Raw genomic sequence first — 112,828 nt, forward strand, 5'->3', positions numbered from 1 at the left:
TGAATGCCCGTCTGATGTCTGCCATCTCCCTGCAGGGTGTCTGCGATTCCTACAGCTGGGCCGAGGCCATCAGCCAGCTGCGCGCCGGCAAGGTGGTGATCTTCTCCGCCGGTACCGGCAACCCCTTCTTCACCACCGACTCCGCAGCCTGCCTGCGCGGCATCGAGATCGAAGCCGACGTGGTGCTCAAGGCCACCAAGGTCGATGGTGTGTTCACCGATGATCCGGTCAAGAACCCGGATGCAGTGCTCTATCAAGAACTGAGTTATGATGAAGTCCTTGAAAAAGAACTCAAAGTGATGGATCTTGCTGCTTTTACCCTGGCCCGCGACCACGATCTGCCGATCCGGGTGTTCAACATGAACAAACCGGGCGCCTTGCGTCGGGTTATCATGGGTGAGCCGGAAGGTACCCTGATCCACCACGTCAGCAAGTAAGACAAGCCTGAGCCGCCTGGCGCGCTTGTCCATTACGCCAGTAAACAAGATAGATACGGGCCGCATGCCGGCTCGTTCGCCAAAAGGAAAACCACTGTGATCAACGAGATTAAAAACGACGCCAAGGACCGCATGGCCAAGAGCGTAGAATCGCTCAAGACCCAGATGTCCAAGATCCGTACCGGCCGCGCTCACCCGAGCCTGCTCGACGGTATCCAGGTGGAGTATTACGGTGCCGCCACTCCTCTGAAACAGTTGGCTAACGTAGTGGCAGAAGATGCCCGCACCCTGTCCATCTCCATCTTCGATCGCTCCATGATCCAGGCGGTGGAAAAAGCCATCCTGACCTCCGATCTGGGCCTGAACCCGTCCAGCAATGGCCAGACCCTGCGCGTGCCGCTGCCCCCGCTGACCGAAGAGCGTCGCCGCGATCTGACCAAGATCGTCCGTGCCGAGGCCGAAGGCGCCCGGGTTGCCGTGCGCAATATCCGTCGCGATGCCAACGCAGACCTGAAGGCGCTGCTGAAGGACAAGGAGATCTCCGAGGATGACGACCGTCGTGCCCAGGAAGAGATCCAAAAACTGACCGACGCCTTCGTCAAGCTGGTGGATGAAGCCCTGGCCGCGAAGGAAAAGGAGCTAATGGAAATCTAAGCCTCCGACAGGTATATTACGAGCGCCGTGTAGTGCCCCTGCACGGCGCTTTTGTCTTTGTGGGAGAAATGAATGTCGCTTTTGGCAGCGCTAGGCGATAGCGCCAGCTCGTCCTTGCCTCGTCACGTCGCCATCATCATGGATGGCAATGGTCGCTGGGCTCAGAACCGTGGCAAGATGCGGGTCTCTGGCCACAAGGCGGGCGTGAAATCCGTGCGTGAGGCCGTGGCCTTTGCCGCCCGTGCCAAGATGGAGGCGCTGACCCTGTTCGCGTTCTCCAGTGAGAACTGGCGCCGCCCGGAAGGGGAGGTCAATGCCCTGATGGAGCTGTTCATGACGGTGCTTGGCCGCGAGGTGAACAAGTTGCACAGCAATGGCATCCGGCTCAAGGTGATCGGCGATACCGCCCGTTTCAGTGAACGGCTGCAGGCCAAGATCGCCAAGGCCGAGGCCCTGACCGCCGGCAACCAGGGACTGACCCTCAACATCGCCGCCAACTATGGTGGTCAGTGGGACATAGCCCAGGCGGCCCGCAAGCTGGCTCGCGCCGTGGCAGCGGGCGAGCTGGATGCAGAGGCGGTCGATGAAGAGGCACTGGCACGTCAGGTCTGCATGGCCGACCTGCCTCCGGTGGATCTGCTGATCCGCACCGGCGGGGATCATCGCATCAGCAATTTTGTGTTATGGCAGCTTGCTTATGCCGAGCTCTATTTTACCCCGGTCTTGTGGCCCGACTTTGACGAGGCCGAGTTCAGCGGGGCAGTTGCCTCCTTCGTTGCTCGCGAGCGTCGCTTCGGGTGTACGGGTGAACAGATACGGGAATTGATCGCCGCGCAACAGACCGGCTAAACCCCGCTCCCAAGAGAGAGGTTTCTTTTGCTAAAACAACGAATTATTACCGCATTACTGTTAGTACCCCTGGTGTTGGGGGCACTGTTTTTCCTGCCATTGAAATTCTTTGCCCTGCTCGCTGCCCTGGTCTTTCTGCTGGCCAGCCGTGAGTGGAGCGCCTTCGTCTCTGCCCAGCCGCAACAATGGTTGCCGCTGGTGTTCTGTCTGTTGCTCGGTGCCAGCCTGTTCTGGGTGCCCGTAGAGCAACTCTGGATCCCCCAGCTGCATCCGCTGGTGATGGGGGTGCTCTGGACCGCCATCAGCTGGTGGCTGCTCGGGTTGCTGCTGGTGCTGCGTTACCCCAGAAGCGCCAGGCTGTGGAAAGAGTCCGTCTGGCTCAAGTCCCTGTTCGGTCTGGTGACCCTGGTGCCCTTCTTCTGGTCCCTGGTGGCCATCCGTGGGTACAACTTCTATCACGATCCCATGATGGGGGCCTGGATCCTGCTGTTCGTGATGGGCCTGGTCTGGGCGGCAGATTCTGGCGCGTATTTTTTCGGCAAGGCGTTCGGCAAGCACAAGCTGGCCCCCGCCGTCAGCCCGGGTAAAACCATAGAGGGCATGCTGGGCGGCCTCTTTACCGCCAGCGTGCTGGCCATAGGCGTGACCTGGTTCATGGGCTTCGTGCCGGCCAAGATGGGGGTCGTGCTGCTCTGCTCCCTGCTGGCGGTGCTGGCGTCCGTGCTCGGCGACTTGACCGAAAGCATGTTCAAGCGGGAGGCCGGCATCAAGGATTCCGGTACCCTGCTGCCGGGCCACGGCGGCATCCTCGATCGCATCGACAGCCTGACGGCGGCGCTGCCCGTCTTCCTGCTCAGCTATCTGCTGCTCGGTCAGGAGTTCTGATGCGCAATCTGGTCATTCTGGGAGCCTCTGGCTCCATCGGTCAGAGCACCCTGAAAGTGCTGCGGCAGAATCCGGGGCGCTGGCAGGTGCTGGCGCTGACCGCGGCTCGCAGCGTGGACGCCATGGTGCGGGACAGTCTCGAGTTCTCCCCCCGTTTCGCCGTCATGGTGGATGAGAAGGCCGCCAGCGATCTGGCTGGGCGGCTCAAGACCCACGGCTGCCCCACCCGGGTGCTCTGTGGTCAGGCAGCCCTGTGCGAAGTGGCCGCTCACCCTGATGCCCACAGCGTCATGGCAGCCATCGTCGGTGCGGCGGGTCTGGCACCCACCATGGCCGCCGTGCGTGCCGGCAAGCGGATCCTGCTGGCCAACAAGGAGGCCCTGGTGATGTCCGGCGCCTTCTTCATGGAGGCGGTGCGCCATCACGGCGCCGAGCTGCTGCCCATCGACAGCGAACACAATGCGATTTTCCAGTGCCTGCCCGAGGCCATCCAGCACGAGCCTGGCTTCTGCGATCTGGCAGGGGCGGGCATCAGCAAGATATTGCTGACCGGCTCAGGCGGCCCCTTCCGCTATACCGACATCGACGAGCTGGCCAGGGTCACGCCGGCCCAGGCGGTGGCGCACCCCAACTGGTCCATGGGGGCCAAGATCTCGGTGGACTCCGCCACCATGATCAACAAGGGGCTGGAATACATAGAGGCGCGCTGGCTGTTCAACGCCCTCCCGGAGCAGATCCAGGTGGTGATCCACCCCCAGTCGGTGATCCACTCCATGGTGCAGTACAAGGACGGCTCAGTGCTGGCCCAGCTCGGCAACCCGGACATGTGTACCCCCATCGCCCACGCCCTGGCCTACCCGGCCAGGATTGAGTCCGGCGTGGAACCTTTGGATTTCTTCAGTGTCGGAGAGTTCAGCTTTATCCGCCCCGACTACGCCCGTTATCCCTGCCTGGCACTGGCCATGGCGGCCTGCCAGCAAGGGCAGGCGGCGACCACCTCTCTCAATGCCGCCAACGAGGAGGCCGTCGCGGCTTTTCTTGCAGAGCGCATTGGATTTATGGATATTGCCAGAGTCAACGAATCCATCATGACGACACTGGGCACCAGTGCCGCAGGTTCGCTGGAGGATCTGATTGCGCTGGATGGCAGGGCCCGTACCCATGCCCAGCAACTGATAGAGGAGCTTGCTCGATGAACGGACTGTGGTGGCCAGCGGCCTCTCTCTACGCCTTCGGGAATGATGTCGAGGTGAAGCTCTGATGGGCGGCGTGTTGTGGAACATAGGCGCCTTCATCGTGGCCCTCGGGCTGCTGGTGGCGGTGCATGAATTTGGCCACTTCTGGGTAGCCCGCCGCTGCGGCGTCAAGGTCGAGCGTTTCTCCATCGGCTTTGGCAAGGCGATCTGGCGCCGCATCGGCAAGGATGGCACCGAGTATGTGCTGGCCCTGATCCCGCTCGGCGGCTACGTCAAGATGCTGGACGGCCGGGTCGATGAACTCAAGCCGGGGGAGGAGGCACAGGCCTTCAACCACAAGAGTGTCTGGGCGCGGATGGCCATAGTCGCGGCCGGCCCCATGGCGAACTTCGTGTTCGCCCTGTTCGCCTTCTGGCTGATGTTCATGATAGGGGTGCCGAGCGTCAAGCCGGTGGTCGGCGAGGTGCGCCCTGCGTCCATAGTGGCGACGGCGGGGGTCGAACCTGGCATGGAGATCGTCGGCGTCGGCGACGAGGCCACCGGAGACTGGGAGAGCGTGACCTATGCCCTCATCAGCCACCTGGGTGACAAGTCGGTACAGCTCAAGCTGAAGGCGCCTGGCGCCAGCTACGCCGTCGACAAGACGCTGATGCTGGACAGCTGGAGCTTCGATCCGGACAAGGAGTCCCCCATCGGCAGCCTGGGGATAGTCCCCCTCGGCGGCAAGGTGCTGCCCGTGGTGCAGGCCATAGTGCCCTCGAGCGCGAGCGAGAAGGCGGGTCTGCAGGTGGGCGATCGCATCAAGGGCGTGGATGATCAGGCGATCACCGAATGGACCGAGTTTGTCGAGAGGGTGCAGCAATCACCGGAGCAGCCACTGCAGGTGACGGTGGAGCGCGAGGGCAGCGATCTGACCCTGACCCTGACCCCGGATGTGAAAAAAGTACGGGGCCAGCTGGTCGGTTTCGTCGGCCTGTCGCCGCAACTGGTTCCATTACCGGATGAGTATCGAGTTCTGTTACAGTATGGGCCTTTGCAAGCCCTGTGGCATGGGGTCCAGAAGACCTGGAGCCTGATCACGCTGACCTTCGACATGATCGGCAAGCTGATCGGTGGCATCGTCTCCCTGGACAACCTGAGCGGCCCCATCTCCATCGCCAAGGGGGCTGGCAGCAGCGCAGATTACGGGTTGGTCTATTTCCTCGGTTTCCTGGCGCTCATCAGCGTCAACCTGGGGATCATCAATCTGTTCCCCCTGCCGGTGCTGGATGGGGGCCATTTGGTCTACTTCCTCATCGAGGCAGTCACCGGCAAGCCGGTACCAGAAAAAATTCAGGAAATTGGGTTCAGGATAGGCGCCGCCATTCTGATGTTACTGATGGGCATTGCGCTGTTTAATGATTTCGCTCGCCTCTGAGGCTAGAGCATCAACAAGGACACATAAGAACAAAATGGCTGTTAAAAAAGCATTGGTGTTGAGTTGCCTGCTGGGAGCCAGCTTCCTGGCTCAGGCGGCCCCTGCCTCTTTTGTGGTGCAAGACATTCAGGTCGAGGGTCTGCAGCGGGTGACCCTGGGCGCCGCCCTGTTGAATCTGCCGGTCCGGGTCGGTGACTCCGTGGACTCGGTGGCCCTGGCCAACGCCATCAAGAAGCTCTATGCCTCCGGCAACTTCGAGGACGTCAAGGTCTATCGTGACGGCCAGGTGCTGCAAGTCGTGGTGAAGGAACGCCCGACCATCTCCAGCATCGAGTTTTCCGGCAACAAGGACATCAAGGAGGAGCAGCTGACCCAGAGCCTGGAGTCCTCCGGCATCCGCGTCGGTGATCCCCTGGATCGCACCGTGCTGAGTTCCCTCGAGAAGGGACTGGAAGATTTCTACTACGGCGTGGGCAAGTACTCCGCCAAGGTCAAGGCCATCGTCACCCCGCTGCCCCGCAACCGGGTCGACCTCAAGTTCACCTTCGTGGAAGGGGAAGCGGCCAAGATCCAGCAGATCAACATAGTCGGCAACCAGGTGTTCCCGGAAGAGAAACTGCTGGCCCAGCTCTCCTTGAAGGACGATGTGCCCTGGTGGAACTTCACCGGCGATCAGCGCTATCAGAAGCAGAAGCTGGCCGGTGACATCGAAGTGCTGCGCTCCTACTACATGGACCGCGGCTACATCCGTTTCGCTCAGGAGTCCACCCAGGTCTCCATGACCCCGGACAAGAAGGGCGTCTACGTCACCCTGAACATCAAGGAAGGGGATCAGTACAAGGTCTCCGGCGTGCAGCTCAAGGGCGATCTCATCGACCGTGGCGGCGATATGAAGGGGCTCATCCCCATAGAGGCAGGCAGCGTCTACTCCGCCAGCCAGGTGACCCACACCGAAGAGGTGCTCTCCAAGTTCCTCGGTCGTTATGGCTACGCCTATCCCAAAGTGGTCACCTTCCCCCAGGTCAATGACCAGACCAAGGAAGTGGAGCTGATCGTCAACATAGAGCCGGGTCCCCGGGTCTATGTGCGCAACATCAACTTCAGCGGCAACGTCACCACCAAGGACGAAGTGCTGCGTCGCGAGATGCGTCAGATGGAAGGCACCTGGCTCTCCTCCGACAACGTCGAGCAGTCCAAGACCCGTCTCAACCGCCTCGGCTTCTTCGAAACCGCGGAAGTGGACACCAAGCGGGTGGCAGGCAGCGACGACCAGGTCGATCTGGACTTCAAGGTCAAGGAGCAGCCAGCAGGCTCCATCAACGCCGGCATCGGCTACGGTACCGAGTCTGGTCTGAGCCTGCAGGCGGGCCTGCAGCAAGACAACTTCATGGGGACCGGCAAGAAGATCGGCATCAACGCCAGCACCAACGACTACTCGAAGAACATCGATCTCAGCTACAACGATCCCTACTTCACCGTCGATGGGGTCAGCCTGGGCGGCCGCCTCTACTACAACAAGTTCAGTGCGGCCGATGCCAACATCGTCGACTACGAAAACACCACCATAGGCTTCCGTCTCTCCAGCGGTTTCCCGGTCAACGAGAACAACCGTCTCGACTTCAGCCTCGGCTACGAGAACAACAAGCTGTCTCAGCCCAACCCCTATGTGCAGGTGGATGAGTTCTGGAAGGTCTACCAGGCCAACCTGGACGGCGACAACCGCATGGTGTTCAACACCGTGGACGTCACCGCAGGCTGGACTCGCTCCACCCTCAACAAGGGTCAGTTCCCGACCGCTGGTGACCGTCAGCGGGTGAACGCCAAGGTGACTGTGCCTGGCATGGATCTGCAGTACTTCAAGCTCAACGCCGAAGACTCCCATTACTTCCCGTTTGATGCCGACCACCAGTGGGTCATGCTGGCCAAGGCCCGCGCCTCTTACGGCAATGGCTATGGCAGCAACGGTGACTACGACCACGTGCTGCCCTTCTTCGAGAACTACTACGCCGGTGGCTTCGACACCCTGCGCGGCTTCAAGAGCAACACCGTCGGTCCGAAGGCGCTCTACTACTACAACCTGGGCGGTAACGACGTGATCCAGGGCACCGACAGCTCTGTAGGGGGCAATGCCCTGGCGGTGGCCTCCCTCGAGATGATAGTGCCGACGCCGTTCGCGTCTGAAAGCTACCAGCCCCAGCTGCGGACCAGCTTCTTCATCGATGCCGGTACCGTGTGGGATACCACCTTCGAATATGGTCAGTACCAGAACCGTTGCTTCAGTGGCTGTAACTATCTGATGGACTATTCTGACCCCACCAATATCCGGATGTCGGCGGGTCTGTCACTGCAGTGGCTCTCCCCCATGGGACCCCTGGTGTTCGTGCTGGCGCAGCCGCTCAAGAAATACGAAGGGGACGATACCGAAGTCTTCTCCTTCAACATCGGCCGTACCTTCTAAAGGCGGGCCCGCCCCCACCAGGGGGTATTCAATGATGGGACGCGCAGCTTGCGTGCCTCACCAGGTAACAAGCCGGTCCCAGAGATCGCTTGCACAATCAGGTAAATCAGGTAGCCCTCGACCGAGGGACCAAGGAGTAAGTGTGAATAAAGCGTTGAAAGTAGCTGGTTTGAGTTTTGCACTGATGGCTGCCGGTATGGGCTCCGCCTGGGCTGAGACCAAGATCGCCGTGGTCGACATGGGCGAAGTCTTCCAAAAGCTGCCCCAGCGTGAAGCCGTGGCCAAGAAACTGAAGGGCGAGTTCGAGCCGCGCATGCGCGAGCTGCAGAAGCTGGAATCCGACGGTCAGGCTCTGGTCGAGAAGTTCAAGAAGGACGAAGCCTTCATGAGCAACGAGCAGAAGAAGCAGAACCAGGAGAAGCTGGCCAAGCTGCAGATGGAGTTCAACCAGAAGCGTCAGGCGTTCGAGCAGGACAACGGCCGTCGTCAGGCTGAAGAGCGCAACAAGATCCTGACCAAGGTACAGGCTGCCATCGACGCCATCGCCAAGAGCAATGGTTACGATCTGGTGCTGGAGCGCAATGCTGCTCCCTATGCCGCCAGCAAGCTGGACATCTCCAGCCAGGTTATCTCTCAGGTAAGCAAGAGCAACTAATTGATGGCATTCACTCTCGCACAGCTGGCCCAGCAACTGGGGGCCGAGGTCCATGGGGATGGGACCCGGGAAATCCGCAAGGTAGCGACACTGGAAAAAGCCGGGGAGGGGGAGATTGCCTTCCTGTCCAACAAGAAGTACCGGCATTTCCTGGAGCAGAGCAAGGCGACTGCCGTGCTCATCACTGAGGCTGACCTGCCGTTTTGCCCCACCAATGCCCTGGTGCTCAAAGACCCCTATGTGGGCTTTGCCCGGGTAGCCCAACTGCTGGACACCACACCGCAGCCGGCCACGGATATCCATCCGAGTGCCGTCATCGCGGCGGATGTGCAACTGGGCGAGAGAGTGGCCATCGGCGCCAATGCGGTCATCGAATCCGGCGTCGTGCTGGGGGATGATGTCCGCATCGGCCCGGGCTGTTTCGTTGGCAAGGATACCCGACTGGGAGCGCGCTCCCGGTTGTGGGCCAACGTCACCCTGTATCATAACGTGACCCTGGGCACGGATTGTCTGGTGCAAGCCGGCACCGTGATCGGGGCCGACGGTTTCGGTTATGCCAACGAGCGTGGCGAGTGGATCAAGATCCCCCAGCTCGGCGGCGTGACCATAGGCAACCGGGTGGAAATCGGTGCCTGCACCACCATAGACCGCGGTGCCCTGGAAGACACCCGCATCGCGGACAACGTCATCATCGACAACCAGTGCCAGATCGCCCACAACGTCGAGATTGGTTACGGCACCGCCGTGGCGGGCTCGACCGTGATGGCCGGTAGTCTCAAGGTCGGCAAATACTGTATCATTGGCGGCGCTTCCGTCTTTAACGGGCACATGGAGATCTGCGACCAGGCCACCGTCACCGGTATGGCCATGGTGATGCGACCCATTACCGAGCCCGGAATCTACTCTTCAGGCATCCCCCTGCAAACCAATAAAGAGTGGCGCAAGACCGCCGCCCGGGTGATGCGTATCGAAGAGATGCACAAGCGGTTGAGCCGACTTGAGAAAAAGCTGGATCAAGAATAATCACGATTGGTATAGGGTACTGTTTTGACTACTGAAAAGAAAAGCCTGGGGATCCAGGAAATCATGGATCTGCTGCCCCACCGTTATCCGTTCCTGATGGTGGACAAGGTGGAAAATTACGAGATCAGCGATGAGCGCAAGACCCTGCGTGCCATCAAGAACGTCTCGTTCAACGAGCCGATCTTCCAGGGGCACTTCCCGGCCAAGCCGGTGTTCCCCGGCGTGCTGATCCTGGAAGCCATGGCCCAGGCGACCGGTATCCTGGCCTTTACCATGGTGGGCAAGCCGTCCCCCAACGAGCTCTATTACTTTGCCTCCATCGACAACGCCCGCTTCAAGCGTCCGGTCGGCCCTGGCGATCAGCTGGTGCTCGACGTAGAGTTTCTGAAGGAGCGTCGCGGCATCGCCAAGTTCACCGGCGTTGCCACAGTCGACGGTGAAGTGGTCTGTACTGCCGAACTGATGTGCGCCAAACGCGAGGTGTAACCGTGATTGACCAGACTGCCATCATCCACGATACCGCCATCGTCCATGAGTCTGCCGTGATCGGTAAAGGGGTGGAAATCGGCCCCTTTACCGTCATCGGTGCCGAGGTGGAGATAGGTGACGACACCTGGGTGGGTTCCCACGTGGTGATCAAGGGCCCGACCAGGATCGGCCGTGGCAACAAGATCTTCCAGCACACCTCCATCGGTGAGGATTGCCAGGACAAGAAGTACGCCGGCGAGCGCACCTTCCTCGAGATCGGCGACAACAACGTGTTTCGCGAGAACTGCACCGTGCACCGCGGCACCACCCAGGATCAGAGCCTGACCCGGGTCGGCAGCGGCAACCTCTTCATGGTCAACGTACACGTGGCCCATGACTGCATGATTGGTGACAACTGCATCTTCGCCAACAACGCGACCCTGGCTGGCCACGTTCACATCGGTGACTTCGTGATCTTCGGCGGTCTGTCTGCCATTCACCAGTTCGGCCGCGTCGGCTCCCACGCCTTCGTCGGTGGCTGCGCCGCCCTGAACAAGGACGTGCCGCCCTACGTGATGGCCGCCGGCAACTACGCCAAGCCGTTCGGGGTCAACTCCGAAGGGCTGCGTCGTCGCGGCTTCACGTCCGAAGCCATCTCGGCCGTCAAGCGTGCCTACAAGGAGATCTTCCGCTCCGGCAAGACCATCGAAGAGGTGCTGCCGGTACTGAGCGAGATGGCGGCCACCGAGCCGGCTGTCCAGCTCTATGTGGATTTCCTCAAGGGCAACGAGCGCGGGATCATCCGTGCCTAAGCCCATCCGCATCGGCATAGTCGCCGGAGAGACCTCCGGCGACATCCTGGCTGCCGGTCTGGTGCGCGAGCTGCTGGTTCGTTATCCCGATGCCCAGTTCGAAGGGATCGCCGGGCCGCGCATGCAGGCCCTGGGCGTCAAGGCCCTGTTCGAGATGGAAGAGCTTTCCGTCATGGGCATCAGCGAGGTGCTGGGACGTCTGCCCCGGATCCTCCAGGTGCGCCGCGAGTTGCTGCGCCACTTCATTGCCAATCCCCCGGACATCTTCGTCGGGGTGGATGCACCGGATTTCAATATCGGGGTGGAGCTGAAACTGCGCCGCGCCGGAATCAAGACGGTCCACTACGTCAGCCCCTCGGTCTGGGCCTGGCGTCAGGGCCGCATTCACAAGATCAAGGCCGCCACCGACATGGTGCTCGCCTTCCTGCCGTTCGAAAAAGCCTTCTACGACCGCTTCGATGCCCCCTGCCGCTTCGTCGGGCACACCATGGCGGACGACATTCCCCTGGTGCCGGATCGGCAGGAGATGCGCGAGACCCTCGGCCTCGAGCCGGGTCGTCGCTGGCTGGCGGTGTTGCCGGGCAGCCGCAGCGCCGAGGTCGGCTTCATGTCCCCCGTCTTCCTCGAGGCGTGCAAGCACCTGACGGTGCACTGCCCGGATCTCGGCTTCATCGTGCCGCTGGTGAACGAGAAGCGGCGCGAGCAGTTCCTCGCCATCAAGGCCGAGGTGGCGCCGGATCTCGACATGGTGCTGCTGGACGGTCAGGGTCGTGAGGCCATGATTGCCGCCGACGTGGTGATGCTGGCGTCCGGCACGGCCGCGCTGGAGGCCATGCTGGTGAAGCGGCCCATGGTGGTGGGTTACAAGCTCAAGCCGCTCAGCTACTGGCTGGCCCAGTGGCTGGTGAAGACGGAGTACGTCTCCCTGCCGAATCTGCTGGCAGACAGGATGCTGGTGCCCGAGCTCATCCAGCATGAGTGCACTGCGGCCAATCTGGTGGAAGAGGTCAGCAAGTTGCTGGAGCACGACAACAGCGAGCTCATCGCCACCTTCACCAAGTTGCACCAGAAGATCCGCTGCAACGCCGACGTGCAGGCCGCCGAGGCGGTGGCCGAGCTGCTCGACAGTTAGGGTGGCTGGCGGCGCGCTGTTGGCGTTATGTTGTGCTGATACTGGCCCTGCGGGGCCGGTTTTGATTCAAGGCCTGTGATATGACGATCGATATTCCACAAGACAAGCGGGTTGCCGGGGTTGACGAGGTGGGTCGTGGCCCCCTGGTGGGTGACGTGGTCACCGCCGCGGTGATCCTGGATCCCGCCAATCCCATCCTTGGCCTCGCCGACTCCAAGAAGCTCTCCGAGAAGAAGCGCCTCGCCCTGTACGGCGAAATCAAGGCAAAGGCCCTGGCCTGGTCCATCGGCCGCGCCACCCCGAAGGAGATCGACGAGCTCAACATACTGCACGCCACCATGCTGGCCATGCAGCGCGCCGTGGCGGGCTTGTCCATCACCCCCGAGCTGGTCTTTATCGACGGCAACCGCTGTCCAAGTTTGCCGATGGAGGCCCGTGCCGTGGTCAAGGGGGACAGCCTGGTGGCCACCATCAGCGCCGCCTCCATCCTCGCCAAGGTGACCCGCGACGCCGAGATGACCGAGCTTGACGGCCGTCATCCCGAGTACGGCTTCGCCCGCCACAAGGGCTATCCGACCGCCGAACACCTCGCCATATTGGCCGAGCGCGGCCCCCTGCCCGAATATCGGCAGAGCTTCAAACCGGTGCGCCGGGCGCTGGGGATCGAATAGATGGCCGATCCTCGCTTCGTCCACCTGCGGGTCCACTCCGACTTCTCCATGGTCGATGGCCTGCAGAAAATCGGTCCCATCGTCTCGGCGGCCGCGGCCAACAACATGCCGGCGCTGGCCCTGACCGACCAGATGAACATGTGCGGCCTGGTGCGCTTCTATGGCTCGGCCCACGGCAAGGGGATCAAACCCATCGTCGGGGCGGATTTCTGGGTGCAGAGCGATGAGCTCGGCGACGAGCAGTTCCGCCTCACCCTGCTCGCCATGGACAACGACGGCTACCAGAACATCACCTTGCTCATCTCCCGGGGCTATCAGCGCGGCCACGTGCAGGGGCGGCCTGTCATCGACAAGGGCTGGCTGGTCGAGCACGCCAAGGGGGTGATAGTGCTCTCCGGCGGTCGCGAGGGGGATCTCGGCAAGTTCCTGCTCAAGGGTAACCGCCAGATGGTGGAACAGAGCCTCGCCTTCTACCGGACTCATTTCCCGGATGCCTACTACCTCGAGCTGCTGCGTACCGGCCGCCCAGACGAGGAGGTCTACCTGCACATGGCGGTGGCCATCGCCGCCGAGTTCGAGCTGCCGGTAGTGGCCACCAACGAGGTGGTGTTCCTCGGGGCCGACGACTTCGATGCCCACGAGATCCGGGTCGCCATCCACGACGGCTACACCCTGATGGACAAGCGCCGTCCGCGCCGTTACAGCCCGCAGCAGTACCTGCGCAGTCAGGAAGAAATGTGCGAGTTGTTTGCCGACATCCCGGAGGCGCTGGAAAACACGGTGGAGATCGCCAAGCGCTGCAACGTGACGGTGCGTCTGGGGGAGTACTTCCTGCCGAACTTCCCGACCGGCGACATGACCACCGAAGATTTCCTGGTGATGAAGTCCAAGGAGGGGTTGGAAGACCGTCTGGCCTTCCTGTTCCCGGATCCGCAAGTCCGCGCCGCCAAGCGTGGCGAGTACGACGAGCGCCTCGACATCGAGCTCAAGGTGATCAACCAGATGGGCTTCCCGGGTTACTTCCTCATCGTGATGGAGTTTATCCAGTGGTCCAAGGACAACGGCATCCCGGTCGGCCCGGGCCGGGGCTCGGGGGCGGGGTCGCTCGTGGCCTATGCCCTCAAGATCACCGATCTGGATCCGCTGGAATTTGACCTGCTGTTCGAACGTTTCCTGAACCCCGAGCGGGTCTCCATGCCCGACTTCGACGTCGATTTTTGCATGGACAGACGGGACGAGGTGATCGACCACGTCTCCGAGATGTATGGCCGGGAGGCGGTCTCCCAGATCATCACCTTCGGCAGCATGGCGGCCAAGGCGGTGGTGCGGGACGTAGGCCGGGTGCTGGGCCACCCCTATGGCTTCGTGGATCGCATCTCCAAGCTCATTCCGCCGGATCCGGGCATGACGCTCGCCAAGGCGTTCGAGGCCGAGCCCAAGCTGCCGGAGCTCTACGAGCAGGACGAGGAGGTCAAGGACCTCATCGACATGGCGCGCCGGCTGGAAGGTGTGGTGCGCAACGCCGGCAAACACGCCGGTGGTGTGGTGATAGCCCCCACCAAGATCACCGACTTCGCGCCGCTCTACTGCGACGATTCCGGCCACCACCCGGTGACCCAGTTCGACAAGAACGACGTGGAGTACGCCGGCCTGGTGAAGTTCGACTTCCTGGGGCTGCGGACCCTCACCATCATCGACTGGGCCCTCGGCATGATCAACCCGCGCCTGGCCAAGGAGGGCAAGCCGCCGGTCGACATCGCCGCCATCCCCATCGACGACAAGAAGTCGTTCGCGCTGTTGCAGCGATTCGAGACCACGGCGGTATTCCAGCTCGAATCCCGCGGCATGAAGGATCTCATCAAGCGGCTGCAGCCCGACTGCTTCGAAGACATGATCGCCCTGGTGGCCCTGTTCCGTCCGGGCCCGCTGCAGTCCGGCATGGTGGACAACTTCATCGAGCGCAAGCATGGCAAGGAGGCCATCTCCTACCCGGACGAGAAGTGGCAGCACGAGAGCCTCAAGCCCATACTCGAGCCCACCTACGGCATCATCCTCTACCAGGAGCAGGTGATGCAGATAGCCCAGACCCTGGCGGGTTACACGCTGGGGGGGGCGGACATGCTGCGCCGGGCCATGGGCAAGAAGAAACCCGAAGAGATGGCCAAGCAGCGGGCCGGGTTCGAGGAGGGCGCCATCAAGAATGGCGTCGACGGCGAACTGGCGATGAAGATCTTCGATCTGGTGGAGAAGTTTGCGGGCTACGGCTTCAACAAGTCCCACTCCGCCGCCTATGCGCTGGTCTCCTACCAGACCCTCTGGCTCAAGACCCACTTCCCGGCCGAGTTCATGGCGGCGGTGATGACCGCCGACATGGACAACACCGACAAGATAGTGACCCTGGTGGACGAGTGTCAGCGGATGGGGCTCACCGTCATACCCCCTGACGTGAACACCGGCCGCTATCGCTTCTCGGTCAACGAAGATGGTCATATCGTCTACGGTATCGGCGCGGTGAAGGGGGTCGGCGAGGGCCCCATAGATGCGATTCTCAGTGCGCGGGATCAGGACGGACCCTTCCGGGATCTGTTCGACTTCTGCAACCGGGTCGACATCAAGAAGCTCAACAAGCGGGTGATGGAAAAACTCATCCTCTCCGGCGCCATGGACCGGCTCGGCCCCCACCGCGCCGCCCTGATGGCGACGCTGGAAGAAGCGATGCGCGCCGCCGAGCAGCACGCCAAGGCCCAGGCGGTGGGGCAGGTCGACATGTTCGGGGTGCTTACCGAGGAGATAGACGACGTCAAGAAGGCGTTCGCCAACGTGCCGCACTGGCCCGACAAGGTGTGGCTGGAAGGGGAGCGGGAGACCCTCGGGCTCTACCTCACCGGCCACCCCATCAACCAGTACAGCGGCGAGCTGCGTCGCTACACCTCGGGCCGGCTGTGCGATCTGCATCCCACCTCCCGGGATACGGTGACCACGGCGGCGGGGCTGGTGATCGCGGCACGCAGCATGGTGACCAAGCGCGGCAACAAGATGGGGATTTTCACCCTGGACGACAGATCCGGCCGTCTGGATGTGACCCTCTTCAGTGAAGCGCTGGAAAAATACGAAGAATTGATGCAAAAAGACCGTATTTTAGTGGTTTCTGGACAGGTCAGCTTTGATGACTTCTCCGGTGGCCTTAAAATGTCGGCCCGCGAATTGCTGGATATCAACGATGCGAGGGAGCGTTTCGCCAGGGCGATCCGCATCTCCCTCGATGAACAACGCATTGACGAACGCTTTTTCCCGCGTTTGTGCGAGATTTTGGAGCCCGCCCGTGCCGGAGTCTGTCCGGTTCAGGTAAACTATCGTCGGCCCGGCTCCCGGGCGCGATTGACGCTCGGTACCGAGTGGCGGGTGACGCCCACCGATCAACTGATAGATGACTTGCGAGTCCTGCTTGGACGAGAGCGGGTTGAATTGGTTTTTGATTAGAGGATCTATTGTCCCTATGAGTCTTTTTCTGGATTTTGAACAGCCGATCGCCGAATTGCAGGCTCAGATCGATGAACTTCGCCATGTGAGCGAGCACAACAGTGCCGTGGATCTCAGCGAAGATATCCGTCGGCTGGAGAAGAAAAACGAAGAGCTGACCAAGAAGATCTTCGGCGATCTGGGTGCCTGGCAGGTGTCCCAGATGGCGCGTCATCCCCAGCGCCCCTACACCCTCGACTACATCGAGCAGATCTTCACCGACTTCGACGAGCTGGCCGGCGATCGCGCCTACGCCGATGACAAGGCCATCGTCGGCGGCATCGCCCGCCTGGACGGCGAGCCCGTCATGGTAATTGGTCAGCAGAAGGGTCGCGAGACCAAGGAGAAGATCCGTCGCAACTTCGGCATGCCGCGCCCGGAAGGGTACCGCAAGGCTCTGCGCCTGATGCAGATGGCCGAGCGCTTCAAGATGCCGATCATCACCTTCATCGACACCCCGGGCGCATACCCCGGCGTGGGTGCCGAGGAGCGTGGCCAGTCCGAGGCCATTGCCCGCAACCTGAAAGTCATGGCCGGCCTGACCGTGCCCGTGGTCTGCACCGTGATAGGTGAAGGCGGCTCAGGCGGCGCGCTGGCCATCGGCGTCGGCGATCGCGTCAACATGCTGCAGTATTCCACCTACTCCGTCATCTCGCCGGAAGGTTGTGCCTCCATCCTGTGGAAGAGCGCCGACAAGGCGCCGGTGGCCGCCGATGCCATGGGCATCACCGCCCAGCGGCTGAAGGAGCTGAAGCTCATCGACAGCATCGTCGAAGAGCCCCTCGGCGGCGCCCACCGCAACGTGGAGCTGATGGCCCAGCGCCTGAAGGATCGCATCAAGCAAGACCTGGCGGCCTTGCGCCCGCTGGACAGCGACCAGTTGCTGGAGCAGCGCTACCAGCGCCTGCTGGGTTACGGCTACTGCTGATACCCGGCGATCATCTCTTGTGAAAAGTCCCCGCATTGCGGGGACTTTTTTTATGGACGGCAGAAAACCTGGGATCTCATCTCGTCATCACCTCCTCCCTCACCTGTACCAGGGGGCGGAGCGGGTGGCGGGGGGCCTTGGCCTGCGCGAGGCGACGCCACTCCCGCCACAACAGCCAGCAGAGCGGCGGGGTCAGCAGCAGCACGGTCGCGGGCTGGGCCAGCAGCACGCCGTCGCGGCCCCACCAGAGCGGCAGCAGGAAGATGAGGGGCAGCAGCAGCGCCGTCTTGGCGGCCGAGATGACCAGGGCCTGGCGGGTGCGCGCCATGGATTGCAGCAGCACTATGCCGAACATGATGATCCCCTCCAGCGGTATGGCGGCGAGGTTGAGGGTCAGGCTGCTGATGGCGGCGGCCAGCAGCTCGGTATCCTGATCCCCGGTGTAGAGCATGGCGACCTGGCGGGGCAGCAGCTGGATCAGCAGCCAGACCCCCATGCCATAGATCAGCGTGATCTTGAGCCCCATGGCCATCAGAAATCTGAGATCCCGCTGGCGCCCGGCCCCGGTGGCCTGGCTGATCAGCGGCTGGATGCCGAAGGCCAGCCCCTGCAGGATCACGATGAACACCGCCTCCGTGTAACCCGCCACCGTGAAGCCCGCCAGATCCTTGACCGAGCCGTGCACCATCAGCTGGCTGTTGTGCAGCAGCAACAACAACCCCAGGTTGAACTGGGCGATCAGGCTCGGCAGCCCGGTGAACAGCAGCCTGGGCATGGCCGGGAAGCTGGGTACCAGCTGGCGCCATTCCAGCCGCAATCTGGCGCGGGAGGTAAAGAAATAGCCAAGGCCAAGCAGGCTGACCACTCCTTCCGAGATGAGGGTGGCCTGGGCCGTGCCCACCAGCCCCAGCCCCAGGCGGCCGACCATGATGTAGTTGAGCAGTATGTTGAGCAGGGCACCGCCGCTCACCAGCACCATGGCGAGGCGGGGTCGACCGTCGTTGCGCAGCAGATAGGGCACCGCCAGGTTGCTGGCCAGCAGCAGGGTGCCGCCTCCTATCCAGCCAAGGTAGTCGCTGGCCTGTTGCCAGGTCTCGGTATCCGGTGTGATGCCCAGGGCCAGCAGGATGTCGATGTGCCAGTGGTGCAGCAGCAGCGGCGCCAGGGCCCCCAGCAGCGCCAGCAACCAGAGCGCATTGACCAGGGCCTGGCGGGCCAGGGCGACGTTTCTGGCCCCCTGCTGGAGGGAGATGGCGGTCGCCGCCCCCATGGCGATCATGACGGCGAGGCCGATCAGCACCATGATGACCGGGTAGACCAGATTGATCCCGGCGAGACCGGCGGCCCCCACATAGTGGCCGACGAAGATGCCATCCACCAGGTAATAGGCGCCAGAGACCAGCATGGCCATGATGGAGGGGAGGGCATAGCCCCAGAAACGGCGGGTCATGACCCGCTGGCGGCGAATGAAATAGGCTGACATATCTGTGCTTCTGCCGGGTCGGGGATCGAAGCCACAGTGTAGATTCTTATCTTTCCATTGATAATCCGGTGTTTATTTGATGCATTGATGAGTAATGCTCATCAGTCTCGCGGGCTGTGGTGGGCCTTCAACATGTCTATCAGGGCCCGCAGGCCGTGGCCCAGCTGGTGGCGGCTGGGGTAGAAGAGATGGAAGCCGGCAAAGGTGGGGCTCCAATCGGCCATCACAGTCACCAGCCGACCCGCCGCCAGGGCGTCGCTCACCTCTTCCTCGTAGCAGTAGGCCAGTCCCAGACCCGCCTCGGCCGCCCCCAGATAGAGGGCGGGGGTGCTGGTGGTCAGCGGCCCGCTCACCTCTATCTCCAGCAGAGTGCCGTCGGCGGCAAAGGCCCAGCGATAGTGGTGATGGGGGGTCAGGCGATAACCGATGCAGTCGTGCTGGCTGAGCTCGGAGGGGTGCCGGGGGATGCCGCGCCTTGCCAGATAGTCGGGGGAGCCCACCACCAGATAGCGCTGCAACGGACCCAGGGGCACGGCTATCATCTCCTGGGGCAGCAGATCGCCGTAGAAGAGGGCGGCGTCATAGCCATCCTCGATGAGACGGGGCATCAGCTCCTGCTCCACCACCTCCACCTGCATGCGTGGGTAGCGCACCAGATAGTCGATAAGCACAGGGGCCAGCACCTCCTGAATGGCGGCCCTGGGCGCACAGATCTTCAGCCTGCCGACCGGCTCATCCCCGTGGCGCGTCAACTCCTCCAGCGCCTCCTCCAGCTGACCCAGGGTCGGCAGCAACTGCGTCAGCAGGCGCTCCCCCGCCTCGGTCGGCACCACGGCCCGGGTGCTGCGATTGAGCAGCCTGACTCCCAGACGACTCTCCAACCCCTTGAGGGAGTGGCTCAGGGCCGAGGCCGAGACCCCGAGTTCGAGGGCGGCCCTGCTGAAACTGCGGTGGCGGGCGACGGCGGCAAATACCGCCAGTTCGGCAAGATCGGTGCGGGTGATGGTCATGTTCAGCAAGGGGTAGTGGGGGAAAACCAAGGGTACGCCAAGGGCGGGCGGGAGACAATCGGCACGCTGTTGCGGGAGTTGTAACGGCTTTGTTGCTCTTTCAGGGGGGCCTAAAACCACCATGCATTTTTGATTTGTTAAAAAAATTTCGCAACATGGCGTACGTAATGTGATCTTGCTCGTTTGAAAGGCGACTGGAATCAAACTTTGGTTGATTAATTCAAAAAAACGCTGTGATTAATAGGGGCTTTTAACTAGAGTCAGCTCATCGGATGAGGTGGCCGTTGCCAATTTGTTAAATGGCGCGAGCGACACCCTCAGCATCACGATCTCATGCCTTCGTTTGTTGCAATTTGGTTGTCACATGGAGTGATGGCCGGATAGCCGGGGCATGAGAATAAAAAAGGACGAACAGCAGGTGTTCCAGGGAGAGGGAACCGGGCCCATGCCCACCGACTAGTAAGAATCCACTTTCCTTGATGACAGGAACATCCCTATGTCTGACATGAATATTGCAGTTGAAGGCAGCTTGAGCAAAGCCTCCTCCCGTGGCATCAACAAGGCCGATCTGGTCTGGATGCTGGGCCTGTACGGTACCGCCATCGGTGCCGGTGTCCTCTTCCTGCCGATCAATGCCGGCGTCGGTGGCCTCTGGCCGCTGGTGGCCATGCTGGTGCTGGCCCTGCCGCTGACCTTCTTCGCCCACCGCGGCCTGACCCGCTTCGTGCTGTCCGGCTCCACCCGTGATGGCGACATCACCGAAGTGGTGGAAGAGCACTTCGGCAAGACCGCAGGCAAGTTCATCACCCTGCTCTACTTCTTTGCCATCTACCCCATCCTGCTGATGTACTCGGTGGCCATCACCAACACAGTCGAGAGCCTGATGGTTCACCAGCTGGGCATGACGGCGCCTCCCCGTGCCATCCTGTCCCTGGTGCTGATCCTGGGTCTGATGGCGATCGTTCGCCTCGGCGGCCAGGTGATCGTCAAGGCGATGAGCGTGCTGGTGTTCCCCTTCGTGATCACCCTGATGGGCCTGGCGCTCTACCTGGTCCCGCACTGGAACGGTGCCATTGTGACCGAAGCGCCTGCGCTGTCCGAGGCCTTCAACGGTGACTTCATCAAGACCCTGTGGCTGGCCATCCCTGTCATGGTGTTCTCCTTCAACCACTCCCCGATCATCTCCTCCTTCGCGGTGGACAACAAGGGTCGTTACGGTGAAGGTGCCGAGAAGAAGTGCAGCAACATACTGCTGGGCGCCCACGTCATGATGGTGATGACTGTGATGTTCTTCGTATTCAGCTGCGTACTGAGCCTCTCCCCGGCGGATCTGGCGGCGGCGAAGGAGCAGAACATCTCCATCCTCTCCTACCTGGCCAACCACTTCGACAACCCGGTGATCGCCACAGTGGCACCGCTGATCGCCCTGGTTGCCATCAGCAAATCCTTCCTGGGTCACTACCTGGGTGCGCAGGAAGGCATGAACGGCCTGATGGCCAAGGCGCTGCGCGAGAAGGGCAAGAAGGTCGAGATCAAGCAGCTGAACAAGGTGACCGCGCTCTTCATGATCCTGACCACCTGGGCCATCGCCACCATCAACCCGAGCATCCTCGGCATGATCGAAGACCTGGGCGGCCCCATCATCGCCATGCTGCTGTTCCTGATGCCGATGTACGCCATCGCCAAGATCCCGGCCATGCGCAAATACGCCGGCAACATCAGCAACGGCTTCGTGACCCTGATTGGTCTGATCGCCATGTCCGGCATCATCTACAAGCTGATTGCCTGATCATTCCGGTTACGCCGTTGAATGAAGAAGCCGCCTCCCAAGAGGCGGCTTTTTTATTTGCGGCGCAGAGTGCTTAACAAAGCCGTGGCAGCGGCCTAACATGGCGGGATGTTTTTCTAGACAGGACAAAAGGATATGTCTGGGTTGAAAAAGGATCTCGGGCTCTGGCAGGGGATGGGGCTGCTCGCCACCTCATTGCTCGGCACCGGGATCTTCGTGGTGCCGGCCACCGCGGCCTCGCTGGCGGGAGGGGCCTCGCTCTGGGCCTGGGTGCTGCTCATCGTACTGGTGCTGCCCATCGCCTTCACCTTCGCCCGGCTCGGGCGCCGCTACCCCCATGCGGGCGGGGCGCCGCACCTGATTGGCCTCGCCTTTGGCAACGGCGCCGAGCGCTTCTCCGCCTTCCTGTTTCTGGCGGTGCTGCCGGTGGGGCTGCCCGCCGCCCTCACCATAGCCGCCGGTTTCTGGCACGCCCTGTTCGACATGGGGGAGTGGACCCTGTGGGCCATCCAGCTGCTGACCCTGCTCGGGGTCTTCCTGCTCGGGCTGAGGGGCGCGCGCTCCTCCGGCAACCTGCAACTGCTGATTGCCCTGGCCATATTGGGGCTGACCCTGCTCATCTGGTTCAAGGGGGATCTCAGCTGGCGTGACGCGGCCCAGCCGCTGCCGACGGCCGCCGAGTGGCCCGCCATGGGCACGGCGCTGGCGGTGATGTTCTGGTGTTTCGTCGGGCTGGAAGCCTTCGCCCACATGGGGGAGGAGTTCAAGCGGCCGGAGCGGGACTATCCCCTGGCCCTGCTCGGCGGCGTGCTGCTGGCGGGGCTCATCTACTGGGTGCACTCCCTGGTGGTGCTCAAATACGGTCTCTATGGGGACGAGGCGACCAATGCCACCGCCATCCCGGCCCTACTCTCCCTGCTGTTCGGCCCCACCGCCAAGTGGCTGGTGGCGGTGCTCGGCTACCTCTCCTGCTTTGCCAGCATCAACATCTACCTGCAAGGGTTTGCGCGCCTCATCTGGAGCATGGCGCGGGAGGGCAAGCTGCCCGCCTCCCTCTCCCGGCTCTCGGCCCGTGGGGCGCCCCTCAATGCCCTGTGCTGGGTGCTCGCCATCTGTCTGGTCTCCATCACCCTGATCCTCTGGCTCAAGCTGCCGCTCGATGAGCTTATCCGCTACGCCAACGGCAACTTCGTGCTGGTCTATCTGCTCTGCATGGCGGCGGGCTGGCGCCTGCTCGGCGGCATGGGCAAGGGGCTGGCGGGGGTGAGCGTCTTGCTCTGCGCGGCCGTGCTGGTGGCGCTCGCCTCCCAGGTGCTCTATGCGGTGGTGCTGAGTGCGGGCTACGGCTGCTTCTCCCTGTGGCGACGCAGGCGCCGTCGCTCGGCATCAGGCGAGCGTGTCTGCGCCATCAAGTAGCCGCCCAAAAAAAGCCCCGCAGTGCGGGGCTTTTTGCTGGCTATCAGATGTGGTGGTGCTTAAAGGTCTGGCAGGTCGCTGCGCAACAGGGCGTAGTGGCGCAGGGAGATAAAACCATCCCCCTTGCGCTCGCACTCCCGCGCCGTGCCTTCGTAGCGAAAGCCGGCCCGCTCCAGCAGGCGGGCGGAGGGGAGGTTGGGCTCCTCCACCACCGCCAGCAGCCGGTGCAACTCGGTGGTGCGGTAAGTGAGCGGGAGCCACAGCCGCAGCGCCGCGCTCATCACCCCCTTGCCCCAGTGCTCGGGATAGAGCCAGTAGCCCAGCTCGGCCCGCCGGTGCTGAAGGTCGGCATCGTTGTAGCCGATGGCCCCCAGCGGCTCTTTGGTGTGCTGGTTGCGAATCAGGTGCCAGGCACCGCGGCCCGTGATGTTCAGCTCGGCGTACCAATCCATCTGGGCCTGGCATGCCGCCAGGCTGTCGTAGCTGACGCCGTAGCAGGCGATGACTCGCGGATCCGACAGGCCGCGATAGACGTGGGGCAGGTCGGCCTCGGTGACGGGATCCAGCCTGATCTCTGACGGTGAAGTTGAAGTCATGAGGGCTCCTTGCGGCCAGCCGTGGCTGGCCGCTTGTGTTGAGTCAGACAGGGGGGATGGCCAAGGTGGTTCATGGCTGCGCTCATGATTCGACCAGCCCGAGCAGGCCGGCCAGCCTTGCCAGCTCATGGCGCCACTCTTGCTGCAGCCGCGGAGTCTGGTGCCTGGGCTTGCGGGCGAGATCGGCGGCCAGCAGGGCATCGAGCTCATACCAGCGGGCCAGCAGGGCCTCTTCGTTATCCGGCGGGCCGGCCGAGGCCTGCCCCATGGCGGGGGCGGCCAGGCTTGCCTTGTCTGCAGCCAACGAGGGCGCATCGCCGAGCAGCTCGGCATAGGCCCGCTCGGCACTGTGGGCCTCCTGGATGCGCCCGTCTCTGATCAGCCAGAAGCGGTTGCAGCTGCGCTCGATCAGATCCCGGTCGTGGGAGACCAGCAAGACGCCCCCTGGGAAGGCGTTCAAGGCCTCGGCCAGCTCCTCCTTGCCCGCCAGATCCAGGTGGTTGGTGGGCTCATCGAGCCAGAGCAGATGGTGGCTCGCCAGGGAGAGGGCGAGGAACAGCAGCCTGGCCCGCTCACCCCCGCTCAAGGCGTGCACCCGCTGGCCATGGCGGGAGTAGGGGAAGCCCGCGCGGATCAGCGCCTGGCGCCGTGTCACCTCCGGCAAGGGGGCCAGGGGATAGAGGGCGTCGCTCAGGGTGGCGTCGCCATCCAGCTGCTGCAGGGACTGATCGTAGTAGGCGATGCTGGCGCCTGGGTGGCGATACCAGCCCTCACCCGGCCCTTGTTCGCATACCTCGCGCCAGCACTGGCGCAGCAGGGAGGACTTGCCGGTGCCGTTGGCGCCGAGCAGGGCGACCCTGTCGCCGGCCCGCAACCAGAGATCCTCGGCCCGCAGCAGGGGTGGCAAGCCGGGGGCGGGGCGCACCTCGAGGGCTTCCAGTCGCAGCAGGGCATCGGCGGGCAGTGCCTGCCCGTGCAGCTCGAGGCGCCAAGGGGCTGGCGCCGCGACCTGGCTCTGCTCCTCCTGCAGGCGGGTGATGCGTTTCTCCATGGACTTGGCCTGGCGCACCAGCTTCTCGTTGTCATGCTCCCGTCCCCAGATGGCGAGGCGCTTGCTGCTGGCACTCAGGCGATCTATCTCCTTCTGCTCGTCGGCCCGGCGCAGGCGGGCCTGCTCGTCCTCTTCGGCCAGCGCCACCCTGGCCTGACTGCAGGGCAGGGCGAAGCGATGGAGTCGCCCGTCCCGCAGGATCAGGGTCTCGCGGGTCACCCGATCGAGCAGGCGGGCATCGTGGGAGACCAGCACCAGGGCGCCCCGCCAGCCCAGGAGGAACTGCTCCAGCCAGAGCAGGGCGGGCAGGTCCAGGTGGTTGCTGGGTTCATCGAGCAGCAGCAGGTTCGGCTGGCGCAGCAGGGCGCGGCCTATCTGCAACCGGGTATGCTGGCCGCCGCTCAGGGCGCTGGCGGGGAGCTCGGCCTGCTCTTCGAGCTGCAACTCGGTCAGCATCTTGTCCACCTGCCAGTCGGCGGCAGGGTCACCCCCCAGGGCATCCTGCAGCACGGCCCGGGTGCCGAGCCCTTGCAGCCTGGAGGGCAGGTGCTGGGCCACGAACTCGCAGCGGCAGGGGGCGGCCTGCTGCACCCGTCCGTCATGGGGTTGCAGCTCACCGGCCAGCAGGGCGAGCAGTGTGCTCTTGCCGCAGCCATTGGCGCCAATCAGGCCCAGGCGATCGCCGCTCTGGATGCCGAGATCGAGGTGGTCAAACAAGGGGAGGTGTCCCGCAGTCATCTGCAGGGAGTGGGTACTCATCAGTGTCGTCATGCTCTTGCTCTCTAAAATGGCGGGATCGGAGATCCCTGTCATCAGGAGCGCTGGCGACAACGGTCGAGAAAGGTCTCGGTGTGGAAGGAGTCGGCTTTGCTCGAACCCGCTATCGCAGCGCGATGGTATGCAGGCAAGAGCGGGCGAATGTGCCGAACAGGCGAGCCGAGAACATCGGACACGCTTGGATAACCATTTTTTACCTCCTTGTGTATAGTGATGGCCGGGTGAGGCGATTATAAGCGCATAAAAAACAGCCGTCTATCGGAGGGCCAGCCTCAGGATCGCTGGGGGGATCCGGTGAAAAGAGGGGTGGTAACAGCAAAACGCCCCGCGGGGCGGGGCGTTGTGATGGCGGTGGCGGCTCAGTCGCGGGGTGTCTTGAGCGCCTGGATCACATCTTCATTGGGGGCCAGTCCCTCCACGTGGTTGAAGCTCTCCAGCCCCTCCTGCCCATTGATGGTGAAGGCGTCGGCGCTCTGGTAGCTGCCGCTGCCGGCGCTCTCCACCAGGACGATGAGCTCGGGCTGCTTGTCACCGTTGAGATCCAGCAACTTGAGCGCCTTGATGCTGCCATCGCGGGGCATCACCTTGCCGTCGATGAACTGATCCAGCGGAAACTGGGGGTTGGCGCCTGAATAGAGACGCACGTCGTAGCTGCCGGTGGAGGCGGGTTCGCCGCGCCCCTCGCCGACTGTGAGCACCTGGCCCGTGGGCAGCGTCAGCTGCTGGAAGAATCCCTCCGCCGCCTGGGTGGTCAGGGGCAGGCTGAGCAGGCCGAGAGTAATGAGTAAGGCTTTCATGGATGTGACCCTTGTTGCTGCTTGTCTTGCTGTGTCAGTGGGCAGGGGCCTGGCCCCCGCCCTGTCTGTGGCCGACCCGGGCCGGCGCTCGGCCAGCCCCTGTCGACCTCGTGTTTACCATATCTTGACCCGTTTGGCCGGGTCCAGATAGAGCTTGTCACCCGGCTGGATGTTGAACGCCTCGTAGAAGGCGGGGATGTTCGGCACCACGCCGTTGACCCTGTACTCGGGCGGCGAGTGGGGATCCGAGGCGAGCAGCATCTGCATCAGCTCGGGGCGATACATGCCCTTCCACACCTGGGCCCAGCCGAGGAAGAAGCGCTGCTCCCCGGTGAAGCCGTCCAGCACCGGGGCCTCCTTGCCATCCAGCGACAGCAGGTAGGCCTTGTGGGCTATGGTGAGGCCGCCGAGATCGCCGATGTTCTCCCCCAGGGTGAACTGGCCGTTGACGTACTGCCCCTTGATGGGCTCGAAGCGGTTGTACTGGGCCACCAGCCGGCTGGTGCGGAAGCGGAACTCCTTGAGATCCTGGGGCGTCCACCAGTCGCGCATCACGCCGTCACCGTCGGACCTGGCCCCCTGATCGTCGAAACCGTGGCCCATCTCGTGACCGATGACCCCGCCGATGGCGCCGTAGTTCACGGCGTCGTCCGCGCTCATGTCGAAGAAGGGGGGTTGTAGTATGGCGGCCGGGAAGACGATCTCGTTGTTGCTCGCGTTGTAGTAGGCGTTCACCGTCTGGGGCGACATGTGCCACTCGTCCCTGTCCACCGGCTTGCCGAGGCGAGCCAGGCTGTCGGCATATTCGAAGGCGCGGGCCCGCTGCAGGTTGCCCACCAGATCATCGGCGCGGATCTCGATGGCGCTGTAGTCCTTCCACTTGTCCGGGTAGCCTATCTTGGGCCTGAACTTGGCGAGTTTCTCCAGGGCCTGGGTCTTGGTGGCCGGCGACATCCAGTCCAGCTCCTGGATGCTCTGGCCGTAGGCGGTGCGCAGGTTCTCCACCAGCTGCTCCATGCGGGCCTTGGCTTCTGGCGGGAAGTAGCGCTCCACATAGAGCTTGCCCACCGCCTCCCCCAGGTTGTTGTCCAGTACCCCCAGGGCCCGCTCCCAGGGGGCGCGCTGCTTGGGGGTGCCGCTCAAGGTAGTGCCGAAGAAGGCGAAGTTCTGGGCATCGGTCTGGCTGTCGAGGTAGGGGGCGAAGTCGGTGATGAGCTGCCACTTGAGGTAGGCCTGCCAGTCGCCCATGGGGGTCTGCTTCATCACCTCGTCCAGGGCCGTGAGGTAGCTCGGCTGGCCTATGATGAGGCTCTGCTGGCCGCTCAAGCCGGCCTGATCCAGATAGCTGTTCCAGTCGATGCTGGGGGCTAGGCGCCTGAGCTCGCCGACGGGGGCCTTGTTGTAGTTCTTCTGCCGATCCCGCAGGGCGACGTTGTCCCACTGGATCTGGGCGAGCCGGGTCTCCAGGGCCAGGATGCGCTTGGCCTTGGCCCCCGCATCCGCCTCGCCGAAGCGGCTCAGCATGCCGGCGATGTGCTGCTCGTATTTCTGGCGCAGCGCCTGGCTGGCGGCATCCTGCTTGAGGTAGTAGTCCCGGTCCGGCAGGCCGAGCCCGGATTGATAGAGGTAGACCGCATAGCTGTCCGGCGCCTTGGCGTCCGCGTCTATCCAGAAGCCGAAGGGGGCGCTGCCCCCCAGCTTGCCGGCGCGGGCGAAGGCCTGGGCCAGCCCCTGCTGGTCATGGATCTGATCGATGTCGCCGAGCAGGGGCAGCAGGGGCGTGGTGCCCCTGGCGTTGCGGGTGGCCTGATCCAGATAGCTTTGGTAGAGGTCGTGGATCTGCTGGGCCGGGGTGCCGGTGGCGGCCTTGCCGTCCAGCCCTTCCACCAGCACCCGCACGTCTGCCAGGGACTTGTCCCGCAGCAGGTAGAAGGCGCCGTCGGCGGGCCTGTCGTCCGGGATCTTGGCGGTGGCCAGCCAGTGGCCGTTCACGTAGCGGAAGAAGTCGTCACCGGGCTTGACCCTGGTGTCCATGTTGGCCAGCGCGAGGCCGGAGTGCTTGTCTGCCTGGTCCGGTCCCTGACTGCAACCGGCCAGCAAGGCCAGCCCGATGAGGCCGGCAAGTATGCTTTTCTTATTGTTCATTGTCTGATTCCAATTCGGGTTACTCAGCGTCCCGGCCCAGGTCGGGAGGAGACTCACTCTAGCAGTCGGGTTAGCGCTTGATAAGCCCGAGTCTGCTAAGATCGGCCTGGTCGTATTGGGGAAGCCTATGATTTCTCGTGTTTATTCTCGTTTTTGTCAGACTCTGCCCGCGCCGGAAGGTTCCCGGGGCCTGCTGGTGGCCTTCAGTGGCGGGCTCGACTCCACGGTGCTGCTGGTGCTGGCGGCGCGTTTTGCCCGGGAGCAGGGCCTTGCCCTGCGTGCCCTGCACGTCCACCACGGCCTGAGCCCTCACGCCGATCACTGGGTGGCCCATTGTGAAGGGGTGTGCCGGCAACTGGGAGTGCCTCTCATGGTCGAGCGGGTGCAACTGCAGCGGGGCAGCGGCGACAGCCTGGAGGCCCAGGCGCGGGAGGCCCGCTACCAGCGCCTCGCCGCATGCCTGGGGGAGGGGGAGTGGCTGCTCACCGCCCATCATCAGGACGATCAGCTGGAGACCCTGCTGCTGGCGCTCAAGCGCGGCGCCGGACTGCGGGGGCTGGCGGGCATGGTGCCGGACCAGCCCTTCGCCGGCGGCCGCTTGCTGCGCCCGCTGCTCGAGGTCAGCCGGGCCGAGCTGGCGGCGCTGGCCGAGACCCTGCCCTATGGCTGGGTGGAGGATGAGAGCAACCAGGATGTGAGCTACGATCGCAACTTCCTGCGCCAGCAGCTCATTCCCCAGCTCAAGGCGCGCTGGCCCGCCATGGCCCAGACGGCGGCGCGCAGCATGGCCCTGTGCGCCGAGCAGGAGGCCCTGATCAACGAGCTGGCGGAGGCGGACTGGCAACAGGCCGGGGAGCGCGATGCGCTGCGCATCGAGGCGCTGCGGCCGCTCTCTCCGGTGCGGCGCAACAACCTGCTGCGCCACTGGATCCGCCGCCAGGGGGGGGAGATGCCGTCCCGGGAACTGCTGGGGCTGCTGTGGCAGGAGGTGGCGCTGGCGCGCGAAGACGCCAACCCCAGGCTGAGCCTGCAGGGACTGGAGTGCCGCCGCTTTCAGGGGCGACTCCATCTGGTGCCGCCCGGCCTTGTCCCCCGTGAGGAGGTGCTGCCCATCCGGGTGGGAGAGACGCTCTGCCTGCCGGACGGGCTGGGGACCTTCAGGCTGCTGTCATCGGATGGGGCAGAAGGGCTGCGCCCGCCACGGGCGGACGAGCCCCTGTCGGTGCGCTTCCAGGTGGCGCCAGGCGTCATGCTCAAGCCGGTGGGGCGGGTGGGCAGCCGGCGCCTGAAGAAGCTGCTGCAAGAGTACGGGGTGCCCTCTTGGCAACGGGGGCGCATTCCCATCCTCTATTACGGGGAGCAGGTGGCGCTGGTGGCCGGACTCTTCGTCTGCGACGGATTTCTGGCGTCCGGGAGGGGCATCAAGGGAGACTGGCTACGGGCCGTCACCCCGGAACTTGACTGAACGCCGCCGAGGGAGTGCCAGGCCGCCCTATTCGGACGGCCCTGTCACGCCGGCCTTCTTGCGGGCGTAGAGGTGGGCATCCGCCGTGGCATAGAGGCGCTGCACGTCCATGCCAGAGTGCCAGCTGGCGGCCCCCAGGCTGCAGCCCACCGAGAAGGCGCTGAGCTCCTTGTGGCTGTGCAGCACATGTTGCAGCCGCAGCCAGACCGGGCGCCAGGCCTCGGGATCGGCGGGTTGCAGCAGCAGGGCGAACTCGTCGCCACCGAGGCGAAACGCCTGATCCGTACCACGGATGCAGCCCTGCAGCAGCTGGGCGAAGCGGCTCAGCACCAGATCCCCCACCGGATGGCCCCAGGTGTCGTTGACCTGTTTGAAGCGATCGAGATCCAGCAGCACCAGCACCAGACCGTGGGGCTCCCGGCAGTGTTGCTCCACCGCCCGGCCTATGGCCTCGTCGAAATAGGAGCGGTTGCCAAGCCCGGTCAGGTGATCGAGCCGCACCTGCTGTTCCAGCCGACTCAGCCGCAGATAGAGCGGCAGGGGCAGGCAGAACAGCTGGTGATATTGCCCCAGCTGCCGCCGCTGGCTGTCGCTCAGGGGCTGCTCCAGCTCGTATTGCAGCTGTCCGAGCAACTGCTCGTGCTGGCCGCGCAGCTCGAAGCGATAGCTATGCAGCACCTGCCGGGCCTGGGGGGCGTGGGCGATGAGGCTGTGGGGCTGGCCGCAATCGAGGTGGAGCGTGTGGATCCGGACAATCTTTGCCACCCGCTCGGCAAAGATTGCCAGCAGGGCGTCAAGATCCCGTTGCCTCAGCAGCTCCTGAAGCTGCTGATAAGTATCCTGCCCGGTCAGCGGCGTGAGCCGCTCCATCTGCTGAACCCACTGCTCTATGCCATGTCCGAAGCCGTTCAAAGACGATGTGTTTTCCACGTTGCAGCCTTACACCTCTCCACTCATTGACCGGTTTCGTGCAATCTCCGTGCCCAAAATATGTTCGATGGAAAACAAAGGGGCTGGCTAGGCTTAGCAACATGAAACGAGAGGGGAAATAACCCCTGTGCGCCGCTGGCCGCGTGCCCGTGGCCAGGTCGGGATCCTGCCCCGCAGCGACGAGGGCCGGAGAGTGCCAGGGGCCAGAGGCACCGCTTCTTCGGGCCATGGGGACAGATAAGAGGGAGGGATGTGTGTACGCCGATGTGTTGATCCTGCTGCTCTCTGCCGTTCTGCTGGTGGCCATCTTCCGACGCCTCGGCCAGCCGGTGATCCTCGCCTACCTGTTCGTCGGCATGCTGCTCGGCCCCCACGGCGCGGCCATCGTCACCGGGCAGGCCATGATGCAGACCATAGGGGAGCTCGGCATCGTCTTCCTGATGTTCTCCCTCGGCCTCGAGTTCTCGCTGCCGCGCCTGCTCGCCATGCGCAAGCTGGTGCTGGGGGTCGGCGGCCTGCAGGTGCTGCTCACCTCATTGCTGTTCTTCTGGCTCGGCTGGTGGTGGGGCCTGAGTCTCCCCCAGGCGCTGGTGGTGTCCGGCACCCTGGCCCTCTCCTCCACCGCCGTGGTGATCAAGCAGCTCGGGGAGTTGCAGCAACTCCATACCCGGCGTGCCCAGCTCGGGGTGAGCGTCCTGCTGTTTCAGGATCTGGCGGTGGTGCCGCTGCTGGTGATGATCCCCATCCTGGCCCAACCCGAGGTGCAGGGCAGTGCCCTGCTGGCGGAGGTGGCCTGGGCCTCCCTCAAGGGGCTGTTCGCCCTGTCGGTGCTGCTCGCGGTGGGAAAGTGGCTGCTGCCCATGGTGTTTCACGAGGTGGCGCGGGCGCGCTCCGACGAGCTGTTCGTGCTCAGCACCCTGCTGGTGGCTCTGCTGGCGGCCTCCCTCACCCAGTGGATGGGGCTCTCCATGGCACTCGGGGCCTTCCTGGCCGGCATGATGCTGGGGGAGTCCCACTACCGCCATCAGCTGGAGGTGGACATCAAGCCGTTTCGGGACGTGCTGCTGGGGCTCTTCTTCATCACCATCGGCATGACCATGGAGTGGACACTGGTGGCGAACGCCTGGTGGCAGGTGCTGCTCTGCGTACTCGGGCTCATCCTGTGCAAGTCGCTGCTGGTGCTGCTGGCGGGCCGGCTGATGGGGGAGCGCAAGCGCGATGCCATGGCGGCCGGCATCATGCTGAGCCAGGTCGGCGAGTTCGGCTTCGTGCTGCTGGCGCTGGCGAGCCACCATGGCCTGCTCGGCCACGAGATGGTCTCCCTGCTCATCGGCGTCGGCGTCATCACCATTTCTCTTACCCCCTGGCTGGTGCAGCGGGCCCTGGGGTTGGCCCACTCCCTCACCGACGCGGCCCTGCTTTCCCGCGCCGGGGTCGCCCAGTCAGGGCTCAGCAAGCACCAGCACGTCATCATCGCCGGCTTCGGGCGCACCGGGCAGACCTGCGCCCGCTTCCTCAAGCTCGAGGAGATCCCCTTTCTCGCGCTGGATCTCGATCCCGAGCGGGTGAGCGAGGCCAAGCTGGCGGGGGAGCAGGTGGCATTCGGTGATGCCAGCCGGCGCGACATCCTGCTGGCGGCCGGTCTGATGCGGGCCCGCCTGGTGATCATCACCTTCGACGACCGCAAGCGGGTCGATGCCATGCTGATGCAGATCCGGGCGCTGGCGGGGGATCTCAAGGTGCTGGTGCGCACCCGGGACGACAGCTTCCTCGAGCACTACAAGCAGGCCGGGGCCTTCGAGGTGATTCCTGAGTCCCAGGAGGGGGCCCTGATGCTGGTCTCCCACCTGCTGGTCAACTGCGACGTCCCCCTAGGCCGGGTGATCCGGCGCATGGAGCACGAGCGCAGCAGCCAGTACCGCTTCCTGCACGGCTTCTACTGGGGGGATCAGAGTGCGGGCAACCTGGAGACGGATCAGTTGCTGGAGCGGCTGCACCCTGTGCTGCTGCACGATCAGGCCTGGGCTGTGGGGCGCCGGGTGCGGGAATTGCCCCTGGGGGAGGTGCGTATCAAGGCGGTACATCGCGGGGAGCGCAGCCTGGAGCCGAGGGCCGATCTGAGGCTGGTGGCGGGGGATCGGCTGGTGCTGTTTGGGACGGCCGTGGCCATGGAGCAGGCGGAGCAGCGCCTGCTGGAGGGGCACTAGCTCTACCTTCAACAGGCTTGAGGGCCCGAGCCCAGGTGGCGGCTATCCCTGGTGACGTAGCCTGTTCAGGCCTCCTCGCGGATCCGCTCTTCAATGTCGAGGAAGGACTCGATGTGCTGGCGCTGATCCAGCGCATCCTGATACCCCAGACTTATCAGCTGCTGGCAGTACCCCGGGTGAAACATCAGGAAGCTGGCCAGGCTGCTGCTCTCCTGGCCGTTCACCCCCAGCACCCGCAGCAGGCGACGCAACTGGGTCGGCAGCCTGGGCAGGTAGTCGAGGGCGATGAGATCCAGATCCTGGCTCGGCCTGATGACGCAGGTCTCCACCTGGCGCAGCTTCAGACGGTTGCGCTCCCGCGCCGGGATGAGGGAGAGGGTCTGGTTGATGCGCCCCAGCCGCTCCAGATCCGAATTGAGGGTGTCGGAGAAGACGGTGTTGAGCAGGTGGCTGGCAATGTTGGAGCTGGTCAGGTGGCTCTGACGGGGGGGGGCGCCCTCCTGACGGGGGGAGTCCAGGGTCACCAGCAGGATCCGCTCCGCCCCCAGGTGAATGGCGGGGCTCAGCGGGCTCAGCTGGTGGATGGAGCCGTCACCGTAGAAGCGCTCGCCGATGGGGGTGGCCGGAAAAACGAAGGGCAGGGCCGATGAGGCCAGCAGATGATCCGAGGTGAGCAGGGTGCGCAGGCCGCGCCGCCTGGCCCGCTCCCAGGGCTGATGCTCGGCCCGCCCCTGGAAGAAGGTGGTGGAGAGGCCGTCGTCATAGTCGGAGGCGGTGATGGCGATGGCCTCCAGACTGCCGTAGAGGATGTTGTCATCGATGCGGTGATAGTCGATGAGCTGATCCAGCAGGCGGCGCAGGGGGGCGTTGTCGAACAGGTGGAAGGCGCGGTTGCTCTGGGGGCTGATGAGACCGGCCGAGCCCTGATAGAGGGTGCGCCACAGTAGCTGGCAGGGATGGAAGTCGAAGATGTGATGGGTCTCGAAGCGGCGCCAGACCCACTCCAGCTTGCGCACCCCCAGGTGAAAACAGGAGGCGTAGCAGGCCAGTGCCGTGATGTTGAGGGCCCCCGCCGAGGTGCCGCACAAAATGGGGAAGGGGATGCCGAGGTTGCGGGGGTAGAGCTCGGCCACCGCCTTGAGGACGCCGACCTGATAGGCGGCGCGAGCACCACCACCGGTCAACAGGAGAGCTGTATTGGGTTTGGCCATGCTGCTGCGCCTTATTGTGATTGCAAGGGCGGGTTGCCACCGCGCAATTTAACTATAAGACGTTGTATCCCGGATAAAAATGGGCCGCCTCATCATTTTTTGAGGCGACCGGTGCGCCGGGATCAGGCCGTGCCCCTGGGCTGGGTCAGCTGATCGAAGGCGGCGAAGACGGGCGGGCTCGCCAGGATGCGACCATGGCCTAGCCCACGGGTACTGACCAGCCGGGTACGGCCATCCTCTACCGCCCGCAACGAGTCCTTATGGGGGGCGAACCTGTCCTCCTCGTCGTGAACGATAAGGGCCGCCCCCTGGCGACGGGCGAGGCGACCCAGGGGATCGACAGTGCTCAGGGGATGCTGGTATTCGTGCTCTATCTCCTTGACCACAGCATCGAACAGCCGGATGGAGTAGCCGGAGCGGGCCACCATGCCATAGAGCTGGGGCACGTAGTCGAGCACGGGCGAGATGAGCAGCAGCGGCAGCGCGTCGAGGGCGGGGTGGTGGCTGCTGAGGGTGACGGCGCCCCCCATGCTGTGGGTGATGACTCCCTGGACCGGGCCGACGCGCGCGAGGATCTCGTCGAAGGCGCGCACGAAGCGGGGCAGGTGCCCCGTGCTGCCCTCGCTCTGGCCGTGGGCGGGGTGATCATAGGCCAGCGCCGTGAAGCCCTGGGCCGCGATGTGGTTCATCAGCGGGTAGAACTGGCTGGCACTGCCGGACCAGCCATGCATCAGCAGCCAGACCGGACCCTGGCCGAGCCGATAGCTCATCAGGGTGCCCTCGCCGGTGTGGATGGCCTGCTGCACCAGACCGGCGGGGGCGACGACCTCCCGGGTGGGGCGCTGGGGGGTGAGCAGCAACTTGCTGGCGGTGCGTTTGGCGTGGGCCGGAGCCAGCGCATGGTGCAGACGGGTGCCAAGCCCCAGCAGCAACTTGCTCGGGCTGACGCGGCGGGTGTTGAAATAGATCTTGCTGCTCATGGTCATCCTGTGGTTTTTATGTGCGAACGGTCGTGCTTTTTTGTCTGTTTTTAAAAAGAAGGGCCAGCACCTCAGCGCCAGCTGGTCAGCAGATCTTCCACCTCGGGCCAGAAGTGGCGGGCCGGATCCTGACACAAGTCCAGGGCATTGAACACCTGATCTCCCAGATAGAGGCCATAGAGCCGGTAGACGGCGCGCCAGGGATCCAGATCCCTGCGCCACTCTCCCTTCTCCTGGCCCTGTACCACCTGGCGAGCCAGGTAGTCGAGCCAGAAGCGCACCAGCTGGCGGGCCGCCTGTTGCACCTCCCCCTCCTGGGCCGAGGTCCAGGCGTCGAGGAACATGCAGCGTCCGGCAAAGCTCTGGTTCCAGGCCAGCCAGGCCCGCAGCAGGGCCAGCAGTTTCTCCTGCTGGGTGCCGTGTTGCTGCTGGCGCACCGGCTGGATCACCCGCTCCCTGAACACCTCGGCGGAATGGGTGAGCACGGCGATCTGCAGGTTGTCGCGAGACTGGAAATGGGCAAACAGGCCGCTCTTGGACATCTCGCACGCACTGGCCAGGGAGCCTATGGTCAGGCTCTCCAGCCCTTGCTGGCTCGCCTGCTCGAAGGCTGTCTGCAAAATGGTGTCGCGGGTCAGGCGGCCCTTGCTCATCGCACTCTCCTCTCTGGGTTCTGCAGCATAAAGTACGATCGTGCTAATTGTCGAGCCATAAACCGCCATAGTGGTGAAGACAAGGGGCTCAGCTGTCCTTGATGCCCATCTGCTGCAGGGCGATGACCGCCTGGGTGCGGTTCTTGACCCCGAGCTTGCGGAAGATGGCGGTGATGTGTGCCTTGATGGTGGCTTCGGAGACGTTGAGCTCCCAGGCGATCTGCTTGTTGAGGCTGCCGTCCCGCAGCATGATCAGCACCTTGTATTGCTGGGGGGTGAGGTTGGCCAGCTTGCTGGCGAAATCGGGGCCATCCTCGGACTCGGGGTGGAGGGAGATCCCTTCCGGCACCCAGTTATCCCCTCCGATCACCGTATTGAGGGCGCTGACCAGCTCCTTCATGGGCACCGACTTGGGAATGAAGCCGAGCGCGCCGAGTCGCAGCACCTGCTGGATGATGGCAGCATCTTCCGAGGCGGAGACCACGACGATGGGGAGATCCGGGTACTGGCCACGCAGATAGGCCAGCCCCTCGAAGCCGTTGGCGCCGGGCATCTTGAGATCGAGCAGCAGCAGATCGACTTCCGGGTGCTCCGCGAGCAGGTGGGTCAGGCTGTCGATAGAGTCGGCCTCCAGCAGCCTGGCCTCATCGATGGCCATGTGCACCGCTTGATAGAGGGCGCCCCGAAACAGGGGGTGGTCATCTGCGATGACGATGGTAAATTGGCTGTCCATTGCTCACATTTTTTCTAACTGATTGTTTTGAAAAATCAAATTAGCACTGCTCCCCAAGGGGGTCAAACCCGCGGGTGCGCAAATGTGAGGCGACCGTCGGATGTCGTGCCAGCGGGGCCGACGGGATGGTCATGAACAACCCAACGCAGGAGGCAATCCATGGGATCCCTGGTATTGACGGTAGGCACTGGTTCCACCTGGGCGATGCGGGCGTCGCTGGTGCTCGCCATGAGCGGTCTGGAGTGGCAGGAGCAGGTGTTCGATCTGGAGGATGCCAAGGCGTTGGCGCGGCTCAAGCGCACGGCGCCGGCCGGGCTGGTGCCCTGGCTGGATGACGGCGAGCTGCGGATCCACGACTCCCTCGCCATCGCCGAGTATCTCCACGAGCTGTGCCCGTCGCGCCACCTCTACCCCCTGGACCGGGCCGAGCGGGCATTGGCCCGCAGCCTCTGCGCCGAGTTGCACTCGGGCTTTGGCCAGATCCGCAGCCGTCTGCCCTTCTTCCTCGGCGCACCGGCCCAGAGCGAGCCCCCGGTGGAGACCCTGGGGGAGCTGGCCCGGCTGCAGACGCTCTGGTCACAGGCTCGGGGGCCCTTCTACTTTGAGGAGGCGGGGATCCTCGATGCCTTCTATGCCGTGATGGCCTATCGGCTGGCGAGCTATGGCATTTCGCTGCCCGGTCAGGCGGGGGCCTATCAGCAAGCCTTGCTGGCCTGGCCCCTGTGGCAGGAGACCCTGGTCAAGGCGCGGCTGCAGTGGCCGGCCATCGCCCGCCAGCCGGCATGAGGTGAACGTGCCTGCGCAATGAGAGAGGGGAGCCACTGGCTCCCCTCATCGTTTGTCCGACACTGGCCCGGTTATGGCTGCCGGCCGGCGAACACCACCACCACCTTGTCCTCCCCCTTCTCCCGCACGAAGGCGTAGGGGGCATCAGACAGCTTCTTGTGGCTGCCTGCCGCCACCGCCGGGTGGGCGGCGCGGAACTGGCCGAGTTGCTGCCAGTGCTTGACCAGCTCGGCCTTGTCGCCACTGGCCAGCTCCTGCCAGTTCATGTCGGATCGCACGCTCTGATCGAACACGCCGCCATCCTTGGCGAGCCCGCGGCCGGACTCGTCCCCGTAGTAGAGCTGGATGCCCCCCGGCAGCAGCATAAAGCTGTTGGCTACCCGTCGTTGCAGCGGCACGTCCTGGTAGTCGCCAAAGAACAGCTTGGTGTCGTGGGAGCTGATGTAGCTCAGCACGTTGAACTCGGGATCCTGGTTGATGCGGCTGGCGTAGCTGGCATAGGTGGGCTCGGCGCCCGCCATGCACTGGGCCTGGGGCAGGGCAAATTCCCGCTGATAGTCGAAGTTGATCAGGGAATCGAAGCCGTTCTGATACCAGAAATCCTTGGCGACCCCGTGATCCCACACCTCGCCCACCATGTAGAAGGGCAGATCATCGAGGGCCTTGTCCGGGTTGGCGGCCTTCCACTCCTTGAGCGCCGCCGTGCCCGCCTGCTTGAGTTTGGCCCAGACCGCGGGCTCCAGATGCTTGACGGTGTCGGCCCGGAAGCCGTCGATGCCGAAGCGGCGCACCCAGTCGGTGTGCCAGGCGATGAGGTAGTCGCTCACGGTGGCGTCGGGCAGGGCCTTGGCCCGGGTGTCTTTTTTCGCCGCCAGCAGCGGCGGCAGGCCCACCGGCTTGCTGGATTCGGTCAGGAAGTCCGGCAGCCCCGCCACCGAGCCGGTGACGTCGTCGGTGCCGGGTTGCGGGTAGCCGGGCAGACCGGCGCGCACCCAGTCAGGGCCCCACCATTGGCTGCTCCAATCGCTCGATTGATAGTCGAAGAACTGGTTGTAGCCATGCCAGTTGAGGCCGCCGCTCGGGCGCCATTCGTTCCAGCGGCTCGGCAGTTTGCCGCTGTTCTGGGTCAGATCGGTGAGCCCCAGATCCTGCAGGTCGGCCAGGGTGGCGTAGCCTGCGTGGTTCATCACCACGTCCAGGATGATCCGCATGCCGCGCTTGTGGGCCTCGTCCACCAGGGTCTTCAGGCTCTCCTCGTCGCCGTAGTTGGGGTCAATCCTGGTGAAGTCCAGCGCCCAGTAGCCGTGGTAGGCGTAGAAGGGGAAGCTGCCTTGCTCGCCGCCGCCGATGAAGCCGTGCACCTGCTCCACCATGGGGGTGATCCAGATGGCGTTCATGCCGAGGGACTTGATGTAGTCGAGCTTCTCGGTCAGCCCCTTGAAGTCACCGCCATGCCAGGTAGCGACCTCGTCCTGGCCATCCTTCTGGCGGCCGAAGCTGTGATCATTGCTCGGGTCGCCGTTGTGGAAGCGGTCGGTCAGGAGGAAATAGACCCTCGCCTGATCCCAGCTGAAGGGGGCGGCCTTGGCCGCCTCGACCGGCTCGAGCAGCAGCAGGCCGCCGCTCTCCTTGCTTGGCGTCAGGGTCAGCTTGCCCTGTTTGACCACGGCCTCTTGTTTCGAGTAGGCATCCCGCAGCCGGGTGCCGTCGGGCCAGACCCCCTGCAGCGACACCGTCACCGGGCCGCCATCCCAGCTGATGCAGGGCTTTGTGGGGGGTTGGCGCTTGAACTCGCTCTTCTTGGTCGCCCGCAGCACCTTGAGGCTGGGGGTATCCGGGTTGAAGGTGAACTCGTAGTCACCGGCCAGCATCACCCTCAGGGTGAAACTCGCCTCCTTGCTGCACTTGTCCATGGGCTGGGCTGTGCCGAAGGGGAGGGGCCTGGCCTCGGTCGGCCCGAAGCTGGTGCCGCAGCTGTTGCCCGCATCGCTGATGCGGATCTGGTGGCTCCCCTTGTCCAGCCTGTGGGTCAGGGTGACTGTGCCCTTGTCCAGCGTCAGCGCCTCGGCCACCGGTTTGCCATCCACATGGAGATGCACCTCGGGGGCGGCCAGCGCCTGACCGACGAACAGCGGCGTGGCCAGCAGGGCGAGCCACAGGGAGGATGGGCGGAGATCGAAACGAGGCGAGGGACGCATAGGCCATTCCTTGAGCTGAGTGAGGAGATCGGGTTCCGTTGAGGCACTCATTCTAGGGGCCCAGCGGGTGGGCTTGGACCGGCAAAATGCCGATTTGTGAGGTCAGTTCAAATGGTTACGTTTTCAAGCCCGGCAAAGTGTGATGGCCGCCCAGCTGCCCGGAGCGCGGCGCCATAAAAAATGCCGGTCGATGGACCGGCATGTTCAGGTGGGGCTGTTCGCCTGCGGGCGAGCGCTCGTCAGACGGTAAAGAACTTGAAGTTGACGAAGGCCACCGCGATGAAGGAGGCGACCATGCCGCTGATGCAGAGTACCGCAGGGCGGATGGCGGGCCAGCGATGGGCCAGCAGGATGATGGCCAGCAGGGTCGGGTAGAGGCCGAACATATAGCGCGGCATGGCGTTGAGCCCTGTCATCAGCGGTATGGTGCAGCAGATGAACATCAGGGTCGCCTCGGCCCAGCGCTTCTGGCTGAACAGATAGCCGTTCAGGCACCAGCCGAAGATCACCATGATGGAGAGGTAGGCCTTGCGACCACCCAGCTCGAAGCCGCTCAGCCACCAGTCCAGGGGGCTGTCCATGTAGCGACCCCAGGCGACCTGGATGTGCTTGAAGGCGAGCGCATCCCCGGTCAGGTGATAGAGGTAGACCATGTAGGAGAAGAGGCCGAGGGGGATGAGCCAGAGGGTGAACACCACCTTGAAGGCCCGCTCGGTGAAGCGGAAGAACTCGCGCCAGCCGTAGGCCTGCAGCGCCAGGATCAGCACGGGGAACACCATCATGACCCCCAGGTTGCGGGTCCCGGAGATGAAGATGCCGAGGAAGGCGACCATCAGCCACTGCTCGCGGTAGGCGAACAGGAACATCCCCAGCATCAGCGCCATGAACATGGACTCGGTATAACCGGAGACGAAGTAGGCGGAGAAGGGGGAGAAGGCCAGCAGCCAGACCCCGAAACGGGCGGTCTCATCCCCCAGCTTGAGTTGGCGCAGTACCAGCAGCATCAGCGGCAGACTGATGAAGAAGGCGATGTTGGCCACCAGCATCAGGCCGATCAGGCTCTCCATGTTGAGCAGGCTGGAGAGCCCGCCGGCGAGCATGGGGTAGAGCGGCATGAAGGCCCAGTTCGCCGCGTTGCCCTTGCTCAGCCAGCGCGGGTAGAGGTCGTAGCCGTTCTCTATGATGCGCTGGAACCAGACGCAGTCGAACTGGCAATAGGCTTGCAGCGGGCCTATGTCGGGGGCGCCGTAGAGCTGGACGCCGAAATAGCCCATGCCGTACAGGGCCACCCGGCTCAGCACGAAGGCGGCGATGATCATCAGCCAGTCGCGGTTGCTGATGCGCAGTGACGGGCGATAGGGGAGTGCATCCCCGGCGAGGGGAGGAGTATTGGTCATGTCATTCATCAGGCAAAAACCCAGACGCGAGAGAGTATGTAGGTGAGTACGGTAACGGTCAGGGTGGCAATCACCACCGGCAGCAGTCCGGAGAGGCCCGCAAACAGCAGGCCGCTCAGGATGAGGTTACGCACCGCCAGGGAGAAGAGGGCCACCAGCAGAAACTTGCTGGCGGCACCTTGCTTCTGGAAGGTGATGTAGCGATGGCCGAAAAACGAGAACCAGAACGCGATGGCAAAGGCCAGGGTCGTGACCAGATGCTCCGAGATGGCGGGCCAGGTGTGGAACAGGGCGATGGAGGTGCCCAGATCGACGAGGGTGGCCCCCCCGCCGACGAAACCGAAGCGAACCAGCCGCCAGAATTCCTCGCGGGAGATCATTGGGACGCCGGCTCCTGCTTGTCCGCATCCTGCGCCTTCTCACTCTGGGTTGCCGCCGCATCCGGCTGCTTGCCCGCGTCCTGCCGGGCATACTGGCCGTAGACGCCCTCGATGAGGTAGACGGGGCGCTGCTTCACTTCCACGAACATGCGGCCTATGTACTCGCCTATGATGCCGAGCGACAGCAGCTGAATGCCGCCGAGGAACAGCATCACCGACATCAGGGAGGCGTAACCCGGCACGTCTATGCCGAAGAAGAGCACCTGGGTGATGATCTTGAGGATATAGAGGAAGGCGATGAAGGAGACGCCGACCCCCACGTAGCTCCACACCCGCAGCGGCCAGCTGGAGAAGCTCATCAGGCCGTCGAGGGCAAAGTTCCACAGCTTCCAGTAGTTGAACTTGGTCTCGCCGGCGTGGCGGGCGGGACGCTCATAGGGAACGCCGACGGCACGGAAACCGGCCCAGGCGAAGAGCCCCTTCATGAAGCGGTTGCGCTCGGGCAGTTGCTTGAGCGCCTCGACCACCTTGCGATCGATGAGTCGGAAGTCACCGGCGTTCTCCGGCAGCTTGGTGCTGGTGGAGAGGGCGTTGAAGAAGCGGTAGAAGCCGCCTGCGGTGAGCCGTTTCATCGGGGTGTCGGCGCTGCGATCGACCCGGATGCCGTAGACGGTGTCGTAGTCACCGGTCTGCCACAGCTTGACGAACTCCAGGATGAGGGAGGGGGGATCTTGCAGATCCACGTCCATGGGGACCATGGCATCGCCCTTGGCCTGATGCAGGCCCGCGGTCATGGCCGCTTCCTTGCCGAAGTTGCGGGCCAGGTTGACCAGGGTCACGCGCGGGTCGCGGGCGATGGCCTGCTCGACCACTTCGCGGGTGCGGTCGCGGCTGCCGTCGTTGACGAACACGATTTCAAGCCGGTCTTTGAGGGGGGCCAGTTCGGCATCTATCGCGCTGATGAAGGCGTCTATGCTCTCTTCCTCGTTGTAAACGGGCACGACCAGAGAGAGTCGAAAATCGGCACGGGACATGGAAACTTCCTTATTGAAAGAATTATTTTATAAGACTGCTGGGATCTTCAGCTTCACTGAGCGACGGTCAGACGTACCGACTGGACGTTGAGCGGTGTCGGAGCGGAGAGCGCCAGGAAGTTGGGATGCTTGGGATCGGCCGTCAGGGAGTCGCCCGGCAGGTTGAGCCGGATCTCGTTGATGCCCGCCTTGGCCAGCTTGACCGTGGTGGTGAAATCATGACCCAGGGCCACCTTGAGCAGGGTACCGGCTTCGGGGCTGTTGATCCTGGCCTGGATGGTGAGCTGCTCAGGTTGGGCCTGCTGCTTGGGCAGCACGAAATAGAGGCCTCCCTTGCCACTGAGCTGGGTACCCTCGGCACTGGGCTTCTTGGCCCAGCCTTCGCTGGAGAGGAAGCGGCTCGGTTTGGTCAGGTTGAGCTCGTTGCCCGGCTGGTAAGTCATGCTGGAGTTGTGCTCCCAGAAGCGGGTCTTGCCTTCCAGGTAATAGAGCTTGTAAGCCAGACTCACGTTGGGGTGAGCGGCCAGGTAGAGGGTGTAAAGGTAAAAACCGCTCAATGCCAGTATGGCAGCCAGAAAACCGAACTTTTTGTAGGTCATATTACTCACTCGATGCCCGACGGATAGGTAGGCTGGATTCGCGCATATGCTAATCCAATTGCAAAAAAAGCATAGTGGATCACAAAAATAAATTTGCTCACATATTAACCCCCAATGCCCCTGCAGACCAAGGGACTTTGGGGTCGTGTGCATCCTGCCTCTGCAGTGGGCTAGCAGCATGGCCTGGGGCCCTGTCCTGAACATGGCCGCATCAGGCAAATGGCTGATATTGCACATTGCTGTGGCAGGATCTGTCGCCATTTCCCTTTGGCAGAATTAAGATGAGCCGTCCCGCCGTCAAGGATGACTCATGAGACTGCTAGCCCTGTGCCTGCTCTGCTGCCTGCCCCTTCACTCGCTGTTGGCCCAACCGCTCTGTACTTCTCCCCTGCGCGTCGGTTTCGACGACTGGCCTCCTTATCACTATTACCAGCAGGAGAACGGCCACCGTGAGCTGCGCGGCTTCGCGGTCGAGTATCTCAATGCCGTCTCTGCCAGGCTGGGCTGCCGCCTCGTCTATCTGGAGCGTCCCTGGAAGCGGGGGTTGCACGATCTGGAGCAGGGCCGGCTGGACATCGCCATGGAAGCCTATTTCGTTGAAGAGAGGACGCGCTATGCCTGGTTCTCCACCGCCTACAACCCGGGGCGCACGGCACTCTGGGTGCGCAAGTCCGGTGACAAGGGGGAGCAGGATCTGGCGAGCTGGCTGGCCAGGGGCAACAGGCTGGGGGTGACCAGGGACTACAACTATGGCCCCGAGATAGCCCGTCTGCTGCAGCGCTACCGCGCCCAGGTGAGCGAGGTCAATGACGTGCAAAACTATCGCAAGCTGCAACTGGGACGGATAGACGGATTTCTTGGGGATATTCTGGCCACCCCCTGGGGTCTGAAGAGAGAGGGACTGGCAGAGGAGATAGTCCCCCATATCATGGGGGTCTATGAGACGCCGACCTTCTTCATGCTGAGCAAAAAGACCTTGTCGGAGGCGTTTTTGCAGCGTTTCAACCAGGCGCTCGAGGCCGTTGGCAAGAGCGGGGAGCATGCGCTCATCTGGCGCCGTTACGTGCCCGCCCGCTAGCAAAGTCGCCAGCATTCACGCATCATGGGCACCTGACCGTGGCGCCTGACAGGCCGAAGTGAACCGATATGAGGTAAGCGTGGTAAGAAGCATGGGTAAGAAGTATTGGTTGGCATTGGCAAACCTTATCTGGCTGGGCTGCTGGCCGGCAGGCATGGTCCAGGCCAGCGCAGAACAGATGGTGGTGGCCAGTCCCAGCATCCAGCATGACTGGTATCAGAACAGCACCGCAGAGCAGGCGCGCCATGAGCTGGAACTGCAGCTGCAGGAGGCGGTGCTTGCCCAGTTGCACCCGGATTTCTACCGGCTCTGGCAGCAGTTGCAGAAGACCCCGGCCGACCGGCGTGGCGCCCTCTACGACGAAGCCTTCGGCAAGCTGGCGCGTTTTCAGCAGGCCTGGCGCGCCATGGATCTGGTCGCCCGCGAGCAGATGCAGACCCTCAAGCTCGATCTGACCAAGCCCCTGGCCCACGAGCCCCTGGGTGACAACCTTCTGGATCAGGTCAAGCAGCTCAGGCCCCAGGTCGCCGAATACGAGGCCGTGCGCGACGAAGTGCGCAAGCTGCTGGCCATGCCCATGGCCAAGCACTGGCCGACCCTGGACATGCCGACCCTGCGGGCCGGGGAGAGCGCCACCGAGCTTGGGCAGATCCGCTCCATCCTCAACGAATTGGGGGACGGTGCCCCCACCCATCAGGACAGTCTCTACGACGCGGACACCGAGCAGGCCATCAAGCAGTTCCAGCGCCGCCACGGCCTGACCGCAGACGGCATCATAGGTCGCCAGACCCGCTCCTGGCTCAATACCGGGCCGCAAGTGCGCGCCAGCCTGCTGCTGCGCAACCTGTGGCGCCGGGATCTGGTGGATCATCTCGCCGGTCGCTACGTGCTGGTCAACATCCCGGATTACCGCCTGAGCGTGGTGGAGTCCGGCAGCGAGGTCTTCACCAGCCGGGTCATCGTCGGCAAGGAGCAGCGGGCCACCCCCATCCTCGCGAGCGAGATCCGCTCCATCGTGCTCAACCCCGCCTGGCACGTGCCGCGCTCCATCCTGAGCAAGGACATTCTGCCCAAGCTGGGTCGGGATCCCGCCTATCTGGACCGCGAGCAGTTCGAGGTGATCGACGGCGAGGGCAATCCGGTGCAGTTCAGCGAGGATGGCTGGCACCATGCGCTGGCGTCGGGCTTCCCTTACCGGTTGCGGCAAAAGCCGGGGGATCACAATGCCCTGGGGCGCTACAAGTTCTACCTGCCGAACAACGACGCCATCTACCTGCATTCGACGCCGCGCAAGGCCCTGTTCGAGCAGGGGGCGCGCGCCTTCAGCTCCGGCTGTATCCGGGTCGAGCACGCGGACGATCTGGCCGAGCTGCTGCTCGCCGACTCCCGCTATCAGCCGGACAAGGTGGCCAGCATACTAAAAGAGACCCAGACCAAGTGGCTGCCGTTGACCACCCCTATCCCTGTCTTCACCGTCTACTGGAGCAGCTGGATCGACGAAGAGGGGCGCCAGCAACTGCGCAATGACATTTACGGATTCGATCGAGTGAGCTTCCAGAGCCGCTTGCTGTGATCCCCGCCACAGAGTGAAGCGCCCGGCTCCTGCCGGGCTTTTTCATGGCCCTTTGCGGTTTGACATGACTTTTACGGGCGGGTAGTTTCGGCCTCTGTATCATATTCATTCACCACTGTTACTTCACTCTGGAATGGACGGACAACGGATGCTGGACCAAGAGATAAGCCGACGCCGTCTGCTGCTGGGGGCCGGTTGCCTGATGGGGACCAGCCTGCTGTCGTTCCCGGCCGTGGCGAGCCGCAGCACGACGGGGCGTGAACTCAGCTTCTTCAACCTCAATACCGGCGAGCGGGTCAACGCCAGCTATTGGGAGAATGGCCGTTATCTGAACGATGGCCTGGCGGAGCTCAACCATATCTTCCGCGACTATCGTCGCAACGAGGTGTTCAACATCGACAGGAAGCTGTTCGATCAGCTCTTCCTGCTGCAGCACAAGCTGGGCCGCAAGGGGGAAATTCAGCTCATCTCGGGGTATCGCTCCCCGGCCACCAATCGCCAGAAGCGCCAGCGCAGCCGTGGTGTCGCCAAGCACAGCTACCACACCCTGGGGCAGGCGGTGGATGTGCGCATCCCCGGCGTGCAGCTGGCGCACCTGCGTAAGGCGGCCCTGAACCTCAAGGTCGGCGGCGTGGGTTACTACCCCTCCGACAACTTCGTCCACCTGGATACCGGCCCGGTGCGCAGCTGGTAACGGGTTGGCACAGGGTGGCCTTGAGCTGCTAGGCTCTGGACACTATCCAGAGGAGAGACAGATGAAGCATATTTTGCTTGGCGGGCTGATCGCCCTGCTGCTGGCCGGGTGCAGCAAGCTGAACCGGGAAAACTACGACAAGCTGAAGATGGGGATCACCTATGCCGAGGCGAGCGCCATCCTCGGCAAGGCGGAGCGTTGCGACGATGCGCTCGGCACCACTAGCTGTATCTGGGGCGGTGAGGGCAAGAACATCAAGATCCGTTTCATTGCCGACAAGGCCACCTTCTTCAGTTCGGAAGGGATCAACTGAGTCAGTCTTCTCACTGTCATCAGCAACAAAAAAGCGCCATCCGGCGCTTTTTTGTTGCGTGCAATCCAGCCGATCTGGCCAGAAACTGGCGCGCTCAGTGGGTGGCGTACTGGTAATTGAAGGTGGGGAGTCCCCACTTGAAACGCACCGCCAGCAGTCGCAGCACGAAGCCGATGCCGATGGCCCCGAAGGCGGCCCAGTCATTGGGCAGGCCCTGATCCAGCGCGAAGCAGTAGAGGGCGGCCGTCACCAGGGAGACGGCGGCGTAGAGCTCGCGCTTGAACACCAGCGGGATGCGTTGGCACAGGAGATCCCGCAGCACGCCGCCAAAGACGCCGGTGACCACCGCCATGATGCAGGCGATGCCGGCCCCGTGTCCCATCTCGAGCGCCCGGGCGGCGCCAAAGATGGAGAAGACCACCAGCCCCAGGGCATCGAGGGCCAGGAACAGCTTGCCGAGATAACGCATCAGTGGGGCCGAGATGACGCCTGCCATGGCCGCCCCCGCCACCAGCAGCACATATTCGGGGTGCTCCACCCAGAGCAGGGGGTAGTGGCCCAGCAACACATCCCGGATGGTACCTCCCCCTATGGCCGTCGCCGAGGCGATGATGACGACACCAAACAGATCCATCCGCCGCCGGCCCGCCGCCAGCGCGCCAGTCATCCCTTCGGCCACCAGGCCGAGCAAGAAGAGTGCATGTAACATGAGTTATCCCAGGGTGCGAGAAAGGCCCGCATCCTAACAAGCCTGCTCTGGCACGACAAGCACTCTCATGTTTGCATTAGATAAAGTAATGAAAAGGGGGGCTATGCCCCCGTTTTTGGTTATGACTACTCGGCTCTGCGGCGAAGCTGCTCGCTGCGATACTGATCCACCCACATGGCGGTGGCGCCACAGATGGCGACCGGCATCACGAACAGATTGACCACGGGAATGGCGGAGAAGAGGGTGACCAGGGCACCGAAGCTCAGGCATTTGCCGCGGCGCTGCTTCAAGGCATCGCGCATGGTGATGAAGTCGATCTTGTGGTTGTCGAACGGGTAGTCCACATACTGGATCGCCATCATCCAGGCGCTGAACAGGAACCAGAGCACGGGGGCCAGGGTCTGGCCCACCACCGGAATGAGGAACAGGATCAGGCAGCCGATGGCCTTGGGCAGGTAGTACTTCAGCTTGGTCCACTCGCGGCTGAAGGTGCGCGGCACATCCTTGACCACGTCCAGCATGCCGGTGTCGCTCACCGCCTCGCCGGTGAGGATCTGCTCCACCTTCTCCGCCAGCAGGCCGTTGAAGGGGGCCGCTATCCAGTTGATCACCGAGCTGAAGATGAAGGAGAACACCACCAGTATGGTGATGAGGGCGATGGGCCACAGCAGGTAGTCGAGCCAGGAGAGCCAGCTCGGGATCTGCTGATGGAGCCAGGCGAACAGGCCGTCGAGTTGCAGCAGCAGGGCATAGAAGGCACCGGCGAACAGCACGAAGTTGACCAGCAGGGGGATCAGCACGAAGGTGCGGATGCCCGGCTGGCGAATGAGGGAGAAGCCGCGCAGGAAGTAGTCTGCACCGCTGACCGAATCTTTGACCATGTGAGGGGATTGGCTCATCTGAGATCCATCAATGAATGGGTAGGGTGCCAGCATATTACAAACAAGCCTCCAATTTGGTAAAGTCGCGAACTATTCCCGATATCCCGTCCGGTCAGGCCGGACGTCGGATGATATGGGTGTGCTGGCTGCCTACGTAGTCCCAACAAGGCCGGGTCCGGATCTGGTAAAGTCGAGAACTATTCTCGATATCCCGTCCGGTCAGGCCGGCTGGATGCTGGATGCTGGATGATATTCGTGGGCTGACTGCCTGCGCACGACCAACAAGGCCGGGTCCGGATCTGGTAAAGTCGCGAACTATTCCCGATATCCGGTCCGGTCAGGCCGGACGTCGGATGATATTCGTGGGCTGACAGCCCGCCCACCGCCTCTTCATTTCGCCACTGACACGGGTCGCCATGCGTCTGAAACTGATCAAACTCGCCGGCTTCAAGTCGTTCGTCGAGCCGACCCGCATCGAACTGTCGGCCGACATGACCGCCGTGGTGGGCCCCAACGGCTGCGGCAAATCCAACGTCATCGACGCCGTGCGCTGGGTGCTGGGGGAGAGCTCGGCCCGCCACCTGCGCGGGGAGAACATGACGGACGTCATCTTCAACGGTTCCATCAACCGCAGCCCCCACGGCCGCGCCTCGGTGGAGCTGGTGTTCGACAATCCCCACAACCGGGTGCCCGGTGAATTTGGCCGTTATACCGAGATCTCGGTGCGCCGCGAGGTGCTGCGTGACGGCTCCAACCACTACCAGATCAACGGCCAGAAGTGCCGTCGCAAGGACGTGACCGATCTCTTCCTCGGCACCGGCCTGGGCCCGCGCAGCTACGCCATTATAGAGCAGGGCACCGTCAGCCGGCTGGTGGAGTCGCGCCCGGCGGACCTCAAGCTCTTCATGGAAGAGGCCGCCGGGGTCTCCCGCTACAAGGAGCGGCGCCGGGAGACAGAGCAGCGCATCCGTCACACCCAGGAGAACCTGGAGCGCCTCGGCGACATTCGTGGCGAGCTGGGTTCCCGCCTCGAGCATCTCAAATCCCAGGCCGAAACCGCCGAGCGTTACAAGCAGCTCAAGAGCCGCAGTCGTGCCGCAAGGGCCGAGCTCATCGGCTCCGAGCTGTGGGCGCTGGAGACCCGCCTCGGCGAAGCCAAGAGCGAGCTGGCCCAGGCAGAGCAGGCGCTGGCGGCGCTCGATGCCAAGCGCACCGCGGGCGAAGGGCGCCACGTCACCCTGTCGGTGGCCCGCCAGGAGGCCCAGGCTGAGCAGGCGAGTCGTCAGCAGCAGATCTTCCTCGGCGGCCAGGCCATCGCCCGTCTCGAACAGCAGCAGCTTCACCAGACCGAGCTCGGTCGCGACTGGCAGGTGCGGCGCCAGGCCCTCGGCGAGCGCATCGAGACCATCAGGGGAGAGCTGGGGAGCCAGCAGGAGCAGCTGACCGAGGGCGTCCTCCAGGGGGAGGTGGAGTCGGCGCGTCTCGAGCAGTGTGAGCAGTTACTTGCCGATCAGCAGGCCGTTCGCCTCGCGGCTGGCGAGCGGCTTGAGCTGGCCCGCCAACACCAGCAGCAGTGGCAGCAGCAGCTCGGTCAGGCACAGGGCAGGCTCAACCAGACCCGTGCCCAGCGAAGCGGCCTGCAGGAGCTGCAGGCCAAGACCCGGCTGGCGCGACTCAAGCTGGAGGATGAACAGGCCGGCCCCCTCGGCGGGGAAGGTGAGAGCCTGCAGCCCGCGCTGGATGCCCTGTCGGATGAGCTGGCACTCTCTCGCGCCCACCACGAGGCGTTGGAACAGGCGTGGCAGGCCGGCGTGGCCAGCCACGAGGCCCTCAAGGGACAGCGGGATCGGCAGGGCGGCCTGCTGCGCGAGCTCGGCGCCCGCCTCACAACCCTTGATCAGATTTTGGGGGAGCAGATGCAGGGTGCGACCCTGGCGGATCGGTTGCAGGTCGCCCCCGAGTGGACCCAGGCGCTGGACAAGGTGCTCGGGCGCTGGCTCACCGCCCAGCCGGGGGACCAGTGCAACCTCGAGCAGGGCGGGCTCTGGATAGGCCCGGCTCACCCAGCGGTGCCCGGCACCCTGGCGGCCCGGCTCGAGGGGGATCACATCCCCGCCTTCCTCAACGTCATCTGGCTGGCCGATGACAGGGAGGCGGCCCTGGCCCGCCAGTCATCCCTCCTGGCCGGTGAGTCTGTGCTGACTCCGGCGGGGGACTGGTTTGGCCCAAACTGGGCCGATCTCGGCCAGGGCGGCGCCCTCGGTACCCTGGCGCTGCTCGGTGAACGTGAGCGGTTACACACCGAACTGGCCGCTGGGGAGCTGGCGCTGGTTCAGCTCGATGCCCAGTTGAAGGCCGCAGATGCCGACCGTGCCCATTTGCACAGCGCCCTTGAGGCGAGCCAGCGCACCCTGCGCGAGCAGGAGCAGAAATGGCAGCAACTGCGGGAAGCCTGGAGCCTGCAGCAGGGTCAGCGTCAGGAGCGGCTGCTGCGCCTCGGCCAGCTGGGGGAAGAGTTGATCCGGTTGGACAAGGAGCAGGCCGAGGAGGCCGAGCGGCTGACTGCGGTCCAGCAGCAGCTCGAGCTGGAAGAGGCGCACCTTGCCGAGCTGCAGGAGCAGGGGGAGCCGCTGGCGGAGGCTCTCTTGCTGGCCCAGGAAGGGGTCGCCAGTACCGAGCGGGCGCTGGAGGAGGCGCGTGCGCGCCGGGAGCAGCAGCAGGCAAGCTGCCAGCGCTGGCAGCTGGCGCAGCAAAATCTGGCGCAGCTCATCGCCCTGCGCGAGCAGGAGCTGGCCCGGCTCGGGCTGGAACTGGCCGAGCTCAAGGGGCCGGACGCCCAGGCGGTGCAGGACATCTCGCCCCTGCTGGCGGAGCAACGCAACCTGGAGGCGCAGCAGCTCGCCTGCCATCAGCGGCTCGCCGAGCTGGAGCGTCAGCTGACCGAGCTGGAGCAGGCCAGAAGCGCCGACCACAAGCAGCTGGTGGCCCTGCAGGAGAAGCTCGCCCAGCTCAGGCTGGAGCGGGAGCGCAACCTGACCCGGCGACAGGGGCTGCACGAGCAGTTCGAAGAGCTGGGCGTGCGTCTGGTGGATCTCGATCAGGCGGTGCTGATCGCCGCCGATCGCGGCAAGCTGCGCCAGGAGATCCAGACCCTGGAGACACAGGTGGAGGCACTTGGCGCCATCAACCTGGCGGCGCTGGAGGAGTATGAAGAGGCGAAAACCCGGGCAAGCTACCTGGAAAACCAGTGCCAGGATCTGGAGCAGGCGCTGGAAACCCTGAGCCAAGCCATTAAAAGAATTGATAAAGAAACACAAATACGCTTCCGCGACACTTTCGATAAGGTCAACGAAGATTTAAAATCCCTGTTCCCGAAAGTGTTCGGGGGGGGCAGTGCCTGGCTTGAGCTGACCTCGGACGATCTTTTGGAAGCCGGAGTGAGCATCATGGCAAGACCTCCGGGCAAGAAGAATGCTACCATTGCCCTGCTTTCCGGGGGGGAGAAGGCGTTAACCGCCCTTGCGCTGGTTTTTGCCATCTTCAGACTCAATCCAGCACCCTTCTGTCTGCTGGATGAGGTGGATGCACCGCTCGATGAAGTGAACGTGGGTCGCTTCTGTTCTCTTGTCAAAGAGATGTCGAGCACAGTACAGTTCGTTTACATCAGTCATAATAAGGTCTCCATGGAGATGGCCGAGCAGCTGATAGGCGTCACGATGCAAGAGCCCGGGGTTTCTCGCATCGTGTCGGTTGACATCGGTGAAGCCGTCGCTTTGGCTGAGCAAAACTAGAAAGAGAAGCAGCTAATGCAGGAATTGCGTTACATCTTGGTTGCCCTGGGCGGTATTGCCATCGCGGCATTGCTCATTCACGGGTTGTGGAGCAACAGAAAGAACCGTCAGGCACCGATCAAGGAAAAACCCCTGGGTCGGATGGAATCCAAGTCACGGGATCGTGACAGCGATGCGTTTGACAGCGATGGCATCGGTCAGGTGCGCGTGGTCAGCGGTGGCCGTCGTGCCGAGCCCAAGCTGCGCAACGACGAGGCCCATCAGCCGGAACCCCGCCGTGCCGCCACAGTGCCCGCCTTCGATGAGGACGAGGATGACGATCTGCCGCCGCCCGTGGTGCGCAAGCCAGCCCCTCGTCCGGTGACGCCGCCCCCCGTCTATGAAGAAGAAGACGAGTATGAGGAGCCGAGCGCCGAGCCTGTCGAAGAGGTGCCTGCCGCGCCGGTACGCAAGCCTGCCCAGGTGATCCGCCGCACTCCGGTGCACCGCTCCCGCCCCCAGCGCGAACCCATGATGCAGCCACTGGACGACGAGCCGCTGGTGGAGCCTGCTTACGCCCAGGCGCCGACCTTCGGTGCCCGCGAGCCCGCGCCGCAGCAGCAAGCCCGCTATGCCCAGCCTGCGCCTGCGTATGAAGAGCCCGATTATGATGACGAGCCCGCCTACGAAGAGCCGGTCCAGGTGGTCGAGCCCGTCCAGGAGCTGCCGCCGGTCGAGAAGATCTGGCAGGATGTCTATGTCATCAACCTGATGGCTCGTCCTGGTCACGATCTGCAAGGGGCGACCCTGCTCTCCTCCCTGCTGGCGCTGGGCTTCAAGTTTGGCGAGATGGACATCTTCCACCGTCACGAAGATCTCAACGGCAAGGGTGAAGTGCTCTTCTCCATGATCAACATGGTCAAGCCGGGTACCTTCAACCCCTACCGCATGGAGCAGTTCAGCACCCCGGGTGTGTCCCTCTTCATGCAGCTGCCCCTGCGCAGCAATGCGGCCTTTGCGTTCGAGCACATGCTGCAGGCGGCGGATCAGCTGGCGAGCGATCTCGATGCCATGCTGACCGATGCCTCGCGCAGCCCGCTCAGCGACGACGACATTGCCCGTTATCGCCATGAGCTGGCCGCCTACGAGGCCAGCCGCGACTGATGTGCCGTGGGCCTCAGCCATGAAAAGTGCGGTACCCAGGTGCCGCATTTTCATTTCTGCCCCAGACTGATTGTTCCATCACACTTCGAGACTTCTTCATGAGCGACATCCTCTCCCGCCACCGTCAACTGTGTGAACTGCTCACCGAATATGGCCATCAGTACTATGTGCTGGACAACCCCACGGTGCCGGACGCCGAATACGATCGCCTGATGCGCGAGCTGATCGCGCTGGAAGCCGAGCACCCCGAGCTGAAAACCCCGGCCTCCCCCAGCGTGCGGGTCGGCGGCCAGCCGCTCTCTGCCTTCAGCCAGGTGCGCCACGAGATCCCCATGCTGAGCCTGGACAACGTCTTCAGCGACGAAGAGCTGCAGGCCTTCGAGCAGCGCATGCGCGATCGCCTCAAGCGCGAGCTGAACTTCACCTTCTGCTGCGAACCCAAGCTGGACGGTCTGGCGGTCAGCCTGCTCTATGTGGACGGCCAGCTGGTGCAGGCGGCCACCCGGGGCGATGGCGCCACGGGGGAGGAGATCACCGAGAACGTGCGCACCATCAAGGCCATTCCGCTCGTCCTGCGGGGCTCGGGCTGGCCTGCGCGACTGGAGGTGCGTGGGGAGGTCTTTATGCCCAAGGCCGGTTTCGAGGCGATGAATGCCAGGGCGCTGGCCGCAGGGGAGAAGGTGTTCGTCAACCCGCGCAACGCCGCCGCCGGCAGCCTGCGCCAGCTCGATTCCCGCATCACCGCCAGCCGTCCCCTGAGCTTCTACGCCTATGGCGTGGGCATAGGCGGCGACGAGCTGGGGAACTCCCACTTCGTTCGCCTCAACCAGCTCAAGGCCTGGGGGCTGCCGCTCAGCCCCGAGGTGAAGCTGAAAGAAGGCGCCGCCGGTTGCCAGGCCTTCCACGACGACATCCTGGCCCGTCGCAGCGAGCTGCCCTACGAGATCGACGGCGTGGTCTACAAGGTGGACGACATAGCGCTGCAACAGGAGCTCGGTTTCGTGGCCCGGGCCCCGCGCTGGGCCACGGCCCACAAGTTCCCGGCAGAAGAGGAGATGACGGAGCTTGAGAACGTCGAGTTCCAGGTGGGTCGTACCGGCGCCGTGACCCCGGTGGCCAAGCTCAAGCCGGTGTTCGTCGGCGGTGTCACCGTCTCCAACGCCACCCTGCATAATGCCGACGAGATAGCGCGCCTTGGCGTCATGATCGGCGACACCGTGATAGTGCGCCGGGCGGGGGACGTGATCCCGCAGATAGTGGCCGTGGTGGAGGCCCAGCGCCCTGCGGATGCCCGCGAGATCCTCTTCCCCACCCAGTGCCCGGTCTGCGGCTCGGCGGTGGAGCGGCTGGAAGGGGAGGCGGTGACCCGCTGCTCCGGCGGCCTGTTCTGCGAGGCGCAGCGCAAGGAGGCGATCAAGCACTTCGCGGCGCGGCGCGCCATGGACGTGGACGGTCTGGGTGACAAGATAGTAGAGCAGCTGGTGGACAAGGGGCTGGTGAAGACCCCGGCGGATCTGTTCAGCCTCAACGCCATCCAGCTGGCCGGTCTCGAGCGGATGGGGCAAAAATCCGCCCTCAATCTGGTGGCCGCCATCGACAAGGCCCGCAGCACCACCCTGCCGCGCTTCCTGTTTGCCTTGGGCATTCGCGAGGTGGGAGAGGCGACGGCACTGAACCTCGCCAACCACTTCCTCACCCTGGATGCCCTGCGCGCCGCCTCGGTGGAGCAGCTGCTTGAGGTGGCCGACGTGGGGGACATAGTGGCCAAGCACGTCTACTACTTCCTGCGTCAGCCCCATAACATAGAGGTGCTGGACGCCCTGCTGGCCGCCGGCATCCACTGGCCGGCCATCGAGAAGAGGGAGGCTGCGCAGCAGCCTTTCGCCGGCAAGACCTTCGTGCTGACCGGTACCCTCACCACCTTGTCCCGCAACGATGCCAAGGCGGCGCTCCAGGCCCTGGGGGCCAAGGTGGCGGGATCTGTGTCGGCCAAGACAGATGTGCTGGTGGCAGGGGAAGCTGCCGGCTCCAAGCTTGCCAAGGCGCAGGAGCTCGGCATCACCGTCTGGACCGAAGAAGAGTTGCAGGCGGCGATCCAGCCCTGAGTTGATAGGAGCACAATAAAACAGACCCGGCCAGATGGCCGGGTCTGTCGTTTTCGGGCTCAGTCGACATAGCTCACCCGCCCCTGCCATCTGGATGGGGCCTCAAGCTGCCAGCGTGCCAGCTCGCTCTTGCTGAACAGGTATTCACCGCGCTGGGCGGCGCGGGGGGAGAGGGCCTGTGGCGCCCTACCCGCCAGTATGGCGTTGGCGAGCTCTGCCGCCTTCTCCCCCTGGGTGCGACCATCGAGCACCAGGCCGCCTATGGTGCGGCCTGGCCCCACCGCAAACTCCCAGAAACCGAACAGGGGCACGGGGCTGTGGGCGCTGGTCCAGGCCAGCACCTGCTGCTCGCTCACATGCAGCCCCTGCTCGTCGGTGAGAGTGTGATAGAGGCCGAGGAAGAGAGCCTCATAGCCGTTCTGCCAGCTGGCGAGCACCGCCTCCTGCCAGCGCCTGTAGTCGTTGAATTGCCGGCTGCTCACCCGGGTCTGGCCGACCCGCAGCTCGCTGCGCCCCTTGAACTCCTCCTCGATGGCGGTGCGCGACACCTCGCTCTCATCAAACAGCACCAGCGCCTTGCCGATGCCGCCCATCAGCTGGCTCATCTCGCTGATGTTGCGCTTGAGCAGGGGGCGTTCCAGCACGCCGGTGATCAGAGGGTGGCCGACCAGCCCCTTGGGGCGCGGGTTTTCGTTCATGCCGAGAAAGACCACAGGGGTGCCCAGGGCGGCGATGGGGCGGGCGAGGGCGTTGATGGCGTTGTCATCGCCGAGCACCACCAGGGCCGGCTTGCGTGCCTGATAGGCCGCCATCCCCTGGCTGACGAGCTGCTCCCGGGTCTGGTGAGGCTGACGCTTGGTATCCAGGTAGAGGTGGCTGATGTGGTGCTCGCCCTTGAGGTGCGTCTTCAGGCCGGCGCTGTAGCTCTGATCCCACAGATTGGCCTGATGGTAGCTGCTGATCACCAGGATCTCGGCGGCCAGCAGCTGGAGCGGGAAAAGGGCTAACAGGAGCCACACCTTGGTCACGTTCATTTTCCATTGGCAGGAGACTGCACCCATTATGTGCGTTCCGGCTGTTGGTTGCCTCGGTCAATTGTTGTCAGATGGTGCCATCCTCCCCCGGGACCCTCCATCGGGCGCCAGCCCGTACCCCGTCTGGGATGCGCACGAGAAGCCTCTTTTGGCGCTGGTTGTGAACTGCGCCACTCCTTCCAAAACCTGTCCTGGATCAAGAAACGGGTCATCGCTTTGGGGCCTAATAGCTACCACATATAGGGGTTAGCATAAAAAAAATACCCATATATAGTGTTATCAAGCTGTGCATAAGTCGTCTCCCTCTCAGCGTCAGCCCGGGCCTCTCAGGCCCCGGCTGAATGCATGTGCGCCGGGGATAGGGTGTGGAGAAGGGGACTCAACAAGGGTGAGCCCAGGGTGGCTGCCAGGCCTTTAATGCGGGGAAAATCGATGAAACCGGTAGTGATCAAACGTGATGGATGTCGCGCACCATTCAATGGCCAGCTGATCGCCGAGGCGGTGAGCCGGGCGGCGGAAGCGGTCAATCAGGCCAATCCGGCGCTGGCACTGCGCATCTCAGGCGCGGTCAGCCAGGAGCTGGAAGGGCGGGGCGAGGTGGATATCCACGAGATCCAGAACCGGGTCGAGAACCATCTGATGGCGTCCGACGACAAGGCCATCGCCCGCGCCTACATCGAGTACCGTCACGACCGGGATCAGGCCCGCGAGGCCCGCGGCCGGCTGGCCCAGGAGATCCGTGGCCTGGTGGAGCAGACCAACGCGGCCCTGCTCAACGAGAACGCCAACAAGGACTCCAAGGTGATCCCGACCCAGCGCGACCTGCTGGCGGGCATAGTCGCCAAGCACTACGCCATCAGCCACATGCTGCCCCGCGAGGTGGTGCAGGCCCACGAGAGCGGCGATCTGCACTTCCACGATCTCGACTACTCCCCCTTCTTCCCCATGTTCAACTGCATGCTGATCGACTTGCAGGGGATGCTGACCCACGGCTTCAAGATGGGCAACGCCGAGATAGACACCCCCAAATCCATCAGCACGGCCACCGCCGTGACCGCCCAGATCATCGCCCAGGTGGCGAGCCACATCTATGGCGGCACCACCATCAACCGCATCGACGAGGTGCTGGCTCCCTATGTGACCATCAGCTGGCAGAAACACCGGGAAGTGGCCGAGGAGTGGGGCATCAGCGATGTGGACGCCTACGCCATGGCCCGCACCGAGAAGGAGTGCTACGACGCCTTCCAGTCCCTAGAGTACGAGGTCAACACCCTGCACACCGCCAACGGCCAGACGCCCTTCGTCACCTTCGGCTTCGGCCTCGGCGACAGCTGGGAGTCGCGCCTCATCCAGCGCGCCATCCTCGGCAACCGCATCGCCGGCCTTGGCAAGAACAAGAAGACCGCCGTCTTCCCGAAACTGGTGTTCGCCATCAAGGATGGCCTCAACCACAAGTTGGGGGATCCCAACTACGACATCAAGCAGCTGGCGCTGGAGTGTGCCTCCAAGCGGATGTATCCGGACATCCTCAACCATGACCAGGTGGTGAAGGTGACCGGCTCCTTCAAGACCCCCATGGGCTGCCGCTCCTTCCTCGGTGCCTACGAGGAGAATGGCGAGCTCATTCATGAAGGGCGCAACAACATAGGGGTGGTGAGCCTCAACCTGCCGCGCATCGCGCTCAAATCCCGCGACGAGGCGGATTTCTGGGACAAGCTGGATGCGGCACTGCGGGTGGCCAAGACGGCGCTCATGTACCGCATCAAGCGACTGGATGGCGTCAAGGCGCGGGTCGCCCCCATCCTCTATATGGAAGGGGCCTGCGGCGTGCGCCTCAAGGCCGACGACAACGTCAGCGAGATCTTCAAACATGGCCGCGCCTCCATCTCGCTCGGCTACATCGGGGTACACGAGACCATCAACGCCCTGTTCGGCACGCAGACTCATCTGTTCGACAGCGACACCCTGCGCCAGAAGGCCATCGCCATCATAGCGCGGCTCAAGGCGGCCACCGACGAGTGGAAAGAGGAAACCGGCTACGGCTTCAGCCTCTACTCCACCCCGAGCGAGAACCTCTGCACCCGCTTCTGCCGCATCGATGCCAAGGAGTTCGGCGTGGTGGCAGGCGTAACCGACAAGGGCTACTACACCAACAGCTTCCACCTCGACGTGGAGAAGCAGGTGAACCCTTACGACAAGCTGGACTTCGAGGCGCCCTATCCGCCCATCGCCAGCGGCGGCTTCATCTGCTACGGCGAGTACCCCAACATCCAGCACAACCTGGAGGCGCTCGAGAACGTCTGGGACTACAGCTATGACAAGGTGCCCTACTACGGCACCAACACCCCCATAGACGAGTGCTACGACTGCGGCTTCACCGGCGAGTTCGAGTGCACCTCCAAGGGCTTCACCTGCCCGCGCTGCGGCAACCACGATCCGGCCAAGGTGTCGGTGACCCGCCGGGTGTGCGGCTACCTCGGCAGCCCGGATGCGCGCCCCTTCAATGCGGGCAAGCAGGAAGAGGTGAAGCGCCGGGTCAAACATATGTAAGTCGGGCGGCTGAGCGGCAAGATGGCTCCCGATGATGAGGGAGCCATTTTTATTGGCGAACCCAGCCCATGACGGGTTGAGGAGAGACGAGATGCACTACCACCAATACTACCCGGTCGATGTGGTGAACGGCCCAGGCACCCGGGCCACCCTGTTCGTCTCGGGCTGCGAGCACCAGTGCCCGGGCTGCTACAACCAGAGCACCTGGCGTCTCGATGGCGGCAAGCCGTTCGATGAGGCGATGAGCGATCGAGTCATCAGGGATCTCAAGGATTCACGCATCAAGCGGCGAGGTCTGTCGCTCTCGGGCGGCGATCCGCTCCACCCCGCCAACCTGTCCCAGGTGCTGACGCTGGTGAAACGGGTGCGGGCAGAGTGCCCCGGCAAGGACATCTGGTGCTGGACCGGTTATCTGCTTGGCGAGCTCACTCCAGCCCAGTGCGAGCTGGTCGCCCTGCTGGATGTGCTGGTGGACGGCAAGTTCGAAAAAGGGCTGGCGGACCCCGGCCTGCTCTGGCGCGGCAGCAGCAACCAGATCATTCACGACCTCAAGGCCTGGCGGGAGCGGGAGCATAAGAGCCGGATCCCCTGCCAGCTACTGGCCTGATCATTGCGCTTCCCGGGGGCTCGGTGCGCGCCAGCCACTGTCAGCTGAACCCTGGCTCAATCCCGGGCGAGAAAGGCGCGAAAGCTGTTCGCTGTGGTTTGCAGTTGTGGGCAAGGCTGTTTATGGTTAGCCCATCCGAATCACATGACATCTTTCATGAGGAACCATGAGATGAACAATTTGCTCAAGATCCTGCTGGCCATCTTCCTGCCGCCGGTCTGTGCCTTTATCCAGGTGGGGCTCAGCCTGCACTTCTTCATCAACATAGTGCTGACCCTGCTCGGCGGCCTGCCCGGCATGGTCCACGCGCTCTGGCTGGTGGTCAGCGACAAGCGCGCCTGAGTCATCCCCTTGCGAACAAGGCCAACCCCAGGGTTGGCCTTTTTATTGCCCGCGAGAGTGCCTGCCAGATGGGGACTTCCCGAATGAGCCTCACTGCCAGACACTGGCTGGCCGTTCAAGGAGCCGAGCGGTCACAGTACAAGGAGAGTTGAATGGGTTTGAAGCTAGTGCTGCTGGGGGGCGCCCTGATGCTGGGGGGCTGCGCCAGCCCCACCGCGAAGCTGAATCAGCCTCCGGTGGATATCGTCTGGGAAGACTTACCCAGATACTGGGTTCAGGTGGGGCAGATAGGCGACTTCAATCCGGTCGGTGGACTGCCCAAAGAGAGGCCGGTGAAGGGCTGCGTGACCCTTCGCTACCTCATCGATTCCAATGGCGATCTGTTCAGTCCCGAGGTGCTGGAATCCGAGCCCCCCGGCGTGCTGGATCTCATCGCCATCTCAGGGCTGGCGCAGGTGCGTTATCGGGTGTCCGAGCAGAATCCGCAAGCCATCCCGGTACGGGTTGTGGTCCGATATGACGTCGAAGTGAGATGACAAAGACCCCGGCCTTGGCCGGGGTCTTTGTCACTGCGGGAGCGCTGTTGCCTGCGGGGCTTATTGCTCCTTGCAGTCGTTGTAGCGGCTCTGCCACTCCCCGGCATCATCGCGCATCTCCACGAAGCCTTCCTTCCCCTTGTTCCACCAGACCACCTCGTGATCGTCGGTGTAGCGGGCGCCGGAGGCGGAGACCGCCTGGGGCAGGGTGTAATCCTTGCCATCGGGCAGGGCGAGCTTGACGAAGTTCAGGCTCTCGTCCGAGAGGGAGAAGTAGCGCACCTGCACCTTCTGGTTCTGCTCGCACAGATAGGTGACGGGATCGCCCCCTGTCACCCCCAGCTTGCTGGCCCCCAGATCGCAGCCGCCGAGCAGGATCATACCCCCCATCCCCAGTAGAAAGAGCTTGGCGTGTTTCATGTCGCATCCTTTGTCGGTGTCATATGGGATTGAGCCTAACAGGCTGGGGGATGAGTGCAACCTCATGGTGGGGGCCGTGCGTCGGGATGCGTCCGTCCCCTGTGCAACCGGCGGGCAAAAAAACGCCCCGCAGGGTTGCGGGGCGAAAGACAGCACATCCTTGGCCATTGGAAAGGGGATCAATAACCGAAACGGGTCGCCTCGAAACGGTTGAGCAGGCGGTGAATGAGGTAGCAGGCCAGCAGGGTGGCGACGATGGCAAAGAGGATGCTGCTCACCCGGTAGAGGGCGCTGAACACCAGATCGTTGCCCGGGGTCAGGTACTGGCCAAACAGGATGCCGAGGGTGGTGAGGGCGCCGAAGCCGACCCCGGAGCCGCTCGCCTCCTTCACATGGGCATGGCTGAACAGCATGGCCCCGAGCCAGAGCAGGGGGGTGACCAGCAGGAGCAGACCGGACCAGTCGTAGAGCACCAGCTGCCCCAGGATGCCGAAACTCACCCCCAGCAGGGTGCCCATGGCGCGCTTGCGGGCGTAGCTCAGGGCCCCGTCCCAGTGCATGGGGAAGAGCACCAGCAGTGTGGTCGCCTGGGCGGACATGGAGTCGCGCAGATCGAACAGCTGGAAGACCAGGAACGACAGGGTGGCGATGCTGGCGCCGAGCAGGGCCTCGTGGCGCATCCGGTGGGGCGCCTTGGGAGAGGGGGCGGGGGCGGGCCGGGGCTCTACGTCCGGGATCAGGGCCGTCATCAGGTAGGCGATGAGCACCGACAGGACGCTGGCCCAGAGGTTGCTGAAGATGAGATCGTTCAGATCTGTCCCGGGATAGCTGGCAAAGTGCAGCATGATGCTGAGGCTGAGCACGCCGTTGGCGCCAAACAGGAAGAGGCTGCCCCGGGACATGGCGGCGAAACGGTAGAGGAACAGCAGGAAGACGAGGGGGGTCATCAGTCCGGGATGACTGCCGAACAGGCCGCCCAGCAGGCCGACCTCCAGCCCGCACATGGCGGCCGAGGCGATGAGCTGGCGGGCGGCGTGGCCGTTCATCACGGGGATCATGCCGAGCAGCAGCACGGGGGTGACGGTGAAGAAGACCCCGTTGCTCCAGCCGAAAATCTTGCACAGTACAAACCCCAGGGTGCAGCCGAAGGCGATGCGCAGACACTGGCGCAGCTCGTTGGCGGTGAGGGGTCTGTGCCACAGGTTCATGGTCGTCATCTCAGTAGATGTAGTGCAGCAGGCTGAGCAGGCGGATCTGGCCGCGGGCAAAGAACGCGCTCAGGGCGTTGTCCGGCAGCAGCTGGACAGTGGCGCGGGCCCCGGCCGGCAGATGGGCGGGCAACTGATCCAGGGTCAGGTGCAGGCGCAGTCGCTGGGCATCCCGCACCCAGCGGTCGGACTCGATGGGGTTGGCCAAGAGGCCGTTGGCGTCGAACTGGCCGGCGCTGACCCCGGCGTCCAGGCTGGCGACCCGGGCCGGATAGAGGCGGCCTGGCTCGCCGTCGAAGGCGACCAGCGCGCGGCTTTCCGGGGTGATGTGGCGCAGGCTCTTCTCGCGAAAATCGGCGATCACGTCCACCTGCTCCGAGACCAGGGCCAGCAGGGGAGCGCCCGCTGTGGCCACGCTGCCCGGCTTGAGCTGCAGGTTGGTGATGATGCCATCCTGGCTCGCATGGACCTGGCTGTAGGTGAGGTTCAGCTCGGCCTGGGCGAGGCGGTTGCGCGCCTGGCGCAGCAGCAGATTGTCGTCACCGGCCAGGCCGCGGTTGACGCGAGCCTGCTCCATGCGGGCCTGGCTGGCCAGCAGGTTGGCACGGGCGGTGCGGGCGGCGCTGTCGGCGTCATCTTTCTGCTGCTCTGACACCATGTGGCGGCGATAGAGGGTATCGATGCGCTCGGCCTCCCGCTGTTTCTGGGCGGTCTGGGTCTGCAGCGAGCTGAAATCGGCGGCGGCGGCGTTCAGGGTTGCATCCAGCTGGCGATTCTGTTGCTCGGCCTGATCCAGGGCGAGTCTGGCCTGCTCGACCGCGAGTTCGAAGGGGGCCGGATCCAGCACGAACAGCAGATCCCCCTGTTTGACGTGCTGGTTGTTCACCACTGCGACCTCGACCACCTTGCCGCTGACCTGGGGCGCCATCTTGGTGACGACCCGGGTGGCCATGGCCTGGGGGGTGAGGGGCATCTTGATGTCGGCCAGCAGGAAGTAGCCGAACACCAGGACGAAGCAGGCCATGGCCCACTTGATCCAGCGCTTGAATTGTTGATCCGGGGTCATCTTATTCTCTCTCTTCATGCTGGGCACCGATCTTGCCGAGGGCGTTGGCGGAGATGCGGTGCACTATCTCTTCAAACTGGGCCAGCTCCTGCTGGCTGATGCCGGTGAGCAGCTCCCGGCGTATCTCCATGATGCGATCCTCGATCTTGTCGAGCAGCGCCTTGCCGGCCGGGGTCAGGGTGACGATGCGGGCGCGCTTGTCCTGGCTGCAGCAGTGGCGCACCACCAGTCCCTGCTCTTCCAGCTGACCCAGGGTGCGCATCAGGGAGGGCAGCTCTATCTCCAGCGCCTCGGCCAGGGTCTTCTGGCTGAGGTGGCCGCCGAGGCGACTCAGCTTCCAGAGCGCGGTCCAGCGCGGATGGGTCAACCCCAAGGGGGCCAGCTCGATATCGGCCACGGTGCGCCACAGTCGGTGCAATCGTCCGACTCGCTCGGCGAGGGAGAGCTCGCGCAACATCTCCAGATCCTTTTTCATGGCAGACACCTCATATACTTAGCCTGCTAAGCATTATATTTATTTAGCAGGCTAAGTAAAGCGTGATTCAGCTCACATTCAGTCTCGGGGCCGGGGACGCGGGGAGGGCGATGGTGCTTAAGGTTTCAATGTTTTTATATGGCTTTGCAGGGCCGCTAACCGACAGCAGAGGAGGGGATACGTAGAGTGGCGCCACACCACAAGCTGGAGCATAACAATGAAAAACCTCTCTACCTCCGAAGTACAGATGAAGGGCGCCTGGGGCGACCAGCAGATCGCCGGCATGCCCATGATGATCTTCCTCGGGCTCGCCACCTGCGTCCTCTACGCCGGCTGGAACGGCTCATTGCCACTCGGCATGGTCGGCGCCCTGGCGCTGATGTTCGTGCTCGGCACCCTGCTGAGCGAGCTGGGCGAGCGGATCCCCCCGATACGGGAGTACCTGGGGGGCGGCACCATACTCGCCATCTTCGGCGGCGCCGCCCTGTTCGAGTACAGGATACTGCCGGCCGAGGCGGGTGAGGTGATCACCCGCTTCATGAAGGAGGGGGGCTTTTTGAACTTCTTCATCGCCAGTCTGGTGACCGGCTCAGTGTTCGGCATGAGCGGCGCCCTGCTGAAAAACGCCGCCATGCGCTACCTGCCGGTGATCCTGGGAGGCGTGGCGCTGGCGCTGCTGAGCGTCGGCCTGGTCGGCTCCCTGATGGGGTACGGCTTCAAGAATGCGGTGCTGCTCATCGGCCTGCCCATCATGGGGGGCGGCATGGGCGCCGGCGCCGTGCCGCTGGTGGAGATCCTCTCCGGCCCCTTGCAGATGTCCAGCGCCGACCTGCTGTCGCGCATGGTGCCCGCCGTGGTGATCGCCAACACCCTGGCCATACTGGTGGGCTCCCTGCTGGCGCGCCTCGGTCGCCGCTACCCCTCCCTGACCGGCAACGGCAAGCTGATGGTCAAGGAAAACAGCCAGAGCGTCGCCGACGAGCAGGCCGAGGCGCCGACCCTGCAGAGCCTGGGGCTCGGCCTCTTCATCAGCTCCAGCATGTTCGTGCTGGGCTCCTTGCTCGGCAACTTCATCCCCATGCACCCCTTCGCCCTGATGATACTGGCGGTGGCCTTCATCAAGGTGAGCGGTGTATTGCCGCGCCGCTACGAGCAGGCGGCCGCCGACTGGTACCAGTTCGTGGTAAGCAACCTCACCCCCTCCCTGCTGGTGGGCATAGGGGTGGCCTACACCAGCATCCCCGAGCTCATCGGCGCCTTCTCGGTCAACTACTTCATCATGGTGCTGACCACAGTGGTGGGCGGCGCCCTGGGGGCGGCCCTGGTGGGGCGCATGATAGGTTTTTATCCCATAGAGGCGGCCATCACCGGCGGCCTGTGCATGGCCAACATGGGGGGCACAGGTGACGTGGCCGTGCTGTCGGCAGCCCAGCGCATGAAGCTGATGCCCTTCGCCCAGATCTCCTCTCGCCTCGGCGGGGCCGTGATGCTGATCCTGGCCACCGCCCTCATCTCTCTGCTCGCGTGACGACCGGATACAGGAAAACGACATGAACGACATCATGATGGGCACCAGCCTGCCCTATGCCGAACGCAAGCGTCAGGGACTGATGGGGCGCATGCCCCACAAGGAGGAGTCCCTCTCCCAGCAGCGCCGCCGCATCTACCGCCTGGTCTCGGCCATGCAGAGCCCCTTCGACCAGCACCTGCTGCTGCGCCAGTTGCAGGAGGACAACCCTGTGCTGTTTTACGATCTGGTGCGCCACCACCTGCCGGAGCTCTTGCCCATCATCTACACCCCTGTGGTGGGGGAGGCCTGTCAGCGCCACAGCGATCTCTACCTGCGCAGCCACGGTCTCTACCTCTCCTGGCACGACAGGGACGAGCTGGACGCCATCTTCGCCGCGGTGGAGCAGGAGGTGGACGTCATCGTCATCTCCGACGGGGAGCGGGTGCTGGGGCTCGGCGATCTCGGCATCGGCGGCATGGGGATCTGCATCGGCAAGCTGGCGCTCTACAGCGCCGCCGGTGGCATCAACCCGGCGCGCACCCTGCCCCTGTGCGTGGACGTGGGCACCAACAACCCGGCCCTGCTGGAGGATGACTCCTACCTCGGCTGGCAGGCCCCGCGCATCGACGGCGAGACCTACTACAGCTTCATGGACAAGGTGGTGGCGGCCATTCGCACGCGCTGGCCCCAGGTGGTGCTGCAGTTCGAGGACTTCGCCGGCAAGCATGCCGCCAACCTCCTGGCCCGCTACCGGGACGAGCTGTGCATGTTCAACGACGACATCCAGGGCACGGCGGCGGTCGCCTCCGCCTGCGTGCTGGCAGGCTTGCAACAGGCGGGCAGCACACTCGCCGATACCCCTGTGCTCATCGTCGGGGCTGGCTCGGCGGGCTGCGGCATCGCCGCCATGCTGGCCCAACTGGCGGGCGGCCCGGAGCGGGTGCAGCTGTTCGATCAGGATGGGTTGGTCTGCCTGGATCGCGCCAACCTGACGCCGTCCCAGCGGCCGTTTGCCCGTCCGCCACAAGAGGCCTGTGCCGAGCTGTCTGCGCTCATTGAGCGGCTGCGCCCCGGGGTGCTGATCGGGGTGAGCGGCCAGGGGGGCCTGTTCGACGAGGCGGTACTGACGGCCATGGGGGAGGCGTGCGAGCGCCCTGTGATACTGCCCCTCTCCAACCCGACCCGCAGCGCCGAGGCGACCCCGGAGCAGGTGTGGCGGGCGACCGAAGGGCGCGCCCTGCTCGCCACCGGCAGCCCCTTCGCCCCGGTCGAGGTAGGGGGAGAGGCGCGGGTGGTCTCCCAGTGCAACAACGTCTATGTGTTCCCGGGCATTGGCCTCGGGGCCTGCGCGGTCAAGGCGCGGCGCATCAGCGATGGCATGCTGCAGGCGGCGGTGCGGGCGGTGGGGGCCTATCAGCTGGCGGAGGGGCGACTGCTGCCCCCCATAGAGGAGGTGGGGGAGGTGGCCCGCGCCGTCGCCAGGGCAGTGGCCCTGACCGCCCGCGAGGAGGGGCTGGCGGATTTTGACGGTGATCCCGCGCCGCTTATTGACCAGACCTGGTGGCGCCCGCACTATTGGTCCGCCTCCTGACGTTGCAAGGTGAATCGATGAAACTGCGCCACCAACTGGTCACCCTCTCCCTCGGGCTGTCACTGCTGCTGATCCTGATCCTGGGGGGCCTGCTCGCCCTCTTCATCCGCCACCTGCTGGAGAGCAACCTGGAGGAGAAGGGGAGCGATCTGGCCCGGGTGCTGGCGGCGGACAGCCGGGTGGTGCAGGCCCTGCAGCAGGGCAGGGATCCCGGCCTGCGGGACTATGTGCAGGGGATCTGCAGCCGCACCGATGCCGCCTACATGGTGGTGACCGACGAGCATGCCCGCCGCCTGAGCCACCCCTCCCCCGAGCTGGTCGGCGCGACCTTCCGTGGCGAGGACATCTGGCCGGCGATCCACGAGCGGCGCAGTTACTGCTCCAGGGACGCGGGCACGCTCGGCCCGGCCATCCGCTGCTTCTCGCCTGTGATAGGGGCGGACGGGCGCGCCATAGGCGCGGTGGCGGTGGGCTACCTGATGCGCACGGTGGAGGGCATCTATCTGGAGCGGATCGCCCTGCTCATCAGCGCCATCGGCGCCGTGCTGGGCTGCGGTCTGCTGCTGGCGTTCTGGTTGCAGCACCGGCTGCGGCGCACCCTGCTGGATCTGGAGCCGGAGACCATAGTCAACCGCTTCGCCCAGCAGGATCTGGTGCTGGAGAGCATCTCGGAGGGGATAGTGGCCCTCGATGGCAACCATCGCATCAAGATGCTCAACAGCGCGGCCTTCTACCAGTTGCGGCTGCCGGGCACCGGTCGCCACGCCCTGCTGGGGCACTCCCTGGCCGAGCTGGCCCCCGGCCTGCTGCCCGCCCTGGAGCAGGAGGGGGGCGTCAATTTCACCGTGCAGGGGGAGGCCTTCGTCGGCCACTGGCAGGAGCTCGGCGGCCGCGAGCCGGGGCGCATGCTGATCTTCAGCCGGCCGGACGGCACTGGCAGCCTCGGCATGCAGGTGACCCACCTGCGCCAGTATGCCGAGATGCTGCGCATTCAGACCCACGAGTTTGCCAACAAGCTGAGCAGCCTCTCTGGCCTGTTGCAGCTCGGTCACGTGGATCAGGCGGTGGAGCTCATCCAGCAGGAGAACGAGGCCTGCCAGACCATGCTGCAGGATCTGCTGCGCTCCATCGAGAACAAGCCGGTGGCCGGCCTCATCCTCGGCAAGTTCAGCCGGGCGCGGGAGCTCGGGGTCGAGCTGGTGCTGGATCCCGGCTCGGCGCTCGGGGAGTACCCGGCCGAGGTGTCGGCGGATCTCATCACCTGCATCGGCAACCTGTTGGACAATGGCATCAGGGCCGCCTGGGCGAACCGCCAGCGGTGCGCCCCCCGGGTGCTCATCTCGGTGGATGACTTCGGGCGCCGGCTGGTGATCGAGGTGGAGGACAGTGGCGAGGGGGTAGACGAGGCGCTGGCGGATCACCTGTTCGACTATGGGGTCAGCCGCCAGACCGGGGATCACGGGGTCGGCCTCTTCCTGGTCAAGAAGACGGTGGCTCGCCGTGGGGGTGTGATAGAATGGCGCCGCACCGCCGAACAGACCACCTTGTTCGGTATCTATTTGAATAAAAACCAATTGGTGTGAGTCATGAAGCCAATCTTCACTCTTGTTATCGAGGACGACGAGCGGATCGGCGCCATCCTGGCCGAGCTTATCTCCTCGACCCCGGGCTACTCCCTGCTGGGGCGGGCCGAAAGCCTGGCCCAGGCCGATCTCATGATGCGTGCCACCGAACCCCAGTTGCTGGTGGTGGACATCTCCCTGCCAGACGGCTCGGGCCTGGAGTGGGTGAACCGGCTGCGCAGCCACAACCGGGAGGTGCTGGTGGTCATGGTGACCGCCTCCTGCGACGTGGAGACCATACAGCAGGCCCTGAATCTAGGGGTGCAGGACTACATCATCAAGCCGCTGCGGCTGTTTCGCATCCAGCAGAGCCTGGACGAGATCCTGACCCTGCATCGCCGCCTGTGCGAGCGCGGCCTGCTGGAGCAGAGCGATCTCGACCGCCTGATGGGCAAGGGGCGCATTCAGCCGAGGGAGGTGCGCGACACCCCCAAGGGCATAGACGCCATCACCTTGCGCCAGGTGCTGGAGCTGCTGGCGGGGGAGCCGGACACCGCCTTCTCCACCGATACGGTGGCGCTGCGGTTGTCGCTTAGCCGCACCACGGCGCGCCGTTACCTGGAGTTTCTGGAGTCCGAAGACAAGCTGGACGTGGATCTCAACTACGGCCAGCGCGGCCGCCCTGAGCGCCGCTACCACTGGCGCCGCAGCAGCTGAGGTGGTGCTAACCCGCAGATAAAAGAAGGGAGCCTGAGGCTCCCTTCTTTTATCTCGCCAGAGCGGCGTTCGCAAGCTTATGCCCCTTCGGGCAGAGGGCGGCGAAGCCTTGGCTTGAACTGGGAGATCATGACGCCGGTCAGGATCAGGCCGCCGCCCAGCAGGTGATAGCCGTGGATGGGCTCACCCAGGGAGATGACGGCGATCAGCGCCGTGCACAGGGGCATCAGATTCATGAACACAGAGGTGCGCTCCGCCCCCAGGTTGGCCAGGCCGCGCATCCAGCAGTAGGCCGCCAGCAGGGAGGAGGCGAGCCCGGCGAACAGCACCAGACCCCAGCCTTCGGCAGGCACCGCCAGGGAGTCTGCACTCAGGGCGACCGGGATCAGCAGCAGCACCGCCAGCAGGATCTGCAGATAGAGGTTGAGCCAGGGGCCGAACGGCAGTTGCCAGCGGCGGATCAGCAGGCCATAGAGCGCATAGCTGGCGGAGCCGAGCAGCATGAGGCCATCCCCCGGATTGATGCCGTCGTGCAGCAGGGCCAGGGGGTTGCCCTTGCCGAGCAGCCAGAGCACCCCGAACAGGGAGAGGCTCATGCCGAGCAGCGCCTGCTTGCCCGGGCGCTGGCCGAAGAAGAGGGCACTCTGCAGCAGGGTCAGCAGCGGGATGAGGGAGCCGATGACCCCCATGTTGGTGGCCGAGGTGCTGTGGGCGGCGTAGTAGGCCAGACACTGGTAGAGCACCATGCCAAGGGCTGCCAGCACCAGCAGCTTGCCGAGCCAGGGGCGGAGATCGCACCGGCGGCGCCACAGTTGCGGCAGGCAGAAGGGGGAGAGCGCCAGGGCGGCGATGACCCAGCGGTAGAAGGAGATGGCGGCGGGATCCAGCACGCCGGCGGCGGCCTTGGAGACCACGGTATTGGCGGCCCAGATCAGGATGGCGAGCAGGGGAAAGAGAAAGGGCATAGGCACTCCTTGATACGATGGGGAGAGTCTAGCCTTGTCTTGAACGATGCAAGTAGCGTAAATAAGACATGACATAACCGCTTTGGGACAATCTTCATGGGCAGCCTCACCCTGGCCGAGCAGGATCGCCTGCTGGCCGACCCCAACCCCCTCTATTTTCGCTACAGCCAGATCCAGGGGGGCAACGCCTGCGCCGAGCACGCCCACCCCTGGGGCCAGCTCAGCCTCATCAGCCTGGGGGTCATGGTGGTGGAGGTCGGGGGAGAGCGGCTGGTGGCGCCCCCGGACTACCTCATCTGGGTGCCGGCCAACCTGCCCCACAGCGCCTTCAACGAGCAGACCCTGGACTACACCTCCATCTACGTGAGCCACGCGCTGGCCCCGCGCCTGCCTAGGGAACCCCAGCTGCTGGCGTTGACTCCCTTGCTGCGCGCCCTGCTGGAGGACTTTACCCAGCGCCGGGTCGGCCATCTGGAAGACGAGTGGGACGCGCGCCAGGGGGAGCTTTTCATCGAGAAGCTGGCCCGCACCCGCTGCCAGCCAAGCTACCTGCCCCAGAGTCGCGACCGCCTGCTGGCACCGCTGCTGGCCGCCCTGCAGGCGTCCCCCGAGGACAACCGCACCTTGGCCGAGTGGGCCAGGGTGTTGCACACCACCGAGCGCACCCTGGCGCGGCGCTGCCAGAAGGAGCTCGGCATGAGCCTCGGGCAGTGGCGCACCCGACTGCGGCTGGTGAAGGCGCTGGACTGGCTGCGGGGGGAGATACCGGTGCAGGAGATAGCCTGGCGCCTCGGTTACACCTCCACCTCCGCCTTCATCGCCATGTTCCAGCGGGAGCAGGGGTGCGCCCCCCAGCGTTATCGCCAGCAGTTGGGCCAACCCGTGGCCTGAGCTGCATGAAAAAGGGCGCCCGCAGGCGCCCTTGTGGATCACGGGATGGGCTTAGAAGAAGCCGAGGGGGTTGATGTCGTGGCTCACCAGCAGGTTCTTGGTGTTCTGGTAGTGGTCCAGCATCATCTTGTGGGTCTCGCGGCCTATCCCTGACTTCTTGTAGCCGCCGAAGGCCGCGTGGGCCGGGTAGGCGTGGTAGCAGTTGACCCAGACCCGGCCGGCCTGGATGCCGCGCCCCATGCGCCAGGCCAGGTTGCTGTCCCGGGTCCAGAGGCCCGCCCCCAGCCCGTACTGGGTGTCGTTGGCAATGGCCAGGGCATCCGCCTCGTCCTTGAAGGTGGTGACCCCGAGGGCCGGCCCGAAGATCTCCTCCTGGAACACCCGCATCTTGTTCTGGCCCGAGAAGATGGTGGGCTGAATATAGAAGCCCCCCTCCAGGCCATTCACAGTGGCCGGGCCGCCGCCGATCAGCATCCTGGCCCCTTCGCCGCGGCCAATCTCCATGTAGCTCAGGATCTTGTCGAACTGCTCGCGGGACGCCTGGGCGCCGACCTGGGTGGCGGTGTCCAGGGGGTTGCCCTGCACTATGGTGCGGGCGCGGGCCAGCACACGGTCCATGAAGTCGTCATAGATGCTTGCCTGCACCAGGGCGCGGGAGGGGCAGGTGCACACCTCCCCCTGGTTGAAGAAGGTCATCAGCATCCCTTCCACCGCCTTGTCGATGTAGCTGCTCTCGTGTTGCATCACGTCGGCGAAGTAGATGTTGGGGGACTTGCCGCCCAGCTCGACGGTGGAGGGGATCAGTTTGTCGGCGGCGCAGCGCAGTATATGGGCGCCAATTTCGGTCGAACCGGTGAAGGCGAGCTTCTGGATCCGGTCGCTGGTGGCCAGCGCCTGGCCCGCCTCGGCGCCGAAGCCGTTGACCACGTTGACCACGCCGGGAGGCAATATGTCCTTGATGAGATCCATCAGCAGCATGATGGTGACCGGGGTCTGCTCGGCGGGCTTGAGCACGCTGCAGCAGCCGGCCGCCAGCACCGGGGCCAGCTTCCAGGCCGCCATCAGCAGCGGGAAGTTCCAGGGGATGATCTGGCCGACCACCCCGATGGGCTCCTTGAAGTGGTAGCTGACGGTGTTCTGATCCAGCTCGGCGGCAGAGCCCTCCTGGGCGCGGATGCAGCCGGCGAAGTAGCGGAAGTGATCCACCACCAGTGGCAGGTCGGCGGCCAGGGTCTCGCGCACCGCCTTGCCGTTCTCCCAGGTCTCGGCGATGGCGAGCACCTCGATGTTCTGCTCGATGCGATCGGCGATGCGCAGCAGCAGGTTGCTGCGCTCGGTGACGCTGGTCTTGCTCCAGCTGGCGAACGCCTTGTGGGCGGCGTCCAGTGCCAGCTCGATGTCGGCGGCGTCGGAGCGGGCCACTTCGCAGAACACCCGGCCATCCACCGGCGAGACGTTCTCGAAATAGCGGCCAGCGCGCGGCGCCACCCAGTCGCCACCGATGAAGTTGTCGTAACGGGACTTGAAGCTGACCAGGGCACCTGCCTGACCGGGAGCGGTATAAATCATCTCATCATCCTTATGTGTGTGTGGTCCTGACCGGCCTGGCGGGCAGTCCGGTTGCTTCTCTGTATCGCAAGGGTCGTGCCAGAGGGTCTGACCAGAGGGCGAAAAGTTACAAAAACGTTATCAAATGGGGTGCGGCGGCGTATCTTGATTAACAAGTGACCGCGGCGGTGCCGATGAGACTGTGCCGTTTCTGGACAGTGACCGTGACACTGTGCCCTTTGTGAACAGGAGGCGTGATGAGCGAGTTACCTCAATCCAGTCCCAGTCCCAGCCCGATCCAACGCTCCTGGCAGCGCTGCCTGCATCAGGGCCTGCTCCGCCAGCAGAGCGCCGAGCTGGATCTGCTGCCCCAGGGGGAGCTGTCGGCCCGCCAGGAGCAACACAGAACCCTTATCACCTGCTTTCAGCGCTTCGTGTTGCCGCTGTTTGCCCAGTTGCTGGCGGGCAGGCCCTGTCGCCTGCTGCTGTGTGACGGTGAGGGGGCCATTCTGGCCGCCAGCGGGGACGACGGCTTTGCCCGCCACGCCGAGCGGATCTTCCTGCGCAGCGGCGCCCGCTGGGGGGAGGCGAGCAAGGGCACCAACGCCATCGGTACAGCGCTGGCCGAACAGAGCGAGGTGCAGGTGCTGGGGGCCCAGCACTTCTTCGCCCAGCACAGCTTCCTCAGTTGCAGCGCCTGCCCCCTGCTCGGGCCGGACGGGCAACTGCTGGGGGTGCTCGACATCTCCACCGATGCGGCCCACCACGATGGCGACATGCTGGGCACGGTGCGGCTCCTGGCCATGACCTTGGAAAACGCCCTGCTGGCGCGCCAGCCGGGCTGGCTGGTGGATCTCGATCCCCAGAGTCTCTGGTCTGCCCGCCTGCTGCTGGGGGAGGGGGGCGAGCTGCTCGGGGCCAACCGGGCCGGACGGCTCTGGCTAGGCCAGCACCCGTTTGACGGCAAGCAGCTGCTGCGGGATCGGCGCGGATTGCGGCTGGTGCCCGATCCCGTGGTGATTAAAACCGAAACCCAGTCCCTGCCGGCAACGCCGCCCGCCACCGCCGGGGTGCCTCTCAAGATGCTGGAGCGGGGCATCTCCCTGCTCATCGAGGGGGAGACCGGCAGCGGCAAGGAGCACCTGGTGCGCGTCCTGCACCGAGGGTCGAGCCGACGGGACAAGCCCCTGGTGTGCGTCAACTGCGGCGCCCTGCCCGCCGATCTGGTGGAGGCCGAGCTGTTTGGCTACGTGGGCGGGGCCTTCAGCGGCGCCCGCAGCCAGGGCAGCCAGGGTTATCTGCGCGCCGCCCATGGGGGCATCCTGATGCTGGACGAGATCGGCGAGCTGCCGCTCCCGGCCCAGACCCGGCTGCTGCGGGTGCTGCAGGAGCGCGCCGTCACCCCGGTGGGCAGCCACAGACCTGAGCCGGTGGACTTCTGGCTGGTGAGCGCCAGCCACCGGGATCTGGCGGCCATGGTGGCGGCCGGTACCTTCCGCGAAGATCTCTACTACCGCATCTGCGGCTGGCGCCAGCAGTTGGCGCCGCTGCGGCAGTGGCCGGTCCGCGAGCGGCAGGAGCTGATCTCGCGCCTGCTCGACGAGATGGACCCGGCCCTGCAACTGACGCCGCAGGCGGAGCAACAGCTGCTGGCCCATCCCCTGCCCGGCAACGTGCGTCAGCTCAAGCAGGCGCTGGAGGTGGCCTGCGTGCTGGCGGAAGGGCAGGGCTGGATTGACCCCGCCCATCTGCACCTGCCCGAGGTGGCCACCATGCCGGCTCCCCGGGGCACCACCACCTTGCGCGAGCAGAGCCGGCTGCGGGTGCAGCAGACCCTGACGGAGTGTGGTGGCAACGTGAGCGAGGCGGCGCGCCGGCTCGGCATCAGCCGCACCACCCTCTATCGGGCGCTGCGGGAAGAGGGCTAGGGGGTGTTGCCGTACCGCTTGCTTGTGTAGACTGGGGCTCTGCGATGATTTTTCTCTATTTTTCCATGGCATGGAGCGCTCAGTGGTGAAAGGAATGATGACATCGGGAACCCGCTTCCCCAGGAGCTGGCGTCCGCCTCTTGCGGTGCAATGCCGACAGGATTCAGCCCGGCGGATGGCAGGCGACGCCCTGCGCGCGGGCTGAGCCGACCAATGCCCCTGCGCCCACGAGGGCGTGTGTAATAACCTTGGATCTGGATCAGCACGGTGCGGAATTCCAAGGTGTAGAGTAAAAGCTCTTTTTCAGGTGTGATCGCCATGACCCCATCCTATTCCCGCGTGACCAATATGTTGTTCTGGAGCCTGCTGCTCGGCAGCCTGCTGGCCATCCTGGTGTTCGAGTTCGGGCCAGAGCAGCGGCTGGACATACTGAGTCAGGCCAGCATAGCCGCCAGGGCCCAGGATGACCGCGCCCATGGGGGCCAATCGGTCACCACGCTGATCGCCGGGGGCGACAAGCCGGCCATCGACTGCAAGCTGCGCGCGGGCCACAGCTCCCCCTTCTGTGAGCTGATCCTGACCCTGTCTGCCCCCGAGTGGGGGCTGGATCTCTCCCACTTCAGCGGCGTGCGGGTCAAGCTGAGGGTGGAGGGGGGCGAACCGCAGAGCTGGCGCCTCTATCTACGCAACTATGATCCCGCCTACTCGATAGCCGGGGACGAGATCTCCCACAAGTTCAACGAGGTACTCTTTCGTCCCGACGATTACGGCCGCATCCAGGACATCCCCCTCAAGGTGTTTGCCCCCAGCTCCTGGTGGGTGCAGCAGTACCGGATCCCGCTGGCGCAGCAGGGGACGGATCTGCACCATGTCTATGCCATCGAGCTTGCCACCGACGACAGGATGCAGCCTGGGGACTACAGGTTGATCCTGGATAAGCTGGAGTTCTATGGCCGCTGGGGCAAGCCGGGGGACTTCTACCGCCAGCTGCTGCTGGGCTGGCTGGTATACGGAATACTGCTGTTTCTGACCCAGTACCTGCTGATGGGAGACAAGCTGCGCAAGGCCCGCGAGGCGCGGCTGGCGGCGGAGGCGCTCAGCCAGAGCCTGTGCGAGCAGTACCGCCGCACCGAGGAGGAGGCCCGCTACGATCCCCTGACCGGGGCCCTCAACCGGCTCGGTGGCGAGAAGCTCTTGAGCGAGCTGGGGGAGATGCCGCTCTCCTTCATCTACATCGACATCGATCACTTCAAGGGGGTCAACGATACCCACGGCCACCCCATGGGGGACGAGGTGCTCAAGCACATGGTGAGCGAGCTGCTGCGCCACTGTGACAGCCTGTGCCGCCTGGTGCGCTGGGGGGGAGAGGAGTTCGTGCTGGTCTGCCTGCACCATGAGCAGGCGAGGGCCGAGAGGCTGGCCGAGCGGCTGAGGGGGGCGCTGGAAGCCTACAGGGAGTGGCCCCTGGGGCTCAGGATCACCGCCTCCTTCGGGGTGGCAGAGCGGCGCGGGGACTCCCTTGAGCTGACCCTCAAGCGGGCGGACGAGGCGCTCTATCAGGCCAAAGAGCGGGGTCGCAACCGGGTCGAGGTGGGCTAGGGCGCAGGACTGCCAACCGGCGCAGTGCCTTGCCTTCGTGCAGGTGATTGCGGCTGGAGCACTGGCCTTGCAGCCGTTATGATGCGCTCCAGCCGGGGCTTGGCCCCCTTCACTCATCCATCGAGGAGTATCTCCATGTCACAACACCTGGGCGCCTTGGCCCTGCTGGTGGCCGATTATGACGAGGCCATCGCCTTCTTCACCCAGGGGCTGGGGTTCGCGCTGCTCGAAGACACGCCCCTCGACGAGCCGGGCAAACCGGGCAAGCGCTGGGTGCGGGTCGCTCCGCAAGGCGCTCCCGGCTCTGCCCTGCTGCTGGCCCGTGCGGCCACCCCCGAACAGCAGGCCGCCATCGGGCGGCAGGGAGGAGGCCGGGTCTTCCTGTTCCTCGAGACAGACGACTTCTGGGGGGATTACCAGCGCATGCAGGCGTACGGTGTCCATTTTTGTGAACAGCCCCGCCAGGAGCCCTATGGCACAGTGGTGGTGTTCGAGGACATCAGTGGTAACCGCTGGGACCTGCTGCAACTCGCTGCTGCCAGTTGAATCTGAAAACGTTTATCATCCGGCCTGTCATAAAGTCATAAAAGTGTCACAGAAAGTTCTAATAATTGGCGCACCCATCTTCACAGAGGAGAGAGAAGGGATATGGCTAAGCGAATTCTGGTGGTCGAGGACGAGGCACCAATCCGCGAGATGCTCTGCTTCGTGCTCGAGCAAAAAGGATATGAGACGGTTGAGGCAGAAGATTATGCCGATGGACTGGCGAAGGTGCGTGAACCTTACCCCGAGCTCATCGTACTGGACTGGATGATGCCAGGTGGCAGCGGCATCCAGTTCATCAAGCAGCTCAAGCAGGACGAGGTGACCCGCCAGATCCCCGTGGTGATGCTGACCGCCCGTGGCGAGGAGGAGGACAAGGTACGCGGGCTGGAAGCGGGCGCCGACGACTACATCACCAAGCCGTTCTCGCCCAAGGAGCTGACCGCCCGCCTGCACGCCGTGATGCGCCGGGTCTCCCCCACCTCGGTGGACGAGGTGATCGAGGTGCAGGGGCTCAAGCTGGATCCTGTCTCCCACAGGGTCAGCGCCGAGGAGAAGGCGCTGGACATGGGGCCGACCGAGTTCAAGCTGCTGCACTTCTTCATGACCCATCCCGAGCGGGTCTATAGCCGCGAGCAACTGCTGAACAATGTCTGGGGCACCAATGTCTATGTAGAAGACAGGACGGTGGACGTGCACATCCGTCGCCTGCGCAAGGCCATCGAAGAGACCGGGCACGACAGATTGATCCAGACGGTGCGTGGAGCCGGATACCGCTTCTCAACCCGTCTCTAGGGGATAACATGTTGCAACCTTACGCCTGGCGGCGACAGTTGTGGCGAATGGCGTTCTTCTACGCCCCCTTCGTCTTGGTAGGTTGGTTGATAGAACACCTCTCCCTCTGCCTGCTGGTGGCGACCGTGCTGCACCTGGGCTGGCACTACCGCTTCCAGAAGCGGCTGTCGGACTGGCTGTGGCACGATCGCAGCCTGGTGCCGCCCCATGGCAGCGGCAGTTGGGAATACATCTTCAATGGCATCTACAAGTTGCAGCAGCGCCACCGTGCAAGGCGCCGCGAGCTGGCGGGCCTCATCCGCCGGTTTCGGGAGGGGGCAGAGGCCCTGCCCGATGCCGCCGTGGTGTTTCGCACCGACGGCAGCATCCTCTGGTGCAACCGGCTGGCGGAGCAGTTGCTCGGCTTTCGCTGGCCCGAGGATGCCGGCCAGCACATCGGCAACCTCATCCGTCACCCCGGTTTCGTCGCCTACCTCGGCAAGGGGCAGTATGACGAGCCGTTCGAGATGAGCTCCCCCATCAACGAGGAGAAGTTTCTCGAGTTTCGCATCATGCCCTATGCCGAGGATCAGGCCATGCTGGTGGTGCGGGACGTGACCCGGCTGCGCAGCCTGGAGAAGACCCGCAAGCACTTCGTCTCCAACGTCTCCCACGAGCTGCGCACCCCGCTCACCGTGCTCAAGGGCTATCTGGAGATGACCGAGGAGCCGCCACCCCCCGCCATGTGGGCCAAGGCGCACAAGGTGATGATGGAGCAGACCATCCGCATGGACAACCTGGTCAATCAGCTGCTCACCCTGTCGCGCATCGAGGCGGCCCCGACCGTGGATCTCTCCCATCTGGTGGACATGCCCGCCATGCTGGGGCTGCTGGAGCAGGAGGCGCGGGCCCTGTCGGGAGAGAGTGCCCATCAGATAGAGTTCCAGGTGCAGTCCAATCTGTTCGTGAAGGGGGACAGGGACCAGCTGCGCAGCGCCGTCTCCAACCTGGTCTACAACGCCATTCACTACACCCCGGCCGGTCGCAAGATCACGGTGGAGTGGCGCAAGCAGGGGGCCATGGCGCTCTTTGTGGTGCAGGACGAGGGGGAGGGGATAGCCCCGGAACACCTGGCGCGGCTCACCGAGCGCTTCTATCGGGTCGACAAGGCCAGATCCCGCCACACCGGCGGCTCAGGCCTTGGCCTCGCCATCGTCAAGCATGCCCTGAGTCATCACGATGCCCAGCTCGAGATAGAGAGCCGGGTCGGCCAGGGCAGCCGTTTCAGCTTCCTCATTCCCGGCCGTATGGTGGTGGTTAAATAGTCTTTTTTGACAAAGGGTTAGCAATAAGAAAGGGGGCGGCGAGAGCGGCCCCCTTGGCATTTGTGCCGCGCCCGGCCCATGTCATCAAAGTGTCATATAAATTCCATAAATTTGTCACTGCCAGGTCAGATACTGGCGCCGTCTTAAGAACAGACCCAGCGTCACCTTGGGAAAGAGGGGACGGAATAGAACTCAACAATCTGACTGATGCAGTCGGGTTGACCACCGCAAGACAGTGTTAATCGGCGCCATGTATTGGCAATTGCCTTCTGTAACTTTGGAGAGATTGGATGAAACTCAACAAACTGGCTGGTGTAATCGGATTCACCGCAGCAACCCTGTTTTCCGTCAGCGCCCTGGCTGCCGGTGTGGATAAAGATCTGCCGGATTACGCCCCGACCAGTGGCATCTCGGGCAACCTGTCCTCCGTGGGCTCAGACACCCTGGCCAACATGATGACCCTGTGGGCCGAAGAATTTAAGCGTGTCTACCCCAACGTCAACGTGCAGATCCAGGCCGCCGGTTCCTCCACAGCCCCGACTGCCCTGACCGAGGGCGTCGCCCAGTTTGGTCCCATGAGCCGTGCCATGAAGGCCGGTGAGGAAGAGGCGTTCGAGAAGCGCTACGGCTACAAGCCGACTGCCATCCGCGTCGCGGTCGATGCCCTGGCGGTGTTCGTGAACAAGGACAACCCCATCAAGGGGCTGACCATGGAGCAGGTTGACTCCATCTTCTCCAGCACCCTCAAGTGCGGCGAAGCCAAGGCCGCCACCAAATGGTCCGATCTGGGTCTGGATGGCAACTGGTCCAGCAAGGATCTGCAACTGTTCGGTCGCAACTCTGTCTCCGGCACCTACGGTTACTTCAAGGAGCACGCCCTGTGCAACGGTGACTTCAAGAGCGGCGTGAACGAGCAGCCGGGCTCCGCCTCCGTGGTGCAATCCGTCTCCGCTTCCCTGAACAGCATCGGCTACTCCGGCATCGGCTACGTCACCTCCGGCGTGCGCGCCGTACCGCTCTCCAAGGACGGCACTACCTTCGTCGAAGCGACCGCAGACAACGCCTTGACCGGCAAGTACCCGCTCTCCCGCTTCCTGTACGTTTACGTGAACAAGGCTCCGAACAAGCCGCTCTCCCCGATGGAGCAAGAGTTTGTGAAGATGATGCTCTCCAAGGCGGGTCAGACCATAGTCGCCAAGGATGGTTATGTACCGGTTCCTGCCAAGATCGCCGAAGCCGATCTGAAGAAGCTGGGCATCATGTAATCCCGCTTCTGCACCGCAAACAAACGAGCCCGCACGGGCTCGTTTTTATTTTGGCGCCACGGGATCTTTTTGGTCGCATGGGGTGGCACCTGGCTTGCACCGGAGGGCGGCATTCCCGAGAATAGGGCAACTTCACGGTAAAGGACCCTCTCATGCGTGCATCTTCCCTGTCCAAATTCGGCCTGGCAGCCTTGTGCAGCGCCCTGCTGGCCGGTTGTGCCCAGTCGCCGACCGGCCGCAGCCAGATGCTGCTCTTCTCCCCCCAGCAGATGAACCAGCTGGGGGCCGACTCCTTCGAGCAGATGAAGAAGCAGGAGAAGGTGAGCAAGGATGCCAGGGTGAATGCCTATGTCTCCTGCGTGGCCAAGGCGGTCACCGCCCAGGTGCCTGCCAGCTATGGCATCACCAGCTGGGAGGTGGTGGTGTTTGACTCCAAGGAGGTCAACGCCTTCGCCCTGCCGGGGGGCAAGATCGGCGTCTACAGCGGCCTGCTCAAGGTCGCCAAGAATCAGGATCAGCTCGCCACCGTCATCGGCCACGAGCTGACCCACGTGCTGGCACAGCACTCCAACGAACGCCTCTCCCGGGATCAGCTGACCGGCATAGGACTGGCGGTGGCCGATGCGGCCATCGGCAGCAACCAGGGGGGTGGTGCCACCATGGCGGCGCTCGGGCTCGGGGTTCAGGTGGGGATCACCCTGCCCTATGGCAGAACCCAGGAGAGCGAGGCCGACAGACTCGGTCTGGAGCTGATGGCTCGCGCCGGCTTCAATCCGGCCGAGGCCATCCCCCTGTGGCAGAACATGAGTACCGCCTCCGGTGGCAAGGCGCCACCCCAGCTGCTCTCCACCCACCCGAGCGACGAGAATCGCATCGCCGAACTGCAGGCCCAGCAGGCCGAGGTGCAGCCCCTGTATCAGCAGGCGCGAGCCGCAGGGCTGGAGCCCAAGTGCAAGGCATAAGCCTGCGGCTGGCCCGTCCCGCCGATGCCGCCGCCATGACGGTGATGCAGCGGGCCAGCTGGCTGGCGGCCTATGGCGGCGTGCTCGGTGAGGATCTGCTGGCCCAGCTGGCGGTCACCGAGCATCTGCAGATCTGGCGCCGCCGGCTCGCCGAGCCGGCCCCCGTTCCCATGCTGCTCTGCCAGGACGAGGTCGTCATCGGCCTGCTCTATTGGCACCCAGCCCATGAGGAGGGGATGATGACGGCGCGCATCCGGGCGCTCTATCTGCACCCGGAACACTGGCGTCGGGGCCATGGCAAACGGTTGTGGCAGGCGGTGGCGGTGCAGATGCGCCGGGCCGGCTGCGAGTGCGTCAGGCTATGGCTGCTCGATGGCAATCACATCGGCGAGGGGTTCTACCTGCGCCGCGGCTTCGTGTTTGACGGCCAGGAGCGCACCCTGACGAGCCTGGGACAACCCTGTCTTCAGCGACAAATGTTCCGTTTGCTTTGAGCTGGCTCCCGTTTTTCGCCCATGGTTACTTTATTTTTTTTGCGAATTAATACAATGTGCCCCATCTGGACAGACTGAGGTGACCCGGTTCACCGGCAAGGGAGTGTGGCATGTATTACGGATTTGATATTGGTGGTACCAAGATTGCCTTCGCGGTGTATGACGGTGGCCTGAACCTCTGTCACGAAGAGCGCATGAGCACCCCCGGCAATGATTACGAGGGGCTGTTGCAGCTGATCCTGACGCGTGTCGAGGCGGCGGACGCCCGCTTCGGTGCGAAAGGGGCCGTCGGCATCGGGTTTCCCGGCATCATCAATCGCCTGGATGGGAGCATAGTGGCGGCGAACCTGCCCGCCATTCACGGTCGTCATCTGGGCGCGGATCTGGCCGCACGACTGGCGCGCACCGTCAGCGTCGACAACGACGCCAACTGCTTCCTCTGGTCCGAAGTGCATCAGGGGGCCGCCGCCGCGGCCGAGAGTGCGCTGGGGGTGACCATTGGCACCGGCATAGGTGGCGCCGTCTACCTGGCGGGCAGGCTCATCCAGGGTCGAAACTGGCTGGCGGGGGAGATAGGCCATTACCCGCTGCCGGCCACCATATTGATGAAATACCCCGACCTGCCCCGTCCCCGCTGCGGCTGCGGCCGCCTGGTCTGTTTCGAAACCTACGCCTCGGGCACCGGCCTGGAGCGGCTCTATCACCACTTTCGCGGCGAGCGCGCCAGCGGCCACCAGATAGTCGCCCGTGCCGAGGCCCGGGAACCTGCGGCGCTCTCGGCCATCGACTGCTGGCTGGAGATCCTGGCCGCCGGGCTCGCCACCGCCATCTCTGTGATAGACCCCGAGGTGGTGGTGCTGGGGGGCGGCCTCAGCGGGCTGCCCGCCCTGTATGAGGAGCTGCCCAGGCGTCTGCCCGGCCATCTGCTGCCCGGTGTCGCCCTGCCGGCTATCCGCCAGGCCCGCTTCGGCGGCGCCGGTGGCGTGCGTGGCGCCGCCCTGCTCAATTTATGAGATCAGGCACTGGGTCTGATCTCCCTGGATAAGGAGTCATCATGACCCGTCTTGAAATCTGCATCGACAACCTGGAATCCCTGTTCACCGCAGAGCGGTCCGGCGCGGATCGCATCGAGCTCTGCTCTGCGCTGGGGCTGGGTGGTCTCACCCCCTCCTATGGTTTCATGCAGCTTGCTGCCCGCCACGCCAGCGTGCCGGTTTACGCCATGATCCGCCCCCGTGCCGGGGATTTCTGCTTCAGTGCCGCCGAGTTCGAACTCATGCTGCTGGATATCGCGGCGGCGCGCTCTGCGGGCCTGCAAGGGGTGGTGGTGGGTCTGCTCGACGAGGGGGGCAGGGTGCCTGCCGCCCAATTGCAACAGCTGGTCGAGGCGGCCGGTCCCCTGGGGGTCACCTTCCATCGCGCCATCGATCTCAGCTCCAACTGGCGCGCCGATCTGGAGACCATAGTGGCGGCCGGCTGTGAGCGGATCCTGAGCTCTGGCCATGCCCCGACCGCCCTGGCGGGTCTGGAGACACTGCAGGCGATGCAGCAGACCCTGGCGGGCCGCTCCAGCCTGATGCCCGGCGCCGGGGTCAATGCCGACAACGTGCGCACCATACTCGAGTTCACCGGGGTGAGCGAGGTGCACATGTCCGGCATGGGCTGGCGCGGCGGCATGGTGCCCCACGGGGTGAACATGGGTACTTCGGACGACGGCCGGGTCAATATTACCGACGGCGCCAAGGTGGCAGCGGTGAGGGCTTTGCTGGACAAGGCCTGATAGGTGCCGCGCGGCGGCATGGTGCCTCCTCATGTGTGTGAACATGGGCACCTCGGACGACGGCCGGGTCAATATCACCGACGGCGCCAAGGTGGCCGCGGTGCGGGCTTTGCTGGACAAGGCCTGATAGGTGCCGCGCGGCGGCATGGTGCCTCCTCATGTGTGTGAACATGGGCACCTCGGACGACGGCCGGGTCAATATTACCGACGGCGCCAAGGTGGCAGCGGTGCGGGCCTTGCTGGATCGCGCCTGAGCAGATCGCCGCCGATGGGCGGCGTTCATCCCCTTCTTGTGTGAAGTCTCTCCCACGGGCGGGGAAATCAGGATGGCAGCCGGCAGCACCTCGCCAAAAAGTCTGATATTATCCCGTCTCTTTTACCCTTAGGACCCGGAGCAACATCTCAATGTCCCAATACGACTCTATCGAACAGAAGGCCAGCTATGGCATCGGCCGCAACATGGGTGATCAGCTGGCGCAGCAAGCCTTCGCCGGTCTGGATATCCCTGCCCTGCAACAAGGTCTGGCAGATGCCCTGAACGGCCTGGAGTTCGCGGTCAGCCGTGACGATATCAATGATGCCTTCCAGGTCATCACCGCCCGCATGCAGGAAGAGCAGGAAGTCGTCGCCAAGGCCGCCGCCGCCGATGGCGAAGCCTTCCTGGCCGACAACGCCAAGCGCGCCGACGTGAAAGTGACCGACTCCGGTCTGCAATACGAAGTCATGGTAGAAGGCAACGGCGCCGTGCCGGTGGCCGGTCAGTCCGTGCGTGTGCACTACCACGGTACCTTCACCCACGGTGGCGTGTTCGACAGCTCGGTCGCTCGCGGCCAGCCTGCCGAATTCCCGGTCACCGGCGTCATCGCCGGCTGGGTGGAAGCGCTGCAGATGATGCCGGTTGGCTCCAAGTGGAAGCTCTACATTCCGCAGGATCTGGCTTACGGTGCCCGTGGCGCCGGCTCCATCCCGCCTTACTCCGCTCTGGTCTTCGAAGTGGAGCTGCTGGACATCCTGTGATCTGGCTGGCGTGATGCAGACGGCGACCCCTGGGTCGCCGTTTGTTTTTGCGCGCCGCCACGCCCTGGTGGATGAGCCATGGCCTTCTCGGGAGATTTGGATATAGTCAGGACGTCGCACTCTCGGCCACCCAGGGAGACAGGCCATGGCTGCCATCATCGAAGTCGTCGATCTCATCAAGCACTTTCCGGGTGTCAGGGCGGTGGACGGACTCAGCTTTGCCATTCCCGCCGGGAGCTGTTTCGGCCTGCTCGGCCCGAACGGGGCGGGCAAGACCACCACCATAGAGCTGCTCGAGGGGATCCTCACCCCGGACAGCGGGCAGATCCTGTTTCATGGCGCCCCCCGCGGCCCCGATTATCGCTCCCGCATCGGCATCCAGTTCCAGCACACGGCGCTGCAGGATTTTCTGACGGTGCGCGACACCCTGCGCCTGTTCGCCAGCCTCTATCCCAACCCCCTGCCACGGGAACTGCTCATCGATCTGTGCGCCCTTGGGGAGTTCATCGACAGGGACAGCCGCAAGCTCTCCGGCGGCCAGCGTCAGCGCCTGCTGCTGGCCCTGGCCCTGCTCGGGGATCCCGAACTGCTGTTTCTGGACGAACCCACCACAGGGCTGGACCCCCAGGCCCGTCACCACTTCTGGCAGCGGATCGAGGCGATCAAGGCCCAGGGCAAGACGGTGGTGCTCACCACCCACTACATGGACGAGGCCCAGCAACTGTGCGATCGCATCGCCATCGTGGATCACGGCCATCTGCTCAGCCTGGACACGCCGGCGGCCCTGCTGGCGCGGCACTTCGACGGTGTGCTGGTGCGTCTCGCGGATCACCCGGCCCTCGCCAGCCTGGGTTATCCGCTGCGGCCACACGGGGATCAGGTGGAGCTTAACTGCCCCGACGTGGCGGCCTTGCTGCCGCGGCTGCTGGGCCTGGGGGTGCCGCTGACCGGCATGCAGGTGCGCTCCCCCAACCTGGAGGATCTCTTCCTGCACCTGACCGGCCACAGCCTCCGGAGCGGTGCATGAACGCCGCCCCATGGCGGCGCCCAACTGCGGCACCTGCCGGCATGCCGCCGAAGTCAGCCTGTGCAAGGAGCGAAAGATGACGGGATCCCTAAGGCGCATAGGCGCCCTCTTTTATGCCCGCACCCTGGAGTTCGTGCGCGACAGGGCAGCCCTGGTCTGGAACCTGCTCTTTCCGCTCCTGCTGGTGATTGGCTTCTCCCTCATCTTCTCGGGCCCCCCCAAGCCGCTGGTGCAGATAGGGGTGGTGGGGGCGCTGACGACGGCATATCAGCCCCTGGCCCATATCCCGCTGCTCAAGCTCCTCCCCTATGACGACGAGGCGAGAGGGATCCTCAAGGTGCGCCACCATCAGCTGGACTTGCTGCTGTCACCGGCGCGTGGCCACTACTGGGTCAACCCGGATGCCCCCCAGGGGGCCATGGCCGAGTACCTGCTGCGCCAGGCGGTGCGCGCGCCCTTGCAACGAGAGGCACTGAGCGGCCGGGCCATCCGCTATGGCGACTGGTTGCTGCCCGGGGTGATCGGCATGAACCTGATGTTCTCCGGTCTGTTCGGGGTCGGCTTCGTCATCGTGCGCTATCGCAAGAACGGGGTGCTCAAGCGCTTGCGCGCCACCCCGCTGTCGGCGGCCGAGTTTCTCTGCGCCCAGTTGCTGTCGCGGGTGCTGATCACCCTGGTGGTGAGTCTGCTGGTCTTCCTGGTGGCTTACTGGCTGCTGGATGTGCCCCTGCTCGGCTCAGGCTGGTTGCTGCTCTTCATCGCCCTGGTCGGCGGGACCGCCATGGCCTCCCTCGGGTTGCTCATCGCCGCCCGTATTCAGAACGAGGAGCTGGCGAGCGGTTTGCTCAATCTCATCAGCTTGCCCATGATGTTCTTGTCCGGCGTCTGGTTTTCGCTGGAGGGATCTCCCCCCTGGTTGCAGGCCGTGGCAGCCCGTCTGCCCCTCAGCCAGATCATCGAGGCGGCCCGCGCCGTCATGCTGGAAGGGGCGGGCTGGCAGACGGTGGCGGGGATGTTGGCCCAGGTCATGGTGTTTGCCCTGGTGTGTATCATGCTGGGGGCGGCATTGTTCAAATGGAGCGCAAAATGAAACCAATACTGTGGTTGCTGCTGGTGGCGACGCTGCCGGTGGATGCCGGCACCCTGCGCTGCAAGAGCGCCCTGCTGACCGAGGGGGACACCACGGCCGAGCTGCTGATCCGCTGTGGTCAGCCGATGCTCAAGGAGGATCTGACACGCTACGAGGAGAACGGCTTCGGGGCGCGGATGACGGTCAAGTATGCCGAGCGCTGGACCTACAACTTCGGCAGGAGCGAATTCATGCAGTTTGTCACCGTCGAAAACGGCGTCATCACCGAGATTGAAGACGGCCCCCGCGGCGGTTGAGCCGCCAAGTGCCGACCCCGGGTCGGCGCCCCTATCTTGAGGCCCCTTGTCCCTGCCTCGTCTCCCACCCGAAGATTGAGTGTTGGAGCCTGTTCTCCCCCCGCCATGGCACCATATCGACCCAGCCCAATATTTGCCCCTGACTCCCCGCGTTGGGGCTTGCCGATAGAAAAGTGAGTCTGATGAGTCAGTTGGAGTCCGATTTCGCTGCCCCATCCCGGTGCGTCCCGTTTTTTTGTGAAAATAATCCTCACAGTGGGAATGGCCTTTAACAGCAGGCTATTTGGTGAATAAGGGTCTACTTTTGATTCTGAGAGTGCATATCACATCGTTCGAATATTTTGTGCTGTTGCACCACAGTTGTGCCGGGTTGCACCGATTGACAGGTTTTTGAAGCGCTGGATAAGCTGCAAAAAAGCAGGGAAACGATGGCATCTTGCTCGGTTTGGGTGCCAATTCGAATCAAACCACAGGGAAGAGTGACATGAAGCAGATACACAAGGCAGGTATGGTGATAGTGCTGTCGCTGGCGGCAGCCAATGTCTGGGCAGAGGGTACCCTGGATGCCGTGAAGAAGAAGGGGTTCGTGCAGTGCGGGGTCGGTGATGGCCTGCCCGGGTTCTCCAATCCGGATGCCAAGGGCACCTGGACAGGGCTCGACGTGGACGTGTGCCGCGCCGTCGCTGCGGCCGTGCTCGGGGATGCCGGCAAGGTCAAGTATGTCTCCCTCACCGCCAAGGAGCGTTTCACCGCCCTGCAATCCGGTGAAGTGGATCTGCTGTCGCGCAACACCACCTGGACTTTGACCCGGGACGGCTCGCTGGGCCTGACCTTTGCCGGGGTGAACTACTACGATGGCCAGGGCTTCCTGGTCAACAAGTCCCTCGGGGTCAAGAGTGCCAAGGAGCTGGACGGGGCCGCCGTCTGCATCCAGTCCGGCACCACCACAGAGCTCAATCTGGCGGATTACTTCCGCGCCAACGGCGGCATGAAATATACCCCTGTGGTGTTCGACACCTCGGATCAGACCGTCAAGGGCTTCGAGGCGGGGCGTTGTGACGTGCTGACCTCGGATCAATCCCAGCTCTACTCCCTCAAGATCAAGCTGACCAAGCCGGAAGATGCCCTGGTGCTGCCCGAGGTCATCTCCAAGGAGCCGCTGGGCCCGGCGGTGCGCCAGGGTGACGAGCAGTGGTTCAAGGTGGTGCGCTGGAGTCTCTACGCCATGCTCAACGCCGAAGAGGCCGGTGTGACCAGCGCCAACGTGGACGAGATGCTCAAATCCACCAACCCGGACATCCGTCGCCTGCTGGGGCTGGAGGAGCCCAAGGGCAATGTGCTGGGGCTGGATGACAAGTGGGCCTACAACATCGTCAAGCAGGTCGGCAACTACGGCGAGTCCTTCGATCGCAACGTCGGTGCCGGCTCTCCCCTCAAGATCGACCGCGGCATCAACGCGCTCTGGAACAAGGGTGGCCTGATGTATGCCCCGCCCATCCGCTAACTAGACAGCTGTCGGGGGGCCTGGCCCCCCATTTCCCCCTTGCCCTGGCTTTGTCGGAGTCATCCTCATGGCGATACAAGCATCAAACCATAGGAAAGAACAGGGCCGCTGGTGGTATGACGCTAAGGTGCGGGCGCAGATCTTCCAGTGCCTGGCCATTGCGGCCGTTCTCGCGTTTCTGTTCTACATCATCAACAATGCCCTGAACAATCTGGCGACCCGTGGCATCACCACAGGTTTCGATTTTCTGGGCAACACCGCCGGGTTCGGCATCCTGCAGAGCCTGATCCCCTACGACGAGACCTATACCTTCGGTCGCACCTTCGTGGTCGGCCTGCTCAATACCCTGCTGGTCTCGGTGCTCGGCATCCTGTTTGCCACCCTGCTCGGATTCGTGCTCGGGATAGCGCGTCTGTCCCGCAACTGGCTGGTAGCCAAGATAGCCACAGTCTACATAGAGACGTTTCGCAACATTCCACTGCTGCTGCAGATCTTCTTCTGGTACTTCTCGGTGCTGCGCACCCTGCCGTCTCCCCGTGAGAGCGTGGAGCTCGGAGGGCTCGCCTTCTTGAACGTGCGGGGCTTCTATCTGCCCAAACCCTTGTTTGAAGAGGGATTTGGCTATGTGCTTTGGGCCCTGCTGGTCGCTGTCGTCCTGAGCTGGGGACTGAGTCGCTGGGCAAGGCGCCGTCAGGCGCTGACCGGCAGGATCTTCCCGTTCTGGCGCTGTGCGGCCGCTCTGGTGATCCTGCTTCCCGCCATCGCCTTCCTGCTGGCAGGCAGCCCGCTCTCCTGGAGCGTGCCCATACTGCAGGGCTTCAACTTCCGGGGGGGCTTGACGGTGCTGCCGGAACTCGCGGCCCTGCTGCTGGCGCTCACCATCTATACGGCGGCCTTCATCGCCGAGATAGTGCGATCCGGCATACTGGCCATCAGCAAGGGGCAGACCGAAGCCGCTTCCGCCCTCGGGCTCTCGTCCACCAAGACGCTGCGGCTGGTGGTCATTCCCCAGGCGATGCGGGTCATCATTCCCCCGCTGACCAGCCAGTACCTGAACCTCACCAAGAACTCCTCGCTGGCCACCGCCATCGGTTATCCGGACCTGGTCTCTGTGTTCATGGGCACCACCCTCAACCAGACCGGGCAGGCCATCGAGGTGATCGCCATGACCATGGGGGTCTATCTCATCATCAGTATCACCACCTCAGTCCTGATGAACATCTACAACCGCAGGATGACGCTGGTCGAGCGCTAGGGAGCTGTCATGTTTGTGAACGAGTTGCAGGAGGCGCTGCCGCCTCCCAATCATCGCCGGGGGCTGGTCGCCTGGGTCAGGCAGAACCTCTTCCCCAACTGGTGGAACGGCCTGCTGACCCTGGTGCTTGCCTACCTGCTGCTGCCACTGCTCTGGTCGGCGCTGGACTGGGCCATCTTCTCCGCTAACTGGCAGGGGAGCAGCCGCGCCGACTGTGCCCAGGGCGGGGCCTGCTGGGTCTTTATCGAGAGCCGTCTGGGGCAATACCTCTACGGCTTTTACCCGGTCGATCAGTATTGGCGCATCAATCTGGCCTTCGCCGGTCTGGCCGTGCTGCTGGCGCTGCTGATCTGGCCGCGCACCCCGCGCAAGGGCTGGCTGGCGCTCTTTACCCTGCTGGTGTTCCCTGTCATTGCCTTCGTGCTGATCCACGGCGGGGCCGGTCTCGAGGTGGTGGAAACCAACCGCTGGGGCGGCCTGATGCTGACTCTGGTGCTGGCGGTGGTGGGCATAGTGGTCGCCCTGCCGTTCGGCATCCTGCTGGCATTGGGGCGCCGCTCCCACATGCCGGTCATCTCCAGCCTATCCACCGTCTATATCGAGTTCTGGCGGGCAGTGCCGCTCATCACGGTGCTCTTCATGGCCTCCGTCATGCTGCCGCTGTTCATGAGTACCGAGGTGGAGCTCGACAAGCTGCTGAGGGCGCTCATCGGCATCATTCTGTTCCAGGCGGCCTATGTGGCCGAGGTGGTGAGGGGCGGGCTGCAGGCGATCCCCAAGGGACAGTACGAGGCGGGTGAAGCCCTGGGGCTCTCCTACTGGAAGGTGATGGGACTGGTCATCATGCCCCAGGCTCTCAAGATCACCATTCCCTCCCTGGTGAACACCTTTATCTCCCTGTTCAAGGACACCAGCCTGGTGTTGATCATAGGGCTCTTCGATCTGCTGGCTATCTCCAAGGTGGCGCTGGCGGATCCGGCCTGGCTGGGATTCTCCACCGAGGCCTATGTGTTCATCGCCATGATCTTCTGGATGTTCTGTTTTGGCATGTCCCGCTACTCCATCTATCTGGAGCGCAAACTCAACACCGGTCACAAGCATTAGGAGTAGTTTCGAGATGAAAACGGACGCTGTGGTAGAACTCAAGGATGTCAACAAGTGGTACGGTGAGTTTCATGTGCTGCGCAACATCAATCTGCAGGTGGGCAGGGGGGAGAAGATCGTCATCTGCGGGCCGTCTGGCTCGGGCAAGTCCACCATGATCCGCTGCATCAACCGGCTGGAGGAGCATCAGAGCGGTGACATCCTGGTCAAGGGCACGGCCCTGACGTCGGATCTCAAGAACATAGAGACGGTACGCCGGGAGGTGGGCATGGTGTTCCAGCACTTCAACCTCTTCCCCCATCTGACGGTGCTGGAGAACTGCTGCCTGGCCCCCATCTGGGTCAAGCAGTTGCCACGCAAGGAGGCCGAGGAGATCGCCATGACCTTCCTGCGCCGGGTCAGGATCCCGGAGCAGGCCCTCAAGTACCCGGGCCAGCTCTCCGGTGGTCAGCAGCAACGGGTCGCCATCGCCCGCAGCCTCTGCATGAATCCCCAGGTGATGCTGTTTGACGAGCCGACCTCGGCGCTGGATCCCGAGATGGTGCGCGAGGTGCTGGATGTCATGGTGGAGCTGGCCCACGAGGGGATGACCATGCTCTGCGTCACCCACGAGATGGGCTTTGCCAAGCAGGTGGCGGATCGGGTGATCTTCATGGACCGCGGCCAGATCATCGAGGAGAACGTGCCGGATCAGTTCTTCGATCACCCCCAGTCGGAGCGGACCAAGCTGTTTCTCTCCCAGATCCTGCAGCACTGAGGCGGATCAGGCGGGGCCAACCCCATTGAAAATAGCCCGCCGGCTCGGTGAGCGGCGGGCAAAGACATGCATGAAAGCAGACTACAAACGGAAAGGAGTATGTCAGCCCGGCAACAGGGTACTGGTGCGCAGATCGCGCACGGCCAGATTGATCTGCCGGGCCAGGCTCAGCGCCTGACGGCAGTCCAGCGTCTTCACATCGATGACTCCCCCCTGAAACTCGAATCGTCCCAGTGCCTCTACCATGAAGCTGCCGTGATGGAAGCTTTTGATATAGCGGGCAATTCGACGAGGAGACAACTGCTTGAACACCTTCATGGCAAGAGACCCTGTTGTTTGGACAGGGCACACTATGCCGCCTCACCATGACACTGATGTGACACTTGATGAAGGTTTGTATGAATCCTTATTATGGAGGGCTGGCATCCTGCTCCCGGCATTGAAAAAGTAGTGCAGCCCCCGGCCCCGGCCCCGATATACTGCGGCCATCGCAGGATGGACAAGGTGCCGCACGTGGAGTGGGTGGACGTAGTAGACGAGCAGGACAGGGTGATCGGGGTGGCCGAGCGCCCCCGGGTGCGTCGGGAGAATTTGCGCCATCGCGCCAGCTATATCCTGGTGCTCGATGAGGCCGGGCGCGTGCTGGTGCAGCGGCGCACTCCGAGCAAGGATTTTTGTCCCGGCATGCTGGACGCCTGCGCCGGTGGCGTGGTGACCACTGGGGAGGCGATGGAGCCCTCCGCCCGGCGCGAGCTGGCCGAGGAGCTGGGGATCCACGGCGTGCCCCTGCACGACTTTGGCACCTTCTACGCCGAAGGGGAGGCGAGCGGGGGAGGCTATCGGGTCTGGGGCGGTCTGTTCAGCTGTCACTATCAGGGGCCGCTGCAACTGCAGGCCGAAGAGGTGAGCGAGGTGCACTGGATGAGCCTGGCCGAGATAGCTGAGCGGGCCGATGAATTCACGCCGGATTCATTGTTGGCCATCGCCACCTGGCAGGCGCGACGTTCGCAAGCGGGCCAGGGTTAGCGGCCGCAAACGCTTGTTGCGCGTTCTCTTTACTGCGCCCGGATGAACCCGTTCACCTGTGGGTGGATTGGGGTAGACTGGGCCTCTTTGAACCACAGAAGGATGAGTCATCATGATCACGGTCGGTCAATCCCTGCCCGCAGGAGAATTTACCTTCATCAGCGCCGAGGGCAAGCAGGTGAAGGATACCCAGGCCCTGTTTGCGGGCAAGAAGGTGGTGTTGTTCGCGGTGCCGGGGGCCTTCACCCCCACCTGCTCCAACGCCCACTTGCCCGGTTATGTGGTGCTGGCGGATCAGTTCAAGGCCAAGGGCGTCGATGCCCTCTATTGTCTGTCGGTCAACGACGCCTTCGTGATGAGGGCGTGGCAGGCGGCCCAGAATGCCGACGCCATCACCATGTTGGCAGATGGGGACGGCAGCTGGACCCGGGCCCTCGGCCTTGCCAAGGAGACCGGCGCCTTCGGCGGCCTGCGTGCCCAGCGCTTTGCCCTGATCGCCCATGACGGCGTGGTCGAGCAACTGTTCGTGGAGGCTCCCGGCAAGTTCGAGGTGTCGGATGCACAGAGCCTGCTGGCCGCCTTGTGAATTGTTAATCGTCGTTTGATTTCAGCTTGAAATAGCAAGGCGGCTCGATACACTGAGGCCGCGTTTGGATGGAGCCAGGCTAGCCGCCTGGCTCTCGTGTTTGCAGTCGACGAGATGGAAGAATATGACCCTGGCTTTTGTTGCCCTGATTGCCGGACTGGCGTTGCTGGTCTGGAGTGCGGATAAATTTGTGGACGGCGCCGCCGCCACCGCCCGTTATGCCGGCATGCCGCCGCTGCTGATCGGCATGGTGATCATCGGTTTTGGTACCTCGGCTCCCGAGATGGTAGTCTCGGCCCTGGCATCCATGCAGGGTAACCCGGGCCTGGCGCTCGGCAACGCCTATGGTTCCAACATCACCAACATCGCCCTCATTCTCGGGCTGACAGCCCTCATCAGCCCCATCGCCGTCTCCTCCCAGGTGGTGCGCAAGGAGATCCCCATACTGCTCGGCATCACCCTGCTGACCGGTGCCTTGCTCATCGATGGTCACCTGGGGCGTGGCGACGCCCTCATTCTGGGTGGCGTCTTCATCGCGCTGCTGGGCTGGTCCATCTGGACCGGGATCAAGGGCAAGGGAGACGCCCTGGACGAAGACGTGAACGTGGAGCTCGACAGCGAAGCCATGCCGCTCAAGAAGGCCATCTTCTGGTTGATCGTCGGCCTGGTACTCCTGGTGGGCGCTTCCCGCCTGCTGGTGTGGGGCGCGGTGACCATAGCCCAGGCATTTGGCATCAGCGACCTGGTCATCGGTCTGACCATAGTGGCGGTGGGCACCTCGCTGCCGGAGCTCGCCTCCTCCCTGATGGCCATCAAGAAGAAGGAGCACGATCTGGCCCTCGGCAACGTGCTTGGCTCCAACCTGTTCAACACCCTGGCCGTGGTGGGCATCGCCGCCGGCATAGCGCCCCTGGACGTGGACCCGGCGGTGCTCTCCCGCGACTGGAGCCTGATGATGGGGCTGACCCTGCTGCTGCTGGTGATGTGCCTGGGCCGCAAGGGACAGGGCCGCATCAACAGGGTGGAAGGGGGCATCTTGCTCTGCATCTTCGTCGCCTATACCGGTTGGCTGTTGACCAGCCAGTTCTGATAGAGCACGACAAGACAAACAAGAAGGGGAGCCAATGGCTCCCCTTCTCTATGTTGCCGGCGTGGTCAAACCGATCAGGCCACTGCCACCAGCTTCTGCTTCTGGGCGCTGTCCAGGATGAGGATGCTCGCCTTGGGGAAGAAGTTGAAGGTGGAGGCCGACGCCCAGGTGTAGGCACCCATCACCCGGCCTATGACCAGCTCGCCGATGGCGAGATCCGGCAGCATGATGCCGTCGCGAATGACGTCCACGCTGTCGCAGGTGGGGCCGGAGAGCACGGCATTGTGCAGCTGGCCCTGGGCGTAGGGGGTGCTCACCGGGTAGGTGACGTGGTCATAGAGCTGACCGTTGTAGCTGCCGTAGAGGCCGTCATCCAGGTAGTACCAGATCTTGTCGCCGCGGTGGGCCTTGCCCATCACGCTGGCGACCGAGGTCATGGCCGGTGCGCTGATGAAACGGCCCGGCTCGGCAATCTTCTGTACCGTGGCGGGCAGCTTGGCCAGCGCCTCGCGGATCGGGGCGCAGAAGCCGTCGATGTCGAACTCGCCGCCCTCATAATCCACCGGGAAACCGCCGCCGATGTCCAGCACCCAGGGCTTGAGGCCGAGATCCCAGGCCTGCTCCATGATCTCGCGGCAGGCGTCGATGGCCTGCACGTGGCGACGGGGGTGGGGCACCTGGGAGCCGACGTGGAACGACAGCCCCATCACCTTGATCCCCTTGGCCTGGGCCAGTTGCAGCAGCGGCAGCGCCTGCTCCGGGGTGCAGCCGAACTTCTTGGAGAGATCGACCTTGGTCTCGGGATTCGGGAAGCTGACACGCAGCAGCAGTTTGACCTCGTCCTTGTAGGGCAGGAACTTCTCCAGCTCCAGCGGGTTGTCGTAGACGAACACGGTACAGCCAAATTCCAGCGCATAACGGATGTCGCTGTCGCGCTTGATGGGATGGGTGTGAATGCAGCGTCCCGGGCGAACCCCTTGGCTGCGCACCAGATCCACTTCGCCATTGGTGGCCAGATCGAAACAGGCCCCCTCTTCCTTCAAGACAGAGACCACAGCCTCATGGGGCAGGGGCTTGAGTGCATAATGCAAGCGCACATCGGGCAGGGCGGCCACCAGGGCCCGATACTGTTTGCGGACGGCTGCCTTGTCGAGCAGCAGCAGGGGGGAGCCAAATTGTTCAACCAGCTGACGGTAATCTTGTGCGACCAGGGTCTCGTTCATTCTCTTTTGATCATCCTTAGGGGGCGTGATATGCCCAAGCCATATGCGATTGAACCGGCGACGGCCGGCTCAGGCGAGTGGTCCGGAGGGACCGACCAGGCACAATGCATAACTCCCTTGCAAAGTGCTTAGTTATGCGCGGGATTATCGACTTATTGAGTTTGTGTGCAAGCATTTTGATTGGATATGTTGGCAAGTATTTCTGGTCGAGACGAAACATCATCTTGATATGGGGCACTCTGCCCCTGCCGGTGCGCAGCATTGGCAGAGAAGACTTCATAAGCTATTGATAGTTAATGAGCATTTAACATGGCTCCGCTCATGGCCTGGACAGAAAAAAGCGGCGCCGAGGCTGGCCGAGTGGGAGACAGCTCACATTTTTTGGATTAACATGCCCGCTTCCTAATCCAAACTAGTTCGGATGAAGGTAGCAGGAGAGCGATGGGGGACCATCCACCGAAGAAGTGAATCTTTCAGGTACCGGGCAACCGGTGTGGACTGCTACTGGACGATACTCTGGAGAGACCCGTTAGATCGGGCGCCGAAGGAGCAAGGCACTATGACGACCCGCAAGGGCTGGCTGGCGCCGGAAACTCTCAGGCAAAAGGACAGAGGGGATGGGATGGTTGTACCTGAGCTTAGAACTGTTCACGATCTGTCACGAGAGGTCGTCAGCAAGGTAAAGAGCAGCGCAGGAACCGGAGTGTATGTGAATACATGAGGCTTCCGAGCAGCGCATGAGCCTTGTCACGGCCTCGCAGTAAGAGTGTGAGCACGTTTTTGGCCCGCATCCGATCGCCTCTGGCCGATCGCGACACCTATGGGAAGATCATCCTTCTCCTCCTTAATCGTTGTTTTTTAAGGAGGATGCATGTCATCAATTCAATCGGCGCTCGCCGCCATCGATAGCTTTGTCTGGGGTCCACCCCTGCTGATCCTGCTGGTCGGGACCGGTATCTATCTCACCTGGCGATTGGGTCTGCTTCAGGTCGTGCGCTTGCCGCTCGCCCTCAAGCTGGTCTTTGGCCGGGATCAGGGTCAGGGCAAGCAGGGGGATGTCTCCAGCTTCGCCGCCCTGTGCACCGCCCTCTCCGCCACCATAGGCACAGGCAACATCGTCGGGGTGGCCACCGCCATCAAGCTCGGCGGTCCCGGCGCCCTGTTCTGGATGTGGATGGCGGCCCTGTTCGGCATGGCCACCAAGTACGCCGAGTGCCTGCTGGCGGTCAAATACCGCGAGCAGGATGCCAACGGCCAGATGGCGGGCGGCCCCATGTACTATCTGGAGAAGGGGCTGGGTTCCAGGCCGCTGGCCAAGCTGTTCGCCCTGTTCGGCATAGGCGTCGCCTTCTTCGGCATCGGCACCTTCCCTCAGGTCAACGCCATCAGTGATGCCATGAGCCTCTCCTTCTCGGTGCCCCGTGAAGTGACCGCGGTAGTGCTGACCCTGATAGTGGCCCTGGTGACCCTGGGGGGCATCCAGTCCATCTCCAGCGTCTCGAGCAAGGTGGTCCCCTTCATGGCCATCTTCTACATACTCGCCTGTCTGGGCGTGCTGGTGAACAACGCCAGTGCCTTGCCCGACGCCGTCATGCTGGTGATCGAGAGCGCCTTCACCGGCCATGCGGCCACCGGCGGCTTCGTCGGGGCCGGCATCATGCTGGCGATCCAGTCCGGGGTGGCACGGGGGGTCTTCTCCAACGAATCCGGACTGGGCTCGGCCCCCATAGCCGCGGCGGCGGCCAAGACGGACTCCTGCGTGGAGCAGGGGCTGGTCTCCATGACCGGCACCTTCATCGACACCATCATCATCTGCACCATGACGGGCCTGACCCTGGTGGTGACCGGCGTGTGGAGCGGGGACTTGAGCGGCGCCGCCATGACCAGCCAGGCCTTTGCCCAGGGGCTGGACGCCCATGTCGGCCAGTATCTGGTGAGCATCGGCCTCCTGTTCTTCGCCTTTACCACCATCCTCGGCTGGAACTACTACGGCGAGCGCTGCACCGAGTACCTGTTCGGGGTCAAGGCGATCAAGCCCTACCGCCTGGTCTATCTGGTGCTGGTGGCGAGCGGCGCCTTCCTCCATCTGGACATGATTTGGCTGCTGGCGGACATCGTCAACGGCCTGATGGCGGTACCCAACCTCATCGGCCTCATCGGCCTGCGCCACGTGGTGATCGCCGAGACCCGGGCCTACTTCAGTCGGGACCGGGACAGCGATACGGAGTCCGAGCCCGAGCCGCAGACCGCCTGAATCTGTGTTCGCCCAATGCGGAAAAGCAAAGCCACGACCCGGGTCGTGGCTTTTTTATGGATGGCGCATGGAGGAGGCGCTCCCTCCGGGGGATCAGGGTAAGGGCATCTGACTCTCCGTCAGCAGTCGCGCCAGCCGCCCTCGCACTCTCTCCACCAGCGCTTCCTCGCTCCCCTGCCAATGGATCTGCTGCGCCAGGGTAGTGGAGGTGCCGGGCAAGAAACGCAGCTCCCCGCCCGCCAGCTCGTAGAAGCGGCTCGCCATCCGGGTGCCTTCGTCCACATCCCCCGCTACCAGCAACATGGCCTGGGCCAGCACGGCGCCCCCGTGATCCTGCCCCGGCGCCAGCCAGCGCTGGGCTGTGCCGGTGACCTTGCGGCCCCCGATCACCAGATTGTACTGGCCGTCGCAAAAGGATCCGGGCACGAAGTCATAGTTTCCCTCTAGACCGTATTCGCCCAGCAGGGTCAGCAGCGGCGCCCCCAGCAGATGGTAGTAGTGGCCAAGATCCGTGGTGGTACGGGGCAGCAAGATAGACATGTTGAGGATGCCGGCCCCGTGGGGCACGGCGGTGCCGCCGCTGTCCCGCACATGGACGGGCCAGCCTTCGGCGGCGAGCTGCTCGCAGGCCGCCTGATAGCGGGGCAGGCGCACGTCCTTGCGGGTGACGACAAGGCATTGGGGCGCCTGCCAGAGGTGGGCGCGGGGCTGGCCGTCATGGGCGCACTCCCGCAGCCAGCGCTGCTCCTTGGCCAGTATCTGATCCGGGGTGTGGCGGGCGGGCAGGGGGGGAAGCAGGGTATAGGGCATGAAAGGCATCCTGAGCAGAGGCTGCCCAGCACAGTACCCGGGGCGACAAACAAGGTAAAGCCCCGCACGGCGGGGCTTTACCTGTTCGCTCTGGAGCGCGTCAGGCCTGTGCGCCGCCGCGCTTGGGCAGCAGCAGGTTCATCACGATGGCGGTGAGGCCGCCGGTGGCGACGCCGTAGGAGAGCACGCTTCTGGCCAGCTCCGGCAGGTGTTGCAGCACCTCGGGCACCTGGGCGACACCCAGCCCCATGGCCAGCGACACCGCCAGTATCATCAGGGCGCGGCGGTCCAGCTCCTCGCGGGAGATGATGCGTACCCCGGCGGCGGCTATGGTGCCGAACATGACGATGGTGGCGCCCCCCAGCACGGGCTCGGGGATCTGCTGCACCAGGCTCGCCACCGCCGGGAAGAGGCCGAGCAGGGCCAGCATGGCGGCGATGAAGAGGCCGACATGGCGGCTGGCGACCCCGGTCAGCTGGATGACGCCGTTGTTCTGGGCGAAGGTGGACATGGGGAAGGTGGAGAAGACCGCCGCCAGCATGGAGTTGGCGCCATCGGCCAGCACGCCCCCCTTGATCCGCGCCATGTAGACGGGTCCGTCCAGCGGCTCGCCGGAGATGTCCGAGGTGGCCGTCATGTCGCCTATGGCTTCCAGCGCCGTCACCACGAAGATGATGGCGAGCGGCACGAACAGCTGCCAGTCAAAGCCGATGCCGTAGTGGAGCGGGATGGGCACCATCACCAGGGGGCCTTCGAAGGTGGGAGGGTTGACCTTGCCCAGCAGCAGGGCGACAGCGTAGCCCGCCAGCATGGCGATCATGATGGCGGAGAGGCGCAGCCAGGGGTTGCGGCTGCGCTGCAGCAACACGATGAGGCCGAGCACCAGCAGGGAGAGGAAGAGGTTGGTGTGGCTGGCGAAGCTGCCGTCCGAGAGCGCGGCATAGCCGCCACCCATGCTGATGAGGCCCACCTTGATCAGGGTCAGGCCGATGAGCAGCACCACTATGCCGGTCACCAGGGGGGTGATGATGCGCTTGACCAGATGCAGGAAGCGGCTCATCACCACTATGGTGAGGGCGGCCGCCAGCATGGTGCCGAACAGGGTGCCCAGCAGATCTTCCGTGGGCATGGCGGCCTGCTTGAGGGCCAGGCCGGAGGCGATGATGGGGCCGAGGAAGTTGAAGCTGGTGCCCTGCACCGAGAGCAGGCCCGAACCAAGGGGGCCGAAGCGGCGGGTCTGGATGAAGGAGGCGATGCCGGACATGACCAGGGACATGGAGACGATGTAGCGGGTGTCGGCGGCCGGGAGGCCCAGGGCATTGGCGATGATGAGGGGCGGGGTGATGATGGCGACAAACATGGCGAGCATGTGCTGAAGGGCGGCGAACAGGGTCTGGGGCAGGGGCGGAACCTCGTCTATGCCATAGATGAGCTCGCTGTGGGCTCGCCTGGGGGGGTGGGTCTCTGGAGTCGCGCGCACGGCGGCAGCCTGTTCCATAAATACCTCTGAGTGTGGGGAGGGGGAGAAAATTGGGCGCTATTCTAGTGGCTGAACCTGGGCTGACCAGCGCTAATTGGAGCAATGGTCGGTTTATTTTTCGATGGGTTGAAACGTTTGCGCGCGGCGATTATGATCCGCCGGTTTGTGTGAGGCAGTTCTCGTTATAAATGGGGGACATGCTGATGCATCCAGGGAGGGACGGTGTAGAATGAGCCCTCAGTTGTAAAATGGAGACTCTGGATGCTGAAGCTGTCGGAGTTCTGGAGTGCCCGTGCCCACTCCGAAGATTTCACCCTGACCCGCATGGGCTTTATGACGGTGCGTCTGCGCCTGCTCACCTGCCTGCTGATGGTAGGCTTGCCTGCCTGGGCGCTGGTGGACTGGCTGACCCTGCCCGCCACCCAGTTTGACGAACTGTTTCAGGTCAGGATCTTCTGCCTGCTGGCCCTCTCTCCCCTGATCCCCCTCTCCTATCTCATCCACTTCAAGCGCGAGCGCATGAAGCTGGCTCTGGGCTACCTGATGGCGGTGATGATGCTCTTCTCCCTCATCTGTCTGCACAGCTTCGGGACGGATCAGGAGCTGCAGGCGGGCTACATGGCCTTCCCCTATCTGCTCATCAGCCTGTTTGCCATCTTCCCCATACCGCTCTCCCTCAGCCTGCAACTGGCGGGGGGCATACTGATCACCATGCTGGCGGGTAACTGGCTGCTGGTGGGCCAGCCGCTCCTGAGCGTGCAGACCCTCAACCAGGTCTGGCTGCTGGGGCTCTTCACGGTGGCGAGTGCCTGGGTGCAGTGCGGCCAGCTCAACATGCTGCTGCAGCTCTATCGGGAGTCCACCACGGACGAGCTGACCGGCATGATGAACCGCCGCCTGCTGATGAAGCGGCTCGAGAAGGCCAGGGTCAGCATGATCCGCAAGCAGGCATCCTTTGCCGTGCTGCTGCTGGATCTGGACAGATTCAAGCGCATCAACGACACCTTCGGCCATCTGGCGGGAGATGCCGTGCTCAAGGAGGTGGCGGCGACCCTGGCGGAGCAGCTGGAGCCCGGCATGGTGCTCGGTCGCTACGGCGGCGAGGAGTTTGCCATACTGCTGCCCAACTGCGCCGAGCTGGCCCAGGCGAAACGGATCGCCGAGCGACTGAGGGTGGCGGTGGAGGCGCGGCTGGTGAAGAGCCCGACCTCGGATGAACTGCTGGAGGTGACGGTGAGCATAGGCCTGACCCTGTCCCTGCGCGGGGAGAGCGTCGAGGAGCTGCTCAACCGGGCGGATGAGTGCCTCTACATGGCCAAGATGGCGGGGCGAAACTGCGTGGTGGGCGAGCTGGCGAAGACGCCGTGCAAGCCCGGGTCCGCAAAGACGGATGCCGCCTGAGGGCGGCATCTTGTCAGGGGGCGCTATCAGTTCAGCCGGTACTTGCCTGACAACTGCTGGGCCAGCAGCTTGAACATGTTGAACACCGCCATTGTCTTGCCGGTCGGGGTGCCATCCTCGGCCAGGAAGAACTCCCCCTTGAACACCAGGATCTCCCCCTTCTGCTCCACCGCATCGGCACGCATGCCGTGGATGAAGTCTTCGTGGCTCTTGATGATGCCGTTGGCCATCTCCAGCAGGGCAGTCTCGGTGATCAGCTCTTTTTGTGGTTGCATGTGCGTCTCCTTAAACGACTACTGGCAGGGCGTGGTGTGCCCCGCCGCTGATTGAAGAGGCGGTTAGCATACTGCAAGGGGGGATTTTCTGTCATTGATATGACCCCGCTTTTTGCCCGGCTGCGGGCTGCCGTCACCCCATCACCAGATTCTTGAGCCAGTGACGCTGGCGGATCCTGCGCTGCACCAGCAGCACCTTGCACAGCTCCTCCAGCAGCACCACGGCCACCACCCAGGAGAGGGGCCAGCCCAGCAGACTGACCGCGACCCAGGCCAGCGGCAGGCCTATGCACCACATGGCGACTATGTCGATGAAGATGCTGTAGTTCACGTCCCCCCCCGAGCGCAGCACCCCGACTATACCCACCATGTTGAACACCTTGAGCAACATGCCGAGGCACATGATGGCAAGCACCTGGCCCGCTTCCCCCATCAGCTCCCCCGGCAGGTTGCCGACCCACTGCAGCAGGTTGGTCTGCAGCAGCCAGACGGCTATCCCCACCAGCAGGGCGCCTATGGGGGCGAGCAGCAGGAACAGCTGGGAGTGCTGCCAGGCCGCCTCGTACTCCTCGGCCCCGAGCCGGTGACCGAGCAGGGTGGAGCAGGCCACCGCCAACCCGAAGAAGAGGGAGATAAGGATGCTCTCCAAGGTGCCGAGGGTGGTCATGATGGCCAGGGAGTCGGTGCCCAGATGAGCGTAGAGGAAACCGTAGAGCAGCATGCCGAAGGCCCAGAGCCCGTCATGGAACAGGAGCGGCAGGGCGATCAGGGTGAAGCGCACCACCTCCTTGCGCCGAAAGGCGTCCCACCAGTCCTGTCGGCGCGGCACCAGGCGCGGCTCCTGACGCAGCACATAGATGAGCAGCAGCGCCGTCTGCAGCAGTCGTGAAATCGTGGTGCCCCAGGCCGAGCCCGCGACCCCCATGGCCTCGAAGCCGAAGTTGCCGAAGATGAGGGCGTAGTTGAGGATGACGTTGGCGATGATGGCAATGATGCCGATCCTGGTCGGCGCCGCCGCGTTGCCCACCGAGCGCAGGGCCGCCTCCAGGGGCACCACCACGGCGGTGCAGAGGATGGTGGCACCTGTGATCATCAGGAACTCGTCGGCCAGCAGACGCAGCGCGGGATCCTGGCTGGCAAAGCCGAGCACGCTGCCCGGCGAGAGCACATAGACGAGGGCAAACGGCAGGCTCACCAGCAGGGCGCCCACCAGGGCCAGGGCCAGGGAGCGGCGCACCCCGGCCAGCTCGCCCCGGCCATAGTATTGCGCCGCCAACACCGAGACCCCGCCAGAGAGCCCCGCTATCACCAGCAGGTTGAAGAAGAAGACCCGGTTACCCAAGCCGACCGCCGCCACAGCCGTGGTGCCAAGCTGGCTCACCATCATGATGTCGATGAGACCGAGCAGGGAGAACATCATGGATTGCAGCGACACCGGCAGGGCCAGCCGCCACAGTCGGGTCATGAACTCACGATCGGTGGTTTGTTTTAAAATCGCTTGCCAATAATTCATTTATGTTAACCGGGTATGTGAAAAGCAAGGTTTGTCATGGGTATGATAGGGGTAGTCGCGGGCAGCTTCACTGTGAGCACCTCTCGGCTTTCTTGTTCAAAACTATCATGTTGAGGCGTTATGGCATTTGTCAGCGAGTGTCTTGAGATAGCTCCCGGCTGCGAGGAGCGGATGCTGGGGCGCGAAGGCTTGCCCCTGCTGGGGGAGGCCGGCATCTTCCTGACGGGTCTCTCCCGCTTGCGGGATCACTACCTCATTCGCCGCAACAGACCCGAGTTCCACATCCTGATGGTGAGTCACGACGAGGGCGGGGCCCTGCTGACGGATCAGGGGGAGCAGCCCATCCCCGCGGGCTCGCTCATCTTCCTGCCGGCGGCCGTACCGGGGGGGCTCAGGCTCATTGGCGAGCGCTGGCAGACAAGCTGGATCCTGCTGGATGACGTGCCGCGCTGGCAGCACCTGCATCGGCTCGGCCACCGGATCTGGCAGGGGGAAGAGGGGGAGCAGCTCTACCATCTGCTCAGCCTGATGCAGGGGGAGGGGGTGCGATCGCCCTTGCAGCCCCAGCTGCTCAGCCTGTTGCTGGCCCTGCTGGACAGGACCCTGCAGGGGGAGGTGCGCGGCACCCCCGAGCTCAGGCTGCAGGCACTGTTTCGCCGGGTGGAGGCGCGTCTCGATGAACCCTGGAGCGTGACCCTGCTCGCTAGCCAGATGGCCTGCTCTGTGCCCCATCTGCATCGGCTCTGCCGGCAGGTGTTCGGCATGGGGCCCATGGCCTGGCTGACTCAGCTTCGGATGAACAAGGCGCGCCAGCTGCTGCTCTATACCAACTGGCCGCTGGCTGAGCTGGCCAGCCGGGTCGGTTACAGCGACGGCGCCAACTTTGCGAACCGTTTTCGCCGCCTCACTGGTCAGACCCCCGGCGCCTTTCGTCGCCTGGGTCGCAAACCTGTTGTCACTGAGGTGCAAACCCTTTGAAATTGTTGGCCCAAGCCCATAGGATCGGCGGGCCACACAGTCAAGGTACAGATCCATGTTTGAAGATAATAATCAGAAACGTCCCCTCTACATTCCCTACGCCGGCCCGGCCCTGCTGGAGACCCCGCTGCTCAACAAGGGCAGTGCCTTCACCAGCGAGGAGCGCAGCAGCTTCAACCTGGAAGGCCTGCTGCCCCAGAACATCGAAACCATCGAAGAGCAGGCGGAACGCGCCTATCGCCAGTTCATGGCGTTTGGCAACGACATGGACAAGCACATCTATCTGCGCAACATCCAGGACACCAACGAAACCCTGTTCTATCGCCTGCTGAACAACCACCTGACCGAGATGCTGCCGGTCATCTACACCCCGACCGTGGGCAAGGCGTGCGAGGAGTTCTCCAACATCTACCGCCGTGCCCGCGGCCTCTTCATCTCCTATCCGGACAAGGACAGGATCGATGACATGCTGCAAAACGCCACCAAGCAGAACGTCAAGGTGATAGTGGTCACCGACGGCGAGCGGATCCTGGGCCTCGGGGATCAGGGCATCGGCGGCATGGGCATTCCCATCGGCAAGCTCTCCCTCTACACCGCCTGCGGCGGCATCTCCCCCGCCTACTGCCTGCCGGTGGTGCTGGACGTGGGCACCAACAACCAGCAACTGCTCAACGATCCCTTCTACATGGGCTGGCGCCATCCGCGCATCTCGGGCGAGGAGTACGACGAGTTCGTCGATGCCTTCATCCAGGCGGTCAAGCGCCGCTGGCCCGAGATCCTGCTGCAGTTCGAGGACTTCGCTCAGGGCAATGCCACCCCGCTGCTCAACCGCTACAAGGACGAGCTGTGCTGCTTCAACGACGACATCCAGGGCACCGCCGCGGTGACCCTCGGCAGCCTGATCGCCGCCTGCAAGGCCTCGGGGGCCAAGCTCTCCGAGAAGCGGGTCGCCTTCCTCGGTGCGGGCAGCGCCGGCTGCGGCATCGCCGAGCAGATAGTGGCGCAGATGAAGGCCGAAGGGCTGAATGATGCGGAGGCCCGCGGCCGGGTCTTCATGGTGGACCGTTTCGGCCTCATCACCGACAAGATCCCCAACCAGCTCGACTTCCAGCGCAAGCTCTCCCAGCCGCTGGAGCGGATCAAGGAGTGGCCGGTGGGGGACAACATCTCCCTGCTGGAGGTGATGGAGCACGGTCGTCCTGACATCCTGATCGGGGTCTCCGGCCAGCCTGGCCTGTTCACCGAAGAGGTGGTCAAGACCATGCACAAGCATTGCTCCCGCCCCATCATCTTCCCCCTCTCCAACCCCACCTCCCGGGTAGAGGCGACGCCGGCGGATCTCATCCGCTGGACAGACGGCCAGGTGCTGGTGGCCACCGGCAGCCCGTTCGCGCCGGTGGAGTACAAGGGCAAGCGCTACGTCATCGCCCAGTGCAACAACTCCTTCATCTTCCCGGGGATCGGCCTTGGCGTCATCGCCTCGGGCGCCACCCGGGTAACCGACGCCATGCTGATGTCCGCCAGTCGGGCGCTGGCGGAGTGCTCGCCGCTGGTGAAGGGAGAGGAGGGCTCCTTGCTGCCGGATCTGGCGGATATCCATCGGGTCTCCCGCTACATCGCCAAGATGGTGGCCAAGACCGCCATGCTGCAGGGCAAGGCGGTACAGACCCCGGATGATGTGATAGACCAGGCCATCGAGGCGAACTTCTGGCGGCCGGAATACCGCCGCTATCGTCGCACTTCGTTCTGATCGAAGAGGCCGCAAAAGCAGAAGGGATGCGCAAGCATCCCTTTTTTGTGCACGATAGAGGTGGATGAAGGGTTATTGTGCCGGTTCCTCGGCAGCAGGTTCGGCCGCGGGCTCGGTGGCCTCTGGTGCGGCGGCCTGCACGCCGGTCACCCTGATCTCGACCCGGCGATCCGGGGCCAGGCAGTCGATGAGGGCGGCTCTCGCCTTGACGTCATCGCACTGGGTACCGGTGACCGGATTGCTCTCGCCATTGCCCTGGATGCTCACCTTGTCGGCGGGCAGCCCCTTGCCGATGAGGAAGTTGGCGACCGTGCTGGCGCGGGCCTCCGACAGTGCCTGATTGTTGGCATCCGAGCCGATGCGGTCGGTATAGCCCATCACCAGGGCGTTGCCATCCTTGGGCTTGACGTCGACTATCTGCTGGTAGAGATCGTCCAGGGCGGCCATGCCTTCCGGCTTGAGCTCGGCCTTGCCGAAGGCAAACAGCACGTCAGAGCTCAGGTTGAAGGTCTGATCCACCGGCTCGGGGGGCGGCGGCGGGGTCACCACCAGAGGGGCGGCCACCGGCACTGCGGCCACGGTGCGGTTGGGGTGCAGCACCAGTTCTATGGTGGCGGTGCTGATGTCGCTGACCCAGCGTTGGGTGCCGCTGCCCAGCTTGTCGTTGTCCGAGTCATCCCCCACCCGCACCATGTAGCGGTAGCGCGCCTGGATGTCGATCCAGTCGTGCAGCCTGGCGGTCATGCCGAGCCCGGCCAGCGGCGCCAGGTTGTCCTCGCTGCCGTTGATGGACTTGACGCTGTAGAGGTAGCCGCCACCCTCGGCAAACACCGAGAAGATGTCGTTCAATGGCAGGCGGCCCAGGATCGACAGGGTTGCCCCCTGGTTGCTGAACTCGTGACCATTGACGTCCCAGTCCCCGCCCGACAGATAGCCCAGTTCGGCGCCCAGGTTTTCGGTGAAGTTGTATCCGGCGAAGGCGTTGTACGCGGTGTCATCATTGCTGACATCCTTGCTGAAATCATCGAGATCATGGGCCCATGCCCAGCCCGCCCCCGCCCCTATATACCAGTCGTGCATAGGCGCCGCCTGTGCCGCTCCCGTCGCCAATGCCAGTGCAATCCATACCGGTTTCAGTCTAATGTTCATCGCGTTTCCTCGTCGATGTTGGGTGTTATAGGGCTCCCAGCCCTTTGTTATGTATAACCAACATTATGTATAGGCCATATGAGACGTTTAACCACTTAAGTGGCGCCCCCGTATGGAAAATCTGTGAGGAAGGTGACAACTGTTTCGCCCCGGAACGGGGGTGGGAGGGGCTGACTGATGAATAAAAAAGGGGCCGTACGGCCCCTTTTTTTCAGGTGCGGGTTGACCGCTTACTGCTGGACTTCCTGCACGCCGGTGACGCGCACTTCGACGCGGCGATCCGGTGCCAGGCAGGCGATCAGCTGGTTCTTGCCCTTGACGCCGTCACACTGGGTGCCGGTGACCGGGTTCGCCTCGCCACGGCCTTCGATGGCGACCTTGCCTGCCGGCAGACCCTTGCCGACCAGGAAGTCGGCCACGGTGCGGGCACGGGCTTCGGACAGCTTCTGGTTGTAGGCGTCGGAACCGATACGGTCGGTGTAACCGACTACCACGGCGCTGCCATCTTTCGGCTGAACGTCAACGATCTGCTGATACAGGGTGTTGAGGGCGGCAGTCCCTTCCGGCTTCAGGGTGGATTTGCCGAAGGCAAACAGCACGTCAGAGCTCAGGGAGAAGTTCTTGTCGACCATGACGGGCTCGGGAACCGGCTCGGGAGCCGGCGCGGCCACTGGGGCTACATAGGCCTTGCGGTTCGGGTGCATCACCAGTTCCACGGTGGCGACGCTCATGTCGGTCTTCCAGGTCTTCTGCTCGTCACCCAGATCCCAGATGTAGCGGTAGCGGGCCTGCAGATCGAGCAGATCGGAGACCTTGGCGGTCAGACCCAGGCCGGCCAGGGGCGAGGTGCCGTTGTCGCTCTCGCCATTGCCGTTGACATGATTGAAGTAGGCACCGCCTTCGGCGAACACGGAGAAGATGTCACCCAGCGGCAGACGGCCAAGGGCGGACAGGGTCGCACCCTGGGTCTTGAAGTCGACGCCATCGACGCCACCCTTGCCTGCGTAGAGGTAGCCGAGCTCGGCCGCGTAGTAATCATTGAAGTTGTAACCGCCGAACAGGGAGATCGCGGTGGCGTCCTTGTCAGCATCCAGACCGAAGGAGTCCAGGTCATGGCCATAAGCCCAACCTGCACCCATACCCGTGTACCAGTCATCAGCCGCCTGGGCGGTGGAAGTTCCCATGGCTGCAATAGCCAGAGCAATCAGGGTTGGAGCCACTTTCATTTTCATCATTTTATCCTCGTTGAGTTGCCGTGCTATGGGCGTACTGCGCACTCTTTGTTATACCGATCGCAGATGACACTTCATGTTGTCATGTTGCGATTCCGTGATCTCGTCACGGACGGCTTGAATAAAAAATGGATGGTAACCTGGATTCTCATGAAGCTGTTTCTCCATGGACAACTAACCGGGCAATGGGGACTTTTAATAGTTCATCCAATGTCTTACAAGCGTTGCTACTGTATTCTTTTGAATCGGCTTGATCAAGTTTCTGGTCAGATATGCAGCGCTGGCGCGACGGGGCGCGGCCTGATCAGAGAGGGGGCGGGGAGAGTGTGATGAGACAGAGGGTGACGTTTGAGACGACAGACATGCAAAAGGGGATGCCGTGGCATCCCCTTTTCGCGTTATCTGAGCGGAGTCAGATTACTGCTGAACTTCCTGTACGCCGGATACGCGCACTTCTACGCGACGGTCCGGGGCCAGGCAGGAGATCAGCTGAGCCTTGGCGGTTACGCCGTTGCACTTGGTGCCGGTAACCGGGTTGGCTTCGCCACGACCTTCGATGGCAACCTTGCTGGCAGCCATACCCTTGCTGACCAGGAAGTTGGCAACGGTGCGGGCACGGGCTTCAGACAGCTTCTGGTTGTAAGCGTCGGAACCGATACGGTCGGTGTAACCAACAACAACGGCGTTGCCGTCTTTCGGCTGGAACTCGACGATTTGCTGGTACAGAGCGTTCAGGGCTTCCACGCCTTCGGCCTTCAGGCTGTCTTTGCCAAAGGCAAACAGCACGTCGGAGTTCAGGGCGAAGTTCTTTTCAACGATCTGCGGAGCAGGAGCCGGTGCTTCTTCAACAACAGGAGCCGGAGCCGGGGCTACGTAGGAAGTACGGAACGGGTGGTAAACGGCTTCCAGGGTCGCAACGCTCTGGTTGGACTTGTAGCGTACGTTGTCGGCGTGCAGGTCAGCCACGTCCCACATGTAGCGGTAACGAGCTTGCAGATCCAGCGCGTCGTTGACCTTGTAGGTCACACCGGCACCGGCCAGCGGGGATACCTTGGTATCGCTGGTGCCCATACCGTCGGTGTGGCCCCAGTAGGCGCCAGCTTCACCGAACAGGGAGAAGTCGTTGCCCAGCGGCAGACGAGCGATACCGGACAGGGTGGCACCCTGGCTCTCATAACGGTTGCCATCGGTGTTGCCACGGCCGGTGTACTGGTAGCCCAGTTCGGAACCGAAGTACTCGTTGAAGTTGTAACCAACGAAGGCATTGGCAGCAGCCGCGTCTTCTTCACCAGTGTTCACGCCTTCGATCTTGTTCAGACCGTTGAAGTGAGTTGCACCGACACCGGCACCGAAGTAGATATCATCAGCGGCGTGTGCAGCAGTTGCACCCATGGCAGCCATGGCGATGGCGATCAGGGAAGGAGCCATTTTCATCATAAAATTAATCCTCGTTGAGATGGCACGTTGTTCACGTGCTTCGCACTTTGTAATTTATGTAAGCTGCTGGCTCTGCCGGGCAACAAGGGTTGCGCCGAGCAGGGATCCTAGATCCATCCAGGAGGCACGTTATCTGGGTGCACAGGTGGGCGAGTTGCACTATCGAGAGCGCATACTTCGCCACGAACAGCCGATGTCATTCCGATGACGTGGCGCACTTTATGCTCATTTCAAAACATGATCAAGCTCACAGATAATCTGTGGGGCAGATTGTGTCGTATGGATAACTGGCTGTTTATCTGGATTTATTAGTGATCCAAGTAGGCGCGATGCAGCTTTCGCTCAAGCTTCATATAGGCCTCAACCCAAGCGTGCTGCGGGGTGGCGATAGCGTCCCTGGTCGCAAACACCGCGAGATAGTCGGCCTCGGTTGCTTCGCACAGCAAGGGTGTGAAGCCGAGTAAAAAATGGCGGGCGAGATAGGGGTCCAGGGGCCAGATATTGAGGATGGCCCTGGCCACCGGCTGAATCGCGGCTGAACAGATGAAATGTTGATGGCCGGCTTCCAGCCACTGGGCCATCTCCTGCAGGCCCTGCTCGGGCACCAGTCCACCATCCCCTTTTTCCGTCGCCAGTGTCATGCGGTTACCATTGCCAAGCAGCAGGCTGCCATCTGGCTGCAGGACGCCGTCGTGGCTGCGCAGGGGCAGCGGGGCGGCTTGCTCGAGATAGAGGCTGCACTTGTCCGGAAGGGAAGCCAGTACGGATGCGGCCTCGCTCTGCATGGCGGCGGGCAGCCAGAGTGCCTCGGCCCGGGTTTGCTGGCTCTGACGGAGCTGGCGGGGGAGGGAATCGGGGTCTGAATCCGGGTGAAGTCGGGAGATGATGCCGGGAAATGCCATGCTGAATACTCTCTAAGGGATAACCGGCGAATTATACGAGTTATGGCCGTGGCAACAATAAAGGTTTCTCTTCGAGACTGTTTACCTGAGGCGACTCTGCGATTACCATCCCCGAGGTTTGTTAGGGTTGTCGTCGAAAGACGCTTATTAAAGATAGAGGCTCGACCATAACGAGTCCGTTCAAAACTGATACACTTGACTACGAGTCGTCGCGAAAAATAAAGGTGGAGTGAATCCGCCGAACGGAGTATGGAACACATGAATTCAAATATCGTAACTGTTGGCAAGAAGATCCGTCAGATCCGCGAAGCGGTTGGCCTGAGCCGTCCCAAGTTTGCCGATCTGCTGGGCGTCCCCCCGACTACCCTGAAGAACTATGAACTGGGTTACCGTGAAGTTGGAGGCGCCTTCCTGGTCGCCCTGGCTCATCACCCGGAATTGCACAAGTTCACCCTCTGGCTGCTGGCCGACAAGAAAGTCGCCGAAATCGGTCAGATCGGTCCGGACGATATTGCCAAGGCCTGATTGCCTGAGCCTTGATAAAAATGCCGCCCGCGAGGCGGCATTTTTTATTTGTCAAAACAGGAATTTATTTAAATAAAGAGTGCGTTGTGTGCTTCATGTGGCGATTTCAACTAAATCACCTTGGCAAGCTGGATTAATCCCCGGAAAATTCCGACCCTTTAATTTCAGGCCCCTGATCCACAAAGCGAGACACGCATGAGCAATACCCTTCCCAAAGCCAGAGATGGCTTTACCAGCACCTTCGGCGTGCTTGCCGCGACCCTGGGCTCGGCGGTCGGCCTTGGCAACATCTGGAAGTTTCCCTATCTGACCGGGGAAAACGGGGGCGCCGGTTTTCTGCTGGTCTATGTGATCGCCACCCTGCTGGTGGGGCTGCCGGTGATGATCTCGGAGATCATGCTGGGGCGTCAGGCGAAATCCGATGCGGTGAGCGGGCTTATCAAGCTGGCGCCCAAGGGACAACCCTGGTGGCTGATCGCGGCCATGGGAGTGAGCGCGGCCTTCCTCATCATGTCGTTTTACTCCGAAGTGGCGGCCTGGGTGTTTGCCTACATCTTCAAGGCGGCCAGCGGCGAGATCCTCTCGACCGATCCCGCCGTCACGGGGGCGGCCTTCAATTCGCTCATCACGGATCCCTTGCAGAGCCTGCTGTGGCAGTGGCTGGTGCTGGCGCTGATGGGAGGCATATTGCTGATGGGGGTGTCGAAGGGGATAGAGGCCGTCACCAAGCGGCTGATGCCGGTGCTGTTCATCCTGTTGCTGGTGATCGGCATTCGCAGCCTGACCCTGCCCGGGGCGAGCGAGGGGCTGAATTTCCTGTTCTCCCCCGATTTTTCCAAGGTCACCGCCGGCGTGGTGCTGACGGCCATGGGACTGGCCTTCTTCAAGCTCTCCATCGGCATGGGCTGCATGATGACCTATGGCAGCTACTTTCGGGACGATCAGCACATACCGCTCACCACGGTCCGGGTGATGTGCGCCGATCTGTTCGTCTCCATGCTGGCGGGGATCGCCATCTTCCCGGCGGTGTTTGCCTTCGGCTTCGAGCCGACCGCCGGTCCCTCCCTGCTGTTCATCACCATTCCGGCGGTGTTTGCCAGCATACCGTTCGGCCACCTATTCATGGTGCTGTTCTTTGTGCTCTCCGCCATCGCGGCCACGGGGGCCATGCTCTCCATTCTGGAAGTGCCGGTCTCGGTACTCTCGGAGCGTTTCCACATGAGCCGAAGAAGGGCGACCCTGATCAACCTGCTGGTGCTGGGGGCGGTCGGATCGACCTGTGCGCTCTCCAACAGCACGCTGGCGGACGTGCAGATAGCCGGCAAGACCTTCTTCGATCTGTTCGACTTCGTCTCTTCCAATGTGCTGATGCCCCTTGGCGGCATCTTCCTCTGCCTGTTCGTGGGCTGGGTCTGGGGCTTCGAGCGGATGAAGGCGGCGCTGACCAATGGGGGCGAGCTGGAGCTGGCCATCCTCAAGCCGCTGTTCTTCATCATCCGCTACGTGTCGCCGCCGCTCATCCTGATCGTCATGCTCAAGGGACTGGGGCTGTTCTGACCTCGCGGTCCGGACAGAAAAAGAGCGCCTGATGGCGCTCTTTTTCATTGGGGTGCCCCGATGGCGCCCTCATATCAGGCCGAGTCGGGAGAGTTCCTCCTTGAGCTGGTCCAGGTTGCGCTCGACGCAAGCCTCCCCCTCGTTGATGGCATCGCTGGCGCGGTGGAAGTCCATGATGGAGAGGCTGCCAAGGCGCGGACAGAGCTGGATCTCGGGGGGATCCCCGGCCATGCGGGCCCGGGTGATCCGCTCCTGCATGATGTTGATGGAGCCCGTCATCACCCCCCACATGCCGGGAGTGCTGGGTTCTCCCCGGCCCAGCCACTGGCTGAAGATCCCTCCCGGGGCGGGCTCGTCCGGCTCGTCGGTCCAGGGCTGATGCAGGTCGGTGTTGAGGTTGACGGCGATCACCACCTCGGCCCCCATGGCACGGGCCAGGGAGATGGGCACAGGGTTGACCACGGCGCCATCCACCAGCCAGCGATCATCGACCCGGGTCGGGGTCAGAATGCCGGGCATGCCGCAGGAGGCGCGCACGCACTGGCGCAGTGGCCCCTCTTGCAGCCAGATCTCGCGGCCGGTATCGAGCTCGGTGGCGACGCAGGCGAAGGGCAGCGGCAGGCTCTCGATGGCGGGATCCCCCAGGTGGCTGGCGGCGATGCCGAACACCTTGTCACCGCGGAACAGGCCGCCGGAGAGGGCGGGATCGAGCAACCCCATCACCTGCAAGCGGCTGAAGCCGCGCACCCAGGACTCCAGCTTGTCCAGCTCGCCGGCGGCATAGGCGGCACCGACGAAACTGCCGATGGAGCAGCCGGCCACCAGATCCGGTTTGACTCCGAGGCGCTCCAGCGCCCGTATGATGCCGAT

General features: G+C 63.6%; 100 protein-coding genes, 1 pseudogene and 1 riboswitch (2 of these 102 running past the window's edge). Of the genes and pseudogenes, 65 read left to right on the top strand and 36 right to left on the bottom strand.

Annotated elements, in window-relative coordinates; genetic code table 11:
* The 15 genes from pyrH to accA form a co-directional block, all read left to right on the top strand.
* A protein-coding gene (gene pyrH / locus AAHB08_RS03160) for a UMP kinase (RefSeq protein WP_025327915.1) crosses the window boundary here: on the top strand, positions 1 to 437 show its 3' portion. 298 nt of this gene lie to the left of the window's left edge; the window shows 437 of its 735 coding nt (coding positions 299-735); its start codon lies off the left edge, out of view; it ends in the stop codon at positions 435 to 437.
* Between the two features lie 96 nt (positions 438 to 533).
* Positions 534 to 1,091 (top strand): ribosome recycling factor, encoded by a 558-nt coding sequence (gene frr / locus AAHB08_RS03165; protein WP_139436556.1) that lies wholly within the window; start codon positions 534 to 536, stop codon positions 1,089 to 1,091.
* 72 nt (positions 1,092 to 1,163) lie between these two features.
* Positions 1,164 to 1,940 carry a polyprenyl diphosphate synthase gene (gene uppS, locus AAHB08_RS03170; protein WP_139436553.1) on the top strand — a complete coding sequence of 259 codons (777 nt, stop codon included), beginning with the start codon at positions 1,164 to 1,166 and terminating at the stop codon, positions 1,938 to 1,940.
* Positions 1,941 to 1,967: 27 nt separating this feature from the next.
* Complete coding sequence (locus AAHB08_RS03175; protein WP_041206258.1) at positions 1,968 to 2,825, top strand: phosphatidate cytidylyltransferase; 858 nt, start codon at positions 1,968 to 1,970, stop codon at positions 2,823 to 2,825.
* Entirely contained in the window at positions 2,825 to 4,021 is a 1,197-nt protein-coding gene (ispC, locus tag AAHB08_RS03180) for a 1-deoxy-D-xylulose-5-phosphate reductoisomerase (protein ID WP_342058077.1), read from the top strand. The genes AAHB08_RS03175 and ispC overlap by 1 nt, the downstream gene beginning before the upstream one ends.
* A 64-nt stretch (positions 4,022 to 4,085) precedes the next feature.
* On the top strand, positions 4,086 to 5,438 hold the full coding sequence (gene rseP, locus AAHB08_RS03185; RefSeq protein WP_342058078.1) for a sigma E protease regulator RseP: 1,353 nt from the start codon (positions 4,086 to 4,088) through the stop codon (positions 5,436 to 5,438).
* A gap of 34 nt (positions 5,439 to 5,472) precedes the next feature.
* Entirely contained in the window at positions 5,473 to 7,896 is a 2,424-nt protein-coding gene (gene bamA / locus AAHB08_RS03190) for an outer membrane protein assembly factor BamA (RefSeq protein ID WP_139436547.1), read from the top strand.
* Between the two features lie 142 nt (positions 7,897 to 8,038).
* The gene (locus AAHB08_RS03195; protein WP_139436545.1) at positions 8,039 to 8,551 is read left to right on the top strand and encodes an OmpH family outer membrane protein; all 513 of its coding nucleotides are present in this window, start codon (positions 8,039 to 8,041) and stop codon (positions 8,549 to 8,551) included.
* A gap of 3 nt (positions 8,552 to 8,554) precedes the next feature.
* Complete coding sequence (gene lpxD, locus AAHB08_RS03200; protein WP_139436543.1) at positions 8,555 to 9,574, top strand: UDP-3-O-(3-hydroxymyristoyl)glucosamine N-acyltransferase; 1,020 nt, start codon at positions 8,555 to 8,557, stop codon at positions 9,572 to 9,574.
* A 24-nt stretch (positions 9,575 to 9,598) separates the two neighbouring features.
* Positions 9,599 to 10,060 (top strand): 3-hydroxyacyl-ACP dehydratase FabZ, encoded by a 462-nt coding sequence (gene fabZ, locus AAHB08_RS03205; protein WP_010673414.1) that lies wholly within the window; start codon positions 9,599 to 9,601, stop codon positions 10,058 to 10,060.
* Between the two features lie 2 nt (positions 10,061 to 10,062).
* Positions 10,063 to 10,854 carry an acyl-ACP--UDP-N-acetylglucosamine O-acyltransferase gene (lpxA, locus tag AAHB08_RS03210; RefSeq protein WP_342058079.1) on the top strand — a complete coding sequence of 264 codons (792 nt, stop codon included), beginning with the start codon at positions 10,063 to 10,065 and terminating at the stop codon, positions 10,852 to 10,854.
* A complete protein-coding gene (gene lpxB, locus AAHB08_RS03215) occupies positions 10,847 to 11,986 on the top strand; it encodes a lipid-A-disaccharide synthase (RefSeq protein WP_139436539.1) in 1,140 nt (379 codons plus the stop codon). Before lpxA ends, lpxB begins: the two co-directional genes overlap by 8 nt.
* A gap of 80 nt (positions 11,987 to 12,066) precedes the next feature.
* On the top strand, positions 12,067 to 12,657 hold the full coding sequence (gene rnhB / locus AAHB08_RS03220; protein WP_342058080.1) for a ribonuclease HII: 591 nt from the start codon (positions 12,067 to 12,069) through the stop codon (positions 12,655 to 12,657).
* On the top strand, positions 12,658 to 16,137 hold the full coding sequence (gene dnaE, locus AAHB08_RS03225) for a DNA polymerase III subunit alpha (protein ID WP_342058081.1): 3,480 nt from the start codon (positions 12,658 to 12,660) through the stop codon (positions 16,135 to 16,137).
* Positions 16,138 to 16,153: 16 nt separating this feature from the next.
* Positions 16,154 to 17,104: an acetyl-CoA carboxylase carboxyl transferase subunit alpha gene (gene accA, locus AAHB08_RS03230; RefSeq protein ID WP_025327902.1), complete on the top strand. Its 951-nt coding sequence runs from the start codon at positions 16,154 to 16,156 to the stop codon at positions 17,102 to 17,104.
* 76 nt (positions 17,105 to 17,180) lie between these two features.
* On the opposite strand, the gene AAHB08_RS03235 is transcribed toward accA, so the two are convergent.
* Positions 17,181 to 18,587: an MATE family efflux transporter gene (locus tag AAHB08_RS03235; protein ID WP_342058082.1), complete on the bottom strand. Its 1,407-nt coding sequence runs from the start codon at positions 18,585 to 18,587 to the stop codon at positions 17,181 to 17,183.
* A gap of 101 nt (positions 18,588 to 18,688) precedes the next feature.
* Complete coding sequence (locus AAHB08_RS03240; RefSeq protein WP_342058234.1) at positions 18,689 to 19,597, bottom strand: LysR family transcriptional regulator; 909 nt, start codon at positions 19,595 to 19,597, stop codon at positions 18,689 to 18,691.
* A gap of 496 nt (positions 19,598 to 20,093) precedes the next feature.
* On the opposite strand from AAHB08_RS03240, the gene AAHB08_RS03245 reads away from it, so the two are divergent.
* Complete coding sequence (locus AAHB08_RS03245) at positions 20,094 to 21,386, top strand: HAAAP family serine/threonine permease (protein WP_247627060.1); 1,293 nt, start codon at positions 20,094 to 20,096, stop codon at positions 21,384 to 21,386.
* 135 nt (positions 21,387 to 21,521) lie between these two features.
* Entirely contained in the window at positions 21,522 to 22,802 is a 1,281-nt protein-coding gene (gene yjeH / locus AAHB08_RS03250; RefSeq protein ID WP_342058083.1) for an L-methionine/branched-chain amino acid transporter, read from the top strand.
* Positions 22,803 to 22,861: 59 nt separating this feature from the next.
* Here yjeH and AAHB08_RS03255 read toward each other — a convergent pair whose 3' ends face one another.
* The 4 genes from AAHB08_RS03255 to AAHB08_RS03270 form a co-directional block, all read right to left on the bottom strand.
* A complete protein-coding gene (locus tag AAHB08_RS03255) occupies positions 22,862 to 23,398 on the bottom strand; it encodes a GNAT family N-acetyltransferase (RefSeq protein ID WP_342058084.1) in 537 nt (178 codons plus the stop codon).
* Between the two features lie 82 nt (positions 23,399 to 23,480).
* Entirely contained in the window at positions 23,481 to 25,220 is a 1,740-nt protein-coding gene (locus AAHB08_RS03260) for an ABC-F family ATP-binding cassette domain-containing protein (RefSeq protein ID WP_342058085.1), read from the bottom strand.
* Between the two features lie 365 nt (positions 25,221 to 25,585).
* Positions 25,586 to 26,023, bottom strand: coding sequence for a PliI family lysozyme inhibitor of I-type lysozyme (locus AAHB08_RS03265; RefSeq protein WP_342058086.1), 438 nt, complete (start codon positions 26,021 to 26,023; stop codon positions 25,586 to 25,588).
* A gap of 114 nt (positions 26,024 to 26,137) precedes the next feature.
* Entirely contained in the window at positions 26,138 to 28,168 is a 2,031-nt protein-coding gene (locus AAHB08_RS03270) for a M13 family metallopeptidase (protein ID WP_342058087.1), read from the bottom strand.
* Positions 28,169 to 28,295: 127 nt separating this feature from the next.
* On the opposite strand from AAHB08_RS03270, the gene tilS reads away from it, so the two are divergent.
* Positions 28,296 to 29,633 carry a tRNA lysidine(34) synthetase TilS gene (gene tilS / locus AAHB08_RS03275; protein ID WP_342058088.1) on the top strand — a complete coding sequence of 446 codons (1,338 nt, stop codon included), beginning with the start codon at positions 28,296 to 28,298 and terminating at the stop codon, positions 29,631 to 29,633.
* Between the two features lie 27 nt (positions 29,634 to 29,660).
* On the opposite strand, the gene AAHB08_RS03280 is transcribed toward tilS, so the two are convergent.
* Positions 29,661 to 30,503, bottom strand: a complete 843-nt coding sequence (locus tag AAHB08_RS03280; protein ID WP_342058235.1) for a GGDEF domain-containing protein — start codon at positions 30,501 to 30,503, stop codon at positions 29,661 to 29,663.
* Between the two features lie 314 nt (positions 30,504 to 30,817).
* Here AAHB08_RS03280 and AAHB08_RS03285 point away from each other — a divergent pair, with 314 nt between their 5' ends.
* Positions 30,818 to 32,770 carry a cation:proton antiporter domain-containing protein gene (locus tag AAHB08_RS03285; protein ID WP_342058089.1) on the top strand — a complete coding sequence of 651 codons (1,953 nt, stop codon included), beginning with the start codon at positions 30,818 to 30,820 and terminating at the stop codon, positions 32,768 to 32,770.
* Positions 32,771 to 32,835: 65 nt separating this feature from the next.
* Here the strand turns inward: AAHB08_RS03285 and AAHB08_RS03290 are convergent, their stop codons facing one another.
* The 4 genes from AAHB08_RS03290 to AAHB08_RS03305 all read right to left on the bottom strand — a co-directional run bounded on the left by AAHB08_RS03290 (position 32,836) and on the right by AAHB08_RS03305 (position 36,347).
* Complete coding sequence (locus tag AAHB08_RS03290) at positions 32,836 to 33,981, bottom strand: patatin-like phospholipase family protein (RefSeq protein ID WP_342058090.1); 1,146 nt, start codon at positions 33,979 to 33,981, stop codon at positions 32,836 to 32,838.
* Between the two features lie 122 nt (positions 33,982 to 34,103).
* Positions 34,104 to 34,961 (bottom strand): alpha/beta hydrolase, encoded by an 858-nt coding sequence (locus AAHB08_RS03295; protein WP_342058091.1) that lies wholly within the window; start codon positions 34,959 to 34,961, stop codon positions 34,104 to 34,106.
* A 71-nt stretch (positions 34,962 to 35,032) separates the two neighbouring features.
* Positions 35,033 to 35,614 (bottom strand): TetR/AcrR family transcriptional regulator, encoded by a 582-nt coding sequence (locus AAHB08_RS03300; protein ID WP_319917181.1) that lies wholly within the window; start codon positions 35,612 to 35,614, stop codon positions 35,033 to 35,035.
* Between the two features lie 88 nt (positions 35,615 to 35,702).
* Complete coding sequence (locus AAHB08_RS03305) at positions 35,703 to 36,347, bottom strand: response regulator transcription factor (RefSeq protein ID WP_342058092.1); 645 nt, start codon at positions 36,345 to 36,347, stop codon at positions 35,703 to 35,705.
* Positions 36,348 to 36,506: 159 nt separating this feature from the next.
* Here AAHB08_RS03305 and AAHB08_RS03310 point away from each other — a divergent pair, with 159 nt between their 5' ends.
* Entirely contained in the window at positions 36,507 to 37,133 is a 627-nt protein-coding gene (locus AAHB08_RS03310) for a glutathione S-transferase (RefSeq protein WP_342058093.1), read from the top strand.
* 71 nt (positions 37,134 to 37,204) lie between these two features.
* Here AAHB08_RS03310 and AAHB08_RS03315 read toward each other — a convergent pair whose 3' ends face one another.
* The 5 genes from AAHB08_RS03315 to AAHB08_RS03335 form a co-directional block, all read right to left on the bottom strand.
* A complete protein-coding gene (locus AAHB08_RS03315) occupies positions 37,205 to 39,331 on the bottom strand; it encodes an alpha-amylase (protein WP_342058094.1) in 2,127 nt (708 codons plus the stop codon).
* Between the two features lie 239 nt (positions 39,332 to 39,570).
* Positions 39,571 to 40,737 (bottom strand): hypothetical protein, encoded by a 1,167-nt coding sequence (locus tag AAHB08_RS03320; RefSeq protein ID WP_342058095.1) that lies wholly within the window; start codon positions 40,735 to 40,737, stop codon positions 39,571 to 39,573.
* On the bottom strand, positions 40,737 to 41,108 hold the full coding sequence (locus AAHB08_RS03325; RefSeq protein WP_005324511.1) for a GtrA family protein: 372 nt from the start codon (positions 41,106 to 41,108) through the stop codon (positions 40,737 to 40,739). Before AAHB08_RS03325 ends, AAHB08_RS03320 begins: the two co-directional genes overlap by 1 nt.
* Positions 41,105 to 42,142: a glycosyltransferase family 2 protein gene (locus tag AAHB08_RS03330; protein ID WP_139436505.1), complete on the bottom strand. Its 1,038-nt coding sequence runs from the start codon at positions 42,140 to 42,142 to the stop codon at positions 41,105 to 41,107. Before AAHB08_RS03330 ends, AAHB08_RS03325 begins: the two co-directional genes overlap by 4 nt.
* Before the next feature lie 53 nt (positions 42,143 to 42,195).
* Positions 42,196 to 42,741, bottom strand: coding sequence for a hypothetical protein (locus AAHB08_RS03335; protein WP_025327877.1), 546 nt, complete (start codon positions 42,739 to 42,741; stop codon positions 42,196 to 42,198).
* 310 nt (positions 42,742 to 43,051) lie between these two features.
* Here AAHB08_RS03335 and AAHB08_RS03340 point away from each other — a divergent pair, with 310 nt between their 5' ends.
* The 4 genes from AAHB08_RS03340 to AAHB08_RS03355 all read left to right on the top strand — a co-directional run bounded on the left by AAHB08_RS03340 (position 43,052) and on the right by AAHB08_RS03355 (position 46,399).
* Positions 43,052 to 43,819 carry a substrate-binding periplasmic protein gene (locus AAHB08_RS03340; protein ID WP_342058096.1) on the top strand — a complete coding sequence of 256 codons (768 nt, stop codon included), beginning with the start codon at positions 43,052 to 43,054 and terminating at the stop codon, positions 43,817 to 43,819.
* Between the two features lie 91 nt (positions 43,820 to 43,910).
* A complete protein-coding gene (locus AAHB08_RS03345; RefSeq protein ID WP_319913176.1) occupies positions 43,911 to 45,392 on the top strand; it encodes a L,D-transpeptidase family protein in 1,482 nt (493 codons plus the stop codon).
* Positions 45,393 to 45,540: 148 nt separating this feature from the next.
* The gene (locus AAHB08_RS03350; protein ID WP_342058097.1) at positions 45,541 to 46,086 is read left to right on the top strand and encodes a DUF882 domain-containing protein; all 546 of its coding nucleotides are present in this window, start codon (positions 45,541 to 45,543) and stop codon (positions 46,084 to 46,086) included.
* Between the two features lie 61 nt (positions 46,087 to 46,147).
* The gene (locus tag AAHB08_RS03355; RefSeq protein ID WP_202046917.1) at positions 46,148 to 46,399 is read left to right on the top strand and encodes a DUF3862 domain-containing protein; all 252 of its coding nucleotides are present in this window, start codon (positions 46,148 to 46,150) and stop codon (positions 46,397 to 46,399) included.
* A gap of 94 nt (positions 46,400 to 46,493) precedes the next feature.
* On the opposite strand, the gene AAHB08_RS03360 is transcribed toward AAHB08_RS03355, so the two are convergent.
* A complete protein-coding gene (locus AAHB08_RS03360) occupies positions 46,494 to 47,108 on the bottom strand; it encodes a trimeric intracellular cation channel family protein (RefSeq protein WP_042649503.1) in 615 nt (204 codons plus the stop codon).
* Positions 47,109 to 47,233: 125 nt separating this feature from the next.
* On the bottom strand, positions 47,234 to 48,007 hold the full coding sequence (gene cysZ / locus AAHB08_RS03365; RefSeq protein WP_342058098.1) for a sulfate transporter CysZ: 774 nt from the start codon (positions 48,005 to 48,007) through the stop codon (positions 47,234 to 47,236).
* 398 nt (positions 48,008 to 48,405) lie between these two features.
* On the opposite strand from cysZ, the gene AAHB08_RS03370 reads away from it, so the two are divergent.
* From AAHB08_RS03370 to ligA, 3 genes are all read left to right on the top strand, one after another.
* Positions 48,406 to 51,780, top strand: a complete 3,375-nt coding sequence (locus AAHB08_RS03370) for an AAA family ATPase (RefSeq protein ID WP_342058099.1) — start codon at positions 48,406 to 48,408, stop codon at positions 51,778 to 51,780.
* Between the two features lie 15 nt (positions 51,781 to 51,795).
* Positions 51,796 to 52,923 carry a cell division protein ZipA gene (zipA, locus tag AAHB08_RS03375; RefSeq protein WP_342058100.1) on the top strand — a complete coding sequence of 376 codons (1,128 nt, stop codon included), beginning with the start codon at positions 51,796 to 51,798 and terminating at the stop codon, positions 52,921 to 52,923.
* Between the two features lie 98 nt (positions 52,924 to 53,021).
* On the top strand, positions 53,022 to 55,028 hold the full coding sequence (ligA, locus tag AAHB08_RS03380; protein ID WP_342058101.1) for an NAD-dependent DNA ligase LigA: 2,007 nt from the start codon (positions 53,022 to 53,024) through the stop codon (positions 55,026 to 55,028).
* A 59-nt stretch (positions 55,029 to 55,087) separates the two neighbouring features.
* Here ligA and AAHB08_RS03385 read toward each other — a convergent pair whose 3' ends face one another.
* The gene (locus tag AAHB08_RS03385; RefSeq protein WP_342058102.1) at positions 55,088 to 56,062 is read right to left on the bottom strand and encodes an ABC transporter substrate-binding protein; all 975 of its coding nucleotides are present in this window, start codon (positions 56,060 to 56,062) and stop codon (positions 55,088 to 55,090) included.
* Between the two features lie 432 nt (positions 56,063 to 56,494).
* On the opposite strand from AAHB08_RS03385, the gene nrdD reads away from it, so the two are divergent.
* The 4 genes from nrdD to AAHB08_RS03405 all read left to right on the top strand — a co-directional run bounded on the left by nrdD (position 56,495) and on the right by AAHB08_RS03405 (position 60,097).
* Positions 56,495 to 58,612: an anaerobic ribonucleoside-triphosphate reductase gene (gene nrdD / locus AAHB08_RS03390; RefSeq protein WP_342058103.1), complete on the top strand. Its 2,118-nt coding sequence runs from the start codon at positions 56,495 to 56,497 to the stop codon at positions 58,610 to 58,612.
* A gap of 91 nt (positions 58,613 to 58,703) precedes the next feature.
* Complete coding sequence (nrdG, locus tag AAHB08_RS03395; RefSeq protein WP_342058104.1) at positions 58,704 to 59,219, top strand: anaerobic ribonucleoside-triphosphate reductase-activating protein; 516 nt, start codon at positions 58,704 to 58,706, stop codon at positions 59,217 to 59,219.
* Positions 59,220 to 59,390: 171 nt separating this feature from the next.
* Complete coding sequence (locus AAHB08_RS03400; RefSeq protein ID WP_025327864.1) at positions 59,391 to 59,561, top strand: YqaE/Pmp3 family membrane protein; 171 nt, start codon at positions 59,391 to 59,393, stop codon at positions 59,559 to 59,561.
* 152 nt (positions 59,562 to 59,713) lie between these two features.
* A complete protein-coding gene (locus AAHB08_RS03405) occupies positions 59,714 to 60,097 on the top strand; it encodes an energy transducer TonB (protein WP_342058105.1) in 384 nt (127 codons plus the stop codon).
* Between the two features lie 60 nt (positions 60,098 to 60,157).
* Here the strand turns inward: AAHB08_RS03405 and AAHB08_RS03410 are convergent, their stop codons facing one another.
* The 4 genes from AAHB08_RS03410 to slyA all read right to left on the bottom strand — a co-directional run bounded on the left by AAHB08_RS03410 (position 60,158) and on the right by slyA (position 63,266).
* Positions 60,158 to 60,517 carry an MliC family protein gene (locus AAHB08_RS03410; RefSeq protein WP_342058106.1) on the bottom strand — a complete coding sequence of 120 codons (360 nt, stop codon included), beginning with the start codon at positions 60,515 to 60,517 and terminating at the stop codon, positions 60,158 to 60,160.
* 179 nt (positions 60,518 to 60,696) lie between these two features.
* Positions 60,697 to 61,725 carry a DUF2955 domain-containing protein gene (locus AAHB08_RS03415; protein WP_319913184.1) on the bottom strand — a complete coding sequence of 343 codons (1,029 nt, stop codon included), beginning with the start codon at positions 61,723 to 61,725 and terminating at the stop codon, positions 60,697 to 60,699.
* A gap of 10 nt (positions 61,726 to 61,735) precedes the next feature.
* Entirely contained in the window at positions 61,736 to 62,791 is a 1,056-nt protein-coding gene (locus tag AAHB08_RS03420) for an HlyD family secretion protein (protein WP_202047145.1), read from the bottom strand.
* Position 62,792: 1 nt separating this feature from the next.
* Complete coding sequence (gene slyA, locus AAHB08_RS03425) at positions 62,793 to 63,266, bottom strand: transcriptional regulator SlyA (RefSeq protein ID WP_342058107.1); 474 nt, start codon at positions 63,264 to 63,266, stop codon at positions 62,793 to 62,795.
* Between the two features lie 217 nt (positions 63,267 to 63,483).
* Here slyA and AAHB08_RS03430 point away from each other — a divergent pair, with 217 nt between their 5' ends.
* From AAHB08_RS03430 to AAHB08_RS03445, 4 genes are read left to right on the top strand one after another with little or no spacing between them, the layout of a single operon-like run.
* Positions 63,484 to 64,794 carry a 2-hydroxycarboxylate transporter family protein gene (locus tag AAHB08_RS03430; RefSeq protein WP_202046906.1) on the top strand — a complete coding sequence of 437 codons (1,311 nt, stop codon included), beginning with the start codon at positions 63,484 to 63,486 and terminating at the stop codon, positions 64,792 to 64,794.
* Between the two features lie 22 nt (positions 64,795 to 64,816).
* Positions 64,817 to 66,367 carry an NAD-dependent malic enzyme gene (locus AAHB08_RS03435; RefSeq protein ID WP_342058108.1) on the top strand — a complete coding sequence of 517 codons (1,551 nt, stop codon included), beginning with the start codon at positions 64,817 to 64,819 and terminating at the stop codon, positions 66,365 to 66,367.
* A 17-nt stretch (positions 66,368 to 66,384) separates the two neighbouring features.
* On the top strand, positions 66,385 to 67,950 hold the full coding sequence (locus tag AAHB08_RS03440) for an ATP-binding protein (protein ID WP_265436846.1): 1,566 nt from the start codon (positions 66,385 to 66,387) through the stop codon (positions 67,948 to 67,950).
* Positions 67,951 to 67,953: 3 nt separating this feature from the next.
* The gene (locus AAHB08_RS03445; protein WP_005324712.1) at positions 67,954 to 68,646 is read left to right on the top strand and encodes a response regulator; all 693 of its coding nucleotides are present in this window, start codon (positions 67,954 to 67,956) and stop codon (positions 68,644 to 68,646) included.
* A 77-nt stretch (positions 68,647 to 68,723) separates the two neighbouring features.
* Here AAHB08_RS03445 and AAHB08_RS03450 read toward each other — a convergent pair whose 3' ends face one another.
* Positions 68,724 to 69,611: a DMT family transporter gene (locus tag AAHB08_RS03450; RefSeq protein WP_342058109.1), complete on the bottom strand. Its 888-nt coding sequence runs from the start codon at positions 69,609 to 69,611 to the stop codon at positions 68,724 to 68,726.
* Positions 69,612 to 69,707: 96 nt separating this feature from the next.
* Between AAHB08_RS03450 and AAHB08_RS03455 the strand changes: the two genes are divergently transcribed.
* Positions 69,708 to 70,502: an AraC family transcriptional regulator gene (locus tag AAHB08_RS03455; RefSeq protein WP_342058110.1), complete on the top strand. Its 795-nt coding sequence runs from the start codon at positions 69,708 to 69,710 to the stop codon at positions 70,500 to 70,502.
* 51 nt (positions 70,503 to 70,553) lie between these two features.
* Here the strand turns inward: AAHB08_RS03455 and exaC are convergent, their stop codons facing one another.
* Complete coding sequence (gene exaC, locus AAHB08_RS03460; RefSeq protein WP_342058111.1) at positions 70,554 to 72,071, bottom strand: acetaldehyde dehydrogenase ExaC; 1,518 nt, start codon at positions 72,069 to 72,071, stop codon at positions 70,554 to 70,556.
* Positions 72,072 to 72,307: 236 nt separating this feature from the next.
* Here exaC and AAHB08_RS03465 point away from each other — a divergent pair, with 236 nt between their 5' ends.
* From AAHB08_RS03465 to AAHB08_RS03560, 20 genes and pseudogenes are all read left to right on the top strand, one after another.
* Positions 72,308 to 73,978: a sigma-54-dependent Fis family transcriptional regulator gene (locus AAHB08_RS03465; protein WP_342058112.1), complete on the top strand. Its 1,671-nt coding sequence runs from the start codon at positions 72,308 to 72,310 to the stop codon at positions 73,976 to 73,978.
* A gap of 318 nt (positions 73,979 to 74,296) precedes the next feature.
* Positions 74,297 to 75,577 carry a GGDEF domain-containing protein gene (locus AAHB08_RS03470; protein ID WP_202046899.1) on the top strand — a complete coding sequence of 427 codons (1,281 nt, stop codon included), beginning with the start codon at positions 74,297 to 74,299 and terminating at the stop codon, positions 75,575 to 75,577.
* 135 nt (positions 75,578 to 75,712) lie between these two features.
* Entirely contained in the window at positions 75,713 to 76,123 is a 411-nt protein-coding gene (locus AAHB08_RS03475) for a VOC family protein (RefSeq protein WP_202046898.1), read from the top strand.
* Between the two features lie 102 nt (positions 76,124 to 76,225).
* Positions 76,226 to 76,915 carry a phosphate regulon transcriptional regulator PhoB gene (phoB, locus tag AAHB08_RS03480; RefSeq protein WP_041206225.1) on the top strand — a complete coding sequence of 230 codons (690 nt, stop codon included), beginning with the start codon at positions 76,226 to 76,228 and terminating at the stop codon, positions 76,913 to 76,915.
* An 8-nt stretch (positions 76,916 to 76,923) separates the two neighbouring features.
* Positions 76,924 to 78,219, top strand: a complete 1,296-nt coding sequence (phoR, locus tag AAHB08_RS03485; RefSeq protein ID WP_042648619.1) for a phosphate regulon sensor histidine kinase PhoR — start codon at positions 76,924 to 76,926, stop codon at positions 78,217 to 78,219.
* A 290-nt stretch (positions 78,220 to 78,509) separates the two neighbouring features.
* Entirely contained in the window at positions 78,510 to 79,484 is a 975-nt protein-coding gene (locus AAHB08_RS03490; protein WP_342058113.1) for a PstS family phosphate ABC transporter substrate-binding protein, read from the top strand.
* Positions 79,485 to 79,636: 152 nt separating this feature from the next.
* Positions 79,637 to 80,446 carry a M48 family metallopeptidase gene (locus tag AAHB08_RS03495; protein WP_342058114.1) on the top strand — a complete coding sequence of 270 codons (810 nt, stop codon included), beginning with the start codon at positions 79,637 to 79,639 and terminating at the stop codon, positions 80,444 to 80,446.
* Positions 80,434 to 80,940, top strand: coding sequence for a GNAT family N-acetyltransferase (locus AAHB08_RS03500; protein WP_139438168.1), 507 nt, complete (start codon positions 80,434 to 80,436; stop codon positions 80,938 to 80,940). The genes AAHB08_RS03495 and AAHB08_RS03500 overlap by 13 nt, the downstream gene beginning before the upstream one ends.
* Positions 80,941 to 81,050: 110 nt before the next feature.
* Positions 81,051 to 81,953 (top strand): ROK family protein, encoded by a 903-nt coding sequence (locus AAHB08_RS03505; protein ID WP_342058115.1) that lies wholly within the window; start codon positions 81,051 to 81,053, stop codon positions 81,951 to 81,953.
* A 41-nt stretch (positions 81,954 to 81,994) separates the two neighbouring features.
* On the top strand, positions 81,995 to 82,720 hold the full coding sequence (locus AAHB08_RS03510; protein ID WP_342058116.1) for a copper homeostasis protein CutC: 726 nt from the start codon (positions 81,995 to 81,997) through the stop codon (positions 82,718 to 82,720).
* 31 nt (positions 82,721 to 82,751) lie between these two features.
* Positions 82,752 to 82,847: a copper homeostasis protein CutC gene (locus AAHB08_RS03515; RefSeq protein ID WP_404838586.1), complete on the top strand. Its 96-nt coding sequence runs from the start codon at positions 82,752 to 82,754 to the stop codon at positions 82,845 to 82,847.
* A 9-nt stretch (positions 82,848 to 82,856) separates the two neighbouring features.
* A pseudogene (locus tag AAHB08_RS03520) lies at positions 82,857 to 82,974 on the top strand (copper homeostasis protein CutC); the annotation flags it as partial.
* Positions 82,975 to 83,125: 151 nt separating this feature from the next.
* Positions 83,126 to 83,737, top strand: coding sequence for an FKBP-type peptidyl-prolyl cis-trans isomerase (locus AAHB08_RS03525; RefSeq protein WP_342058117.1), 612 nt, complete (start codon positions 83,126 to 83,128; stop codon positions 83,735 to 83,737).
* A gap of 145 nt (positions 83,738 to 83,882) precedes the next feature.
* Positions 83,883 to 84,764: an ABC transporter ATP-binding protein gene (locus tag AAHB08_RS03530; protein WP_265436858.1), complete on the top strand. Its 882-nt coding sequence runs from the start codon at positions 83,883 to 83,885 to the stop codon at positions 84,762 to 84,764.
* A 76-nt stretch (positions 84,765 to 84,840) separates the two neighbouring features.
* Positions 84,841 to 85,854: an ABC transporter permease gene (locus AAHB08_RS03535; protein WP_342058118.1), complete on the top strand. Its 1,014-nt coding sequence runs from the start codon at positions 84,841 to 84,843 to the stop codon at positions 85,852 to 85,854.
* The gene (locus AAHB08_RS03540; RefSeq protein WP_139438182.1) at positions 85,851 to 86,150 is read left to right on the top strand and encodes a DUF2845 domain-containing protein; all 300 of its coding nucleotides are present in this window, start codon (positions 85,851 to 85,853) and stop codon (positions 86,148 to 86,150) included. The genes AAHB08_RS03535 and AAHB08_RS03540 overlap by 4 nt, the downstream gene beginning before the upstream one ends.
* Before the next feature lie 484 nt (positions 86,151 to 86,634).
* Positions 86,635 to 87,654 (top strand): amino acid ABC transporter substrate-binding protein, encoded by a 1,020-nt coding sequence (locus AAHB08_RS03545; protein ID WP_202046893.1) that lies wholly within the window; start codon positions 86,635 to 86,637, stop codon positions 87,652 to 87,654.
* A 67-nt stretch (positions 87,655 to 87,721) separates the two neighbouring features.
* A complete protein-coding gene (locus AAHB08_RS03550) occupies positions 87,722 to 88,909 on the top strand; it encodes an amino acid ABC transporter permease (protein WP_342058119.1) in 1,188 nt (395 codons plus the stop codon).
* A gap of 9 nt (positions 88,910 to 88,918) precedes the next feature.
* A complete protein-coding gene (locus AAHB08_RS03555; protein WP_202046892.1) occupies positions 88,919 to 90,013 on the top strand; it encodes an amino acid ABC transporter permease in 1,095 nt (364 codons plus the stop codon).
* A 13-nt stretch (positions 90,014 to 90,026) separates the two neighbouring features.
* Positions 90,027 to 90,770, top strand: coding sequence for an amino acid ABC transporter ATP-binding protein (locus tag AAHB08_RS03560; RefSeq protein ID WP_005328952.1), 744 nt, complete (start codon positions 90,027 to 90,029; stop codon positions 90,768 to 90,770).
* A 102-nt stretch (positions 90,771 to 90,872) separates the two neighbouring features.
* Here AAHB08_RS03560 and AAHB08_RS03565 read toward each other — a convergent pair whose 3' ends face one another.
* A complete protein-coding gene (locus tag AAHB08_RS03565) occupies positions 90,873 to 91,088 on the bottom strand; it encodes a DUF1107 family protein (RefSeq protein WP_139438188.1) in 216 nt (71 codons plus the stop codon).
* Between the two features lie 177 nt (positions 91,089 to 91,265).
* On the opposite strand from AAHB08_RS03565, the gene yfcD reads away from it, so the two are divergent.
* From yfcD to AAHB08_RS03580, 3 genes are all read left to right on the top strand, one after another.
* Entirely contained in the window at positions 91,266 to 91,796 is a 531-nt protein-coding gene (gene yfcD, locus AAHB08_RS03570; RefSeq protein ID WP_342058120.1) for an NUDIX hydrolase YfcD, read from the top strand.
* 112 nt (positions 91,797 to 91,908) lie between these two features.
* Positions 91,909 to 92,382 (top strand): peroxiredoxin, encoded by a 474-nt coding sequence (locus tag AAHB08_RS03575; RefSeq protein WP_319917207.1) that lies wholly within the window; start codon positions 91,909 to 91,911, stop codon positions 92,380 to 92,382.
* Positions 92,383 to 92,506: 124 nt separating this feature from the next.
* Entirely contained in the window at positions 92,507 to 93,472 is a 966-nt protein-coding gene (locus AAHB08_RS03580; RefSeq protein ID WP_202046889.1) for a calcium/sodium antiporter, read from the top strand.
* Positions 93,473 to 93,546: 74 nt separating this feature from the next.
* On the opposite strand, the gene AAHB08_RS03585 is transcribed toward AAHB08_RS03580, so the two are convergent.
* The gene (locus tag AAHB08_RS03585; RefSeq protein WP_342058121.1) at positions 93,547 to 94,695 is read right to left on the bottom strand and encodes a type III PLP-dependent enzyme; all 1,149 of its coding nucleotides are present in this window, start codon (positions 94,693 to 94,695) and stop codon (positions 93,547 to 93,549) included.
* Between the two features lie 506 nt (positions 94,696 to 95,201).
* A riboswitch (glycine riboswitch) is annotated at positions 95,202 to 95,317 on the top strand.
* A gap of 249 nt (positions 95,318 to 95,566) precedes the next feature.
* Between AAHB08_RS03585 and AAHB08_RS03590 the strand changes: the two genes are divergently transcribed.
* Positions 95,567 to 96,949, top strand: a complete 1,383-nt coding sequence (locus AAHB08_RS03590) for an alanine/glycine:cation symporter family protein (protein ID WP_342058122.1) — start codon at positions 95,567 to 95,569, stop codon at positions 96,947 to 96,949.
* Positions 96,950 to 97,042: 93 nt separating this feature from the next.
* Here AAHB08_RS03590 and AAHB08_RS03595 read toward each other — a convergent pair whose 3' ends face one another.
* Both AAHB08_RS03595 and AAHB08_RS03600 read right to left on the bottom strand, forming a co-directional pair.
* On the bottom strand, positions 97,043 to 97,759 hold the full coding sequence (locus tag AAHB08_RS03595) for a lipoyl protein ligase domain-containing protein (RefSeq protein ID WP_342058123.1): 717 nt from the start codon (positions 97,757 to 97,759) through the stop codon (positions 97,043 to 97,045).
* A 100-nt stretch (positions 97,760 to 97,859) separates the two neighbouring features.
* Positions 97,860 to 99,257, bottom strand: coding sequence for a nucleobase:cation symporter-2 family protein (locus AAHB08_RS03600; protein WP_342058124.1), 1,398 nt, complete (start codon positions 99,255 to 99,257; stop codon positions 97,860 to 97,862).
* A gap of 243 nt (positions 99,258 to 99,500) precedes the next feature.
* Between AAHB08_RS03600 and AAHB08_RS03605 the strand changes: the two genes are divergently transcribed.
* Positions 99,501 to 100,640, top strand: a complete 1,140-nt coding sequence (locus AAHB08_RS03605; RefSeq protein WP_342058125.1) for a GGDEF domain-containing protein — start codon at positions 99,501 to 99,503, stop codon at positions 100,638 to 100,640.
* 26 nt (positions 100,641 to 100,666) lie between these two features.
* On the opposite strand, the gene AAHB08_RS03610 is transcribed toward AAHB08_RS03605, so the two are convergent.
* Positions 100,667 to 100,915: a DUF2498 family protein gene (locus AAHB08_RS03610; protein ID WP_139438204.1), complete on the bottom strand. Its 249-nt coding sequence runs from the start codon at positions 100,913 to 100,915 to the stop codon at positions 100,667 to 100,669.
* Between the two features lie 133 nt (positions 100,916 to 101,048).
* Positions 101,049 to 102,428 (bottom strand): MATE family efflux transporter, encoded by a 1,380-nt coding sequence (locus AAHB08_RS03615; RefSeq protein WP_342058126.1) that lies wholly within the window; start codon positions 102,426 to 102,428, stop codon positions 101,049 to 101,051.
* 120 nt (positions 102,429 to 102,548) lie between these two features.
* Between AAHB08_RS03615 and AAHB08_RS03620 the strand changes: the two genes are divergently transcribed.
* Positions 102,549 to 103,406, top strand: a complete 858-nt coding sequence (locus tag AAHB08_RS03620; RefSeq protein WP_342058127.1) for a helix-turn-helix transcriptional regulator — start codon at positions 102,549 to 102,551, stop codon at positions 103,404 to 103,406.
* A gap of 55 nt (positions 103,407 to 103,461) precedes the next feature.
* A complete protein-coding gene (locus AAHB08_RS03625; protein WP_247627015.1) occupies positions 103,462 to 105,156 on the top strand; it encodes an NAD-dependent malic enzyme in 1,695 nt (564 codons plus the stop codon).
* Positions 105,157 to 105,228: 72 nt separating this feature from the next.
* Here the strand turns inward: AAHB08_RS03625 and AAHB08_RS03630 are convergent, their stop codons facing one another.
* The 4 genes from AAHB08_RS03630 to AAHB08_RS03645 all read right to left on the bottom strand — a co-directional run bounded on the left by AAHB08_RS03630 (position 105,229) and on the right by AAHB08_RS03645 (position 109,876).
* A complete protein-coding gene (locus AAHB08_RS03630) occupies positions 105,229 to 106,305 on the bottom strand; it encodes an OmpA family protein (RefSeq protein ID WP_342058128.1) in 1,077 nt (358 codons plus the stop codon).
* 230 nt (positions 106,306 to 106,535) lie between these two features.
* Positions 106,536 to 107,537, bottom strand: coding sequence for a porin OmpA (ompA, locus tag AAHB08_RS03635; RefSeq protein WP_139438212.1), 1,002 nt, complete (start codon positions 107,535 to 107,537; stop codon positions 106,536 to 106,538).
* Positions 107,538 to 107,954: 417 nt separating this feature from the next.
* Positions 107,955 to 108,974: a porin OmpA gene (ompA, locus tag AAHB08_RS03640; RefSeq protein WP_041206213.1), complete on the bottom strand. Its 1,020-nt coding sequence runs from the start codon at positions 108,972 to 108,974 to the stop codon at positions 107,955 to 107,957.
* A 308-nt stretch (positions 108,975 to 109,282) separates the two neighbouring features.
* A complete protein-coding gene (locus tag AAHB08_RS03645; protein ID WP_342058129.1) occupies positions 109,283 to 109,876 on the bottom strand; it encodes a hypothetical protein in 594 nt (197 codons plus the stop codon).
* Positions 109,877 to 110,134: 258 nt separating this feature from the next.
* Here AAHB08_RS03645 and AAHB08_RS03650 point away from each other — a divergent pair, with 258 nt between their 5' ends.
* Positions 110,135 to 110,401, top strand: coding sequence for a helix-turn-helix domain-containing protein (locus AAHB08_RS03650; protein WP_005298604.1), 267 nt, complete (start codon positions 110,135 to 110,137; stop codon positions 110,399 to 110,401).
* Between the two features lie 195 nt (positions 110,402 to 110,596).
* Positions 110,597 to 111,958 (top strand): sodium-dependent transporter, encoded by a 1,362-nt coding sequence (locus AAHB08_RS03655; RefSeq protein ID WP_139438216.1) that lies wholly within the window; start codon positions 110,597 to 110,599, stop codon positions 111,956 to 111,958.
* 69 nt (positions 111,959 to 112,027) lie between these two features.
* Here the strand turns inward: AAHB08_RS03655 and AAHB08_RS03660 are convergent, their stop codons facing one another.
* A protein-coding gene (locus AAHB08_RS03660) for a patatin-like phospholipase family protein (RefSeq protein WP_139438218.1) crosses the window boundary here: on the bottom strand, positions 112,028 to 112,828 show its 3' portion. 63 nt of this gene lie beyond the right edge of the window; 801 of the gene's 864 nt are visible here — the last part of the coding sequence; its start codon lies off the right edge, out of view — the gene reads right to left on this strand; the stop codon is at positions 112,028 to 112,030.

Source organism: Aeromonas sp. OTU364 (assembly GCF_038440395.1).
In the GTDB taxonomy this organism is placed as follows: Bacteria; Pseudomonadota; Gammaproteobacteria; order Enterobacterales; family Aeromonadaceae; genus Aeromonas.

Excerpts from the sequence above, each read along its gene's own strand:
- lpxD (WP_139436543.1), top strand. The coding sequence starts at position 8,555 with ATGGCATTCACTCTCGCACAGCTGGCCCAGCAACTGGGGGCCGAGGTC.
- phoR (WP_042648619.1), top strand. The coding sequence starts at position 76,924 with ATGTTGCAACCTTACGCCTGGCGGCGACAGTTGTGGCGAATGGCGTTC.
- AAHB08_RS03495 (WP_342058114.1), top strand. The coding sequence starts at position 79,637 with ATGCGTGCATCTTCCCTGTCCAAATTCGGCCTGGCAGCCTTGTGCAGC.
- rnhB (WP_342058080.1), top strand. The coding sequence starts at position 12,067 with ATGACGATCGATATTCCACAAGACAAGCGGGTTGCCGGGGTTGACGAG.
- AAHB08_RS03625 (WP_247627015.1), top strand. The coding sequence starts at position 103,462 with ATGTTTGAAGATAATAATCAGAAACGTCCCCTCTACATTCCCTACGCC.
- ligA (WP_342058101.1), top strand. The coding sequence starts at position 53,022 with ATGAGCGACATCCTCTCCCGCCACCGTCAACTGTGTGAACTGCTCACC.
- AAHB08_RS03610 (WP_139438204.1), bottom strand. The coding sequence starts at position 100,915 with ATGCAACCACAAAAAGAGCTGATCACCGAGACTGCCCTGCTGGAGATG.
- AAHB08_RS03310 (WP_342058093.1), top strand. The coding sequence starts at position 36,507 with ATGGGATCCCTGGTATTGACGGTAGGCACTGGTTCCACCTGGGCGATG.
- accA (WP_025327902.1), top strand. The coding sequence starts at position 16,154 with ATGAGTCTTTTTCTGGATTTTGAACAGCCGATCGCCGAATTGCAGGCT.
- AAHB08_RS03590 (WP_342058122.1), top strand. The coding sequence starts at position 95,567 with ATGTCATCAATTCAATCGGCGCTCGCCGCCATCGATAGCTTTGTCTGG.
- AAHB08_RS03420 (WP_202047145.1), bottom strand. The coding sequence starts at position 62,791 with ATGACCCCGGATCAACAATTCAAGCGCTGGATCAAGTGGGCCATGGCC.
- dnaE (WP_342058081.1), top strand. The coding sequence starts at position 12,658 with ATGGCCGATCCTCGCTTCGTCCACCTGCGGGTCCACTCCGACTTCTCC.
- AAHB08_RS03300 (WP_319917181.1), bottom strand. The coding sequence starts at position 35,614 with ATGAGCAAGGGCCGCCTGACCCGCGACACCATTTTGCAGACAGCCTTC.
- bamA (WP_139436547.1), top strand. The coding sequence starts at position 5,473 with ATGGCTGTTAAAAAAGCATTGGTGTTGAGTTGCCTGCTGGGAGCCAGC.
- nrdD (WP_342058103.1), top strand. The coding sequence starts at position 56,495 with ATGAAACCGGTAGTGATCAAACGTGATGGATGTCGCGCACCATTCAAT.
- AAHB08_RS03580 (WP_202046889.1), top strand. The coding sequence starts at position 92,507 with ATGACCCTGGCTTTTGTTGCCCTGATTGCCGGACTGGCGTTGCTGGTC.
- AAHB08_RS03415 (WP_319913184.1), bottom strand. The coding sequence starts at position 61,725 with ATGAACCTGTGGCACAGACCCCTCACCGCCAACGAGCTGCGCCAGTGT.
- AAHB08_RS03630 (WP_342058128.1), bottom strand. The coding sequence starts at position 106,305 with ATGAACATTAGACTGAAACCGGTATGGATTGCACTGGCATTGGCGACG.
- uppS (WP_139436553.1), top strand. The coding sequence starts at position 1,164 with ATGTCGCTTTTGGCAGCGCTAGGCGATAGCGCCAGCTCGTCCTTGCCT.
- AAHB08_RS03490 (WP_342058113.1), top strand. The coding sequence starts at position 78,510 with ATGAAACTCAACAAACTGGCTGGTGTAATCGGATTCACCGCAGCAACC.
- AAHB08_RS03325 (WP_005324511.1), bottom strand. The coding sequence starts at position 41,108 with ATGATCTCCCGCGAGGAATTCTGGCGGCTGGTTCGCTTCGGTTTCGTC.
- AAHB08_RS03335 (WP_025327877.1), bottom strand. The coding sequence starts at position 42,741 with ATGACCTACAAAAAGTTCGGTTTTCTGGCTGCCATACTGGCATTGAGC.
- AAHB08_RS03405 (WP_342058105.1), top strand. The coding sequence starts at position 59,714 with ATGGGTTTGAAGCTAGTGCTGCTGGGGGGCGCCCTGATGCTGGGGGGC.
- AAHB08_RS03595 (WP_342058123.1), bottom strand. The coding sequence starts at position 97,759 with ATGCCCTATACCCTGCTTCCCCCCCTGCCCGCCCGCCACACCCCGGAT.
- AAHB08_RS03440 (WP_265436846.1), top strand. The coding sequence starts at position 66,385 with ATGAAACTGCGCCACCAACTGGTCACCCTCTCCCTCGGGCTGTCACTG.
- AAHB08_RS03305 (WP_342058092.1), bottom strand. The coding sequence starts at position 36,347 with ATGGACAGCCAATTTACCATCGTCATCGCAGATGACCACCCCCTGTTT.
- AAHB08_RS03645 (WP_342058129.1), bottom strand. The coding sequence starts at position 109,876 with ATGGCATTTCCCGGCATCATCTCCCGACTTCACCCGGATTCAGACCCC.
- ispC (WP_342058077.1), top strand. The coding sequence starts at position 2,825 with ATGCGCAATCTGGTCATTCTGGGAGCCTCTGGCTCCATCGGTCAGAGC.
- AAHB08_RS03240 (WP_342058234.1), bottom strand. The coding sequence starts at position 19,597 with ATGACCATCACCCGCACCGATCTTGCCGAACTGGCGGTATTTGCCGCC.
- slyA (WP_342058107.1), bottom strand. The coding sequence starts at position 63,266 with ATGAAAAAGGATCTGGAGATGTTGCGCGAGCTCTCCCTCGCCGAGCGA.
- cysZ (WP_342058098.1), bottom strand. The coding sequence starts at position 48,007 with ATGAGCCAATCCCCTCACATGGTCAAAGATTCGGTCAGCGGTGCAGAC.
- AAHB08_RS03585 (WP_342058121.1), bottom strand. The coding sequence starts at position 94,695 with ATGAACGAGACCCTGGTCGCACAAGATTACCGTCAGCTGGTTGAACAA.
- AAHB08_RS03450 (WP_342058109.1), bottom strand. The coding sequence starts at position 69,611 with ATGCCCTTTCTCTTTCCCCTGCTCGCCATCCTGATCTGGGCCGCCAAT.
- AAHB08_RS03510 (WP_342058116.1), top strand. The coding sequence starts at position 81,995 with ATGACCCGTCTTGAAATCTGCATCGACAACCTGGAATCCCTGTTCACC.
- AAHB08_RS03350 (WP_342058097.1), top strand. The coding sequence starts at position 45,541 with ATGCTGGACCAAGAGATAAGCCGACGCCGTCTGCTGCTGGGGGCCGGT.
- AAHB08_RS03255 (WP_342058084.1), bottom strand. The coding sequence starts at position 23,398 with ATGACTTCAACTTCACCGTCAGAGATCAGGCTGGATCCCGTCACCGAG.
- yfcD (WP_342058120.1), top strand. The coding sequence starts at position 91,266 with ATGGACAAGGTGCCGCACGTGGAGTGGGTGGACGTAGTAGACGAGCAG.
- zipA (WP_342058100.1), top strand. The coding sequence starts at position 51,796 with ATGCAGGAATTGCGTTACATCTTGGTTGCCCTGGGCGGTATTGCCATC.
- AAHB08_RS03575 (WP_319917207.1), top strand. The coding sequence starts at position 91,909 with ATGATCACGGTCGGTCAATCCCTGCCCGCAGGAGAATTTACCTTCATC.
- AAHB08_RS03560 (WP_005328952.1), top strand. The coding sequence starts at position 90,027 with ATGAAAACGGACGCTGTGGTAGAACTCAAGGATGTCAACAAGTGGTAC.
- AAHB08_RS03265 (WP_342058086.1), bottom strand. The coding sequence starts at position 26,023 with ATGAAAGCCTTACTCATTACTCTCGGCCTGCTCAGCCTGCCCCTGACC.
- AAHB08_RS03295 (WP_342058091.1), bottom strand. The coding sequence starts at position 34,961 with ATGAGCAGCAAGATCTATTTCAACACCCGCCGCGTCAGCCCGAGCAAG.
- AAHB08_RS03530 (WP_265436858.1), top strand. The coding sequence starts at position 83,883 with ATGGCTGCCATCATCGAAGTCGTCGATCTCATCAAGCACTTTCCGGGT.
- AAHB08_RS03400 (WP_025327864.1), top strand. The coding sequence starts at position 59,391 with ATGAACAATTTGCTCAAGATCCTGCTGGCCATCTTCCTGCCGCCGGTC.
- AAHB08_RS03385 (WP_342058102.1), bottom strand. The coding sequence starts at position 56,062 with ATGAACGTGACCAAGGTGTGGCTCCTGTTAGCCCTTTTCCCGCTCCAG.
- AAHB08_RS03260 (WP_342058085.1), bottom strand. The coding sequence starts at position 25,220 with ATGACGACACTGATGAGTACCCACTCCCTGCAGATGACTGCGGGACAC.
- AAHB08_RS03650 (WP_005298604.1), top strand. The coding sequence starts at position 110,135 with ATGAATTCAAATATCGTAACTGTTGGCAAGAAGATCCGTCAGATCCGC.
- AAHB08_RS03615 (WP_342058126.1), bottom strand. The coding sequence starts at position 102,428 with ATGAATTATTGGCAAGCGATTTTAAAACAAACCACCGATCGTGAGTTC.
- AAHB08_RS03470 (WP_202046899.1), top strand. The coding sequence starts at position 74,297 with ATGACCCCATCCTATTCCCGCGTGACCAATATGTTGTTCTGGAGCCTG.
- AAHB08_RS03360 (WP_042649503.1), bottom strand. The coding sequence starts at position 47,108 with ATGTTACATGCACTCTTCTTGCTCGGCCTGGTGGCCGAAGGGATGACT.
- AAHB08_RS03345 (WP_319913176.1), top strand. The coding sequence starts at position 43,911 with ATGGGTAAGAAGTATTGGTTGGCATTGGCAAACCTTATCTGGCTGGGC.
- AAHB08_RS03455 (WP_342058110.1), top strand. The coding sequence starts at position 69,708 with ATGGGCAGCCTCACCCTGGCCGAGCAGGATCGCCTGCTGGCCGACCCC.
- ompA (WP_041206213.1), bottom strand. The coding sequence starts at position 108,974 with ATGATGAAAATGGCTCCTTCCCTGATCGCCATCGCCATGGCTGCCATG.
- AAHB08_RS03270 (WP_342058087.1), bottom strand. The coding sequence starts at position 28,168 with ATGAACAATAAGAAAAGCATACTTGCCGGCCTCATCGGGCTGGCCTTG.
- tilS (WP_342058088.1), top strand. The coding sequence starts at position 28,296 with ATGATTTCTCGTGTTTATTCTCGTTTTTGTCAGACTCTGCCCGCGCCG.
- AAHB08_RS03330 (WP_139436505.1), bottom strand. The coding sequence starts at position 42,142 with ATGTCCCGTGCCGATTTTCGACTCTCTCTGGTCGTGCCCGTTTACAAC.
- yjeH (WP_342058083.1), top strand. The coding sequence starts at position 21,522 with ATGTCTGGGTTGAAAAAGGATCTCGGGCTCTGGCAGGGGATGGGGCTG.
- AAHB08_RS03290 (WP_342058090.1), bottom strand. The coding sequence starts at position 33,981 with ATGGCCAAACCCAATACAGCTCTCCTGTTGACCGGTGGTGGTGCTCGC.
- AAHB08_RS03280 (WP_342058235.1), bottom strand. The coding sequence starts at position 30,503 with ATGGAGCGGCTCACGCCGCTGACCGGGCAGGATACTTATCAGCAGCTT.
- phoB (WP_041206225.1), top strand. The coding sequence starts at position 76,226 with ATGGCTAAGCGAATTCTGGTGGTCGAGGACGAGGCACCAATCCGCGAG.
- nrdG (WP_342058104.1), top strand. The coding sequence starts at position 58,704 with ATGCACTACCACCAATACTACCCGGTCGATGTGGTGAACGGCCCAGGC.
- AAHB08_RS03445 (WP_005324712.1), top strand. The coding sequence starts at position 67,954 with ATGAAGCCAATCTTCACTCTTGTTATCGAGGACGACGAGCGGATCGGC.
- AAHB08_RS03435 (WP_342058108.1), top strand. The coding sequence starts at position 64,817 with ATGAACGACATCATGATGGGCACCAGCCTGCCCTATGCCGAACGCAAG.
- AAHB08_RS03245 (WP_247627060.1), top strand. The coding sequence starts at position 20,094 with ATGTCTGACATGAATATTGCAGTTGAAGGCAGCTTGAGCAAAGCCTCC.
- AAHB08_RS03430 (WP_202046906.1), top strand. The coding sequence starts at position 63,484 with ATGAAAAACCTCTCTACCTCCGAAGTACAGATGAAGGGCGCCTGGGGC.
- AAHB08_RS03315 (WP_342058094.1), bottom strand. The coding sequence starts at position 39,331 with ATGCGTCCCTCGCCTCGTTTCGATCTCCGCCCATCCTCCCTGTGGCTC.
- AAHB08_RS03605 (WP_342058125.1), top strand. The coding sequence starts at position 99,501 with ATGCTGAAGCTGTCGGAGTTCTGGAGTGCCCGTGCCCACTCCGAAGAT.
- AAHB08_RS03525 (WP_342058117.1), top strand. The coding sequence starts at position 83,126 with ATGTCCCAATACGACTCTATCGAACAGAAGGCCAGCTATGGCATCGGC.
- ompA (WP_139438212.1), bottom strand. The coding sequence starts at position 107,537 with ATGAAAATGAAAGTGGCTCCAACCCTGATTGCTCTGGCTATTGCAGCC.
- AAHB08_RS03235 (WP_342058082.1), bottom strand. The coding sequence starts at position 18,587 with ATGTCAGCCTATTTCATTCGCCGCCAGCGGGTCATGACCCGCCGTTTC.
- AAHB08_RS03550 (WP_342058119.1), top strand. The coding sequence starts at position 87,722 with ATGGCGATACAAGCATCAAACCATAGGAAAGAACAGGGCCGCTGGTGG.
- AAHB08_RS03465 (WP_342058112.1), top strand. The coding sequence starts at position 72,308 with ATGAGCGAGTTACCTCAATCCAGTCCCAGTCCCAGCCCGATCCAACGC.
- rseP (WP_342058078.1), top strand. The coding sequence starts at position 4,086 with ATGGGCGGCGTGTTGTGGAACATAGGCGCCTTCATCGTGGCCCTCGGG.
- AAHB08_RS03355 (WP_202046917.1), top strand. The coding sequence starts at position 46,148 with ATGAAGCATATTTTGCTTGGCGGGCTGATCGCCCTGCTGCTGGCCGGG.
- exaC (WP_342058111.1), bottom strand. The coding sequence starts at position 72,071 with ATGATTTATACCGCTCCCGGTCAGGCAGGTGCCCTGGTCAGCTTCAAG.
- AAHB08_RS03505 (WP_342058115.1), top strand. The coding sequence starts at position 81,051 with ATGTATTACGGATTTGATATTGGTGGTACCAAGATTGCCTTCGCGGTG.
- AAHB08_RS03620 (WP_342058127.1), top strand. The coding sequence starts at position 102,549 with ATGGCATTTGTCAGCGAGTGTCTTGAGATAGCTCCCGGCTGCGAGGAG.
- AAHB08_RS03340 (WP_342058096.1), top strand. The coding sequence starts at position 43,052 with ATGAGACTGCTAGCCCTGTGCCTGCTCTGCTGCCTGCCCCTTCACTCG.
- AAHB08_RS03540 (WP_139438182.1), top strand. The coding sequence starts at position 85,851 with ATGAAACCAATACTGTGGTTGCTGCTGGTGGCGACGCTGCCGGTGGAT.
- AAHB08_RS03370 (WP_342058099.1), top strand. The coding sequence starts at position 48,406 with ATGCGTCTGAAACTGATCAAACTCGCCGGCTTCAAGTCGTTCGTCGAG.
- AAHB08_RS03655 (WP_139438216.1), top strand. The coding sequence starts at position 110,597 with ATGAGCAATACCCTTCCCAAAGCCAGAGATGGCTTTACCAGCACCTTC.
- AAHB08_RS03410 (WP_342058106.1), bottom strand. The coding sequence starts at position 60,517 with ATGAAACACGCCAAGCTCTTTCTACTGGGGATGGGGGGTATGATCCTG.
- AAHB08_RS03515 (WP_404838586.1), top strand. The coding sequence starts at position 82,752 with ATGTGTGTGAACATGGGCACCTCGGACGACGGCCGGGTCAATATCACC.
- AAHB08_RS03320 (WP_342058095.1), bottom strand. The coding sequence starts at position 40,737 with ATGAATGACATGACCAATACTCCTCCCCTCGCCGGGGATGCACTCCCC.
- AAHB08_RS03545 (WP_202046893.1), top strand. The coding sequence starts at position 86,635 with ATGAAGCAGATACACAAGGCAGGTATGGTGATAGTGCTGTCGCTGGCG.
- AAHB08_RS03555 (WP_202046892.1), top strand. The coding sequence starts at position 88,919 with ATGTTTGTGAACGAGTTGCAGGAGGCGCTGCCGCCTCCCAATCATCGC.
- AAHB08_RS03535 (WP_342058118.1), top strand. The coding sequence starts at position 84,841 with ATGACGGGATCCCTAAGGCGCATAGGCGCCCTCTTTTATGCCCGCACC.
- AAHB08_RS03600 (WP_342058124.1), bottom strand. The coding sequence starts at position 99,257 with ATGGAACAGGCTGCCGCCGTGCGCGCGACTCCAGAGACCCACCCCCCC.
- AAHB08_RS03565 (WP_139438188.1), bottom strand. The coding sequence starts at position 91,088 with ATGAAGGTGTTCAAGCAGTTGTCTCCTCGTCGAATTGCCCGCTATATC.
- AAHB08_RS03475 (WP_202046898.1), top strand. The coding sequence starts at position 75,713 with ATGTCACAACACCTGGGCGCCTTGGCCCTGCTGGTGGCCGATTATGAC.